This window comes from Mesorhizobium sp. PL10 (assembly GCF_053714315.1).
The window spans coordinates 1-115,343 of record NZ_JBSKBR010000005.1; the positions used below are offsets into that span (position 1 = coordinate 1).

Here is a 115,343-nt window from a genome sequence, read left to right on the forward strand (position 1 = left end):
AAGAGAGCCTGAGGCGGCTCGCCAAGCGCTACGGGATCAACCAGAAGACGGTCGCGAAGTGCGCGGCAAGAAGGTCGGCGCACTGGCAGCCTGCGAGCCGGAGGTCACCCTTGCGGGCGGCACCTATATCGACCTGTCGCCCACCGACGCCTATGTGGACGGTACCATGGTTTCAGCCAAAGGATGGACCGCACTTGCCGCTTTCATCCGCGAGTGTCTGAAGGTGCTGGGTACGGAAATCCGCCACAACTAGGACGATTTCCGGGAAAGGACGTAGCGCTTGTATCCGTTGTTCGGTGAGGAGTTCGCAGGGAGACACCGGCAGCATGATGCACCGCGATCAGGTCCATATCGATGCCAATATCGTTCGCGAGATGGTCTTCGGCCAGTTCCCGGAATATCGCCACGAGCGGATCGAGCAGGTCGGCACGATTGGTACTGTCAATGCAATCTTCAGGATTGGATCGAGTGTAGCAGCAAGATTCCCCCTGCGCGCAATGGAGCCAGTCGCGTGCGCCAATATCCTGCGCAACGAAGCCGCAGCCATGACGGAGTTTGCTACGCATTCTCCGGTTGCGTGTCCTCGACCGATCGGGCTTGGTCAACCAGGTCCGCTCTATCCGTTACCGTGGGCAATGCAGACCTGGATAGAAGGTGACGTCGCCACGCAAGATGGGCTCGCTGCTTCCACGGCCTTCGCACTGGATATCGCCAACCTGATTGCGTCGCTACGCGCAGCGAACACACATGGCCGTCGTTTTGATGGGGAAGGGAGGGGCGGCAGCCTTCCTCAACACGACGACTGGATGTCGATCTGTTTCAAGAACAGCGAGGGGCTCTTGGACGTGTCTCGGCTCCGTCGCATTTGGGCTCGGCTTCGTGAACTGCCGCAGTCCGGTCTCGACGTCATGAGCCACCGCGATCTTATTCCGGCGAACCTCCTCGTGCGAGGGGACCGCCTTGTTGGTGTGCTCGACACCGGCAGCTTCGGACCGGCCGATCCGGCCTTGGATCTTGTTGCCGCATGGCATCTGCTGGACCGCAGCCGGCGCGAAACCGTGCGTAGCCATCTTGGATCAAGCGACGTCGAGTGGCAGCGCGGAGCGGCATGGGCTTTCCAACAGGCAATGGGCTTGGTCTGGTATTACCGGAGCACCAACCCCGCCCTGAGTGCGCTTGGCCGCACCACGCTCTCCCGTATCATCGACGATGTGGAAGTCTGATCCGAACATGGGCGTCGGTCGGGTCAGTAATACCTCGAGCGGCTCGAAGGCATTGAGCCCGTTCCTTCGCGAACGCCCGGGACCAGCGTGGCTGGAGGTGATAAGCCGCGCCCGGCGCGCGGCGAAAACCCTACTCGGCAGGCGTCTCCGATGGCGCGTCTGCCGGCTTCGAAGGCTCGGCCTCGGCCCGGGGCTTGCGCGGTGAAAACAGCGACCTGACCGTGACGTAGAACACCGGCGTCAGGAACAGGCCGACGAAGGTGACGCCGAGCATGCCGGAGAACACCGCGGTGCCGAGCGACTGTCGCATTTCAGCGCCCGGGCCCGTTGCGATCATCAGCGGCACGACGCCGAGAATGAACGCGAAGGCGGTCATCAGGATCGGCCGCAGCCTGAGCCGGCAGGCTTCGACGGCAGCCTCGGCGGCCGACAGGCCGCGTTCCTGCGCCTGCCGCGCGAATTCGACGATCAGGATAGCGTTCTTGGCGGCAAGCCCGATCAGCACGATGAGGCCGATCTGGACGAGGATGTTGTTGTCCAGCCCTCGGAACCACACGCCGAGCAGCGCCGCGAGCACGCCGAGCGGCACCACCAGCACAATGGCGAATGGCAGCACCCAGCTTTCATATTGCGCCGCCAGCGCCAGGAACACGAACAGCACCGACAGTCCGAAGATATAGACAGCGGCATTGCCGGTATTGCGCTCCTGATAGGCGAGCTCGGTCCATTCATAGGAGGTACCGGCCGGCAGTGTCGCTGCGGTGATCTTTTCCATCGATGCCAGCGCGTCGCCGGTGGAAACGCCAGGCGCGGCGTTGCCCTGCAGCGGCACCGAGACATACATGTTGTAGCGCTGGACCAGAGCCGGGCCGGTGACGTCGCGGATCTCGATCAACGTGCCGAGCGGGACCAGCGCCCCGGTCGCCGAGCGCACCTTCAGTTTCAGGATGTCGGCGCGATCGAGGCGGAACGCCTGGTCGGCCTGCGCCCGCACCTGGTAGACGCGCCCGAAAGCGTTGAAGTCGTTGACGTAGGCGGTGCCCAGATTGATCGACAGCGTCTCGAAGATGTTGGGGATCGGCACGTTCAGGATGCGCGCCTTGTCGCGATCGATCGCCAGGAAGAATTGCGGGCTCGACGCCGAGAAGGTGGTGAACACGCCCGTCAGCCCCGGCGTCTTGTTGGCCTTCCCGGCGATTTCGTAGGCAAGCGCCAGGATTTGGCGCATGTCGGCGCTGTTGCGCTCCTGGATCTGCAGCTTGAAGCCACCGGCATTGCCGACGCCGCGGATCGGCGGCGGCGGCAGTGCGATGATGAAGGCTTCCTTGATGCTTTGCAGGCTGCCGAACAGATTGCCGATGACCTGGGTCGCCGACTGGCCGGCTTTCAGCCGCTCGTCAAAGGGCCTGAACCTGGCGAAGATCACGCCTGCGTTGCTGGCGTTGGTGAAGGTCGCGCCGGAGAAGCCGGCGAAGGCGACGGCGTAGTCGACGCCTGGCGTTTTCTGGATGATCTGCGACGCCTGCTGGATGACGGCGTCGGTCCTCGACAGCGAGGCGCCGTCCGGCAACTGGATGACGACGATCGCATAGCCCTGGTCGAGCGAGGGAATGAAACCGCGCGGCACCGTCTGCACCATGTAGACCGTGGCGTAGATGAGGGCCGCGAAAACGGCCAACATGGCGCCGATCGTTATCCACGAGCCGACCAGCACGCGGATGATGCTCGAATACCAATGGGCGAGCCTGTCGAAGCCGCGATTGAAGCCGTCGGCCAGCATCCGTCCGAAGCGCGCCACGAAAAAGCGCGGCGGCGCCGCCGCGGCGTGGTGCGGCTTGAACAGCAGTGCGGCCAGCGCCGGCGAAAGCGTCAGTGAATTGAATGCCGAGATCGCCGTCGACACCGCGATGGTGATCGCAAACTGCAGGTAGAACTGCCCGGAAATGCCGGGGATGAAGGCTGTCGGTACGAACACGGCTATCAGCACCAGCGAGATCGCGATGACCGCCGTGCCGACTTCGTCCATGGTCAGGTGCGACGCCGGATTGGGCGCCAGCCCCGCGGCGATATTGCGCTCGACGTTTTCGACCACGACAATCGCATCGTCGACGACGATGCCGATCGCCAGAACCAGGCCGAACAGCGTCAGCATGTTGAGCGAGAAGCCGGCGCCGTAAAGCACCGCCAGCGTGCCGATCAGCGACACCGGGATCGCCACGATCGGCACGATCGCCATGCGCCAGGATTGCAGGAAGACGATGATGACGATGATGACCAGCACCATCGCCTCAAGGATGGTCTTGTAGACCTCCTGGATCGACTCGGCGACGAACTCGGTCGGATTGTAGACGATGTCGTAGCTCAAGCCCTTCGGGAAGTCGGCTGAAAGCTCCTTCATCTTGTCCTGGATCTCCTCGGCTGCGGCGAGCGCATTGGTGCCCGGCCGCTGGAAGATGGCGAGCGCCACCGCCGGTTTGCCGTTGAGATAGGAGTTGGTGACGTAATCCTTGGCGCCGAGCTCGATGCGCGCCACGTCCTGCAGCGAGATCAGGCGGCCGTCCTCGGTCGATTTGACGATCACGTATCGGAAGTCGCGTGCGTCGTCGAAGCGGCCTTGCGTGGTGACCGTGTACTGGAACGCCGCGCCGGTGTTGGTCGGCGGCGCGCCGATCGAACCACCCGACACCTGCACGTTCTGGTCGCGCAGCGCCTGCACCACATCGCCAGAGGTCATCCCCAGGGCCGACAGTTTTTCCGGATCGAGCCAGATGCGCAGCGAATATTCGCGTTCGCCGAAGATGATGAGGTCGCCGACGCCGTCCAGCCTGAGCAATATGTCGCGCACCCGCGAGCGGGCGTAGTTCGAGACGTAGAGCTGGTCGTATGTATTGTCGGGCGACAGCATGTGCACGACCATCATCAGGTCGGGCGAGCTCTTGGTGGTGGTGATACCGAGGCGGCGGACTTCTTCGGGCAGGCGCGGCTCGGCGACCGACACGCGGTTCTGCACCAGCACCTGCGCCTGGTCGAGGTCGGTGCCCAGCTTGAAGGTGATGGTCAGCGCCATCGCCCCGTCGCCCGACGAATAGGACGACATATAGAGCATGCCCTCGACGCCGTTGATCTCCTGCTCGATCGGCGTTGCCACCGTGGCTGCGACCGTCTCGGCGTCGGCGCCCGGATACTGCGCGCGAACGACGATGGTCGGTGGCGCGATCTCCGGATATTGCGCGACGGGCAGCTGGGTATAGGCAATCCCGCCGAGGATCAGCAGGACGATCGAAACGACCGATGCGAAGATCGGACGGTCGACGAAGAAATGGGCGAACCTCATTGCTGCAACCCGGCGGTCTCGACCTTGGGCGGCAACGTCACCATCTCGACCTTGACCTTGGTGCCTGGCCTGGCGTGCATCAGCCCGTTGACGATGATCGTCTCGTCGCCGGTCAGGCCCGCGCGGATCACCCGGTAGCCGTCGAGAAGCGGGCCGGTGCGCACGGGCTTCGCCGACACCATCCCGGCCTCATCCACCAGGAACACGATGCGGCGATCCTGATCGGCGCCGATCGCCTCGTCGGGCACCAGCACGCCGCTATGCGGCAGCGACCCCGGCACGTTGATGCGCCCGAACATGCCTGGCTGGAGAATGCCGTCGGCGTTGGGGAACGTTGCACGCACCCGCAAGGTGCCGGTCGCGTTGTCGATCCGGTTCTCGGCAAAATCGAGCTTGCCTTTGAATGCCGCCTCCTGGCGGTCGGCGACGCGAACCACCACATCGAGCCCGCCGGCGCCTTCCTGCATCGAGCCGCCGCGCTCCTTCGCGTCACGGGCGTAGCTGAAATACAGGCGCTCATCGACGTCGAAATAGAAGTCGATCGGATCGCGTGTGACGATGGTCGTCAGCAAGGTGGAATCCGGCTGCACGAGGTTGCCGACCGATACCAGCCGGCGGTCGATGCGGCCGGACAAGGGCGCCTTGATCTCCGTGAATTCCATGTTCAGGCTGGCCGTCGTCAGCGCAGCCGTCGCGCCCTGCATCTGCGCCTGCGCCGAAAGGTATTCCCGCCGGCGGTCGTCGACCGTCGCGGTTGAGATATTGCCGGTCTTGGCCAGTTCGTCGGCGCGATCTAGCTGCATCTTGGAGAATTCGAGAAGACTCTTGGCGACGTCCACTTGCGATTTGGCGGCATCATAAGCCGCCTGGTACGGACGCTGGTCGATGGTGAAGAGCAGGTCGCCCTTGTTGACCAGTGCGCCGTCCTGGAAGCTGACCTTGTCCAGATAGCCGCTGACGCGCGAGCGGATGGCGACCTGGTCGACGGCGTCGAAGCGCCCGACGAACTCATCGTCTTCGACGATTTCACGAACCACCGGCTTTGCCGCCGTTACCACGGGCAGCGGCTGGTCCTGCGCAAACACAGTGCTGCTGAAAGCCATGCCGAAGAGGAATGCCGCCGACACGGCGACGCGTGCGAGGCAGCCGACCGATCGACAGGGTCGCCCGCCCGCGTCGCGGTGCAACTGCCCATTGCCTGGGGTGTCCATTTGCGTCCCTCGTTCGCTGGACCCGGAGGTCGGTTGATCCGCTTTTACGCTCAGGCTTTCGTCGAGATCAGGGCATTGCATTGTTGTGCACGGCAACATGATCATTTTCCATGTGAGCTGAAATGTCCACCCTCTGGCTGCTCCGCCACCCGCCACTGGCCTTGTTCAAACGTTAAAGCCGCCATTCCGCTCTGCATCATCTCTTGTCTGCGGCGTTCTCCTGCCGCCTAGAAGGCGGTCCAGCCGGCAAGACAGACCACCCTGAGACGAATGACGAGTGCATTGGCGAGTGGCAAAATAGTTCCGCCCACAAACCTTGGAACAATCTTGCAGCCATACGGTTTCTACCGTCGAAGGAGACACTCCATGCTTAGATTCCTTATCCACCTCGGCGCGATTTATGCGGCATTCCAGATCGGCAGAGAGTTCGGCCGCAAGGAGACCGAAGTCATGCTCTTGCCGCCCGTTGATTATGAGCGGCGCCCGACATTGAGAAACGAAGCTGAGTTCGGAGAGGTTTAGGACCGCTCGATCCTCAGGGGTGACTGCCGTGGTCGTGAAAGCTGCAACTGCATTGGGCCGGCGGTGACGCAGACAATGGGGAGGGGCACAAGCAGCGCATGAACCGGGGGCCGCTCGACGACGAGGTTGGGAGGGTCCCGGTCCGGCTTGAGACAGGCGAACTCGTCAGATATCGAGAGGCACAAGTGCAAAACTCATGTATGCGCTACTCCTAACATTGCGTGCCGGGCGGATGGGTCTAATCATATACGGCAACGCGGGGGAATGCGGTGGTTGCCAATCGTCGAAACGACATCCCATCGTCTGAGCGAGGGCTAGGACGCTTTCTTGCGGCCGGGACGGCCCATCCGCGCACGGCTCTGCCCACCGTCGCAACTGTCGTCACGACGGTTGCTGCGCTGTATTTCGGTCGCGAGGTTTTTCTCCCGATTGCAATCGCGTTGCTCTTGACCTTTGCGTTGGCGCCGGTTGTTGCCGGGCTGAAACGCACCGGCCTGCCTCGGCTGCCCGCAGTTCTGCTCAGCGTAATTGGCGCGTTCGCGGCTCTGGGCCTGTTCAGCTTCATTGTCGCGACGCAGGTGAGCGAGCTTGCCCAGAACATTTCGGCCTACCAGGCTAATATTCTGACCAAAGTCCGTTCGCTCAAGGAAACGGGCGTCGGTGGCGGCATCATTGCAAGGCTGAGCGACGTGATCGAGCGTGTCGGTCAGGAGATTGATAAGCAGGAGGTGCCGCCGCCCGCGACCGACAAGCCCCGGCGCGAACCGGTTCCGGTCGAGATTGTGGCGCGCGAGCGACCTCTCGAGGTCTTGCAGAACATCATAGGACCATTGATCAGCCCGCTGGCCTCGGCGGGCCTGATCATCATCGTGGTTATCTTCATGTTGCTGGAGCGGGAGGATCTGCGCGACAGGTTCATTCGCCTGGTCGGTTACGGAGATCTCCATCGCACGACAGAAGCATTGCAGGATGCAGGCAAGCGGGTCGGCCGCTATCTGCTCATGCAGATGGTGGTCAACATTGTCTACGCCATCCCCATTGCGATCGGGCTTTGGGTGCTTGGCATTCCCAACGCACTGCTGTGGGGATTGCTGGCACTGGCGCTTCGCTTCGTTCCCTATATCGGTCCCGTGATCGGCGCGCTGCTGCCTTTGTTCCTTGCCTTGGCCGTGGCACCAGGCTGGTCGCTGGTGCTGTGGACCGCTGCCCTGTTCATCGTGATGGAACTGGTTACCGGCAATGTCGTCGAACCGTGGCTCTACGGTTCGCGCACGGGACTGTCGCCTTTGGCCATCATCGTCGCGGCGATCTTCTGGACATGGCTGTGGGGGCCGCTCGGCCTGGTCCTTTCGACGCCGCTGACGGTTTGTCTCGTGGTGCTCGGCCGACACGTTCCGCAGTTCGAATTTCTTGACGTCCTGTTTGGCAACGAGCCTGTGCTCGAACCTCACGCCCGGCTCTATCAGCGTCTCCTGGCCGGCGATCCGGACGAAGCCACCGACCATGCCGAGGAAATCCTCGAGGAGAAGTATCTGATCGATTTCTACGACAAGGTCGCCATTCCTGCTCTCCTGTTGGGCGAGCAGGATCGTATGCGTGGCGTGATGGGCGATCAGCAGCAAAGGCAGGTGGCGGCGAGCGCCCAGATTCTCGTCGCAAATCTTGCCGACGATGCACTGGAAGAGGCAAGCGAGGAAGATGAGCCTGCAGCCACCGCGGAAGGGACCGTGAGCAAGGAACTGGACGGCGTCGAAGAGGAAGAGATCGAGCTGCCCGATGGCAAGGACATGTCGGTGCTTTGTGCCGGCGGTCGCGGGGAACTCGATGATGCCGCTGCCGCCATGCTCGCTCAGGTGCTGGAGGTGCAAGGTGCAACAGTGGCGAAGGCGAGTTTCGTCGATATCGAGCCGGCAGCTATTCGTCGTCTCGACCTCGAAACCATTGACACCGTCGTGGTCGGCTTCCTGAACCGGGACTCCCTCAAGCATGCTCGCTTTCTGGTCCGCCGACTGAAACGCGCCAAGGCAGGATTGAGAATTGGGATTGTGTTCTGGTCGGATGTGGAGCAGGGCGATGCCGGGCAAGAAGGGCAAGCCCTGGCCGCCGACATCAGTGCCGATTTTGTCGCCAATGGCATGGTCAACGCTGTGCTTGGCGCGCTGTCTCCAGCGCCGGCCGTTCCCCTCAAAGTCGTCTCGAAACGCCGCGATCGACGTCGTCCGGCCCCTCGAAAACGAGCCACGGCTCAGGCGACTGCTGCAACGGCCTAGCCACGAATTTATGTGTCAGGCTGCTGCGCCGGCGCTGGGATGTCAGGTTCTGTCGGGGGGGGGTGCCAATGATGCGCGGCTCGCGGTCGTGCTGAGGTCCCGCAACCAAATAGCAAAACGCCTGCCTTGTACGGGCCGTCTTGGTTTGTGATCATGCGAAAGGTAAGGGGCTGGGAGTCAGTTCCCCGTGAACCCCCGTAGACAGGAGCCATCGTGGACGCCAGACCCAATTCCCCAGAGGCACGTGACATCCGCTACCACCTGCATGGCTATACCAACGCCCGCAAACATCAGGAGTCGGGTCCGCTCATCATCGAAAAGGGCGATGGCATCTATGTCGAGGACCTGGCCGGCAATCGATACATCGAAGCGATGGCGGGCTTGTGGAGCGTAGCCGTCGGATTCTCGGAAAAGCGGCTGGTCGACGCCGCCACGCGGCAGATGTCGAAGCTGCCCTACTATCACGACTTTGGTTCGAAATCGCATTCGCCGCTTGTCGACCTGGCCGAGAAGCTGGTTCAGATGGCGCCGGTTGCGATGAGCAAGGCGTATTTCACCAATTCGGGCTCCGAGGCCAACGACACGGCGATGAAGATGATCTGGTACCGGTCGAATGCGCTCGGCCAGCCAGTTCGCAAGAAGATCATCAGCCGCAAACGCGGCTATCACGGCGTGACGATTGCCTCGGCCAGCCTGACCGGGCTGCCCAACAACCATCTTTCATTCGATTTGCCGATCGCCAACGTGCTCCACACATCGGCGCCGCATTACTGGCGTGATGCGGAGCCGGGTGAAAGCGAAGAACAGTTCTCCAACCGTCTTGCCGATGATCTGGAGACGCTGATCCTCGCCGAGGGACCCGAGACCATCGCCGCCTTTTTCGGCGAGCCGATCATGGGCGCGGGCGGGGTCATCGTTCCTCCGGCAGGCTATTGGGAGAAGGTCCAGGCGGTGCTGTCGAAATACGACATCCTGCTCGTCGCCGACGAGGTCATCTGTGGCTTTGGCCGGACAGGCGAGATGTTCGGCTCGCAGACCTTCGGCATCAAGCCCGACATAATGGTGCTGTCCAAGCAGATCTCGTCGTCTTACCTGCCGATATCGGCGCTGCTCATCAATGAGAAGGTGTTCGAGCCAATCGCGGACGAAAGCGACCGCATCGGTACGTTCGGGCATGGCTTCACGGGCGGCGGCCATCCCGTCGCCGCGGCCGTGGCGCTGGAGAATCTCAAGCTGATCGAGGAGCGCGACCTTGTCGGCAACGCGCGTACGGTCGGTGCGCACATGCAGGCACGGTTGCGCAAGCTCGCTTCGCATCCGCTCGTCGGAGAGGTGCGTGGTGTGGGTTTGATCGCCGCCGTCGAACTGGTCGCCGATCGGACCAGCAAGGCGCCGTGGGGGAAGCCCGCCGCGCTTGGCGGACTGGTCAACGGGTTCCTGCAGCAGAACGGGGTGATCTCGCGCAACATGAGCGATGCGATTGCCTTCTGCCCGCCGCTCATCATTACCGAGCCCCAGGTCGATACGCTGATCGATGCTTTCGAGCGGTCGCTCGCCGCCGCTATGCCGCAGGTTCGGCCGCCGGACTGAAACAAGGTCTGTGATTGCAGGCGAGCCTTGATGTGCCACGATCGTCATCGAGCGACGCGTGGGCGGAAGAAGTCAAATCCTGCCCGTGTGGTTTGGTCCAACTGACTGGACCATGCCGCATTGCACAATTTTTCTACTTAAGCAGAATGCCACGCATGATCCGCTCCCCACTCGCCGTCCTGGTGATCGATGAAAACCGCATCCGTGCCTCGATCATCGAGGCAGGCTTGCGTGAGGCCGGGCATGAGCGGGTGACGGTTATCCATGATGTGACCGGCATCGCACGCCGCATTGCCGAGATCGAGCCGGATGTCATCGTTATCGATCTCGAAAATCCGAACCGCGACATGCTGGAGAGCATGTTCCAGCTTTCACGCGCTGTGAAGCGGCCGATCGCCATGTTCGTCGACCGCTCCGACCAGGCCTCGATCGAGGCGGCGGTCGATGCCGGCGTGTCGGCGTATGTCGTCGATGGTCTCAGGCAGGAGCGCGTCAAGCCGATCCTCGACATGGCGGTCAGTCGTTTCAACGCTTTCTCGCGCATGGCGCGCGAACTGGAAGAGGTTCGCGGCGAGCTCGAGAATCGCAAGGTGATCGATCGCGCCAAGGGCATATTGATGAAATCGCGCGGCCTGACCGAAGAGGCCGCCTACACGCTGCTGCGCAAGACGGCGATGAACCAGAACCGCAAGATCAGCGACATCGCCCAGAGCCTGGTGACCGCCGCGGGATTGCTAGGACCGATGGGGGACGAATGAGCATGACAGCTGCGCATCAGATCACCGCCGGCTTCATGCCGCTTTTCGACAGCGCCGTGCTGGTCGCTGCGCGCGAGTTGGGTTTCGCAGCTCGCGAAGGGGTGGAATTAAAGCTGCAACGCGAGACATCCTGGGCCAATATCCGCGACCGCATCGCCATTGGCCACTTCGACGTTGCCCATATGCTGGGGCCGATGCCGCTTGCCTGCAGCCTTGGCCTGACGCCGCTCGCCTCCGACACCGTCGTGCCGTTCTCCTTAGGCCTTGGCGGCAACTGCGTCACCGTCTCCAACGCGGTCTGGGGCGGCATGGCAGCACATGGCGCCGAGCCGGATCTCGACCCGGCGCGCGCCGGAGCAGCACTTGGCGCATTTATCCGCGAGCGGGCAGCAGCTGGCCGAGAGCCGCTGCGCTTTGCCGTCGTGCACCCGCATTCCGGGCACAATTACGAACTGCGCTACTGGCTTGCCGCCTGCGGCATCGATCCGCAGCGCCAGATCGAGATCGTCATCGTGCCGCCGCCCTTCATGGCTGACGCCTTGGCCACTGGGCGCATCGACGGCTATTGCGTCGGCGAACCCTGGAACAGCGCCGCGGTTGCCGCAGGCACCGGCCATATCGTCACCGTCAAGGCGCTGCTGTGGAAGAACAGCCCGGAGAAGGTGATCGGCGCGCGCAAGGCCTGGGCCGAGGAAAATCCGCAGGCGCTGGCGGCGCTTCTGAGAGCGCTGCATCATTCCGCCCGCTGGTGTCAGGATGCGGCAAACCGAGCGGACCTGGCCTCGCTGATGGCGGAGCCTAGCTTCCTCGGCCAGCCGTCGGCGATCCAGATGCCTGTCCTCACCGGGCATCTCCAGCTTGGCGGCGGCGCGGAGCGGACGGTCGAGGATTTCTTCGTGCCGTTCGACAACGCGGCGAACTTTCCGTGGAAGAGCCATGTGCTGTGGTTCTACACGCAGATGGTGCGCTGGGGCGACATCGCGCACACGCCGGAAAACCTCGCCATCGCCAGCAATTGCTACCGGCCCGACCTCTACCGCGCGGCACTGAAGCCGCTTGGCGTGGCGCTGCCCGGCGCCAACGCCAAGGTCGAGGGCGCGCTGAAGACGTCAACGCCGGTCGGCTCGGCGGGGGCGAGCCTGGTGCTCGGCCCGGACGGCTTCTTCGACGGCCAGATCTTCGATCCCGATAAGATCGACGCCTACATTGCCAGCCAGAAATCGGGCCTGCTCCGGGCTTGATCATTTTCACGCCATTCTTGTGCATTGCACAAAAAATGTGCGTGCAAATGCTCTAATGAACAATCTTTGGCCTCCCGGCCCTATGAGCCGGCGTGATGGGAATCGCTTTGGATTGCTGATTTCATTGATGTTTTGTCGCCTGTTCAGAACTGGCACGGTTCCTGCTTTGAAATAATCAGGCCCTCGCGGGTCACGGAACAGGCGTCCAAAGGCGGGCGCCAAAAAGGCAAAGCTGCCGCTCAGGTCTACACGCGATCCCGGATGTACGGACGCGAGGCCTGGACGGCAGCTTTTTTGTTTTGAGCCAATCGACGGCGCCCTCGCTTTCAACCGGAGACGACGATGAAGAAGACGATGAAGCAATGGATCGGGACGGGCACGTCGCTCAAGGATGTGACGCGTCGCGATTTTCTTGTCAGCAGTGCTATGACCGCCGGCCTGTTCATGGCGGCTCGCAAGCTCTTCCCCTCGGGCGCCTATGCCGCCACCGCTGCTCCGGAAGTCACCGGCGCCAAGCTCGGCTTCATCGCGCTGACCGATGCGGCACCTCTGATAATTGCCAAGGAGAAGGGGCTGTTCGCCAAACACGGCATGCCCGATGTCGAGGTGCTCAAGCAGGCCTCCTGGGGCGCGACGCGTGACAATCTGATGCTCGGCGGCGAAGCCAACGGCATCGACGGAGCCCACATCCTGACGCCGCTGCCTTACCTGATGCACACCGGCAAGGTGACGCAGAACAACCAGCCTATGCCGATGGCGATCGTGGCGCGGCTCAATTACGACTGCCAGGGCATTTCGGTGGCGCAGGAATATGCCGCCACCGGCGTCGGCCTCGATGCTTCCAAGCTAATGGATGCCTTCGCCGCCAAGAAGGCGGCCCGCAAGGAGGTCAAGGCCGCCATGACCTTCCCAGGTGGCACTCACGATCTGTGGCTGCGCTACTGGCTGGCTGCCGGCGGCATCGATCCCGACAAGGACGTCTCGACCATCGTCGTGCCGCCGCCGCAGATGGTCGCCAACATGAAGGTCGGCAACATGGACGTCTTCTGCGTCGGTGAGCCGTGGAACGAACAGCTCGTTCACCAAGGCGTCGGCTTCACTGCCGCCACGACAGGCGAGTTGTGGAAAGGCCATCCGGAAAAGGCGCTCGGCCTGCGCGCCGAATTCATCGACAAATACCCGAACGCAACCAAGGCGATCGTGATGGCCGTCATGGAGGCCCAGCAATGGTGCGAGGCCAGCGAGAACAAGGACGAGATGGCCGCCATCATCGGCAAGCGGCAGTGGATGAACGTGCCCGTCGCGGACATTATCGGCCGCCTCAAGGGCGACATCAACTACGGCAATGGCCGTGTCGCCACCGCCACCGATCTCTACATGAAATTCTGGAAGGGCGGCGTCTCCTATCCCTACAAGAGCCACGACAGCTGGTTCCTCGCCGAAAACATCCGTTGGGGAAAATTCGCGCCGACAACCGACATCAAGGCGCTGGTCGATCAGGTCAACCGCGAGGATATCTGGCGCGAGGCGGCCAGGGACCTCGGCGTCGCAGCGGCCGATATTCCGGCGTCGTCGTCGCGTGGTGTCGAGACCTTCTTCGACGGCAAGATCTTCGATCCGGCCAATCCGTCCGCCTATCTCGACAGCCTGAAGATCAAGGCGTTGGCCTAAGCTGGCGCAAACGGCGCAAGCCGTCTGTCGCCCCAGCGCAACGGCGCCTTCGCGCCGTTGTCGCTCGCACCACCCAAGGAGCTTTCCCAGACATGTCGATCCAGACTATCGAGGACACCAAGTTGAAGGCGTTTCCCGCCAAGCCGGCCGCGGTGATCGCTTTCACCGCCAAGGCGCGGCGCCGCTTCGACCCGGTCGCCATAGCCGGGAGATTGGCCACCGCCCTGGTGCCGCCGGTCATCGTCATCGTATTCATGCTGGTCGTCTGGCAGATCGCCTGCTCGTCGCCCACCGCAAGCCTGCCGCCGCCCAGCCAGGTCTGGAACGAGGCCTATGATCTGATAGCCCATCCGTTCTTCAACAACGGCCCGCAGGATATCGGGCTGGCGTGGCGGGTGCTGATCTCGCTGCAGCGCGTCGCCATCGGCTTTGGCCTGGCCGCGGTCGTTGGCGTCGCGCTCGGCGCGCTGGTCGGCCAGTCGATCTGGGCGATGCGTGGCCTCGACCCGGTGTTCCAGATCCTGCGGACCGTACCGCCGCTGGCTTGGCTGCCGCTGTCACTTGCTGCATTCCGCGATTCCAGCCCGTCGGCGCTGTTCGTCATCTTCATCACCTCGATCTGGCCGATCATCATCAACACCGCCGTCGGTGTGCGCAACATCCCGCAGGATTACCGCAACGTCTCGCGCATCCTGCGGCTCAACCAGTTCGAATTCTTCGTCAAGATCATGGTGCCGGCGGCCGCACCTTACATCTTCACCGGCCTGAGGATCGGCATTGGTCTGTCCTGGCTCGCCATCGTCGCCGCCGAAATGCTGACCGGCGGCGTCGGCATCGGCTTCTTCATCTGGGACGCCTGGAACTCATCGCGGCTGCCCGACATCATCGTCGCGCTCGCCTATATCGGCGTCACCGGCTTCTGCCTCGACCGGCTGGTCGCGGCGGTCGGCGCCTTCGTCACCCGCGGCACAACGGCAAAGTGAGGAGAGGGTGATGAAAGCCTATCTGAAGCTCGACCATATCGACAAATCCTTTGTCCGCGGGAGCCAGGTCAGCGAGGTGCTGAAGGACATCAGGCTGACCATCGACAAGGGCGAATTTGTCTCGATCATCGGTCATTCCGGCTGCGGCAAGTCGACCTTGCTCAACCTCATCGCCGGGCTGATCAAAGTTTCCGCCGGTGCCGTGCTGCTCGAAGACAAGGAGGTCGACAGCCCCGGACCCGAACGCGCCGTGGTGTTCCAGAACCACAGCCTGCTGCCGTGGCTGACTGTCTACGAGAACATCAGTCTGGCGGTATCGAAGGTCTTCGGACGTTCGAAGAGCAAAGCCGAACGACATGACTGGATCATGCGCAATCTCGATCTCGTGCAGATGGCGCATGCAAGGGACAAGCGGCCGGCTGAAATATCGGGCGGCATGAAGCAGCGCGTCGGCATTGCCCGCGCTCTCGCCATGGAACCGAAGATCCTGCTGCTCGATGAGCCCTTCGGTGCGCTCGACGCGTTGACCCGCGCCCATCTGCAAGACGCGGTGATGGACATCCATTCCAGGCTTGGCTCGACGACGATCATGATCACCCATGATGTCGACGAGGCGGTGCTGTTGTCCGACCGCATCGTCATGATGACCAATGGCCCGGCGGCGACCATCGGCGAGGTGCTTGCTGTGCCGCTGGCCCGGCCGCGCCGACGCGTCGAACTCTCTTCCGACCGGACCTTCCTGCGCTGCCGCGAGGCGGTGCTGAAGTTCCTCTACGAACGCCACCGCTTCGTCGAAGCCGCGGAGTAACGTCATGAGCGAAAGACTCGTCATCATCGGCAACGGCATGGCCCCCGGGCGCATGCTGGAGCACCTTTTCGAGCAAGCGCCCGGGCGCTACCAGGTCACCATCTTCAACGCCGAGCCGCGGGTGAACTACGACCGCATCATGCTGTCGCCGGTGCTGTCGGGCGAAAAGGCATTTGAGGAAATCATCATCCACGGCGACGGCTGGTACATCGCCAACGGCATCACCCTCTACAAGGGTCACAAGATCATCGCCATCGACCGGGCGGCGAAGACCGTTACGTCCGATCACGGCGTCACCGAGCCCTACGACAAGCTCGTCATCGCCACCGGCTCGGTGCCGTTCATCATTCCGGTACCCGGCCATGATCTGCCGGGTGTGCTGACCTATCGCGACCTCGACGACGTGCAGGCGATGATGCTTGCCGCGCAGTCGCGGGCCAAGGCCGTGGTCATCGGTGGCGGCCTGCTCGGGCTCGAGGCGGCGGCCGGTCTCAACGCCCAAGGCATGGACGTCACCGTGCTGCATGTCATGCCGACACTGATGGAGCGCCAGCTCGATCCAGCAGCCGGTTATCTCCTGCAGCGCGCCGTCGAGGAGCGCGGCATCAAGGTCATCACCCAGGCCAACACCCAGGCGATCACCGGCAACGGCAAGGTCGGCCAAGTGGAACTGGCCGACGGCACCGTCATTCCGGCAACGCTGGTGGTCATGGCGGTCGGCATCAGGCCGAATTCGGCGTTGGCGAAACAGGCCGGCATCGCCGTCAATCGCGGCATCGTCGTCGACGCCGGCATGCGCAGCAACGCCCCCGATATCTATGCGCTCGGTGAATGCGCCGAGGTCAACGGCCAGGTCTATGGGCTGGTAGCACCCCTCTACGAGATGGCGCGCGTTGCCGCGAGCCAGCTTGCAGGCAACGAGGCGGCGGCCTTCGTCCATATGGACACGCCGACCAAGCTCAAGGTCACCGGCATCGACCTGTTTTCGCTCGGCGACTTTGCCGAAGGCGAGGATCGCCAGGAGATCGTGCTGCGCGACGCGGCGGCCGGCGTCTACAAGCGTCTGGTGCTGAAGGACGACCGCATCATCGGCACCGTGCTCTACGGCGAGACGGCGGACGGCGCCTGGTTCAACGACCTCAAGAAGAAGCAGACCGATATTACGCAAATGCGCGACACGCTGATCTTCGGCCAGTCATACCAGGGGGGTGCCCCGCTGGACCCTATGGCGGCCGTTGCAGCCTTGCCGGATGATGCGGAAATCTGCGGCTGCAACGGCGTTTGCAAGGGCAAGATCACAGGCGCGATTTCAGGCAAAGGCCTGACTTCGCTCGATGATGTGCGCGCCCACACCAAGGCGTCGGCCTCCTGCGGCTCTTGCACCGGGCTGGTCGAGAAGCTGATGGTGTTGACCATTGGCGACAAATACAACCCGGCCGCCGTACAGCCGATGTGCGGCTGCACCACGCTCGGCCATGACGAGGTTCGGCGGCTGATCATCGCCAAGAGCCTGAGGACCATTCCGGCCGTCATGCAGGAGTTGGAATGGACGACCTCCTGCGGCTGCGCCAAATGCCGGCCGGCGCTCAACTACTATCTCGTCTGCGACTGGCCGGATGATTACGCCGACGACTACCAGTCGCGCTTCATCAACGAGCGTGTCCACGCCAACATCCAGAAAGACGGCACCTATTCGGTGGTACCGCGCATGTGGGGTGGCGTGACAAACGCCGCGGAACTCCGCGCCATCGCCGACGTCGTCGACAAGTTCGAGATCCCCATGGTCAAGGTCACCGGCGGCCAGCGCATCGATATGCTGGGTATCCGCAAGGAGGACCTGCCGGCGGTGTGGGCCGATCTCGGCCAGGCGGGCTTCGTCTCCGGCCATGCCTATGCCAAGGGGTTGCGCACGGTGAAGACCTGCGTCGGCTCCGGCTGGTGCCGCTTCGGCACGCAGGATTCGACGGGGCTCGGCATCCGCATCGAGAAATTCATGTGGGGCTCGTGGACGCCGGCCAAGGTCAAGATGGCGGTGTCGGGGTGCCCGAGGAATTGCGCCGAGGCGACGTGCAAGGATGTCGGCGTCATCTGCGTCGACAGTGGCTACGAGATCCACTTCGCCGGTGCGGCCGGCCTCGACATCAAGGGCACCGAGGTGCTCGGCCTTGTGAAGACAGAAGACGAGGCGCTGGAGCATATCGTGGCGCTGACGCAGATGTATCGCGAGCAGGGCCGCTATCTCGAGCGCATCTACAAATGGGCAAAGCGCATCGGCATTCCCGAGATCAAGCGCCAGATCATGGACGATGGCGAGAAGCGCAAGGCCTATTACGAGCGCTTCGTCTTCAGCCAGAAATTCGCCCAGGTCGACCCGTGGTCGGAGCGCGTTTCAGGCAAGGACAAGCACGAGTTCAGGCCGATGGCCTCGGTCGGATTTGCGCAGGCGGCGGAGTGATGGAGATGAACTGGATTGCAATCGGCGCCATGTCCGACATCCCTCGCCGTGGCGCGCGTTGCGTCGACACGCCGGAAGGCAAGATCGCCGTCTTCCGCACGGCGGACGATCAGGTTTATGCCATCGACGACCATTGCCCGCACAAGGGAGGGCCGCTCAGCCAGGGCATCGTGCATGGCACGGCGGTGACCTGTCCCCTGCACAATTGGGTGATTTCGCTGGAGACGGGCAGGGCGCTCGGCGCCGATGAGGGCGCCGTGCGCACCATTCCCGTCAGGATTGAGGGCGAGCGTCTGTTCATCGCGCTCGAAGCGCTTGCCAGCCGCGCGGCCTGAAACATGGAGATTGACGCAGCGCGCGAGGTGAGGACCACCTGCCCCTATTGCGGAGTGGGTTGCGGCGTGCTGGCGAAGGTCGCCGCGGACGGCGAAGTCAGCGTCCGCGGCGACCCCGATCACCCGGCGAATCTCGGCCGGCTTTGCTCCAAGGGCTCGGCCCTGGCCGAAACCATCGACTTCGACGGCAGGCTGCTGTACCCAGAAATCAACGGTCGCCGAGCCGGTTGGGACGAGGCGCTCGACCGCGTCGCCTCGACCTTCTCGCAAACCATTGCCGAGCACGGCCCGGACTCGGTCGCCTTCTATGTCTCGGGACAGTTGCTGACCGAAGACTACTATGTCGCCAACAAGCTGATGAAAGGCTTCATCGGCTCGGCCAACATCGACACCAATTCCCGCCTCTGCATGGCCTCGTCGGTGGCCGGCCACCGCCGCGCCTTCGGCTCCGACACGGTGCCGGGCACCTACGAGGATCTCGAACTCGCCGACCTGATCGTGCTGGTCGGCTCCAACCTCGCCTGGTGCCATCCCGTGCTCTACCAGCGCATCGCCGCGGCGCGGGAAAAGCGGCCCGACATGAAGATTGTGCTGGTCGACCCGCGCCGCACCATGACTGCCGACATCGCCGACATGCATCTGGCGATCGCGCCGGATGGCGATGTCGCTTTGTTCACGGGTCTCCTCGCCTATCTCGGCCAGCACAACGCGCTCGACCGCGGCTACATCTCCGCGCACACCGCCGGTTTCGGCCACGCCCTTTTTGCCGCCTCGAAACTCGACCTTGCCTGTGTCGCGGCCGCCACCGGCCTCAGCGAGGATGAGCTCACCCGTTTCTACAGCCTGTTCTCGGTCACCGCGAAGACCGTGACCGTCTACAGCCAGGGCGTTAACCAATCAACGTCCGGCACCGACAAGGTCAACGCCATCATCAACTGCCATCTCGCCACCGGCCGCATTGGCAAGCCAGGAGCAGGGCCGTTCTCGGTGACCGGCCAGCCCAACGCCATGGGCGGCCGCGAGGTCGGCGGCATGGCCAACATGCTGGCCGCTCATATGGAGATCGAAAACCCTGAACACCGTGGCCGCGTGCAGCGCTTCTGGAACGCGCCGGCCGTGGCGCAAAAGCCTGGCCTGAAGGCGGTCGAGATGTTTCAGGCGCTGGCCGACGGGCGCATCAAGGCGCTGTGGATCATGGCCACCAATCCGGTCGATTCGATGCCGGACGCCGATGCCGTCGAAGCGGCAATCAAGGCCTGCCCCTTCGTCGTGGTGTCCGACGTGTTGGCCAGGACCGACACGGTCCGCCATGCCCATGTCCGGCTGCCCGCCGCCGCATGGGGTGAGAAGGACGGTACCGTCACCAATTCAGAGCGCCGCATCTCACGCCAGCGCGTATTTCTGGGCCTGCCGGGCGAGGCGCGGCCGGACTGGCAGATCATTGCTGAAGTCGGCAGACGGATGGGCTTTGGCGCGGCGTTTGCGCACGAGGCGCCCTGGGAGGTCTTCGCCGAACACGCCGCGCTGTCAGGCTTTGAGAATGATGGTGCGCGGGATTTCGATATTGGCGCTTATGGTGGTCTTGGTGAAGAAGGCTACGGCACGCTGGAGCCGTTCCAATGGCCGGCGCCGAGTTCCCAGAAGATCGCACCTGGTCCCTCCATCACCCGTTTCTTCGCCGACGGCAATTTCTACACGACCGACCGCAAGGCCCGCTTCGTCGGCATTCTAGCCGCCACGGAAATCCGCACCAATCCGGACTATCCGCTCATCCTCAACACCGGCCGGGTCCGCGATCACTGGCACACCATGACGCGCACCGGCAAAAGCTCGCGTCTGTCGCAGCACATCGCCGAGCCCTTCGTCGAAATCCATCCGACGGATGCACAGCAATACGGCATTGGCGATGCCGACATCGTGCGCATCTCCAGCCCGCGCGGCGAGGTGCTCGTGCGCGCAATGATCACGTCCCGCCAGCGCCGTGGCAGTCTGTTTGCACCGATGCATTGGACCGACCAGTTCGCCGCCAAGGGCCGGCTCGACGCGCTCACCGCGCCGCTGACTGATCCTGTTTCCGGCCAGCCGGCGCTAAAACATGTCGCGGCCCACATCGAGAAATTTGCGGCAAGGGCCTTTGGTTTCGCCGTGATGCGCCGGCGGCCAGCGATGGTTGACGCGGCTTATTGGGCGGTGGCCAAATGCAAGGGCGGCTGGCGGCTCGAATTTGCTTTTGCCACCGACGATATCGACTGGGCAGGTTTTGCCCGGTCCCTGTTCGGCGCGCGGCCGAATACCGAAATGCTCGCCTATCACGACCGCGACGCGGGCCAGCACCGTATCGCCGCCTTCGATGACAAGCACCTCGCCGGAGCCTTGTTCGTTGCGCCCGGACCGGTCGCGGTATCACGCGGCTGGGCAGCGCAACAGCTCGAGGAGGTGCACGCCAGCCAGCGCGAACGCTTCCGCATCGTCGCCGGCCGCGCTGGAGCCGAACGGCCAGATGCCGGTGCGATCGTCTGTTCCTGTTTCGGCGTCGGGGCCAACCAGATCGCGACGGCTGCTGCGGCCGGCTGCACGACCGTCGATGCCATCGGCGGCGCCCTGAAGGCCGGCACCAATTGCGGCTCCTGCCGAGCCGAGATCAAGGCGATCATCCAGCTTAACCGGGTTCAGGCCGCAGAGTAGGTGCGCCCCCGGTTTCTGTCGATGTCTTCAGGTGCTGAGATCGAGGCCAGGATCCAAAGCAGTGGGGACGTGCGACTTATAGATCAGGAACCGGGTCCCTTGCTTACTGTGGCATCTCAAGTCCCGACCGCAATCCTGTCGCGACGACTGAGACCCTGAATTTTCCGGCAAGTGCCCGGTCGAATATCGCGCCAACGATGATGTCGGCATCGGCGTCGACCTCCTCGCGGATGCGGGTGGCGGCCTCATCGACTTCGAACAGCGTCATGTCCATGCCGCCCGAGATCGAGACCAGGACGCCCTTGGCGCCGATCATCGAGGCTTCGTCGAGAAGCGGGTTTGCGATAGCGGCTTCGGCGGCCTTCCTGGCGCGGTCCTCACCCGTGGCTTCCCCGGTGCCCATCATCGCGCGGCCCATGTCGCGCATCACCGACTTCACGTCGGCGAAGTCGAGATTGATCAGCCCCTCCTTGACGATGAGGTCGGTGATGCAGCCGACGCCGGAATAAAGGACGCGATCGGCCATGGCGAAGGCGTCCGCGAAAGTCGTCTTGGCGTCGGCGATCCTGAACAGGTTCTGGTTCGGAATAACGATCACGGTATCGGCGCATTCGCGAAGCTGCTCGATGCCCTCTTCTGCGGCTTGCATGCGGCGTTTTCCTTCGAAGGTGAATGGTTTGGTGACGACCGCCACCGTCAGGATACCGGCTGTGCGCGCAGCGTTCGCTATAACGGGCGCGGCGCCGGTTCCAGTTCCGCCCCCCATGCCGGCGGTAACGAAGCACATATGGGTTCCCGCAAGGTGGTCCCTGATCTCGTCGATCGATTCCTCGGCGGCCGCACGGCCGACCGCGGGCAGCGATCCGGCGCCCAGGCCTTCCGTGACATGGGCTCCCAACTGGATCAGCCGCGACGCCTTGGACATGGTTAGAGCCTGGGCATCGGTGTTGGCGACAATGAATTCTGCCCCCTGCAGATTTTCCGCGATCATGTTGTTGACCGCGTTGCCGCCACCACCGCCGACACCGACAACGGTTATCTTCGGCCGCATTTCCGAGATGACGGGCCTTGCCGCTGTGCTCATCGTCTTGTCTCCTTGGAATTGATCGACAAAGGATTTATCCCGGAGCGCGCCGTTTGAACACGCCAGGTGCAAGAATCAGGCTCCATAGCCTTGGCGCAGGGAATCAGAGGGTGAGCTTTGCGGCAAGACAAGATGTGGCGCTCGTACCATATACGCTTACCCGAGCCGACCTCCTGAACGACGCGCTAACGCCTCAACGGTTTTGCTTGCCGCGATCGACGCCGAGTTGGAGGGGGACCATATCGATTGATCGCCTCGCTGAGTTGGCGGGCATGCCACGGCGCGCTTTCACAGCCGCCTTTCGCGAGGCGACAGGTTTGCCGGTATATCAATTCAGCCTGCGCCGCCGCGTCGATCGTGCAGTTGAGCTCTTGGAAGACAGCGATCAGCCACTGGCTGAGATTGCCTTGCGCGTGGGGTTCACTCACCAAGCTCATATGAATCGCGTCGTAACCAGACTGAAGGGTCTATCTCCAGGCCGGCTGCGATCCCGCAAGCGGAAGCGGACCGACGCATGACGCCTACCGAATAGGCGTCTCGCCGCGAAACAGCGGCTGGTACGTCCGCATCAAGGTGGCAATCCGGTCGGCGACCTTTCGTACCGGCGGGGAGTGACGTTCATCGTGATGGGTGACGATCCATTGGTCGGTTTCGAGTTCGGGAAGCGGCTGGGCGACGCGAACCAGTCGCGGATCGCTGTCGCCGACGAAGCACGGAAAGATCGAAAGGCCGGCGCCGGCGGCCACCAGTTCGCGCACCGAATGGCTGTCGTTGCCGCGTACGGCGATGCGGTCGCCGTGATGGGCTTGCAGCCAGCGCGCCGAGGCTATGTTTGCCCCTTCACCGGTGACGCCGACGAACAAGCCGGCGGCGACGCCGTTGATCAGGTGACGTCCGGAGTAAATGGCGTGGGCGACCTTGCCGCTCTGACGGCCCGCCAGCCAACGCTCGGTCGGGCGCTCGCTGCGGATACCGATGTCGGCGGCGCGGCGGCCGATGTCGACCCGGTCGGTGGTGGTGACGAGTTCCAGCCTTATGCCGTCATCGACCGTCCAGATATCGCCGATATGGGCGGAAATGAAGGCTGAGGTCCATGGTCCGGCCGAGACGCGGACAATGCGGTCAGGCAGGGTTCCTTCGCGCCAGCGGGTCAGCGATCGCATTGCCGCCTCGACGTCTTCGGCGCGCCGCAGCAGGTCCTCGCCGACCGCTGTCAGCCGGTAGCCGGTCTGCTGACGCACGAAGAGCGGTTCGCCGATCTGCTTTTCGAGCGCGGTGACGCGTCGCCCGAGGGTGGCCGCGCTGAGGCGCGTGGTTGTCGTCGCAGCGCTCAAGCCACCGAGCCGCGCAACGTCCAGAAACAACCTCAGATCGTCCCAGTCGATATCCATTTTTCAGAAATGAAAAACTCCTTGCGACCTTGGCTGTAGCGCGAAGGGGGCATCACGCGCAAGTATGTAGCCATTGGAAGCGTTGAACAATTCTTGTCTGGAAGACAGTGACAATCGCTTCAACGGCCCAAAGCCAGCACAATCCTTTCGGCGGCGAACGAGCCAAGGGGTGTACGCTTTGCGCTTTCGAGTAACCCAAACGCGGAGCGTTCCGCGCACCAAGGAGACGATCATGCTTTATGACCTTCGACGCCGTTTCGCTCGTTGGCTTGCCTATCGCCAGACGCTTGCAAGCTTGAGGCGGGTTCCGGAGCGCACGCTGGAAGATGCCGGCATTTCCCCCGAAGACATCCGCGAGCATGCCCGCTACGCCACCCTGCATCGCTAGTACAATGGAGGCGGATGATGGAGCTTTCGGATGGGCGCTCGGTGCCGCGCATTGGGTCGGTACCTGGGCGGCCGGTGCGCTGGCCTCGTGAGCCGATCGATACTCCTCAACCGCCGAGCTGCGGCTAAATTGCGCCAATGCGGTGGCCATGCTTGATGCCGCCGCAGTTTCGCTCCACATCGTGAGGGATGAAGACGGAGACATCCGAGCGGCGTCGGACTTTGCTGTGGGCCTTGCCCGCATCGCTGGCCCTGCATGCGCTCATCGCCGCGTTCCTGGTCTACGGTCTGCCCATTCCTCCTCAGGAGCCGCAAGAGGAGCAGCCGATCAATGTCGCGCTCGTGCCGCCGCCCGATCCGCCAAAGCCGAAGCCTCCACAAAAACCCGAAGCCAAAAAGCCGCCGGAAGCAGAAAAGCCGCCCGAGCAGAAGGTTGAACAACCGCTTGCGCCACCGAAAATCGAGGGCCTGAGGCCTGTTTTTCAGTTCGGGGACAAAAATGCCGGCTCGCGGAAATCCCTGGAGGGGGCCAGCGCCCAGGACAACTCGCCGGCGCCGGCCAAGGATGACGTTTCAAAACCGCCGGGCGAGCCGAAGGCTGAGAGCAAACCCGCTGCGCCAGACTTCGGGGAGCAGGACGGTACGACCAAGGCCGAGGAGAAGCCGGAGACCGAGGACGCAAGCAAGCAGGAAGCAGACAAACAGCAGCCGCAGGACGCTGACAAACAAGCTGCGGTCGCAGTGCCTTTGACAGCTCCCGGCGACGATGGTGAGATTGAGCTTCCTGCGTCGGCCCAGGCGCCGAAGGCCAGGCCCGAGAACATGTCGAAACCAAGCCCTGCAAAGGTCTCGAAGCCTGGAAGCGGAGGTGCCAAGAGGCTTAGCTCCACGGACGTGGCCACTGCCGGCGCTTATTCGGGCCTTCCGGGCGTCCGCAAGCTCTTCTCGCAAGGCGCTACCGGCGATGCGCTTGTCACGACCGCGATCAATGGACTGCCGCGAGAAGAGCGGGCCGGCCAACTCTGTGCCAGCGTCCTGCAGCAGGAGCTGTTTGACGCCTCCTTCGTTCCCGCCTTCTGGCCGATTGTTCGGCAGAAAGTGGGCAATATCATCAACGACCCGGATGCCTATTTCCGCACGCGAACAACATGGTACCATCTGAGCTTCCGCTGCGAGATCGACGCCAATGCGACGCGGGTCCTGTCCTTTACCTCCCGTGTCGGATCTCCCGCCTCGCCGGCCGAAAGCACCAGCCTCGAACAGGCACTTCGCCGGCAGTATTCCGGTGGATAGCCTCCGCGCTAAGCTCCTGGCATCTTTCCCAGGCCGGAATACCTGGACCAGGATGATTTCCAGTTGGGGGCGGGATGTGCCGAGTGGGTTGTACCTCAATCACCCGGGCGGTTGGCTTTGCGCCACTCCTCATATTCGCCGCGGGCGTCGTCATGCAGCGGATAGTAGCGCTGCAGCGGCGCGCCCTGCATCAGCTTCATGCGCGAGAATTCCTCCCAATCGTGATGCTTGCGTGATTCTTCAATTACCTTGTGGGCCATTGCGACGGGAAGCACCACCACCCCGTCGTCGTCGGCGACGATGATGTCGCCGGGGATGACCGTGACGCCGCCGCAGGCAATCGGAACGTTGACGGCATTGGGATAGATGCTGGTCTGGACGTGATAATTTGGCGTCCAACCGCGCAGCCACAGGGGCAGATCGAGCTTTTCGACATTGGGCCGATCACGCATGCATCCGTCTATGACGATGCCCGCACCGCCTCTGCCCTTGAAATAGGTCGACATCATATCGCCGAAGACGCCCGAACTCATGTCGCCGCGCGCGTCGACGACGACCACATCGCCTTCCTGCGCGTGGTAGAGCACGTGCCGGTGCAACTGCGTTTCGGGATCGGCGTATTCTCCCTCGCTGAAGAGGTCCGGCCGCTGCGGCAGGAACTGTAGCGTCAGCGCCGGCCCGACGATCGACTTCCCATGGTTCTGCGCCACCGGACCGACCATGTGCGGATTGCGGAAGCCCATATGGCCGAGCGTGCCGGCGACCGTCGCTGCACCGATCTCCCTGAGCGCGTCGATCAGATCTTTGGGCGGCCGCGTGATGTCGGGGGTATGCGTCATTGTGGACTCCGGTTGAAATGAAACTACCAGTTCGTAACAGACCCGTCGCGACGCCTGAGGTGAGGCGCTTCCCAGAAGCGGAAGCTCTGCGCCTGGATCGCCTCTTCGTTGATCTCGACGCCCAGTCCCGGCAAATCGCTGACCGGGTAATCGGGGCCATCTAGCCGTGGTTGCACGGGAAAGAACTCGGAATTATCGAAACCCAGCTTCCTTTCGGGCGCCCTGGTCTCGAGCCACGCGAAATTCGGCACTGCCGCGGCGAGATGGAGGGTTGCGGCCGTGCAGACTGGGCCAAGGGGATTGTGCGGCATCAGGTCCACATAATGCGCCTCGCTCCAGCCAGCGACCTTCATCGCCTCGGTGAGCCCGCCGACATTGCAAACATCGAGCCGGTTGAATTGGTGGATGCCGCGCTCGATGTACGGCAGAAACTGCCACTTGCTGGCAAATTCCTCGCCGATGGCGAACGGGATGTCGGTCATCGTGCGCAGGGATTCGTAGGCCTCTGGCGTCTCGTCGCGTATCGGCTCTTCAAGAAAATCGAGCACGCCACGGCCGAGCTTGTTGCAGAAGCTCGCCGCCTCGGCCACGGACAGCCGATGATGATAGTCGATACCAAGGACGACGTCATCGCCCAGCGCCTCGCGTGCTTTGTTCAGCATGCTCGCGGTCGCGCCGATCGACTCGCGCGGCTCGAAGATGTCTCCGCTGCTTTGCCCGATGGGGAAGAAGCGGATCGCCTGCCACCCCTGCGCGCACAGTTCCCGGGCTCGTTCGATGGCAACATCGCCCTCGGCTTCATCTCCGGTCGAGGCGAAGGTGGGGATGCGGTCGCGCTGTTTGCCGCCGAGCAACTGGTAGACCGGCACCCCCAGCGCCTTGCCCTTGATGTCGTGAAGGGCAATGTCGATGGCGGAAATCGCCGCCTGCAGAACGCGCCCGCCTTCGAAGTACTGGCTACGATAGACCTCTTGCCAGATCCGCCCGATCTGCATCGGATCGCGGCCGATGAGAAATTCGCGATAGTGCTCGAGCGCGCCGGCCACGGCCTTTTCGCGACCGCTCAAGCCGCTCTCGCCCCAACCGAAGATGCCCTGGTCGGTCTCGACCTTGAGGAGCATCTGGTTGCGCGTTCCCACCCACACCGGATAAGGCTTGATCGCCGTGATCTTAAGTTTCGTGGTCATTTACACGCATTCCCCGAACGCATCCGCCCCTGTTTCAATCGGCCTGAAGGGCCATCTGCGTTTCGCCGTCGAACAGATGGATGCGTTCCTGATCGAACTCGAGCCAGATGTGCTCGTCGGGTGTGACGGCGATGTTGGGAGAGACGCTGATGTTGACGATCGCGCCGGAGAGGAACGCTTGCACGAAGGTGACGTCTCCGGTTGGTTCCACCGTATAGGCCTTGGCCGGAATGGCGCTGGGGGCAGCGCTCTTGTGCAGCTTGATCGTCGAATGTCGCGCGCCGAGCACGACCTTCCTGGTGGTTGCTCCCAGGACCTTGCGCGCGTTGAGTTGCGACAGCGGGAGGCTCCAGCCTTCCGCGCTCGTCAGAACGGTGCTGCCGTTTGCGGTCGACGCCTCTAGCGGGATAAGGCTCATCGCCGGGCTGCCGACGAAGCTCGCAACGAACATGTTGGCGGGATGGGCGAAAACTTGCGCCGGCGAATCGTATTGCTGCAGGTGGCCGCCGTTCATCACAGCCATCCTGTCCGCCATGGTCACGGCCTCGAGTTGGTCGTGTGTCACATAGACAATCGTCGCCTTGAGGTCCTGGTGGAACCGCTTGATTTCGGACCGCATCTGCACGCGCAGCTTTGCGTCCAGATTGGAGAGCGGTTCGTCCATCAGGAATACCGCCGGATCTCGAACGAGGGCGCGACCCAGGGCAACGCGCTGCTGTTGCCCGCCCGAAAGTTCGCGTGGCTTGCGCTCGAGCAGCTGCGTCATATCGAGCACCCGCGCCGCTTCCCTGACCTTCTTGTCGATCTCGCCCCTGGGCAGCTTGCGCATTTGCAGCGGGAAGGCGAGGTTCATATAGACCGACTTCTGCGGATAGAGCGCGTAGTTCTGGAACACCATTGCGATGTCCCGGTCCTTGGGGTCGAGGTCGTTGACCACCCGGTCGCCGATGACGATATCGCCCGACGTGATCGGGATCAGCCCGGCAATGAGATTGAGCGTCGTCGTCTTGCCGCAGCCCGAGGGGCCGACAAGCGCAACGAATTCGCCGTCATTGACCGTCAGCGAGACATTGTTGACGGCTTTGAAGCTGCCATAGGTCTTGACCAGATCTTTGAGGACCACGTGGGCCATCGGCAGCTCCTTAGTGCTTGACCGCGCCTTCTGTAAGGGCGCGTACGAAGTATCGTTGCAGGACGAGGAACAGCACCACGACGGGCACGCTCATCATGAAGCTGGCCGCCATCAGACCCGGAAAATCCGTCGTATTTTCCGAAAAAAAGCGCTGGATACCGACCGGCAGTGTCAGCTGCTCGTTCTTTGACAGGAAGGTATAGGCGTAGATGTACTCGTTCCACGCGCCGATAAAGGAATAGATCGCCGTGGCGATGATCCCCGGCGTCGAGAGCGGCATCACGATCAGGATAAAGGCCTGGAACCGTGTTGCCCCATCGATGCGCGCTGCCTGCTCGAGTTGCACCGGAATGTTGTCGTAGAAGCCCTTGAGCAGCCAGATCGCCAGCGGCAAGCCGAATGTGAGGTAGGTGAGGATGAGCGATCCATGCGTGTTCACCAGCCCCAGCATGCGCATCAGGATGAAAAGCGGTACCAGAAAGATCACAGCCGGAAACATGTTGCGCAGCAGCACGGTGAAGAACAGGAAGTTCCGGCCGGGGAAACGGAAGCGCGAAAACGCGTAGGCGGCAGGGACAGCCACGATCACCGAAAGGATTGTCGTGGCGGTCGACACGAAAAGGCTGTTCCAGAAGAAGCGGAGGAAGTCCTGGCCGACACTGTTCTGCGGATCGAGCAGCTTCTGGTAGCTGGCGAGGGTGGGTTCGTCGGGCCACCATTGCGGCGGGAATTGCATCGCCGCGAACCCGGATTTGATCGAAGTGATCAGCATCCAGACCATCGGCAACGCTGTGTAGAGCAGCATGAACACGAGGAAGATGCGTCCGGCCCACCGCCATCCGTCGAAGCCCCCGCGGCGAGGGGACCGGCTTCGAGGAGCAGTCTCGGCAATCGTGCTCATGAGTTCGCCTCTTTCCGCTCGTTGCCGCTCAGCGCACGGACGTAGAAGTATCCCAGCGTCATCATGAACAGGAAGAGGAGCACCGAATAGGCCGAAGCCACACCCCAGCGCTGCCGGCCGAAGGCGAGCTCGTAGATATGGGTAATCCAGATATGTGATGCATTGGACGGCCCGCCCCCGGTCATGATCCAGGGGATGATGAACGAATTGAAGTTGGCCACCGCGAGCAGCAGGATCGTCACCGTCGAAACGTCCCTCAGGTGCGGGAAGGTGACGTGCCAGAAGCGCTGCCACGCATTGGCCCCGTCGACTTTGGCGGCGCGCAGCAACTGGTCGGGAACTGTCTGCAGGCCGGCCATCATCATGATCATGGCAAACGGAAACTCGCGCCAGATATTGACGACGATCAGGGAGGGCAACACCGTGCTGACGCTGTCGATGAAGTTCGGCGGCCGGTCGGTCAACCCGAGGCCGACCAGCACCGCGCCGATGATGCCGAAATCCGAATGGTAGATCCACTTCCAGATATAGGAGGCGGCGACCGCGCTGATCACCCAGGGAATGATCAGGATGGCGCGCAGGACGCCACGGCCGACAAAGTCGCGGTGGAGCGCCAGCGCGGCGGCAAAGCCGAGGGCGAAGGAGACGAAGGTGGATGCCAATGTCCAGACAAGGGTGTTCCAGGTGACCTTCCAGAACACCTCACTTGTGAGGATTGCCGTGTAGTTGTCGAAGCCGATGAAGATCTTGTCGCGAAGCTGCAGGCCCGGCGGCGTATTAAAGAACGACAGCTCGACCGTGTAGTAAATCGGGTAAGCGATGACGATGAGCATCACGACAATCGCAGGCAGCACATACGCGTAGTCTGCGCGATGCTCCCAGATATTCCGTCGCAGCAGGCTCCAACGAGCGGGCCGCAACTCTTGCCGAGCCCCGGCCTTGCCGGTCACGATCGTCACTTTGGCGTGCCCTTGTTATTCGGAACGAACCGGCTGCACTCTCAGTGCAGCCGGTGGATCGCAGGTCAGGCTCCGGCTAGAGTCCGCCGCCCATCAGCTCTTTCACCCTCTTGGCCGCGTCGTCCGCTGCCTGGTCGACGGTCATCGCTCCGGTCAGGGCATTCTGCAGCATGTCCGGGACGATGATGTTCATGATCTCGGGGGACTGAGGCAGCGCTGGGAACGGAATGCCGTATGGCAACATCGAAGTCGTGACATCGAGGAACTTGATGTGGTCCAGACGTTCCTTCATCCATTTGGTCTTGAAGCCGTTGAGGTTGCCGGGGTTGGAGCCGGCATAGGCCATCTTCAGCGACCATTCCGGGCTCGTCCACATGCAGATGATGGCCTTTGCCGCCGGCTCGTCTACCTTGCCGCCCTCGACATATTCGGGCTTTAGGATGTGAATGTTCGAGCCGCCGAACACGACTGCGCGCTTGCCGTCCGGGCCAGTCGGTATCAACCCATAGCGCATGTTGTCGATAACGGTCTGCGCCTTGTCCTTGTCGGTGCCGGTCGCCTTCTTCTGCAGGTCGAGCATGACGTTATAGTCGGACGGGTGCGAGACCATCATGCCAAGCTGGCCGGCCAGGAACAGGGGCTGATTGTCTGCCTGCTGGTTGGTGAGTGCCGAGACCGGAACCGATTTGTCCCGAACATACATGTCGTAGGAGGCCTGCAGCGCCGCCTTGCTTTGCGGGCTGTTGAGTAGGATCTCCTTGTAGGTCGGGTTCGCCGTTGCTTCGTCGAAGACGCCGCCGCCATAGGCCCACAGCTGCGGCATGAAACGGTACGGCGTATTGCCGGCATTCTTGCGCGCCACGAGGCCGTAACCGGCAATGCCAAGCTTGTCGTGGATTTGCTTGGAATCCTTGACGACGTCGTCCCAGGTTGCCGGAGCCTTGTCCGGATCGAGGCCGGCACGCTTGAAGATGTCGGCATTCCATATGAACGCCATCGTCTCGTTGTTGGTTGGAATGCCGTAGGTTACGCCGTCCCAGGTCACGGCCTTCATGGCGCCAGGCCAGAAGTCGTCGGTGGAGTACCCTACATCCTCAGGCTTGAGCGGCTGCAGATAGCCCTTTGCGGCGAATTCGGTGCCACCCAGGATTTGCAGGCGCACGGCCATCGGCGCGGCATTGCCAAGGAGCGCCGTGCGGAACTTGTCGAGGAGGTCGTTGTAGGTGAGGGCTTGTTCTTCCAGCTGGATGTTCGGGTAGGTCTTGCGGAAGGTTTCGAAGAAATCCTTGTAATACTGGCGCAGGAGGTCGGGGTCGCCCTCGAACACGCCCTGATACCAGAAAGTCAGTCGCCCCTTGTAGTCGAGAGGGGTGACCTTGCCGCAATCGGCGGCCGTGTCAAATTCCTGCGTGCCCGCAATGGAGCGCACATATTCGGGCGACCACTTGCTCAAGTCGACGGGCGCCGCACCCAGCGCCGATGCGGACATCATCGATACCATCAAAGCAGTGGAGACAGTGCCGCGCAGGACGGCACCGCCGAGTGAAATCCTCGTCATAGGGTATCCTCCAGGTTTCTCTCCCACGCCGCTCTGCGTCGAGGCGAGCGGTCCTGCTCGTCGGTGGCCGAACGCTTCGTTCGATGTATCCCTTCGAGCACTTCATACGTTTTCAGATCGTGGATTGTCTGTCAACGCGCCAAATCATACATTGTTTATGGAAACCGTGCGTGATATCGATTAAAGCGTGTATTGATTTGGGGACAGCATTGGCCGAAGCAAGCGATTTCAAAGCAGAGCCACCCGAAGGGATCGACCCTATCGGGGCCTCCAGCGAGGGCGCCTCGCTTTATCAACTGATCAGGGAAGACATCATCGAGGGGCGGCTCGCCGCCAACGAACGGCTTGTGGTCACTGATCTCGCCCGGCGTCACGGTACCTCGACCAACCCCGTGCGCGAGGCTCTGCAGCTGTTGCGCGGCGAGGGCTTTGTCACCTTTGTTGCCAACCGTGGGGCGCGCGTCCGGCCTATAGACCAGGATTTTGTTCGGGATATCTACGAGATCGGAGTGCTGATCGAGCCAGCCCTGACGCGATGGTTTGTGAATATGGCTACCGTCGAGGACATTGCCGAACTCGAACGTATCCAGAGCCTGATTGAAGAGAACAACTTTGCTGACACGTTCAGGCACAGCGAGCTGGATACCGCCTTTCACACCGTGATGTACCAGAGGCATTACAACCGGCATGCCGCCGAGCTTTGGTGGAAGCATCGCGAAGTGCTGCGGGCTGTGAGCCGGCGTTTCAATTTCACGCTCGCCCGGCGTGCCGCAATCCTTCGCGAGCACCGCGAGCTCATCGCGCATGTAAAAGCGGGAAATGCCGACGAGGCCGCCGAACTGATTGCGCGCCATGTCGAGGGCTCCGGCCGGCATGTCCTCGAGCACATGCGCGCGCGTAACGCCGCTCGGGCGGGATAGAACATCCGGTCCGGAACGTCGTTATCCCAGCCCACTTCAGACAAAGGTAGTTGAGATGAAAATCACGAGCATTCGGCCGTGGCTGATCAAGTCCGATGCCTCTTATTGGGGAGAGTTCCTGTTCGTCGAAGTGACGACCGACGAGGGGGTGAGCGGCTGGGGGGAGATCACCACCACCACAAGGCTCGCCAACCGCGCCCTCTGCACGATCCTGCGGCAGATCGGTGCCGCAGTCACAGGTGAGGACCCGGCGCGTATCGAGTATCTGTGGCACAAGGTGTTCCGCAGCTTCACCTACATGGGCAGCCGCGGCGCCGCCGTCGAATGCGTCAGCGCCATCGACATAGCTCTCTGGGACATTAGGGGAAAAGTCCTTGGCAAGCCGATCTACGAGCTGCTGGGCGGACCGGTACGTGATGAAATCGCGCTCTATACCCATCCCAACCAACGCAAGTTTACCAGCAAGGAGGCTGTGATCCGAGAAATTCGAGACATCGTCGAGTCCGGCCATACCGGGCTGAAGTTCGATCCTTTCCCCCACCAGGGTCACACCGCCGATGGCTTGTCGCGCGAACAGCGGGACGGCTACCTCGATGGCAGCATGACCCGCAAGGACGAGCGCGAGGCCGCCGAGCTCACGGCCCTGATCCGCGAAACGGCGGGGCCTGATGTCGACATTCTCATCGACGCGCATGGCCGCTTCGACGTTCCTACCGCCATTCGCCTCTGCCGGAGCCTCGAGGAAGCCGGCCAGATCGACTGGTTTGAGGAGCCTTGCCCGCCCGAGAGCCTCAATGCCCTCAAGCAAGTGCGTGAGAAGGTCAGCGCCCCTATCTCGTGGGGCGAGCGCGGCCACACGAAATGGGATTTCGTGCCGGTGCTCGAGAACAAGCTCGCCGACTACATCATGCCGGACGTGACCTGGACCGGCGGCATTACCGAACTCAAGAAGATTTCTGCCCTGTGCGAAGCCTACTACATCCCGGTATCGCCGCATGACGCCGCAGGACCGATCAACGTGGTTGCGGGAGCGCAGGTGATGATGACGGTTCCCAACTTCTACAAGCTCGAAACGTCGGAGTGGAACCTGGGCAAATACGATCACCTCATCGACCGACCGCTCGATGTCTCGAACGGCAACCTCAAGCTGACGCCGAAAGCCGGTCTCGGTGTTGAGATGAACCGCGACTATCTGCAGGCCCACGAGATAGAGCTTGCCTAGCAACGCTCATGCCGGTGGGGCGACAAGCCCGCCGATCAGAACGAGGATAAGCCATGCCAAAGACGGGTAGCGCCGGCGAGGCGCTCAATCGGGTAAATACGAACTCCAAGCCGAGCGACCTGCGCATCACCGATCTGCGTGTCGCCGAGATCGTCGGCGCGCCGTTCACCTCGGCGCTGATCAAGATCTACACCAACCAGGGCATTGTCGGCCTGGGCGAAGTGCGCGACGGCGCCAGCGCGACCTATGCGCTGATGCTGAAGAGCCGGTTGCTGGGCGAGAACCCCTGTGACGTCGACCGGCTGTTCCGGCGCATCAAACAATTTGGCGGCCACGGCCGGCAAGGCGGCGGTGTCTCGGCAATCGAGATCGCGCTGTGGGACCTCGCCGGCAAGGCCTATGGCGTGCCGATCTATCAGATGCTCGGCGGGCGGTTTCGCGACAAGGTGCGCGTCTATTGCGACACCGACGCGGACAAGCCCAGTGGCACCGAGACCGGCAAGCGGCTCAAGGCGCGGATGGATCTCGGCTTCACCTTCCTCAAGATGGACCTCGGACTGGCGCAGATCTCCCACATACCGGGCGCGGTGGTGGCGCCGGCCGGCGTACTTGACGGTTTGTACTTGCATGCCAGCCGTAGTCCGGCACGCACGCTGGACGAACGCCGGGCGCGCAACGCCGCCTATGATGCGCAGAACGTGCCGCACCCGTTCACCGGCCTGCATTTCACCGAGAAGGGCATCGACCTGCTCGACCAATATATCCACGAGGTTCGCGAGGTGATCGGCTATGAGGTCCCGCTCGCCATCGACCATGTCGGCCACATCTCGCTGCAGGACGGCATCCGTCTCGCCCGGCGGATCGAGAAGTACGCACCGGCCTGGCTCGAGGACGTGATTCCCTGGCAGTACACCGAGCAGTATCGCCAGTTGCAGCAGGCTACGTCGGTGCCGATCTGCACGGGTGAGGACATCTACCTCAAGGAAGCATTCGAGCCGCTGCTCAGCGCCGGCATCTCGGTCATCCACCCGGACTTGCTGACCACCGGCGGCATCCTCGAAACCAAGAAGATCGGCGACGCGGCGCAGGACCACGGCGTTGCCATGGCCATTCACATGGCCGAAAGCCCGATTGCGGCGATGGCCGCCGCTCATGTCGCGGTCGCCACGGAAAACTTCATGGCGCTCGAATATCACAGCGTCGAAGTGGACTGGTGGGACGACATCGTCACCGGCCTGCCCATGCCGCTGGTCAAGGACGGCTTTATCGCGGTGCCCGACAAGCCCGGCCTCGGCATCGACGACGTGGTCGACGAGGTGATCAGCAAGCATCTGCAGCCCGGTGTCACTGGGATATGGCAATCCACCGAGCATTGGGACAATGAATATAGCTGGGACCGGACCTGGAGTTAGCCCAGACCCCCTGTCCTCATTCTCCCCAGGTTGACAGGGCCAACGACCGACCATTCGTGTCGACCTCTCCCAAGGAAGAGGCGAAGAAAGAAACGGACGAAACCATGATCTACGAACTGCGTATCTATGACTGCCTGCCGGGCCAGTTGCCGGCGCTGCTCAAGCGTTTCAACGACCATACCTTGGCGCTGTGGGATAGGCACGGCATCCGCCAAGCCGGGTTCTTCACCACGGTGGTCGGCGAAAGCAGCAATCGACTGACCTATTTTGTCACCTGGGAATCCCTTGCCGAGCGCGAAGTGAAGTGGAAGGCTTTCACCACTGATCCGGCATGGCTCAAGGTCCGCGACGAGTCCGAGCGCGATGGCCCGATCCTGGCCAATATTTCCAGCCAGTTTCTCGCGCCAACCGCCTTCTCGTCGGTGAAATAGAGGACATCATGAAAATCACCGATCTCCGGTGCGCCGTCATCGGCAAGCATCCCGTCGTCCGCATCGTCACCGACGAGGGCCTTTATGGCCTCGGCGAGGTTGAGTACACCAAGCCTTATCTCAAGCCTTGGGTGCTGCATTTCCGCGACGCGCTGATCGGTGAGGACCCGACGGATGTCGAACGCTGCATGCTGAAGATCCGCCAGCGCGGCTCGTTCAAGCCCTACGGCGCCGCCGTCAGCGCCATCGAGCATGCCTTGTGGGATATCGCCGGCAAGGCGGCCGGCGTTCCGGTCTACAAGCTGCTCGGCGGCAAGGTCCGCGACCAAATTCGGGTCTATAACGGCTCGATCCGCAAGAAGCGCACCGGCGACAAGCCGGAGGATTACGCCGCCGACGTCAAATGGATGATGGAGCGGCCGGAAAACTTCTTCATGGTCAAGCAAGGCATCAGCTTCCACTCCAACATGAAGACCAGCGTGCCCGACTTCCATTACGGTGTGCGCCAGCCGCCGACCTATCACGGCGCGATGGACCAGGGGCAGATCAGCGAGCGCGGCATGGCGCATATGATCGAATGCGTCATTGCCATGAAGGAGGTGCTCGGCGACAAGGTTTCGCTGGCCCTTGATTGCGGTCCCGGCTGGTTCCTGCCGGACGCCATCCGCTTTGCGCAGGCAGTGGAAAAATACAATCTGATGTGGCTGGAGGACATGCTGACCGGCGACTATGTGCCGTGGGTCAATCCGCAGGCCTACCGCGAACTCACGACATCGACCTCCACGCCCATCCACACAGGCGAGCAGATCTATCTGCGTCATAACTTCAAGGAACTGATCGAGACGCAGGCGGTTCGCATCATCGGTCCAGACCCCGCCGACATTGGCGGCATCGCTGAGCTCAAATGGGTGGCCGAACACGCCTATATGCACTCGATCATGATGGCGCCGCACGGCACGGCCAACGGTCTGCTGGGCCTCGGCGCGTTGATCAATGTCTGCGCTACGCTGCCGGCCAACTACATCGCCTTCGAATACCCCAGCGCTTCCGACCCCTGGTGGGAGGATATCGTCATTGGCCTGCCCAAGGGGCAGATCGTCAGGGACAGTATGGTCGACCTGCTCGAAGCGCCGGGATTGGGTCTTGACATCGACGCCGAGGGAGCGAGAAAATATCTCGCGGAAGAGGACGCTGGTTTCTTCGACTAGCGTAAGGCAGCCGGACGAATCGGCTGCCGAGGGTTCTGACCCCGCCGGAGCGCCTTTTTCGAGCTCTCGCCAATAAAGCCAACTGCCACGCTTTCGAAATAGCGTTGGAATACTTTTACGATTTCCGCGCGAACTATCTTTAAACCTGTTGGTGCGATACCTACGTCATTTGTTGTAGTGTCTATCAAGGCAACACCGATGTGAGATAACTCACGGCCACGTCGCCCCCACTGGGGACTCGGGACGCGCGGTCATTTTTCCATACAATGAGCAGCCCAAACGTTCGACACGCCCTTGAGTGCGTCGAGCGTGTCGTTGCGCAATCTCCCCGCTTCATAAATCAACACCAACCGGGTGGCCGGCGGGTGAACGAACCTGCGCGCTCCATAGGAGAGAAAAGATGGAAGCCCTACAATATCTCGGCCCGATCGGATGGACGGCGATCGAAGTAGCCGTGCTGGTCATCGTGCTGGCGATCCTGTTCTGGTGGAGCGGCGTGGTCCGCTACATCCCAAACGACAGGCTCGGCATCCTGGAAAAACTATGGAGCTTTCGCGGCTCCGTCAGTAGTGGCTTCATTGCGCTCAACCGTGAGGCAGGCTACCAGCCGGAAGTTGTGCGCGGTGGCCTGCATTTCTTCATGCCATTCCAATATTCGATGCATCGCGCCAATCTTGTCACCATCCCGCAGGGTCAGATCGGCTATGTCTTTGCCCGTGATGGCAAGCCGCTGCCTCCGACGCAGACACTTGCTTCCAACACCGACGCCGATGATTTCCAGGATGTGCGCGGCTTTCTCGAAAAAGGCGGACAGAAAGGACCGCAACGCAAGATCTTGCGTGAAGGCACCTATGCCATCAATCTCGCACAATTCATCGTGCTCACCGCCCAGTCGATCTATGCCGTTAATCTGAGCTCGTCCGAACAAAGCCTTTTTGCCAATATGTCCAGCATGATCTCGGAGCGCGGCGGCTTTGAGCCGGTCGTCATCCATAATGCCGATGACATGATCGGCATCGTCACCATCCATGACGGTCCGGCCCTGCCGGACGGCGAGATCATCGCACCGACCGTCGCCAACGATCCGAACGACCCGAACTTCCACAACAATTTTCAGGACCCGGAGAAGTTTCTCAATGCCAGGGGCTACCGTGGCCGGCAGTTGCAGGTACTGGCCGACGGTAGCTACTTCCTCAATCGCATTTTCGCGACCGTCGAACTGGTCGAGAAGACGGTCATTGATGTTGGCACGGTGGGTGTCGTCGTCTCCTATAACGGTCGCCACGGCACGGATATATCCGGGCAGGCATACCGTCACGGCGAGCTGGTTGAAATCGGCGCACGCGGTGTCTGGTCAACGCCGCTACTGCCAGGCAAGTATGCGTTCAATACCTATGCCGGCAAAATCATCACCGTGCCGACCACCAACTTCGTGCTCAAATGGACGAAGGAGCAGTTTGGCGAACACCGGCTGGACGAGAACCTGTCTGAAGTGTCGTTGATCACCAAGGATGCGTTCGAGCCTGTGCTGCCACTCTCGGTCGTCGTGCATATCGACTATATGAAGGCGCCGCTCGTGGTGCAGCGTTTCGGTGACATCAAGCGGCTGGTCGAACAAACGCTCGATCCGATGGTCTCTGCCTACTTCAAGAATATCGCCCAGACAAAGACGCTGATCCAGCTTTTGCAGGAGCGTAGCGATATCCAGCGCAAATCGGGCGAGGAGATGCGCGAAAAATTCAATTCCTACAGCCTCGAGCTGCAGGAAGTGTTGATTGGTACGCCCCGTGCTGCCAATGGCCAGAACAGCATAGAGCAGATCCTGATCCAGCTGCGCGAGCGCCAGATCGCGGTCGAAAAGGTCGAGACTTATAAATTGCAGGAGAAGGCGGCCATTCAGGAACGCACGTTGCGTGAGAAGGAGGCGCTCGCCGAACAGCAAGCCAAGATCACGACGTCGGCACTTACCATCGAGATCAGTGAGAACGAGGGCAAGGCGCAACTGGCCCGCACCCGCCAGGAGGCGGAAACCATTCAGGTCACCGCCAAGGCAGAAGCCGAGAAGGTGCGTGTGGGCGGCCAGGGCGAGGCCGACATGATCAAGGCCGTCGCGCTTGCCGATGCCGAACGCATCAAGGCGACCGGTTTTGCGGAGGCCGAGAAGGTGCGCGCCATCGGTCTGGCGGAGGCAGAGGCCACCGAGAAGAAGGTCGCGGCCTTTGGCGGCCCGGACTATCAGCTCCACTCGCAGGTCCTCATACGCTTTGCCGAGGCGATCGAGACCGGCAGGCTGCCGATCGTGCCGCAGATCCAGATCGGTGCTACCGGTGGCGAGAAGGGGGCCGCCAATGGCCTTGTCGAGATGATGCTTTCGATGCTCGTTGCCGATCGGGTTGGACCGCAAACCCTACCGGATGAGATCCCGGAACCCGTTGAGCAGGATTGATTGGGGATGGCCACGGCTCATTTTGCGCCTGCTGGATTGCCGGGTGCCTGAGTATCGAAGGCGTCGGGCCGCCGGCTGACCAATCGGGCCGCCACGCTGTGGCGGCCCTCCGTCAGTCTTCAATTCTCTTGAGACGATCCGAAGGTCGCCGATCAATTGGCTGCCCAAGTGGGTGGCACAAAGCATCAAACTAGCAAGTAAGCCGGTCTGCCTGCTATCAGACAGGCGGCGTCGTCGTCTGATCTGGCGGCGCCGTTGCTGCCAGGTATCGACAGCAGGATTTCGAAAGCTTCCGGTCGCTTTGCGACCCGGCAAGCGATAGATTTGCGATAGACGACTGAACGTCAGGCGACGTTCAGCAGAAGCAGTGGGAGGAAGAATTGAAGGGTTTCATCTCAGGTCTCGCCGGAGGCGTCATGGCGCTGGCGATTTTGGGCTGCGCGAGCGCGCTTGCGGCCGACAAGGTTACCGTCGCGGTCACCGCGATCGTCGAGCATCCGTCGCTGGACGCGGCGCGCGCCGGCGTCAAGAAGGCACTGGAGGATGCCGGCTACAAGGAAGGTGACAATTTGACCTTCGAGTTCGAGTCGGCGCAAGGGCAGCCGGCCACCGCCGCGCAGATCGCGCAGAAATTCGCGGGCGAGAAGCCGAACGTCATCGTCGCCATCGCTACACCGTCGGCGCAGGCCGTGGTGTCGGCGACGCAGGATATTCCGGTGGTGTTCACCGCGGTGACCGATCCGGTCTCGGCGCAGATTGTCACCGACCGCGACCATCCCGGCGGCAACGTCACCGGCATTTCCGACTTCTCGCCGCTGGAACAGCAACTCGACCTGATCCGGGAATTCCTGCCGTCGGCCGCCAAGATCGGCGTGCCCTTCAATCCGGCGGAATCGAACAGCATCGCGCTGCTGTCGGCGCTGAAGGAACTGGGCAAGGCCAAGGGCTTCGAGATCGTCGAAGCGCCGGCATCCAAGTCGGCTGATGTCGCGGGTGCGGCGCAGAATCTGGTCGGCAAGGTCGATGTCATCTACCTGCCGACCGACAACACGATCATCTCGGCGCTGGAGACGATCCTGGCCGTCGGCGCCGAAAACAAGCTGCCGGTGTTCTCGGCCGAGAACGACACCGTCAAGCGAGGGGCGATCGCCTCCGTCGGCTTCGACTATTATCAGGTCGGCCTTGAGACCGGCGCCATCGTGGTGCGCGTGCTCAAGGGCGAGAAGCCGGGCGACATCGCGGTGCGCAACGCAACCGGCACGGACCTGATGGTCAACGCCAAGGCCGCCGAGGCCATGGGCGTGACCATTCCGAAAAGCGTGCGCGACCGCGCCAAGCAGGTCATCGAATAGGACCGTTTCGCCTGGGCGCGATGCCGCGCCCTGCAGAACAAGACGGATCAGGCGTGGCGCGCAAGCGCCTCGCCTGATTTGCTAGAAGATAACGGAGCGGTTCATGAACCTGATTTCCCTGATCGGCGCTGTCGAGATCGGGCTTGTCTTCGCGCTCGTGGCGCTCGGCGTCTACATCTCGTTTCGCGTTCTCGACTTTCCCGATTTGACGGTTGACGGCTCGTTTCCGCTGGGTGCGGCGGTTGCAGCGGCGATGATTTCGGGCGGCATCAATCCCGTCACCGGCACGCTTGCGGCGATCGTCGCCGGCTGCCTTGCGGGCATCGTCACCGCCTGGCTGAACATCCGTTTCGGCATCCTGCATCTGCTCGCCGGCATCCTCACCATGACCGCGCTGTTCTCGGTCAATCTTCGCATCATGGGCCGGCCCAACATCCCGCTGATGAACCAGCCGACGGTGATAGACCTGTTTGCCTGGTTGCGCCCGCTGGTGGAGGCTTCCGGACTGCCGGGACGGCCGACGCTCAAGGTGCTGGCACTGCTGATCATCGTCAGTGCCGTCGGCGCCTTGCTTGCCCGCTTCCTGACCTCGGAGTTCGGCCTGGCGATGCGCGCCACTGGCGCCAATCCGCGCATGGCGCAGGCGCAAGGCATCCCGACCGAGATGCACACCTATATCGGCGTGGCGCTCGCCAATGGCCTCGTTGCGCTGGCGGGCGCGCTGTTTGCGCAGACCGCCGGTTTCGCCGATGTCACAGTCGGCACCGGCACGGCAATTGCCGGCCTTGCCGCCGTGATCCTGGGCGAGACGATCTTCCGGACGCGGTCGATCGTGATCGGCGTCTTCTCCTGCGTCTTCGGTGCGATCGCCTATCGCATCGCCATCGCGCTGGCGCTGAACACCGGCTGGCTCGGCCTGCAGTCCTCTGACCTCAATCTCGTGACCGCCGTGCTGGTGGCGATGGCGCTGATCCTGCCCAAGGTCGCCAACCCGATGCGCAGCCTGTTGAAAAGGGGCGCGGCATGATCAGCCTCAGCGATGTTCACGTCACCTTCGGGCGCGGCACGCCGCTCGAGCACCGCGCGCTCCGTGGCCTGGACCTGGTCATTCCCGAAGGCGAGTTCGTCACCGTCATCGGCTCCAACGGTGCCGGCAAATCGACGCTGCTCAATGTGCTGAGCGGCACGGCGAGGGCGGAGAAAGGTTCGATCGTTGTCGACGGCACCGAGGTCACCCGCTGGCCGGCGCCGAAGCGGGCGAAGCTGATCGCCCGCGTCTTCCAGGATCCGATGGCCGGCACCTGCGAGCGTCTGTCGATCGAGGAAAACATGGCGCTCGCTTTTTCGCGCGGCAGCGTACCGCGCTTCGGCCGCGCGCTCGATGCCACCCGCCGTGCGTTGTTTCGCGAAAAACTGTCGATGCTGGGCCTCGGCCTGGAGAACCGCCTGAGCGATTCGATGGGGCTGTTGTCGGGCGGCCAGCGCCAGGCGGTCAGCCTGCTGATGTCGACGCTGACCGGAATGAAGATCCTGCTGCTGGATGAACACACCGCCGCACTCGACCCACGCACCGCGGCCTTCGTGCTCGATCTCACACGCCGCATCGTCGAGGAGCAGAAACTGACGGCGCTGATGGTCACCCATTCGATGCGCGACGCGCTCGACCACGGCACGCGCACCGTGATGCTGCATGAGGGCACCATCGTGTTCGACATTGCCGGTGACCAGCGCAAGAGCCTCGACGTTCCCGATATGCTCAACCTGTTCCGGCAGGCGCGCGGCGACGAACTCTCCGACGACAACCTGCTGCTCGGGATGGGCGCGAAGCAGGCAGCGAGCGTGGGGGCGGGCAAGACGGACTGAGGGCTGACCAACGTCTGTGTGCGGCGCTTCGACCAGCCTCCGGCACACTCGATCCCGCGGACCAGATCGCGACGACCATCATCCACGACTGTACCGTGCGCTGGGGCTCTTCCTGTTAATCGAATGGACTGGGTCGACATGGCGTTATCGCCTATTTGACACCTCTCGGCCGTGGGCACATAAATCGCGCCCCAAGTTACGGAGACCCCGATGACTGTCGACCAGACGCTGCCAGATGCGGCGCCCGTGGAGGCCGAAACCACGCCCGACGTGACGACGCTGATCGTCTATTTCGGCGCGCTGGTCGCGATGTTCATGGCCACCATCGACATGCAGATCGTCGTCACCGCGTTGCCCACCATTGCCGGTGAACTGGGCAATCTGCATCTGTTCGGCTGGGTGGGTGCTGCGTACCTGCTCTCGATTGCTGCAGTGTCGCCGTTCTACGGCAAGCTCGGCGATATGTATGGCCGCAAGAATGTGGTGCTGACGGCGATCGGCCTGTTCCTGCTGGGGTCGCTGGTCTGCGGCATGGCATGGTCGATGGAGAGCCTGATCGCCGCGCGCGTGCTGCAAGGCATAGGCGGCGGCGGCCTGATGGTGTCGGCCTTCGCCATGATCGGCGAATTGTTCGGACCGCGCGATCGTGCCAAATACCAGGGCTACAGTTCGGCGGTGTTTGCCCTGTCGTCGGTGCTCGGTCCGCTGGCCGGCGGCTATATCACCAGCCTGTTCGGCTGGCGCTGGGTGTTCCTGGTCAACCTGCCGATCGGCATCGTCGTGATGGCGGTGCTGGCCTTCGCCATGCGCAGCCGGTTCAACGAGAAGCGGCACCGCATCGACTATCTCGGCGGCGCTCTGCTCGCCATCGGCACGACGGCCATCGTCTATTGGGGCTATCATGTGCTCGACCCCTCAGGGCCCGACCTCATCACCTTCGCGTTGCCGGCGCTGGCGCTGGTCGCAATATGCCTGTTCATCATGGTCGAGCGGCGGGCCGAGGAGCCGATCGTGCCGTTGCGGCTGTTCGGCAATTCGACGGTCAGCATCGTCTCGGGTGTGTCGCTGGTCGCCGGAACGGTGACGCTCGGCATGTTCTTCTATTTCGCCCTCTACATGCAGACGCTGACGGGTCTCAGCCCCGCCGAAGTCGGCTTCCTGTTCCTGCCGGCGTCGCTGACGTCGATGGTGATCTCGATCGTCGCCGGGCGGGTGTTCGCGGCAACCGGACGCTACAAATGGATGCCGGTGGTGGCGATGGGGATTGGCGGGCTGTTGATGCTCGGCTTTGTCATCACCAACCAGCACACGCCGATCTGGGTGTTGGCGCTGATGATGGCCGTGTTCGGCGTCAGCATGGGCCTGCAATTCCAGGTGCTGATCGTGGCGATCCAGGCGGCGGCGCCTCTGCAGGACATCGGCGCGGTTACGTCGCTGATCACCCAGGCGCGGACGCTCGGAGCATCTCTCGGCCTGGCACTGAACGGCGCGGTGATGATCTGGGCGCTCAACGGGCAGACTGCCGAACTCCCAGCCGATGCTGCCGCCCTGCTGCCGCAGGGCCTGAACGGGTTGACCCCGCACCTCGCATCAAGCTTGCCGGTCGCGATCCGCGAAGTTGTGCTCGACCCACTACTCCAGTGGTTTTAACGTGATGTTCATCTGGGTGGCGGCGCTCTATTTCGTTGCCATGGGGCTGACACTGCTGCTCGAGGATAAAGAGATTCCGAAGCGGGGCTGATGCGAAAGCTAGCTCTGCCCTTTGTGAGAGACTGCCACCGAATCAATCTCTACTTAAAGGAGACCTTTAGTTGAAATCGATCAAGGCGTTCCTTTTTCTCGCGCCAATAATTGGTTGGGGATTATCTATGATGGTGTGGAATTATCGCAAGCACATGCTTGTAAAAAAATACAACGGTTATCGATCATTCGCCCACAATGATGGGGCGGGCCATGTTCGCGTAGACTGGGCAAATAATAAAATTACTCCCGAATTCTTGAATGAATGGGAGGAAGTAACGCGACCATATAAAGCAGTTGCATGGATTTTATCGGGCCTTTTGGTCGTTGACGTCGTCTTCATTTCAATCCTAGGCCTTTGAAATTTCCGGCTCGCGCGGGCTGACGCTGCCGCTGATGAGGATAAGGAAATCCCGAAACGGGGCTGAACAACATATTTCATGCGCCGGCGCGGGCATCCGGCCATGAAAGGAAACCGATCCGGCGAGGAAAGCATGATTATCGACACCCATCTGCATCTGATCGACCTGTCGGCGCTGCGCTATCCCTGGCTTGGCGGCGTGCCGGCGCTCAACCGCGATTTTTCGCACGAAGAATATGCCACTCAGGCGCGGCGCGCGGGGATCGAGGCGGCGCTTCACATGGAGGTCGATGTCGATGCTGCCGACATCGAGGCCGAGACCAGCCATGTCAGGGCGCAGTCGCTGGAGAAGGGAAGCCTGCTCAGCGGCGCGATCGCGTCCTGCCGGCCGGAGGAGGCCGGCTTTGCCGACTATCTCGAGCGCCAGCAGGCCAATCCGTTCGTCAAGGGATTTCGTCGCGTGCTGCATGTCATGCCGGACGAGCTTTCGGACAGCGGGCTGTTTCGGGACAACATCAAGCGGCTCGCCGGCACTGGGCTGACCTTCGATTTCGTCGTTCTGCCGCACCAGATTCCGCGCGCCATCGCGCTTGCCGACCTCGCACCCGATGTCCAGTTCGTGCTCGATCATTGTGGCGTGCCCGACATAAAGGGCAATGGCGAACATCCCTGGCGCGAGCACATGGCCGAGATCGCGCGGCGCCCCAATGTGACGGCCAAGATCTCTGGCGTGGTCGCTTACGCCGACGCCGGTTCGTGGACCGTCGAAACCTTGCGCCCCTATGTCGAGCACACGATCGGCAGTTTCGGCTGGGACCGGGTCGTGTGGGGAAGCGACTGGCCGGTGTGCACTCTGGGCGGCGGCCTGGCGACCTGGGTGGCTGCGACGCATGCGCTGATCGCCGGCGCAAGCGCCGGCGAGCGGGCGAAGCTGCTGTCGGGTAACGCAAGGCGGATGTGGAGGCTGTAGTTTTCCGTCCGTGGCTGTCGCTCGCCGGGGGCTACTTCACGCCGATGCCCGCGGTCAAGCCGCCATCGATCCTGTAGTCGGCGCCGGTGCAGAAACCGGCTTTCGCCGAACACAGGAAGGCGATGAGTTCCGCCACTTCCTCCGGTTCGCCGATGCGGCCAAGCGGATGCGCCGCGCCGAAGCGTTTGTAGGCCTCTTCGACATCGGCATCGCTGCCACTCTCGCCACGCGCGGCCTTTTCCAGGATCGGCGTGCGGATCGAGCCCGGGCTGACCGAATTCACGCGGATGCCGGCCGCCGCATAGTCGAGCGCCAGCGAGCGCGTCAGCGTGTGGATGGCGCCCTTGGTCGTGGCATAGGCGGCGACGTTCTGCTGGCAGGCAAAGCCCTGCACCGAGGCGACGTTGACGATGGCGCCGCCGCCGCGCTTGATCATTTCCGGAATGCCGAAATGGGCGGTCAGATAGATCGAACCGACATTGACCGTCATTGCCCGGTTCCAGGTTTCCCAGTCGGTCGTCGTGGCGGTGCCATAGGGATGGACCGCGGCCGAATTGACGATGACGTCGAGGCCACCGAACTTTGTGACGCCAGCCGCCACCGCGTCGCGCACCTGGTCGGAGACGGAGACGTCGGTGTCGACGACCAGCGCTGCCGCTCCAGCACTTTCCAGCTGCGCTTTCATCGCCGCATTGGCGGCGCGGTCGATACCGCAGGCGATGATTGCGGCGCCACCGGCCGCAAGGCGTCGGGCGGTCGCCAGGCCGATGCCTGTGGTCCCCGTCACCAAGGCCACCTTGCCGTTGAAATCCGTCATTTTCGAAAACTCCCCCATTTTCTATCGACTCCCGTCGCGGTCCAACAATAAGTTGCCAACCTCTCGCAGAAGGAAAGCCGAAAATGGAACAATGCTGGCGCTGGTATGGACCCGACGACCCGGTGACGCTCGATCATGTCAAGCAGGCGGGCGCCAGCGGCGTGGTCTCGGCACTGCACCATATCTATGACGGCAGGGCGTGGCCTGAAGCCGAAGTGCTGGAGCGCAAGCGCATTATCGAGGAAGCCGGACTGACCTGGTCGGTCGTCGAGAGCATCCCGGTCCACAATTCCTTCAAGATCGGCGCGCCGGAACGCGAGCGCTATGCCGGCTATTATCGCGACTCGATCCGCGCGCTGGCCAAGGCCGGCATCGCCACGGTCTGCTATAACTTCATGCCGGTGGTCGACTGGACCCGCACCGATCTTGCCTACCGCCTGCCGACGACAGGGTATGCCTTGCGTTTCGATGCGATCGATTTCGCCGCCTACGATCTGTTCGTGTTGAAGCGCAAGAATGGTGCGGCAAGCTATACGCCGGCGCGTATTGCGCAGGCGGAAGCGCGGCTGAAGGAATTGCCGCCCGAGAAGATCGACCAGATCGAGCGCAATCTGATCGCCGGCCTGCCGGCGACCGAGCGCAAATATGATCGCGAGAGTTTTCGCCAGGCGCTGGCGGACTATGAGGGGATCGGACCGAAGGAACTGCGCGACAACCTCGCCTGGTTCCTGCGCGAAATCATTCCTGTGGCGGAAGAGGAGGGGGTGCGCATGTGCATCCATCCCGACGACCCGCCGTTTTCGCTTTATGGCCTGCCGCGCGTCGTTTCGACCGCCGAGGATGCGCGTTTCATTCTCAATGCCGTCGACAGCCAGGCCAATGGCCTGACGTTCTGCACCGGCTCCTACGGCACGCGCGCCGACAACAACATTGTCGCCATGGTCAAAGAATTCGCCGATCGCATCCATTTCGCCCATCTGCGCAACATCACCATCGAGAAGGACGGCTCGTTCTACGAGGCCGAGCATCTCGAGGGCGGCACCGACATGGCACATGTCATCCTGGCGTTGATGCAGGAAGAGGCGCGCCGCCACAGAGAGGGCCGCGCCGACTGGCAAATCCCGATGCGGCCGGACCATGGCCACCTGCTCGCCGACGACATCGGCAAGACGAGGATCAACCCCGGCTACTCGCTGATCGGCCGCCTGAAAGGCCTCGCCGAACTGCGCGGCATCATGCGCGCCGTGGAGACGTTCGGGCTGGCTTGAGAAGCGCCAAGCAGCCTGCGTTTCAATGCCGGCGCCGGTTCAGTGTGCCGTCGCTGTAGATCATGCGGCCGGCGCGCAATGTCGCCCGCACCCGCGCGACCGGCCGGCGATCGGCGATGACGAGATCGGCGAGAAGTCCAGGCTCGATGGCGCCACGGTCGGCAAGGCCTAGTGCAGTCGCCGGGTTGGCGCTGGTCAGCGCCGCCGCCGTCACCAAGCCGCCGTCGCGCAGCTCAGCCAGCCCAAGCACGGCCGGCAGGATCGAGGCCGGGTGATAGTCGCTGGCCAGCATGTCGAGCAGTCCTGCCTCATAAGCCTGCCGCGCCGACAGATTGCCGGAATAGGACTGGCCGCGCAGTGCATTGGGCGCTCCCATCACGGTATGCATTGCAAGCCTTCGGGCTTCCTGCGCCGCTTCCAGGGTCACCGGGAATTCGCTGAGCGTGGCGCCGAGGCCATGAACCAGTTCTACCTTCTCCAGCGTATCGTCGTCATGCGAGGCAAGCGCGACGCCATTGGCCTGCGCACGCGCCGACAGGTCCTGCAACGCGTTGAGCACATCGCCCTGGCCTTCGCGGCCGGCCATGCGATGGCCGACGACCTCGGACGCCTGGGCAACCGACATGCCGCGCTCCTTGGCGATGCGGGCGATGTAGAGCTCGACATCACGATACTGCCCCTGTCCAGGCGTGTGGTCCATCAGCGAGATCAGATGCAGCCTGCCGGCATCCATCAGCTTCTGCAGCATGGGAACCGCCTGGGTGAAGGTGACTTCGAAGCGGGCATGGATGCGGTGGTCGACCAGCAGATGGTCCTTCATCCCGGCAATTGTGTCGATGATCGCCGAGGTATGGTCTTCCGACCGCTGCACGCCGCTGGTGATGCTGGCGCCGATGAAGGAGAGCGCGGCATAGGCCGTGGTGATGCCACATGAAGCCAGCTTCTTGTCGAGTTCGGCAATGCCGATCTGCATCGGCACATGCACGCCGAGGCGCGGCTCTACTTCCTTCTCGACCATGTCGCCGTGCATGTCGATGAAGCCGGGCAGAAGCAGGCGGCCGCCGCCTGAGATGTCGGCATTTTCGACCGGCTCGTTACGGATCTCGGCAATCCGGCCATTTTCGATGCGGATGGCGCCGCTCGGGATGGTGCGGTCGCGCAGGACAATTTCGAATTCACTTAGCCACATACGATTTCTCTTCGGGGGACAGGCGATGCAGGAGGGGTTTTCGGTCGACAAGACCAGGGGACAGCCGTTCCATAACAGCTGCTTGCCCCCGAAAAATGACAATCGGTGACGGGCCTTGTGATTGACGCGAAAAGTCACGGTTCATGAAAGTTCACGGCCGCTTTTCTTCTCAAGCCGGCTGAGGGCAGCTTACCGCTCGATTGCCACCTTGACAGAAAGCTGACAATGTATCATATCCAGAAAGCTGACTATGTATCATATTATTCCGTGCAGCGATCAAGACCGGTCAAGCCGGCCGTTCCAGGGAGGCGATTGTGGGAGAGGCTGTCAGCCAGTGGAGCAATTGGTCGGGTTATGTCACGGCCAGGCCGCAGGCTTTTGCCGAACCGCAGACTCTCGATGAGCTAAGCGTTGCTATTCGCAATTCGCCCGGACCGGTTCGCTTTGTCGGAACCGGGCATTCCTTCACGCCGCTGGTCAGGAATGACGGCACCATCCTGTCGCTCGATCGCTTCGAGGGGCTGAGGTCGCACGATTCGGAGAAACTGACGGCGCGGGTCGGCGCCGGCACGAAGATCGGCGCGCTGGCAAAACTTCTGCATGGCGTCGGCCAGGCGCTGCCGAATATGGGTGACATCGACAAGCAGGCGTTCGGTGGGGCGCTCGGCACCGCCACGCATGGTTCGGGCATTACGCTCGGCGCGTATCACACCCAGCTCGAGGCGATGCAAATCGTCGATGGGCGCGGCGCTGTGAAGGAGTTCGACCGCGCCAAAAGCCGCGACATGATCGAAGCCATGGGCGCCTCGCTCGGCGCTTTCGGCGCCGTCACCGAAGTGACGATCCGCAACATGGCGAGTTACCGGATGCGGCATCGCCGCTGGACGGCGCCGATTGCCGATGTGCTGTCGCAATTCGAGCGCACAATGACGGCGCATCGCTCGGCCGAGTTCTACTACGTCCCGTTCTCCGGCCAGGCGCTGCTGATCGCCAGCGATATCACCGATGCGCCGGCAACCGTGCGTCCGCCGACGGAGGACGACGATGCCGTTACCACGCTCAGGAAGCTGCGCGACTATCTCAGCTGGTTCCCGTGGCTGCGCCGCCGTCTCATCGGCTCCGCCTTCGCGAAAGTGCCGGCAGAGGACTATGTCGAGGACTGGCTGAAGGTCTTCACCTCGGAGCGCAACGTCAAGTTCAACGAGATGGAGTACCATCTGCCGTTCGAGGAAGGGGCTGGTGCACTCGGCGAACTCATTTCGCTGCTCGAGACGCGGTTTGCGGACGTCTATTTCCCGATAGAGGTTCGCGTCGTCGCGCCTGACAACATCTGGCTGAGCCCGTTCTACCAGCGCCCGACCTGTTCGATCGCCATCCATCACGGCGTCGAGCGCGATCCGATGGCGTACTTCAACGCCGCCGAGCCGATCTTCAGGAAGCGCGGCGGCCGCCCGCATTGGGGCAAGATGCACAGCCTGACATCAAAGGAATTGAGCGCGCTCTATCCGCGCTGGAACGATGCCATGGCGGTGCGTCGCGAGATGGATCCCGACAACCGCTTCGTGTCCCCCTACATGGCCAGGCTGCTTGGCGTCGCGACATGAGCCTGACCGACACTTATTTCGCCGACCTGTCTGGCGCGCTCAGGGCGGCCGGGATCTTTCAACCTTGCCTGGTGCTCGATCTCGACCGGCTCGATCACAACATTGCTGCGATCAAGGCGAAGTTCGCCACGGGCCTCGATCTGCGCCTCGTCGACAAGTCGCTGCCTTGCCTGCCGCTCATCGAACACATCCGTGCGGCGTTTTCGACCGAGAGGTTGATGACGTTCCATCTGCCGATCAGCGCCGAAATGCTGAAAGCCTTTCCCGATGTCGATCTCCTGCTCGGCAAGCCGATGCCGGTTGCCGGCGCGAGACACTCCCTTACCAAGGGAGTGCTCGCCGGGCTTGGCGAGGCGACGTCGCGCATAGTCTGGCTGATCGATACGGAGGAGCGGCTTGCCGCCTATGGCGCGCTTGCCACGGAGCTCGACCGCGAGCTTCGCATCTGCTTCGAGGTCGATGTCGGCCTGCATCGCGGCGGTATCAGCGACCCCGACGCGTTGGCGCGGGCGGTTGCCGCGCTGGCGAAATATCCACGGCTGAAATGCGAAGGCGTCATGGCCTATGAAGCGCATATCGGCCATATCCCCAAACTGCTCGGCGGACCGGCCAAAGCGCGCGCCAAGGCCGTCAGCCTGTTTCGCCAGTATGTCGGCTGCCTCGCGGCCGACCAGCGCAGGATCCTTAATCTTGGCGGCAGCAGCACCGCGTTGCTCTATGACAGCTGGGTCGGCGCCAATGAATTGTCCATCGGATCGGCTTTCATGCTGCCGACCGATTTCGACGTGCCCAGCCTCAGCCAATTGCAGCCTGCCGCTTTCATCGCGACGCCGATCCTGAAGGTTGTCGATGTCCGGTTGCCGGGCCTCGACGAGCGCTCCTGGCTGCTGCAGAAACTAGGGCTGTTGCCGCGGCGCGGTTGTTTTCTCTACGGCGGCAAATGGATGGCCAAGCCCGTCCATCCCGCCGGGATGAAGACCGACAAGACGTTCGGCTTTTCGACCAATCAGCAATTCATGGCGTTGCCCGACGACGTCAATGTCGGACCCGACGACTACGCCTTCCTGCGTCCGACGCAGAGCGAATTCGTGCTACAGCAGTTCGGTTCGATCCAGGTCTATTCCGGCAGGAAATTCGTCGAGCAATGGGCCGCACTGCCGTTTTCGTAAATCGAAGTGGAGGAGGACACGATGGTCGCAAGGGCAGCCAAAACCCACCCCGTGCAGCCTGAATGGGCAGCCGAACTCGATCTGGCGCTCACCGATCTCGACAGCAAAAAGGTTGACTGGGCGCAGACCTCGAATGGCGAGCGGATCGGCTTGCTGCGGCAGGTCAAGGATCACATCCGCGAGGTCGCCGAAGCATGGGTCAAGACGGCGACGCGCAAGAAGGGCATCCCGACCGGCTCGCCGCTGGAAGGCGAGGAATGGCTAGCCGGTCCGGCGGCGCTGATGGATGGCTGCAACCAGTTCATCCACACGCTGAGCCTGATGGAGGGCAAGAAATTCCTCGACAGGTTGCCGGTCCGCAGCTTGCCCAACGGGCAGGTGGCGGTGACGGTGGTTCCGAATTCGGTCTGGGACAAGGTGCTGTTCATCGGCCTCAAGGCCGAAATCTGGATGCAGCCCGGCGTGACCAAGGCGAGCCTCGCCGCAAACACCGCCTCGGCCTATGACGCGCCGCGCACCAGCCGCAAAGGCAAGATCGGCCTCGTGCTCGGCGCCGGCAATGTCGCCTCGATTGCGCCGCTCGACTGCCTGCACAAGCTGCTCGTCGAACACCAGGTGGTTCTGCTCAAGATGAACCCGGTCAACGACTATCTCATCGATTTCCTCAAGCCGGCGCTGCGGCCGCTGATCGAGTTCGGCGCGCTGCGCATCGTGCGCGGCGGTGCCGATGTCGGCGCTTATCTGTGCAACCACGATCTCGTCGACGACATCCACATCACCGGTGCCGCCACCTCGCATGATGTGATCGTCTGGGGTCCCGGCGAGGAGGGTCGCAAGAACAAGGCGGCGGGCACGCCGAGGAACAGCAGGCGCATCACCTCGGAACTCGGCGGCGTGGCGCCTACCATTGTCGTTCCCGGCCCATGGTCGAATGCAGATATCGCCTATCATGCCGAACTGATCGCGACCCAGAAGCTCAACAATTCCGGCTTCAACTGCATCGCCTGCCAGATGCTGGTGCTGCCGGAGAACTGGGACAAATCCGAAGCGCTACTGGCGGCACTTGAAAAGGTGATGCAGAAGGCCCCGTCACGCCCGGCTTACTATCCGGGCGCCACCGAGCGTCTCGCCGCTTTCGAGGCGCATGCCGATTGCGTGCAGAAATTCGAGCGGCCCGGCGGGCCGGCCTGCGTGGTGGTGCCGTTCCGGCCGGGCACTGACGCCTACCTCGAAAATGCCGAAGTGTTTGCGCCGGCGCTCAGCGTCAGTCGGCTGCCGGCGGGCAATGCCGAATCCTACCTGCGCGCTGCAGTCGCCTACGCCAATGAAAAGCTGCACGGCACGCTCGCCGCCAACATTCTCATCCATCCCAAGACAATCGCCGAGATCGGGCGGCAGCGCTTCGAGGAGATCGTTGCTGAATTGCGCTATGGCGGAATCGGCATCAATTCCTGGAGCGGCGTTCTGTTCGCGCTGCTGCGGCCGACCTGGGGCGCTTTCCCCGGCCACACGCTCGACGACGTGCAGAGCGGCATCGGCGTCGTCCACAACACCTATTTGTTCGACAAGCCGGAACGCAGCGTGCTCGAAGCGCCGTTCCGCATCATGCCGAAGCCGGCGTGGTTCCTGACCCACAAAAGGGCAGATGTCGTCGGCCGCCTGATCACCGAGTTCAATTACCGGCCGAGCCTTCTGAAACTGCCGCGCATCATCTGGAACGCGCTGCGCGGCTAGCGCAAGCAGGCGAAGACAACGACAGTAAGCCGAGACAGGAGCTACGACAATGGCTGACGCGGATGCAATCATCGTTGGCGGCGGGCTGGCCGGTCTGGCCGCCGCCGCGGAACTCGGCGAAGCCGGCAAGCGCGTGATCATCGTCGAGCAGGAGGGCGGCGGTTTTCTCGGCGGCCAGGCGTTCTGGTCGCTCGGCGGCCTGTTTCTGGTCGACACGCCCGAGCAGCGCCGCTTGCGCATCAAGGACAGCCGCGACCTCGCCTGGCAGGACTGGTTGGGTTCGGCCCAGTTCGACCGGCCTGAGGATCATTGGCCAAGGAAAGTGGCGGAAGCCTATGTCGATTTCGCCGCCGGCGAGATGCGGCCGTGGCTGCACGGCATGGGCATGCGTTGGTGGCCGGTGGTCGGCTGGGCCGAGCGCGGCGGCGCGCTGGCCAATGGCCACGGCAACTCGGTGCCGCGCTTCCACCTGACATGGGGCACTGGTCCCGGCGTGGTCGCGCCGTTCGAAAGGCGCGTGCGCGAGCACGTCGCCAAGGGGCTGATCACATTGAAATTCCGCCATCAGGTCAGCCGGCTGATCAAGGCTAATGGCGCGGTCACCGGCGTCGCTGGCGAAATCCTGGAGGCGTCCACCGTCGAGCGCGGCAAGCAGTCGAACCGCACCGTCGTTGGTGATTTCGAACTCTCGGCCGGCGCCGTGATCGTCACCTCCGGCGGCATAGGCGGCAATCACGAGCTTGTCCGCAAGGTCTGGCCGGTCGAGCGGCTGGGGCCGGCGCCGAAGCGGATGGTCGCCGGTGTGCCGCACCATGTCGATGGCCGCATGGTGGCGATCACGCAGGACGCCGGCGGTGCGGTGATCAACGCCGACCGGATGTGGCACTATGTCGAGGGGATCAAGAACTGGAATCCGATCTGGCCGAACCACGGCATCCGCATCCTGTCGGCGCCGTCGCCGCTATGGTTCGATGCGCTCGGACAACGCATGGAGGCGCCGTTCTTCCCGAGCTTCGATTCGCTCGGCACCTTGAAGCGCATCCTGTCGACCGGGCACGATTATTCCTGGTTCGTGCTGACCAAGACGATCGCCTCAAAGGAGTTCGTGCTGTCCGGCTCGGAGCAGAACCTCGACTTTACGGCCAAGGATTGGCGGGCCGTGCTGAAGAACCGGCGTGGCGGCAAGGCGCCGCCATCGGTGGCGGCGTTTCTGGACAAGGGCGAGGACTTCGTCGTCCGCGAAAATCTGGCCGACCTGGTCGCCGGCATGAACGCGCTGTCTGGCGACAATCTGCTCGATTACGACCGGCTCAAGGCGCAGATCGTGGCGCGCGACCGCGAAGTCGAGCATGCCTACACCAAGGACGCGCAGGTCACGGCCATCCGCGGCGCCCGCAACTACATCGGCGACAAGATTTTTCGAGTGACTAAACCGCACAAGATACTCGACCCCAGGCACGGGCCGCTGATTGCGGTGCGCCTCAACATCCTGACGCGCAAGACGCTGGGCGGCCTGCACACCAACCTCAATTCACAGGTTCTGGACGGCGATGGCGAGCCCATTGCCGGGCTCTACGCGGCAGGCGAGGTGGCCGGCGGCGGTGGCGGTGGCTATCACGGCTACAATGCGCTGGAAGGGACGTTTCTCGGCAGCTGTATCTTCTCCGGCAGGAATGCAGGTCGGCACGCGGCCGGCAGGTGACGCCGCGAACCGGCCAACACTGCCGTCGACACCGCGACAGGCCATCATCGGGTGCCATAACGGGGATATTCCCGATGACAGAGGAGATTGTTAATCGTCCTGCGTTATCGAGAGTTTGGGGGTGAATGGATCTGGTAATTCGATCGTGTTCACGGGTCGACTATGGCAGCACTTGGCTCCCTTCCTTCCGATCTCACCTGTCGGCCAATTCGCCAGGGTGATTGGGACGGTGTAGCCGATTGCCTGTGTCGGGGCTTTCCACAACGCAGCCGCAATTACTGGATGCGCGCGCTCGACCGTTTGTCGCAGCGGCCCATCGTCGCCGATTTTCCACAATACGGCTTTGCCCTGAGGCATGCTGGCCAGATCGTTGGCGTCGTGCTGACGCTCTACGCCCGCTTCCCTAGCCAGGAAGGCGACGAAATCCGCTGCAACATTTCAAGCTGGGCGGTGGACGAGAAATTCCGCCCGTATGCAACCAAGCTGATCATGGCGGTTCTCAAGCAACGGGATATTGTAACCTACATCAATATCTCGCCGGCGCCCGCGACATTGAAAATCAACAAGGCGCTCGGTTTCCGGCTGTTTTCCGAAGGACAGTTTGCCTTTCTGCCCGTCCTGAATTCAGGGCGGCCCGGCCGCGCTGTTGAATTTCGCGCCGGCCTTGCCGAAGCAGCGATGCTGCCCGTTAACGAACGATACATACTCTCGGAACACGCCACTCTGGGCTGCCTCTGCCTGATCTGTATCTGTGATGGCGAAGCGCTTCCGCTGGTGCTGATGAAGCGGCACGTGCTGCGCGGTCTCATTCCTTGCCATCAGGTCGTCTATTGCCGTTCGGTGGCCGATCTCGGCCACTGCAGCGGCGCCATGGGGCGGTTCCTGTTGCGGCGCGGAAAGCTGCTTTGCCTCGTCGACGCCAAGGGGCCCATCCCTGGCCTGTTCGGCCGCTACTTCGCCAACAGGGGGATAAAATACTTCAAGGGCCCGAAGCCGCCGGCGCCGGGCGACCTGACCTTCACCGAGCTTGTGGTGTTCGGGCCTTGATTGCTCTTTGCACCGCCAGCTCGCGCCAGCGCGTGCCCAGCGAGACACCGACGAGCAGCAGGCAGAAGGCGAGAGCGAGGGGTGAGTAGAATGCCTCTTCCTGCAGCACGGCATTGGCCGAGATGGTGACAATGCCGACGAAGCCGAACAGGAAATCCGGGTCGCCGGTTTCGATCAGCTGCCGACGTGCCGCCATGGCGAGCGCCGCCAGGAAGCCGAAGAAGACCAGGCTGCCAATTCCCATCTGGTAGAGCATGACGCCGACTGCGCTTTCGACGGGGACGGAGGCGGCACCTTCCGCTTGCGCGGTCGACCAGCTGAGATTGATGCTGGTGCTCGACAGATTGCCGCCCAGCCCCAGTCCTTGACCGAGCGGGTTGGCAAGGAAGTCGCGTATGCCTGCCGCCAGGCCGAGCACGTGATAGTCGCCATGGGTGGCGCCATAGGCGATTGCCGCGGTCGTCCAGACCACGGCCAGGGCGATGACGCCGGCAACCGTCAGGCCGGTGCGGGAAGGGCGGTGGAACAGCCGCACGCACAGCGCGACGAGCAGCATGAATGTCGCGCCCTTGGAGCCGATGACAGCCAGCAGCGGCAAGGCGGCGATGGGCAGCAGCCAACGGCCTCTGAAGAGCAGCCACGCCGATATGATGCTGAGCGCATAGGCATAGCTGATCGAATGAAAGTTCGGACCGCCAATGCGAAAGACAGTTGGCAGGATGTCGTTGAAGAACGGCGTGTTGAAGAAGGTCGTCGTCATCACGTCCTCGAGCCCACGGAAAACGAAGCCAGTCTCCTTGAGCGCCTTCTCCCACACGCCGGTCTCGATCTGCCGCGAGATGTTACGTTCGATGTAGAGGTCGCCATGAAAGAGGCCGAGGAAATTCATCGTGAAGGTCAGTTCGACATAGCCGTAAATGACCGCGCCGGCGCCGAGCCAGAGCATGCTCTTGCGCAGGTCGATGGGATAGAGGCTGGCGGCCAGGACCGCGATGTGGAAACAGGCGAGCGGCGTGATCGTGTTGCGGAAGTAGACGACCGCGTCCTTGGGGCCACCATGCACGGCGCCCAGGGCAAAATAGAAACAGATCGTCCCGCACAGCACGATGCTCAGCAGCAGCCAGCTGCGCAATTCGATCAGCGCGCGCACTCGGTGCTGAAACGACGCCGCCAGAAAAATGCAGAAGGCGGTCATGAGGATGATGAAGTTCGTACCGCGCAGCGCATCGAACGTATCGTTGTCGGGGATGTAAGGCGTGTACCACGCCACCATGAGGTTCTGGTAGAGAAAGGCGCAGATAATCACGACAGGAATGCCGGCAGGCACCGCATTCGAAACGATCAGCGTCACTATGAACGTTACGACAATCCCGAACGGCGTCCACACCGCAAAAGCCGAAACGCCGAGCGCCACGACGATGAGCGCCATCGAGATATGCAGCAGGGCCTCGGCGCTCGATGCGCTCGGTTCGCTGAGCCCGACGCGGGGATATGCTCCGGTGACGCTCATAGCTGGCCCGCCTCGCCGCCCAGGAGGGCAGCCATCATCGAGGCGTCGAATCCTTCCGTGCTCTGCCTGTTGGCTATGAACCCAAAGCCCTGGTCGAGCTCCCAATAGGTCCAGCCGATATGATTGGCTTCGGCGGCCTCGCGTACGGCACGGACCCAGGCCGCGCGGCTTTGCGCATCGACGCAGAAATTGAGGACGCCGAATTCGTTCAGCATCACCGGGCAGTCATGAGCCGCCGACCAGCGTCCGGCCTCGGCAAAGTTCGCGGCGATGGCGGCCTCGGTCCACGGGTTGGAGAATTGGCTCTCGAGCAGCGAGGCGGCCTCTTCGTCGCCGGCAGCGCGCAATCTTGCGATGAGGTCGCGGACCGCAGCAGTATCCCTTGTCGCGGGGAAGGGCAGATTGGCCATGCGGGCGAGCGGCGACGTATCCCAGTTCTCGCATTGATGGGTGAAGGCCGTCGGTGCGTAGAAATGGATGGCGGCGATCTGGTTGTCGTCGGCCAGAGGCGGCGTATCGGCTATCTCCCATATGCCCTGGAAGCGTGCCGGGCCCCAGACCAGCGTGTGGCTCGGACATGTTGCGCGCAGCGTCTCGGCGAGTCTGTTGCGCAGCGCCAGCCAGACGCTGCGCTCCATCGGCGGCTCGTTCAGCAACTCCGGATAGACCGAGGCCGCCGGCAGATCGGCGATGACAGGACGCAAGGCCGCCCACGCCTGAACCACCTGTTCGCTTGCGGCTGCCGGATCGCGCTCGAAAGCGGCGTGAAGGTCGGCGGACGGGTGCATGTCGACGAGAACGGCAAAGCCCAGCCTGACAAGGTCGGCGACGCCATCATGGATGCGGCGGAGCCCAGCCCGGTCGCCGACCGAGATAAGATCGCTGTTCACCGGCAAGCGAATGGTTTCGAACCCCGACTGGCGCAGCTTTTCCAGCGTCGCAGTGGCGGGAGCTATACCTGCCTCGCGATCCAGCCATCCCGGAAGGTTGAAGCCGCGCGACGGAACGCTGCGCGCAGTCGTCGTGGCATGTCCCGGGAAGGGGAGGGCCGCAAGCACAGCCCCGCCAGACAGCGCGAGCGCTTGCCGCCGTGACATCACCGGCAGCGATGTCAGCACCGCCAGCACGGATCAGGTCCTCGCAGCCAAACTGCGGCGCCGATCGGCGGCGCCGGAAGGCTGCATTGGCGTGCGGGCGGCCGACTGTACGGTCTGCGGTGCGATCACCAGCGTGGCGCTGCGTCCGATCTGGGCGACGCCCAGCCGTTGCACCAACAGGGCGGCAGCGTCGGCTGCCTGCTCCGATGGGTTCAGCGCCAGCAGCGTCAGATCGGCCTGAATGAAAAACTCCGGGGACCAGGCCTTTTCGCTGAAGGCCGGGGCACTGACGAGGATGAAGTCGAAGGCGTTTCCGGTCTCGGTCAGGACGTCGCCCAAGGTCCGTCCATTTTTTTGCCCCTGCGGGCTGCAGATGGCAGTTCGCAGGCCACTGGCGCTGTCGACGAATATACCAGGGCCGTGGCCCGTCGAAGCCGATGGCTGGCCTTCGATTTCAACGACCAGCACGTTCTGATCGACCCGCTGCAGGCTGATCCCGATCAATGCGCCGGCAAGCCTTGCCTCGAGGCTGCTGCGCGTCGAGGACACGGCCAGCACAAAGGGCTTGGGATGGTCGTGCAGGCGCAGGATGATCTGCCGCATCAGCTTCAGCACGTCGCGCGAAAGCGCCTCGTCGCCGTCCTGGAATAGCGAGGCCCTGATCGCCTTGATGCCTGAAAGCGCTGTACCGGCGGCCGGCACGCGGTATTCGCCCAGACTGGCCGGAACCGGCTTCGGAGCCGGCTGGGCAACCGGACGCGATGCGTCCTGCCGCGGCTGGGCCATCGGCACCATTTCTTCCTTGGGCGCCTGCGGCTCGTCTTCGGGCCGGCGGACCGGGCCGAACGCCAGAGCGAGGCCGCATCCGGCGAGAAGTCCAAGAACCGTGCCCACCGGCAGGAGCAGGGCAGGCTTTGGCCAGGTCGGCTGCAGCGGGGGCGAGGCCTTGGCGATCGTGCGCGCCTCGGAGGTCTGGACGCCCTCCATCTGCGAGGTTTCCTTGGCGCGCTTCAGATAGTCGTCGAGGACGCCGCGTGCGGCCTGGGCGTTGGAGTCCAGCTGCCGCAGTTGCACCTGGGCGAGGCTCGAGTCGGATGACTGCTGGCGCAAAGCTTCGAGCTTGGCCTGCAACTTGCCGACATTTTGCGCTGCAAGATCGTAGCTGGCCTTCAACTGCTGCCGGATGCGGTCGGCCTCGGCGCCCATGAGCCGGTTCATCCGTTCGAGCTCGGAGCGCAGCCGCGCGATCGCCGGATGGCGCGGCCCATACATGGTTTCGAGGTTGGCGAGCTCGGCGGCGCGCTGATTGTAGTCGTCGCGCAATTTGATGGCCGAGTTGGAGGACAGGATTTCCGCCAGCCTGGCCAGACCGGCCGACGAGCTGCCCACGGCAAGCGCCTGATTGTAGCGGTCCCTTGCCTGGTCGGCGTCGCCCTGGGCGGTGATCAGTTGCGTCGTCAGCTGGTCGAGCTGGAATTGCAACGTGCCGCCATCGGTCGGATCGACGATCCGGTGCGTCGTCTTGAAATCCTCAACCGCGCGTTCGGCGTCGCTGACGTCCTTCTGCAGACCCTTGATCCTGTCGTTGAGGAGGGAGTTGACATCGCTGTTGGCGCCTTCGCGTTCTCCTGCAAGGCCGGTCCGGTAGCGCTCGACGATGGCGTTGGCGATGCGCGCGGCCGTCTGCGGTGATTTCGAGGTAAAGCTGACATTGATGACATAGGTGAGCCCTTCGCGCTCCACCGATACCGCCTTTTGAAAACGCTTGAAGGTCGCGTCGCGCGTGGCCTTCTGATTCGATCCGAGTATCGAAAACAGCCGCGATACCAGGCCGCGGCCCGAGAATTCGGGGTCGCTCGCCACCTTTTGACCGTCGAACACGTCTCCCAGCAAATCCTCCGACTCAATGACGAAGACCTGGCTGGCAATGGCGGCGCTGTCGGAGCCGATGCCGGGAAGAACATTGTTGAAATTGGTGGAACGCGAATCGCGCGGGTCGATCAGGATCGAGGCCGTTGCCGTGTAGCTCGGGCTGGTCACGGCGAGATAGAGCACCGTCAGCAGCAGCACGGCACCTGTAATGACAAAAATCATCAGGCGACGGCCCCAAAGAATCGCCCATAACGCTGCGATATCAAACAGCGGTGGAAGCGTGCGATCGTCGATGTTGGCAGGACTCATCATTTTTCCTCTGCAGAGTCACTTCACTCTACACCTCGCACTATTTCCCATTATCGTTAGCCCTTCGTTAAGGTTACCAAAGCGTTTCACCTTTGTATGCGGGGGCGCCAGTAACCATTCGCCGCGTTCGGGCTGGCGCTTGCGTGAGTTTTTGTTCTATTCAGGGACAGGTTTCAGGTCGGTTCGGCTGCCGCGGGGGCCAGGCCATTGCCGGTCGTCACAGGAGCCGATCTTGGATGACAACATAAGCGACAACAAAGCCGCAATGGCTGGGAGCGGCAATCCGGCAGCCGACATGCGCATGTCCATCCCCGCGCTCGCCAGGAGCGGGGCGGTCGCTGGTGTGATCAAGCTCGCCAGTGCCGGCCTGTCGTTCCTGATGTTCGTGGCCGTGGCGATGGTGATGGACGAGCGGCAGTTCGGCCTCTACAGCGCCACCTATGCTGGCGCCAGCCTGGTTTCCTTCTTTGCCTCGGTCGGCCAGCAGAGCACAGTGCTCAGATTCTGGCCGCAATATGTCGGCCTCGGCGACCTCAACTCGGCACATGGCATGATGGCCCGCGCCATCGTGGTGGCATTGATGGGGCTTGTCGCCTCCAGCCTGCTCATCCTGGTGGCGGGTTTTTTGCCGTTCGCCAGCAGCGGCACGCCGGAGTGGCTTTCGCTGTGCCTGGTTGCCGCGGTGCTGTCGCTCTCGCTCGGCTGGTCGGAATTCACCTCCGGCGCCTTCCGCGCCAAGAATGCACTCATTTACGGCCTGCTGCCGCGCGACATCATTTGGCGGGCGGCGACCATCGCCGCCATGCTCGGCTGCCGCTTGCTGCATGTCGAGATGGGTGCGGTCGCGGCGACCTTTCTGACCGCCGGGCTGCTCATCCTTTCGGTCGTGCCGCAGACCGTGCTTCTGCTGCGCGACACGTCGCGCGCCGCGCGTGGCCCGCTGACGGAAGACCAAAAAAGCGAATTCAAGACGGTAACGCTCGGCCTGTGGGGCGTCACCTCGCTGCCGCCGGCGCTCGGCCAGGTCAGCACCTTGCTGGTGGCCATGATCCTGGGGCCGGTGCCGGCCGGTGCCATCTTCGTCGCCGACCGCACCACGCGGTTCGTGGCCCTGGCGCTCAACGGCATCAACCAGGCGCTGGCGCCGCAGATTTCAAGCGCCTTCTACAGCGGCGACAGGGCGCATGTGCAGCGCATCACCAGCCTTGCGGCACTTGGCAGCTTTGCCATCGCGCTCTGCGTACTGGCGGCGTTCTGGCTTTTCGGCGGCTTCATCCTGTCCATTTTCAATTCGGCCTATGACACGCCGACCATGCGTACGACGCTCGTCATCTTCGGCATCGGCGCGACCTTCGCCACCGCTTGCGGTCCGATCGAGATATTGCTGCAACTGACCGGCCTGCAGCATGCGCTGTTCAAGGTGCTGATCGTCGTCAACGTGCTGGGGCTCGCCGCGACGGCTGTGACGACCTACTATTTCGGGCCGGTCGGCGCGGCGGTCACTATCGCCGGAACGGTGATTGCCTGGACTGCCATCGCAGTCTCGATCGCACGGCGTCGAATAGGCATAAACCCTTCCATCTTCGGCCTCGCGATGAGCAAGGCGGCAGCCGTTTCCCGCCCTGTGCTTAGAGACCGTACGTGAAGATCGTGCAGGTCCAGACGCAGGCAGAGGCGGCCGGCGCGCAACGCGTTTCCGACATGGTGGGTGAAGGATTGCGGGCGCGTGGCCATGATGTCCGCACCGTCTTCATGTACCGCAAGACCGACGCCTTCGACCACGACGCCAGCGCCGATTTCATCCTCACCGAGCCGCCAAAAGGCTTGCTGGGACAAATCCGGGCGACCATCGGACTGGTGAGATATCTGCGCAAGGCGCGGCCGGATGCCGTCATAACCTATCAGCACTATGGCAACATCTTCGGCACGATTGGCGCGCGACTGGCCGGGGTCAGGCACATCGTCGCCAACCAGAGCGGCGCGCCCCACACCAGGGGCACCATGGGCCTGCTCTCCCGGATCGACAAGCTGATGGGAGTGACCGGCCTTTACCACGCAAACATCGTCAACTCGGCCTGGACCGAGGCGCAATTCAATCATTATCCGCAAGCCTACCGGCGGCGTCTCCACCGCATCGATCATGGTGTTCCGGCACCGCGTGAGCAATTCGACAAGGCGGCGGCGCGTGTCCGCTTCGGCTTGCCAGGCGATGCATGGCTTGCCGTCTCGTCCGGGCGGCTGACACGGACGAAGAACCAGATCGCGCTGGTCGGGGCACTTGAACGGTTGTCCGACATCCACCTGGCACTTGCCGGCGTCGGACCGGAACTCGAGACGCTTGTCACCTTTGCAAGGGAGCGGGGCGTGGCGGACCGGTTGCATCTGGTCGGTGAAGTTCCGCCGGCACAGATTTTCGAATTCCTGGCGGCAGGCGATGTCTATGCGTTCCCGTCGACGAGCGAGACCTTCGGTCTTGCCTGTGTCGAAGCGGCGATTTCCGGGCTGCCGGTGGTGGCGAGCAATCTTGCCGTGATGCGCGAGGTGCTGACCGCGCAAGACGGCGAACCGGCTGCGATCTTCGTGGAGGCCAACGCCACCGGCATGGCCACGGGGCTTGCCGAGATGATCGCCAGGCCGGAGCTTATGGCCAGGCTTTCGGCGGCCGGGCAGCGGCTCAACGACAAGTACTCGCCGGCCCAGATGTGTGCCGGCTATGAGGCGCTACTGCTTTCCTGAACGCTTCCGCACCGCCGCGATCCCGTCGATCACTTCCAGCCTGCCGGCGCGGTTGAGCGTGTGGATTTTCGGATATCGCCAGTCGCCGTCGGCGATGATCGGCCGGGGTGCTGAAAGCCGCACTGTCTGCCGGTCTAGCTGCAACAGCTCGGACAGGCCGAGGCCGCCGCCGTAGCCGAGCGTTCCATCCTGGACGGGAAGGACGACGCGTCCGTTTGGGCCGCGAACGAAAGCGCCGCCCGGACGCGCCATGCGGTGGTCGATCAGGATCGGATTGCCGGCATGCGGCGTCCAGGGGCCGGTGAGGGCGGGGGCTGAAAACACCACCAGCGTATCGGAGGTGCTGCCGTAGCCGTCGCGATCGGTGGCGAACAGCCAGAGCAGCCCGTCATGCCCAAGCAGGGTTGCGTCGGAAATCTCGCCCTCGACCAGCACGGTCTCAGCGGTCCAGCGGTCCGGAAAGCGGGAAGCGCGATAGAGGGTGAGCTTGCCGCTGGCGCTGGCTTCGGGAAGCATCCAGATCACCCCGTCATGCTCGAACACCTGGGGATAGGAGAGGTGGTGCGGTTCCTCCAGCACCACCCGTGGCGCCTCGGGAACGCCGTTCGCATCAAAGGCAACGACCGAGATGACAGCCTTGCCGGTGGCATGAGGATAGTCCTCGACGAACAGGAACGACCGGCCCTGCCATTCGAATGGGAACGGATCGGCGTAGAAATGGTCGCCGGGGTCGGGCAGCACCGACCAGCCGCTGCCCAGCCTGCCGGTTTCCGCGACGCCGGGGGCATCGGCAAAGCGGAAGCCGACCCGCCAATGCGCGTGGCGATAGCTGACGCGCCGGATGATTTCACGGCCAAGCTGCGGCAGCGCCGAGCCGAGATAGTGGGGCAGGAATTGCGTCGCCGGACTGCTACCGGCTTCAGACGACGGTTCATTCTGCATGGGCCGGCCGTCGGCAAAAGCCTTCGCGAGCGAGACGATCAGGGTGATGGCGCGTGCAAGCACATCTTCCGTACCAAGCGCCACCGATTCCCGCTTGTCCACCATCGGTCGTGCTTGGCCGACCACTTTTCCATCAAGGACGGCCTCGATCACAGGCAACTTTCCGCGCGCGATCGCTGTCGCCACTGCAAGATCAGACCGAGACCCGTCGAACAGGAGGCCAATGGTTGGAACATCGGATCGCGGCGTATTGCCGGCAAGGTCCAGCCTGAGCGCTGCCGGCCGGCCGGCCGGCTGAACCGGGATCTCGTTCAGCGCTGCGGCCAGATTCGGACGGCGGCGCCGAAACAGGCGCTGTTCGAAAGCGAAAGCGGCTTTGGCCGACCCTGACCAGCCCGGCATTCCCGGTTGCTGCAGCACGGCAACATCGTGGCCGTCCGACTGAAGCCGCTCGACGACAATCTTCTGCCACAGGCGCGGTCCAGATTGCGGAACAATGACGTCGATTGCCAGCATGTCGTACCAGTTCGCGCTTGTATCGGGACCCGGCCTGGACATTTGAAAAGCGATGACCGGTACATACAAATGACTGACTGAAAAAACTTACCTTGCCGTTACTTGGAGGTCTGGCCGTCCGCTTTATGGGAAGATCTTAACCCATCCTGCCGACCAGCCGCCGGATGCTGGATTGACCAGAGATATGCAACCACCGCCTGAGGTCCTGTATATACCAAGTTTCCAACATTCCATGCGTCGACCTTGACGTGGAAGACAAGACAGCGTCGATAGACCATGCCCAGCCGGTTCGGACCATAAATGTTTGAAGTCACTGTCGAGGATTCGTTCGATTTTCGTTCGAAGGAATATGCCGAGCTTTTCGCCAGCTCGGCTGCGACCGCTTTTCAGCACCCCATTTGGCTCGCCCTGCTGTACGAGAAAATCGTCGGGCAGGGTGCGGCCACGCCGCTGATCATCGTCGTGCGCATAAGCGGAAGACTGGCGATGGTCCTGCCGCTGGTCAGGCGTCGCTACACGCTCTTGAAAGTCGTGGAATTCGCCGACATGCGCGTTTCCGACTACATATCGCCGGTCGCGGACGAGGAGACGTTTTCGCGAATCGTGGCAGACGGCCCCACAGTGGCCGCCATCCGAAAACGTCTGAAGCCCTATGATCTGCTGCGCATCGGCAAGCTGGCCGACCGCTCGCTTGCAATCGAGCGCCTGTTTGGCATCGACAAGCGTGAAAGCATGGGCATGAGCGCCTATTCCAGCAAGCTGGAAGCGACATTCGCGGCGTGGCGCGAACACCAGCTCGACAATTCCTATCGCAAGGAACTCGACAAGAAGGCGCGGCAGCTCGGCCGGATGGGCCAGGCGCGTTTTGAATGTTCCGACAGTATCGACGCCATCCGGACGACGTTCGATGCGCTCAAATTGTACCGCGGCAAGCGCTTCGACGGCAGCGACGGCCCCGCCGACCTGTTGCAGTCGCCGTCCTATTTCGAGTTCTATATGGCTGTGGCGGCCGAGGGATGTGGCGGCTTTGCGCGCACCTACACGTTCTGGATGGATGATCGTGCTATCGCCGGCGCGCTCGGTCTCGCACATCGCGGCTCGCTGCTGGTCATTCTCGGCGGCTTCGACGAGGCGGGTTACAGGAAGCAGTCGATCGGCAGCCTCATGTTCGAGCAGATCGCCCGCGACTGCATCGAGCGCGGCGACCATTCGCTCGACTTCACGATTGGCGATGAGCCCTACAAGGTTACCTTCGGTGGCCGGCCATCGCCGATGTGGCAGATTTTCAGGGCCGGCAGCCCGCTCGGCTATGCCGCGCACATGACCGTCGAGAAACTGCCGGCGGCCAAGGCTCTGGCGCGACGGTTGGTCGGTGCGCATGGCAAGAAGCCCAAGCCCGACCGTACCGTAGTGCCGCAGGCGCCCAGCGATGAGGCGGCTGGATCCTGACGTCCGAATGCCTGCGATCAGGTCGCGGCTTCGATACCGGGCTTTCTGAAACCGCGCAGCCTGGCCGCGAAAGCGGGGCTGAGATTGGTGATCTTCTGCATCACGCGACGACGGCTGAAATGAAGCTGCCGGCGCGCGCGCCAGCGCAGATCGGTGTCGATGGTCAGGCTGCGGCGGAACTCAGCCATATGCAGACCATGTTCATCCATCGCCAGCTTTGCGGGATCGTCGTAGAACGTAGCGATCTTGGCCGCCATCATCCCGGGCGAAGCCATCCACTGCGGCACATGCACCGTGCACAACCGTTCGACATCGGTGAGCAGTCGGCTGACGCCGGTTCCGGCGGCCGGGCAGGATGTCTGATAGGCATCGCCGATCAAAACGACACCATCGCGCACGCAATTCTGCGCCACGGTGATGTCGGTGAGCCAGTTGTCGACCCGGTTGATGACTTCGAAATCGCCGAACGCGTTGACCAGCCCCGGCAGCGTGTCGATGAGAGTTTCCCGCGGACGCTCGCGCAGCGCTTTCACCCAGGGATCACGGTGATCGCGAAAGACGAACAGATTGGCGCGCGTGACGTCGGCGGCGGGAAACAGGTTGAGGTAATCGATGCCGTCAGAGACCCCGCCGTAATAGGTGAGGGCCGGGTGCTTGAAGGCGCTTGCTCCGACCGGGCGCAGATTGAAGCCGAAGGTCAGCGACTGCTTCTGGTGAACGAAATGGCGCTCGATGCCAAGGTCGCGTTTCAGAATGTCACCCATGCCGGTGGCCAGCACGAGCAGCCGCGCCGTCACGTCGTGATGGTCGAGGATCGACACACGCTGGCGGTCCGCTCCTGTCTCCAGCCCGTTGACGCGGCCGGAAATGAAGCGAACGCTTTCCGGCAGTTCGGCGCGCATGGCGGCAACGAGGTCATCGTAGAAAATTCCGTAGTGGCGCGCGTGCGTGCGATCGAGAAAGCGTCCCCTGCGGATGTTGACGATCTCATCGAAGGCCACGGCCGCCGTCGAAAGCTTGTTCAGAAGGCCAAGCCGGCGCAGTTTTTCAATCTGGTCGCCGGCGACTTTCTCCACACGGAATTCCCTTGGGAAGACCGAATGGCGATCGATCAAGATGACGCTGTAACCGGCCCGTGCGAGCACATTCGCCGCAATGGTGCCGGAAAGTCCGGCGCCGACGATGGCGATCTCGGCATCGGTTCCTTCGGGCAGCGGGCTGCGGCGATGCTCGGCCGTCATTTGGAGTACCTCAATATGGCATAGACGGCACGGGGACTGGTCGTGAAGTAGCGCCAGAAAAGCCGGCGTGGCTCCATCATCGCACGCCAGAGCCACTCGAAGCCAGCCTTCTGCACCCATAGCGGCGCGCGCCGAACCTTGCCGGCGATATGGTCGAAGAGCCCGCCCGAGGTCTTGATCAGGCCGACATTGTGGAGCCGCGATGCATAATCACGGATAAAGATCTGCTCGCGCGGCACGCCGAGGCCCAGCCACAATATGTCGGGCGCAAGCGCGTTGATCTCGTCGAGTTTCCTTTCGAGTGCCTGGCCGGTCAGAAAGCCGTGACAATTCCCGGCGATGCGCAGGCGGGGGTATTTGGCGCTGATGCGGGCGACAGCTTTGTTGTTCTCCGCCTCCGTCGAGCCCAGCAGGTAGAACGTCGTACCTTCCTGTTCGGCGAGCTTGGCCACATCGTGGAACAGGTCCGTGGTGGCGACCCGCTCCGGCAGGTGCAGGCTGCACAGCAGGCGCGAGGCAAAAACCAGCGGCTGGCCATCGGCGAAGATCTGGTCGGCCTGACGAAATACCCGGGCGACTTCCTTGTCCTGCCCCACCTGGGCGATGACATCGCCATTGGCGGAGGTGAAATAATAGGGACGGGTGTTGGGCAGGTGCCCGCGCGCCGACGTGATCATCAGCCGGGCGGCGTCCTGCCGGTCGATCACGGTGATCGGCAGGCCGCCGAGCACAACAGTCGGCAAGGCGGGAAGCTGCGCGCCGGTCGTCACGCCTGCAGGTCCGGTCTCGCCAAGCGAACGGGGATGGGAAGCCTCACCTGTTGCGGACGCCTGGGCGCGCGGCGAATCCGCTTCGCGGATCGCGCTCTTACCCCCTTGAGACTTTTTTGAAACGTCGCGCATCGTGTGGAAATAACCCATTTCGAAGTATTCTAAGTAAACTGAGGGGAAAGTTAAGCGATACGTTAATAGTTAGTTAACGCGTAGATTTTTCATAAAATATGTAGATAAATCAATGCGTTGCTTTGCTGCTGCGAAGCGCTGTCCAAATCGCGAAGATCGAACCATCCCAGGCCAAGGTTGCTTTTTGGCCCTGGAGCATAAAAATCCAATGGGATCAACGCGCTCTTTGCATTTTGTCGGCCGACAGAATTCGATGGCGGTGTGGGGAGTTTGGCGTTGCGACCGCTTGCGCAGCCGCAGGACGACATCGAAATGTCAACGCGGCCTGCGTCAAGAAAAGGCCGATGAGAGCCGCGTTTCCGTCGTGTTCCGTGGATAGCGATTGCTTTAGATTGGAGGTCAGAGGCATTAACCGATCTAACGCTTGCAAGCAACCGCCGCTAGTAAACTATGTATTTCTGGTTGCATTTACTTGCAGACATTGTTCTCGTGCCATTCGACGCCGCTGCTTGTCGCAACCTGCTTCGCTCTGTTGGCCTGCCCGCGATACCGGTCGCCGAAGAGCAGGCGCGTCGTGAGGCAGGCGGACCGAAAATCCTTCCAGCCTATCCCTTAGACGGATGCCCATTGCGGCGGGAATGCCTTGTCGTCGAGTGCGGCGCAAGCGCCAAATCCTGTGGACCGGCTTGATTGAAACGCTGCTTGATTCAGGCACCGCGTCGGAGGATACCGAATGGATCAAGCATGGAGTCCGGTTTGCCAGCGGTTGTTTCGCAACCGGTCGTCGCGCTGCTGACGCGGGCCGCGATCTTTCTTGTCGTTACGCTCAAATCCGGCCCGAACACGACGCGATCGCACGCGGCTTGTGTGCCGATCTTTCCGCACTCAAGCGCGCGGTCGGCTTTCGTGACCTCGAGGGCGGGTTGTCCTGTGTCATGGCAATTGGCTCCGACGCGTGGGACCGTTTGTTTGCAACCCCAAAGCCCAGAGATCTGCACCCGTTCCGCGAGATCCGAGGTCAGCATCACGCTGTTTCGACGCCGGGCGACATGCTGTTTCATATCCGTGCGGCGCGAATGGACCTCTGCTTCGAACTGGCGACACAGATCATGGCGCGGCTTGGCGGCGCCGTCGCCACAACGGTCGAGGTGCAGGGCTTCAACTATTTCGACAACCGCGATCTGATCGGTTTCGTCGACGGTACCGAGAACCCCGTGGATCAGGGCGCAATCGACGCCACGATCATCGGCGACGAGGACCCTGGCTTTGCCGGCGGCAGCTACGTGATCGTGCAAAAATACCTGCACGATCTGGCGCGCTGGAACGAGGTGCCGGTGGCGGAGCAGGAAAAGATCATCGGCCGGACCAAGCTCTCGGACATAGAGCTGGACGATGCGGTCAAACCGACATCGGCGCACAGTGCGCTGACCTCGATCACTGAGGATGGCGAGGAGTTGGAAATCCTGCGCGACAACATGCCGTTCGGCGATGCGGGGAAGGGCGAGTTCGGCACCTATTTCATCGGCTATGCCCGTTCGCCGCGGCGCATCGAGCAGATGCTGGACAACATGTTCATCGGCCGGCCGCCCGGCAATTACGACCGGCTGCTCGACTTCAGCCGGGCGGTGACCGGCTCGCTGTTTTTCGTACCGTCGGCGACAATCCTCGACGATGTTGCGGCGGATGCGGCCGCTGCACCGCTGTCCACCCAGCCCGAGAAAACGGATCAACCCCAGTCGCGCCCGCGCGACGGCTCACTCGGTATCGGATCTCTCAAGGATGTGAGGCAGACATGAACACGCTTTATCGGGAACTCGCTCCCATCTCGGACGGTGCTTGGGTGCAGATCGAGGACGAGGCGTCCCGTACCCTCAAGCGCCATCTGGCGGCTCGGCGCGTGGTCGATGTCGTCCTTCCGGCTGCTGACGTCAGAGGCCTGCGTGAGAGTGACCGCGAAGTCGCAATGGCCTGGCCGCAAGATCGGCCGGGGTATCACTCGGTGAAGGAACCGTCCTTGTGGCGCCATGCATCGAGAACCTGATCTTGCACGGCAAGCGGCTGTTCGGCGCCCGTCCGGTGTGCCGATACACGACCGGGCGCCAGCGATGCGGCCCGATGAGGTCGGCCTTGCGATGGTGGAGCGTTTTGCTTCCCGACTCGGCAGATTGCCGGGATAGGGACTCTGTCCCTACGGCGTCGACCGCCGCGTTGATGGCGCGAGCAATTGCGATCAGAAACGCTCGCGATAGGCGCGCGGGTTGGTGCCCAGGACGCGCAGAAAGCCGCGCCGCATCGTTTCTTCCGAGCCGAAGCCGCAGCGGCGTGCCGTCTGGTTGACGGGCTGGCCGCGCTCCAGCATCCGTCGCGCCGCCTCGATCCGGATCTCCTCGATGGCGCGGGCGGGTGTGCGGCCCGTGGCCTCGCGATAGCGTCGCGAGAAACTGCGCGGGCTCATATTGGCGTGGTCGGCCAGTTGCGTCAGCGACAGGTCGCCGGCAAGGTTTTCGAGGATCCAGCCATGCAGCATGTCGAAGCGCCCGTCGCCTAGCTGGAGCTTGAGGGTCTGGCTGAATTGCGCCTGGCCGCCGGGACGTTTCAGGAAGACCACCAACTCGCGCGCCACAGCCAGCGCCGTGTGCCGGCCAAGATCGGCCTCGACGAGGGAGAGGGCGAGATCGATCCCCGCGGTGACGCCGGCCGACGTCCAGACATTGCCATCACGAATGAAGATCGGATCGGGTTCGAGGCGCACCGCCGGAAAGCGCCGGGCGAACTCCGCGCAGCGTCCCCAGTGGGTCACCGCGCGACGGCCGTCGAGCAGGCCTGCCTGCGCCAGCAGCATGGCGCCGCTGCAGACAGATGCGGTTCGCACGGCATTGCGCGAGCGGCCAGCGATCCATTGGACCAGTTCGGCATCGTCGCAGGCCGCGTTGACGCCCCATCCGCCAGGCACGACCAGTGTGTCGATCTCGCCTCCCTGCGCCGGCAGCGTCGCAGCCTCCAGCACCAGACCGGCCGATGTCCGGATGCGCGGCGAAGCGGCTACGACCGTGACCTCGTAGGGAGCAGGCTCGCCCGCCTGCCGTTTGAAGTCGTTGGCGCTGGCAAAGACCTGAAGCGGTCCGCTGACGTCGAGGAGCTGGACGTCGGGATAGGCAAGCACTTCGATGCGGCGCATTGGGTTTGGCCTGAAACGAGGGGTGAATGGCAATCACGCCAAAACATGATGGGCTAGATTGCCGGAAGTCAACCCAGGGAGATTTTCCATGCCCCTTCGTTTCGGCATCCTCGTATTCCCCAACGTCCAGCAGCTCGACCTCACCGGCCCCTATGAAGTCCTGGCAACAGCCAGGGGCGCGGAAGGGGAATTGATCTGGAAGGATCGCAATCCTGTGATGTCCTCGACAGGGTTGTCCCTCACGCCAACGGCGACCTTCGACGATTGCCGGCCTCTCGATGTGCTGTGCATTCCGGGCGGGGGCGGGGTCAACGCGCTGCTGGAGGACCAGACAGTCCTCGACTTTGTCTGGGAGCGCGCGGCGCAGGCGCGCTACATCACCTCCGTGTGCAGCGGCGCGCTGGTGCTCGGCGCGGCCGGACTGCTGAAGGGCAAGCGGGCAACGACGCACTGGTATGCACATGATTTCCTTGAAGAGTTCGGGGCCATCCCTGTCGATGAGCGTATCGTGGAGGACGGCAAGCTGATTACCGCCGGCGGCGTCACCTCCGGGATCGATTTCGGGCTGGCGCTGGTTGCGAGGCTGCTTGGACAGGAGGAGGCCGAGATCGTGCAGCTCTCGCTCGAATATGCCCCGGCTCCTCCTTTCCAGTCGGGCACGCCCGCCGACGCTTCGTCTGCCGTGCTGGCGCAAGCAAAGGACCGGCTTTCGGCCTCGAGGCGGGTTCGGGAAGAAATGTTCGCTCGCTGGCGCGAGGCTCGCGCGGCCGCTGCGCCGGCTCGCATCCACGGCTGAAGCGGCAAGGCCGAAGGCGCATATCTCTGGCCTTCGGCCCTGCCGCGTTTCGCCTGTTGACAGCTCCTATCATTCGTGCAGAAATTGGTTGGACCATTGAACCACTTGGATTTCTGCTGGCGTGACCGAATTCAGCCTTCCGCCGATCCAGACGACGGCCCGCGACGATGCCGTGTTGAAGGCGTTGGCCGGCTTTGTCATGCGCGAAAAGCTGGAGCCTGGTGAGAGGCTGCCGACCGAGCGTATCCTCGCTGAGCGCCTGAAAGTCAGCCGCAACACGGTGCGCGAGGCGCTGACGCGCTGGGAAGGGCTCGGCCTGGTCGAGCGCCGGCAAGGCTCCGGCACCTATCTCAAGGCCGCGGTTTCACTAGATATGCTGCACATGCCGCTGACGCTGGCCGGCGGCAATGATTTCACCGGGCTGATGCGCACGCTGGAAATCCGCCGGGCGCTCGAAGCGGAAGCCGCCGCCCTTTGCGCCATTCGCGCCGACAAGGACGATCTCGCCGAGATCGAGCGCAAGCTCGACATCATGGAGGAAGAGTTTCTCAACCGGGCCGGCATGTCGTCGGAAGAGGACTGGGAATTCCATCAGGCGATCTACCGCGCCTGCGGCAATCCGCTGTTCGAGCAGATCATCGCCGCCATGCATGAGCTGTTCCACCGCTTCTGGGAACATCCGCTCGGTGTGCGTGATTTCGGCCACGCCAGCTTTCCCTACCACCGCACCATGTTCGACTGCATCGCCGCGCACGACCCGGAAGGCGCCCGGGCCGAGGCGCTGAAGCTGATCGCCACCGTCGAGGACGATTTGAAGCGCGGCGCCGCCAACCTCAAACTTTCGGACCGCAAATGAACGAGCACGGCTTCGACCCCGGCATTTCCGGCAGCGACTATCTCGCCGAGGCGGCGACGCTTCTGGCGCATGACGATCCGTTCCCCGGCAATGCCGTGGTGCCGCCGATCTACCAGACCTCGCTGTTCACCTTCGGCAGCTATGCCGAGATGGCCGACACCTTCGCCGGCCGCCGCAAACAGCCGATCTATTCGCGCGGCGACAATCCGACGGTGATGGAATTCGAGGCGCGCGTTGCAGCGCTCGAAGGCGCCGAGGCCGCGCGCGGATTCTCCAGCGGCATGGCGGCGATCAGCTCTACCGTGCTCGCCTTTGTCGGCGCCGGCGAGCGTATAGTTGCGGTGCGCAACTGCTATGGCGACGCCTACAGGCTGTTCGAGCGGCTGTTCCCGCGCCTCAACATCAAGGTCGACTATGTCGACGGTTCCGATCCGGACGCGGTCGCTGCGGCACTGCCGGGCGCGAAACTGCTCTATCTGGAAAGCCCGACCTCGATGATGTTCGAGCTGCAGGATTTGGCGCATCTGACGCGGCTGGCGAAAGAGCAGGGCATCGTCACCACCATTGACAATTCCTGGGCAACGCCGGTGTTTCAGAAGCCGATCCTGCACGGCGTCGACCTCGTCTTGCACTCCGCCTCGAAATATCTCGGCGGCCACAGCGACACGGTTGCTGGCGTGGTCGCGGGCTCGGCTGCTCACATCAAGCACATCAACGACCAGACCTATTCGCAGCTCGGCGCCAAACTGTCGCCCTTCGAGGGCTGGCTCTTGCTGCGCGGCCTGCGCACGCTGCCACTGAGGCTGCCGCACCACATGAAGAGCGGGCTCACCATCGCCGAGCGGCTGAAGGCACATGACAAGGTCGAGCGGGTCAATCATCCCGCCTATTCCAACCATCCCGGCAAGAAGACGCTTGCCGGCTATGCCGGGCTGTTTTCCTTCGAGGTGACGGAGGATGTCGACATTCCGGCTTTCGTCGACGCGCTGAAATTCTTCCGCATCGGCGTCAGCTGGGGAGGCCATGAAAGCCTGGTCGTGCCGGCAAAGGCCTCGCTCGAGCAGACGCCGGGTCTCAATTCGATGGCGCGCTTCGGCGTCAGCCCCCGAACCATCCGCTTCAATGTCGGATTGGAAAGCGTCGAGGATCTTTGGGCCGACATCGCCCAAGCCTTCGACAAAAGCAGAGTCTTCGACAAAGCAAAAAAATAACTGGGTTCAAAATGGGAGTTCTGAACATGAAAAGACTGAGCATCATGCTTGCCACCGCTGCCGGCCTGGCGATTTCCGCCAGCGGCGCGCTGGCCGACACCACCCTCAAGCTGGTCGAGGTCATCACCAGCCCGCAGCGCACCGAATTTCTGAAGAAGCAGATCGCCGAATTCGAGGCCGCCAACGCCGGCGTCAAGGTCGAGGTGGTCTCGCTGCCCTGGGGCCAGGCGTTCGAGAAATTCCTGACCATGGTGCAGGCCGGTGATACGCCGGACATCGTCGAGATGCCGGAGCGCTGGATGGGCCTCTATGCCACCAACGGCCAGCTCGAGGACCTCGGCCCTTACATGGCCAAGTGGGACGATGCCAAGACGCTCGGCGACCGCGCCAAGCAGTTCGGTTCGACGGTCAACAACACCCAGTTCATGATCCCTTACGGCTACTATGTGAACGCGCTGTTTTGGAGCAAGAAGCTGTTCAAGGAAGCTGGCCTCGACGGCCCGCCGGCGACTCTCGACGATTTCATCGCCGATTCAAAGAAGATCTCCGCCATTCCGGGCAAATACGGCTATTGCCTGCGCGGCGGCCCGGGCGCCTTCAACGGTATGCACATGTTCATGAACATCGCTCAGGGCAAGGGCGGCTACTTCAACGAGGATGGCACCTCGACCATCAACGAGGAAGGCTCGGTCAAGGGCCTGCAGATGCTGGCCGACATGTACAAGGACGGGCTGGCGCCGAAGGATGCGGTGAGCTGGGGCTTCAACGAGACCGTCACCGGCTTCTATTCCGGCACCTGCGCCATGCTCAACCAGGACCCGGACGCGCTGATCGGCATTGCCGACAAGATGAGCGCCGACGACTTTGCTGTGGCGCCGCTGCCGGTCGGACCGAGCGGCAAGTCCTATCCGACGCTGGGCTATGCCGGCTGGGCGATGTTTGCCAATTCGCAGCACAAGGACGATGCCTGGAAGCTGATGGCAACGCTGTTGTCGCCCAAGGACAATCTGGAATGGGCCAAGGAAGTCGGCGTCGTGCCGATCCACAATGGCGCCGACCAGGACGCCCATTTCAAGACCGAGCAGTTCAAGGGCTGGTTCACCGAGCTCAGCGACACCTCCAAGTATGAAATGGTGACGCCGCCGACGCATCTGGAGAACCTCGGCAATTTCGTCGACCAGGTTGCGATCAAGAATTTTCAGGAAGTGCTGCTCGGCCAGAAGTCGGCCAAGGACGTCGCCGATCAATGGGCCGCGTTCCTGACCAAGGAACAGCAGGACTGGATGGCCAAGAACAAGAAGTAGGCGCCGCTCCCTTTCTTCCTTCTCCCCGTTCTACGGGGAGAAGGTGCCCGGAAGGGCCGGATGAGGGGTAGCGCGAGCACCCCAATGTTGGCGCTGCCCCTCATCTGCCTACCTGCATCTTTCTCCGCAGACGGGGAGAACGACGCTTTGGCCAATCCCGATACTCCTCCAGGAGACGATTAAGCATCTAATGACCTATGCCGTGTCCGAAATACGATCCGCAGGCCGGCCGCGAAAGAAGCGGCTGACGCATGCCGCCATCGAGCCCTGGCTTTATCTCAGCCCGGCGATCGTGCTCCTGGTCGTGGTGCTGCTGGTGCCGCTGGTCATCGGCATCAGCTATTCCTTTCGCAAATTCTCCGCCTTCAAATCCGAATATGTCGGTCTCGGCCAGTATCAGGCGATGCTGACCGACCAGGTGCTGGGGCAAGCGCTGGTCAACACGCTTTGGTGGACTGTCGCCAGCCTGTTCTTCCAGTTCTTCCTCGGCCTTGGCCTGGCGTTGCTGCTCGACAAACCATTCTACGGCCGCAAGTTCGTGCAGGCGGTTGTGTTCCTGCCCTGGGCGGTGCCGTCCTTCCTGTCTGGCCTGACCTGGGCGTGGCTGTTCAACCCGATCATCGGACCGCTGCCGCATTGGCTGTTCGCCCTTGGCCTGAAAGCCGAACCGACCAATGTGCTCTCCGATCCGGCGACCGCCATGTGGGGGCCGATCGTCGCCAACATCTGGTTCGGCATTCCGTTCTTCGCCATCACGCTCCTGGCGGCGCTGAAGTCGATCCCGTCGGAGCTGCATGAGGCCGCCGCGATCGACGGCGCCTCGCCCTGGCAGCGCTTCACCAAGGTGACGCTGCCCTTCCTGGCGCCGACCATTGTCATCACCGTCATGCTGCGCACAATCTGGATCGCCACTTTCGCCGATCTGATCTTCGTCATGACCGAAGGCGGGCCGGCTGGTTCGACCAGCACGGTGCCGGTCTACATCTATGTCAGCGCCTTCAAGTCGCTGGACAAGGGCTACGCTTCGGCGGTCGCGGTGCTCCTCCTGGTCCTGCTCATCGCCTATGCGATCGCGCTGATCGCCATTCGCCGCTTGCTGGTGAGGCACGTCTGATGATCGCCGGACGCTCCACTTCCTCACGCATTTTCAGCGGCATTGGCCTCTACGCGGCGATTGCCGCCTATATGATCTTTGCTTTGTTTCCGATCTTCTGGACGCTGAAGATCTCGGTGACGCCGGAGCGGTTGCTTTATTCCGAAGGCATCACGCTGTGGCCGTCGGAAACGACATTCCGCAACTTCATCACGGTTCTCGAAGCCTCTGACTTCCCGCGCTATTTCCTGAACAGCGTCATCGTCTCGGTGTCGACAGCGGCACTCGTCACCGTCATCGCCACGCTCGCCGGCTATGCCATGTCGCGCTTCACCTTTCGCGGCAAGGCGACGCTGGCGATCATGCTGCTGCTGACCCAGACTTTCCCGCTGGTGATGGTCATTCCGCCGATCTACCGCGTCATGGGCGAGCTTGGCCTGACCAACAGCCTGGTCGGCCTGATCATCATCTACACCGCCTTCAACACTGCGTTTGCCACCTTCCTGATGCAATCCTTCTTCGACGGTATTCCGAAGGATCTGGAGGAGGCGGCGATGATCGACGGCTGTACGCGGGCGCAGGCGATGCGCAAGGTGATCGTGCCGCTGACCTTGCCCGGCATGGGCGCGACGCTCGGCTTCGTGTTCACCGCCGCGTGGAGCGAATTGCTGTTCGCGCTGATGCTGATCTCCAGCGACGACCAGAAGACGTTCGCCGTCGGCCTGCTCACCTATATCGGCAAGTTCGCCGTCGACTGGGGGCAGATGATGGCGGCGTCGATCCTGGCGCTGATCCCGGTCTGCATCTTCTTTGCCTTCCTGCAACGCTATCTCGTCACCGGCCTCACCGCCGGCGCGGTCAAAGGATAATCGATGGCTTCCGTCACGCTGCAAAACGTCGAGAAGGACTACGGTTCGCTGCGCATCCTGCACGGCGTCGATCTGGAGATCGCCGATGGCGAGTTCGTCGTGCTGGTCGGCCCGTCCGGCTGCGGCAAGTCGACCCTTTTGCGCATGATTGCCGGGCTGGAAGAAGTCTCCGGCGGAGAGATCCGCATCGGCGATCGGCTGGTCAACGATGTCGCGCCGAAGGACCGCGACATTGCCATGGTATTCCAGTCCTATGCGCTCTATCCGCATATGGATGTGTCGTCGAATATGGGCTTCAGCCTGCTTTTGAAGAAGGCGGAGAAGACGACGATCGACGGCAGGGTAGGGGCGGCCGCCAAGCGCCTCGGTCTCGACAGTTTCCTCGGCCGCCTGCCGCGGCAATTGTCCGGTGGCCAGCGCCAGCGCGTCGCCATGGGCCGCGCCATCGTGCGCGATCCCAAAGTGTTCCTGTTCGACGAACCGCTGTCGAACCTCGACGCCAAACTGCGCGTCCATATGCGCGCCGAGATCAAGGCGCTACATCAGCAGCTCAAGACCACTTCGGTCTATGTCACGCACGACCAGATCGAAGCCATGACCATGGCCGACCGCATCGTCGTCATGCATGACGGCTACGTCCAACAGGTCGGCCATCCACTCGAACTCTATGACCGGCCGATCAACACCTTTGTTGCCGGTTTCATCGGTTCGCCCGGCATGAATTTTTTTCCGGCGACGGTCGCGAAGGCTGGCAAGGTGGATGCGGTGCTGGCCGACGGCCAGAAGCTGCGGTTGCCTGATGGATTGCCGCTCACGGATGGTGGCAAGCTCACCGTCGGGCTGCGGCCGGAACACATCCAGCTCGCCGACGACGGAGGGCTCGAGGCAGAGGTCGAAGTGGTCGAGCCGCTCGGCCTGTCGACGCAGTTCTATGTCCGGCTCGCCGACCAGCTGGTTTGTGTCTTCGTCATGGGACGCAGCACTATCCGGCCGGGCGACACGGTAAGACTGTCAGCCGATCCGGCGGCGCTGCATCTGTTCGATCCCGCAAACGGCAACCGCATCGGGTGAGGGGTGCGCCTGAAGCCGGCAACCAGAAGCAATCCGTTTTAGCGGTGGTTGCCCAGGCTGGCATACATGCCGGTGGTGCGGAACTGCGTCGGGTTGATGCCGTAGAGCCGGCGGAAGACTTTCGAAAAATAGTTGGCGTCCTCGAAGCCGCACAATATGGCGACCTCCTTGACCGGCAGGAAATCGGCCTTGGTCAAAAGTTTCGCCGCCCGCTGCAGCCGCTGCTGCAGCACGAATTCGGCCGGCGGCATGCCTTCGCTCTCGGCAAAGCAGCGTGAGAAATGTGCCCGGCTGAGGCCGCTGATTTGCACGAGGTCGGCTACCGGCAGAGGCTTGTCGAGATTGGCGTTGATATGATCGATGACCGGCTGCATGGCGCTCTGTTTTTCGGTGAAGGCGTGCGAGCCGAAGACATCGTCGTAAAGCGCCATCGCCGCTTCATAGGCAACTGCCGAAGCCGACCCCGGCGAAGCGCCGCCCTTGATCAGGCGCAGGCTGCAATCGGCGAGATGATCGATCGTCTGAGGCTGGAGCCGCAACACCGGACCGGAGACACTGAGAATGGATTTGTGGATGCGCAGCGCCTCCTCGCCATTCATCGAGATCCAGAAATATTCCCAGCGGTCGCCCTTCTCCAGCCAGTAGCGATGGTTGTGCGGCACCAGCACCAGCAGCGTGTCGTTGGCCTGCAGGCGGTAGTTGCGGTTCTCGTAGCGCAGCTGGCCGGTGCCGCTGATCGTGTGCTGCAGCACGGTGAACGGTGTCTGGCCGCGCTTGCGCCCATCCCAGTCGTAAGTCACACCCTCGCGCACTTCATAGCCGGTGCTGGTCGGCATGGCATGCAGGCGCTGACGGCCGCGCGGCAGCGAAATGGTGCGCATCAACTGTCCGTTGGCGATCAGATCACGCAGCACAAAATTACCCTCGAAAGCATAAACGTTCTCTGGCCGTGCCCGCGAATAACGGCATAATCCAAATCCTGAGAACGCGAAAGACCCGCGGTCGAGGAGCGGGCGGGAGGAGAATGAGCCGGAAATTCCGGCTCCGAATGGCATGCGCGCCATGGCGCGTCGCCATGCGCTCTTCCTTTGCTCCTTGCCTGGCATTCGACCCGCATCGAGGTGAAGGTGATGAGTTTCAAAATCGCTATTATCGGCGCCGGCAGCGTCGGCTTCACCAAAAAACTGTTCACCGACATTCTGTGTGTTCCGGAATTCAGCGGCATCGAATTCGCGCTGACCGATCTCAGCGAGCACAATCTCGGGATGATCAAGGCGATCCTCGACCGCATCGTCGAGGCCAACAAATTGCCGACGAAAGTCACCGCGACCACCGACCGCCGCAAGGCGCTGGAAGGCGCGCGCTACGTCATCAGCTGCGTGCGGGTCGGCGGGCTCGAAGCCTATGCCGACGATATCCGCATTCCCTTGAAATACGGCATCGACCAGTGCGTCGGCGACACGATCTGCGCCGGCGGCATCCTCTATGGCCAGCGCAACATCCCGGTCATCCTCGACTTCTGCAAGGACATCCGCGAACTCGCCGAGCCGGGCGCGAAATTCCTCAACTATGCCAACCCGATGGCGATGAACACCTGGGCGGCGATCGAATACGGCAAGGTCGATACGGTCGGCCTCTGCCACGGCGTCCAGCACGGCGCCGAACAGATCGCCGAAGTGCTCGGCGCCAAATCGCATGGCGAACTCGACTATGTCTGCTCCGGCATCAACCATCAGACCTGGTTCGTCGATCTGCGCCTCAACGGCCGCAAGATCGGCAAAGACGAGCTGGTCGCCGCGTTCGAAGCGCATCCGGTCTATTCGCAGCAGGAAAAGCTGCGCATCGACGTGCTGAAGCGCTTCGGCGTCTACTCGACAGAAAGCAACGGCCATCTCTCCGAATATCTGCCGTGGTACCGCAAGCGGCCGGACGAAATCACCCGCTGGATCGACATGTCCGACTGGATCCATGGCGAGACCGGCGGCTATCTCCGCTACTCCACCGAAACGCGCAACTGGTTCGAGACGGAATTCCCGCAGTTTCTCGAAGCGGCGTCGAAACCGATCGACCCGGCCAAGCGCTCCAACGAACATGCCAGCCACATTCTCGAAGCGCTGGAGACCAACCGCGTCTATCGCGGCCATTTCAACGTCAAGAACACCGGCATCATCACCAACCTGCCACAGGACGCCATCATCGAATCGCCGGGCTTCGTCGATCGCTTCGGCATCAACATGGCCGCCGGCATCACGCTGCCGGAAGCCTGTGCCGCCACCTGCATCTCTTCGATCAATGTCCAGCGCATGTCGGTGCATGCGGCGATATCGGGCGACATCGATCTCTTGAAGCTTGCCGTGCTGCACGATCCGCTGGTCGGTGCCGTGTCGACACCGGAAGAGGTCTGGCAGATGGTCGACGAGATGGTCGTCGCCCAGGCCCGCTGGCTGCCGCAATATGCGGATGCGGTGCCGGCGGCGAAAGAGCGGCTTTCGAAATCGAAGGTCAAGACCCGCGACTGGGCGGGTGCGGCGCGGCGCAAGGTGCGCTCGATCGAGGAATTGCGCGCCGAAAAGACGGCGCTGAAACAGGCGGGCTGAGATGCTTGCAGGCGCGCCGCGGGAGGCCGGTCCGCCAATCAGCCGTCATGAATAGATGCGGGCAGCAGCAGACGTCGAAACATCTGGGAGGAACACGATGAGGAACTTTCGCAGAATTGGCATTCTCACCGGGCGAAGAATTGGCATTCTCGCCGGCTTGACGCTGAGCGTCTCGGTCTTGGCGCTCGGCGCTTACGCATCCGAACCGACAACGCCGCCGGCGCCGGCGCCGTTTCCCGCCGAGGGCAAGATCAAATACGTCGCTCGCGATTCCATCCTGGAATTCAAGGCGCTGCCCGAATATCACGAGCCCGACTGGGTCACCGAGAAATACGTCAAGGCCGGCAAGCTGCCGCCGGTCAAGGACCGGCTGCCGAAGGAGCCGCTGCTGTTCAAGACCGGCAACATGCCGGACGGCATCGGCGTCTATGGCGACACAATGCGCCATGTCATCGGCGGGCGGCCGGAAGGCTGGAACTATGGCGCCGGCCAGACGCAAGGCTGGGGCGGCATCGACATCGGCCTGTCGGAATGCCTGACACGCACAGCGCCTTTGTTCCAGGTCGAGGCCAAGGACACCGAACCGCTGCCTAACCTGGCCAAAAGCTGGGACTGGTCGAAGGACGGCCACAAGCTGACCATGCATCTGGTCGAAGGCGCGAAATGGTCGGACGGAGTCGCCTTCAACGCCGATGACGTCATGTTCTACTGGGACGACGAGGTCGTCGACCCCAACGTCTCGCCGCTCAACGGCGCCACCGAAGAAACCTTCGGCGTCGGCACGACGCTGAAGAAGATCGACGACTACACCGTCGAGTGGACGTTCAAGGACGCTTTCCCAAAGCAGTATCTATACGCCATGGCCTACGGCACCTTCTGCCCCGGCCCGGCTCATATTCTGAAGCCGCAGCATCCGAAATATTCAAAGAACACCTACGACCAGTTCAAGAATGCGTTCCCGCCGGAATATATGAACATGCCGGTGATGGGCGCCTGGGTGCCGGTGGAGTATCGGCCTGACGACATTATCGTCATGCGGCGCAATCCCTACTACTGGAAGGTCGACGAGAAGGGCAACCAGCTGCCCTATCTCAATGAGCTGCACTACAAGCTGTCGACCTGGGCCGATCGCGACGTCCAGGCGGTGGCAGGCGCTGCCGACTTCTCCAATCTGGAGCAGCCGGAGAATTTCGTCGCCTCGCTGAAGCGGGCGGCGGACAAGGACGCACCGGCCCGACTCGCTTTCGGCCCGCGCCTGATCGGCTACAATCTGCGCATGAACTTTTCCGCCAATGGCTGGGGCAATCCCGACGAGCGCGGCCAGGCGATCCGCGAGCTGAACCGCAACGAGTACTTCCGCAAGGGCGTCACCATGGCGCTCGACCGCAAGGCGCTCGGCGACTCGCTGGTGAAGGGGCCGTTCACCGCGATCTATCCGGGCGGGCTCTCCTCCGGCACCTCCTTCTATGACCGCAACTCGACGGTTTACTATCCTTTCGATCTCGAAGGCGCCAAGGCCGAGCTCGCCAAGGCGGGCCTCAAGGACACCGACGGCGACGGCTTCGTCAACTTCCCGGCCGGCACGGCCGGCGGCAAGAATGTCGAGATCGTCATGCTGGTCAACAACGACTACACCACCGACAAGAGCCTGGCGGAAGGCGTTGTCGGCCAGATGGAGAAGCTCGGCCTGCGCGTCGTACTCAACGGCCTCAACGGCACCCAGCGCGACGCCTCGCAATATTCCGGCCGATTCGACTGGCTGGTGCGGCGCAACGATCAGGAGCTGACTTCCGTCGTGCAGAACACCGTGCAACTCGCGCCCGTCGGCCCCAAGACCAGCTGGGATCACCGCGCGCCTGAAAGCGGTGTGGTCGACCTGATGCCGTTCGAAAAGGAGCTTGTCGACATCGTCAACAAGTTCGTCTCGAGCCAGGACAATGACGAACGCGCCAAGCTGATGCGAGAGTTCCAGAAGATATCGACGGAAAATATCTACAATGTCGGGCTGACCGAATATCCCGGCGCCCTGATCGTCAACAAGCGCTTCTCCAACATCCCGCAGGGGACGCCGATCTTCATGTTCAACTGGGCCGAGGACTCGATCGTGCGCGAACGGGTCTTCGTCGCCGCCGACAAGCAGCAGAAATACGAACTCTATCCCGAGCAGCTGCCGGGCAAGCCCGGCGACAAGGGTCCGACGAACTGAGAGGCCCGACCGACTGAGAGACCATGAGCTGAGTTTCCTCCCCTGGCTGACGCCCGGCCGCGCTGCGCGCGCGGCCGGGACGGGATAAGGTCAGCGGCAACAAATTTGATCCAAGGAGGAGAAACGAACCGATGCTGCGATTCCTGGGCATGCGCATAGCATCCGCGGTGCCGGTTCTGGTCATCCTGAGCCTGGTCACTTTCGCCATCATCCAGGCACCGCCGGGCGACTATGCCGACTACATCCGCTCGCAGCTCATCAACCAGGGCGGGGCCTCGTTTGCCGAAGCCGACGCGCAGGCGCAGGCCTACCGGGTCGAGCATGGCCTCGATAAGCCGATGCCGGTCCAGTATCTCAACTGGATCGGCGGCATCGTCACCCGCGGCGATTTCGGCTACAGCCTCTACTACAACAAGCCGGTGGCCGATGTGGTCGGAGAGCGGCTGCCGCGCACGCTGCTCCTGGCGCTGGTCTGCCATCTGCTCGCTTCGGTGCTCGGCATCACCTTCGGTATCTGGGCGGCGACGCGGCAATACACCTGGATCGACTCGACGCTGTCGGCCATCTCCTTCCTCGGCATGACCGTTCCGCGCTTCCTGATGGCGCTGATCATCGTCTACCTGCTGGTCTTCCAGTTCAACGTCTCGGAGATCGGCTCGTTCTTCTCGCCGCAATATGGCGGCGCGCCGTGGTCGTGGGGCAAGTTCGTCGACCTCGTCAAGCATGTCTGGCCGGTGGTGGCCATCGCAACCTTCGGCGGGCTCGCCTACAACATGCGCGTCATGCGCGGCAATCTGCTCGACACGCTCAATGCTCAATATGTCGAAACAGCCCGCGCCAAGGGGCTGACCGGCAGCGCGGTGGTCATGCGCCACGCGGTGCCCAATGCGCTGCATCCGCTGATCATGTACCAGGGCGTGGTGCTGCCTTATATGTTGACCGGCGAGATCGAGACGGCGATCATCTTTGCGCTGCCGACCGTGGGCCCGGCCATTGTCGGCTCGATGGCGGTAGGCGACGTCTATGTCACGGCGACCTTCATGATGGTGCTGTCGGCGACGCTGATCGTCGGCAATATCATCGCCGACATGCTGCTCGTTCTGCTTGACCCCCGCGTCCGCCAATATGCGGGGTCCTGAGATGCTTGCCCGCGACACCTCGCCGCCGCTGCTTCCAGATGAGCCAATGAAGACGGATCCAGTCAAGACGGAGCCCGTCAACACGGGGCCGCGCGGCAATGAGAGCTACATCGCGCTGGTGTGGCGTCGGCTGAAGCGATCCTGGACCGGCATGGCCGGGCTGATCCTGGTCGTGCTTCTGGTGCTGATGGCGCTGTTTGCCGACTTCTTCGCGCCGATGGACCCCAAGGTCACAGATGTCGCTTTCGCCCCGCCGCAGACGATGAGTTTTTACGACAAGGACGGGAATTTCGTGCTGCAGCCGCGGGTTTATGCGCTCGCGGATTCCGCGGACCTCGACCCGGTCACCTTCCAGCCGGTCGTCGGGCCGGACTACGAGCATCCGCGCCTGCTCGGCTTCTTCGTCAAGGGCGCCGAGTACCGGCTGCTTGGGCTGATCCCCACCAACCGGCATTTCTTCGCTTCGACCGACGGCCAGCCGGTGCATTTCCTCGGCACCGACAAGTTCGGCAGGGATGTGTTGTCGCGCGCCATCCAGGGCTCGCGCGTCTCGCTGATGATCGCGCTGACCGTGGTCTTCATCATCACCGTCATCGGCACCACCGTCGGCATGGTCTCCGGCTATTTCGGCGGCCGGTTCGACATCTGGGTGCAGCGCTTCGTCGAGCTGGTGCTCGCTTTCCCGCAGCTGCCGCTTTATCTGGCACTGACGACGCTGATCCCGGTGACCGCGCCGACCAACGTCTTCCTCGCCTTCGTCATCATCGTCATGTCGGCGCTAGGTTGGGCGCAGATGTCGCGCGAGGTGCGCGGCAAGACGCTGGCGCTGGCGCGGGTCGACTATGTGCGTGCCGCCATGGCGGTCGGCGCCACCGACATGCGCATCATCATGCAGCACATTTTCCCCAATGTGATGAGCCACGTCATCGTCGCCGTGACGATCGCGATCCCGGCGGTGGTCCTGCTCGAAGCCTTTCTCGGCTTCCTCGGTTTCGCGGTGAAGCCGCCGCTGATCTCATGGGGGCTGATGCTGCAGGACACCGCAACCTATTCGGTCATCGGCACCTATCCCTGGATCCTGTCGCCGGTCGGCTTCGTGCTGATCACCGTCTTTGCCTTCAACGCGCTGGGAGACGGCTTGCGCGATGCCGTCGATCCCTATTGAGGTGGCCGGGATGACCGTAGCGCTCACAACCACCTTCGCACCAGCCGTCCGTCTCGACCATGCCGGACGCCACGACCAGCCAATCATCGATGCCCGCAACATCGAGGTCGCCTTCAAGGTCGAGCACGGCGTCGTCGAGGCTGTGAAGGACATCTCGTTCCAGCTCTATCGCGGCGAGACGATCGCCATCGTCGGCGAGTCCGGCTCCGGCAAATCGGTGACGGCGCGCACCGTCATGGGGCTGCTTTCGAAGCGGGCCACCGTCTCTGCGAAATCCACCGTCGACTATTGCGGGCAGGACATACTGAAGTTCCCCGAGAGCGCCCGGCGCAAGCTGCGCGGCAACCGCATCTCGATGATCTTCCAGGAACCGATGAGCTCGCTCAACCCGATCTATACGGTCGGCAGCCAGATCGTCGAGGCGATCAGGGTGCACCGCAAGGTGAGCCGCAAGCAAGCCTGGGCGCGGGCGCTCGAGCTTTTGCGGCATGTCCAGATCCCCGAGCCGGAAGCGCGCATCAAGCAGTATCCGCACCAGTTGTCGGGCGGGCAGCGCCAGCGCGTGATGATCGCCATGGCGCTCGCCAACGACCCCGATGTGCTGATTGCCGACGAGCCGACGACCGCGCTCGACGTCACGGTCCAGGCGCAGATCCTCAACCTGATCCGCAACCTGCAAAAAGAGCTCAGGATGGCGGTCATCCTGATCACCCACGACCTCACCGTGGTGCGGAGGTTTTCCGACTATGTCTATGTCATGCAATATGGCGAGATGTGCGAGCATAACGTCACCGAGCGGCTGTTTGCCGACCCGCAGCATCCCTACACCAAGCGGCTGCTCGCGTCCGAGCCGCACGGCAAGCCGCAGCCGCTGCCGCAGAACAGCGGTACTATCCTCGAGGCACGCGACATGCGCGTCTGCTTCATGCTGCGTCATGGCAGCTTCCTGAAGCCGGACTGGCGCGAACTGGTTGCCGTCGACGATCTCGGCCTGAAACTTTGCCGCCACGAAACGCTGGGGCTGGTTGGTGAATCCGGCTCCGGCAAGACCACGTTCGGTCTTGCTCTGCTCAAGCTCACCGATGCCAAGCGTGGCGAGATCAGCTTCGACGGCCAGCCGATCCAAGGCCTCTCGCGCGCCGAGATGCGGCCGCTGCGCTCGCGCATGCAGGTCGTCTTCCAGGATCCCTTCTCTTCGCTCAACCCGCGCATGACGATCGGCCAGATCATCGAGGAAGGGCTGGTCGTCAACAGGATCGGTTCAACACGGCGCGAGCGGGTCGAGCGGGTGCGAGACGCCCTGGTCAGCGCCGGCATGCCCGGCGATATCCTGTCACGGTTCCCGCACGAATTTTCCGGCGGCCAGCGGCAGCGCATCGCAATCGCGCGGGCCATTGCATTGGAACCCGAATTCATCCTGCTCGACGAACCGACTTCGGCGCTCGACCTCTCGGTGCAGGCGCAGATCATCGACCTGTTGCGCAAGCTGCAGGACGAGCGCGGGCTGAGCTATCTCTTCATTTCGCACGACCTCAAGGTGGTGCGCGCGCTCTGCCACCGCGTCATCGTCATGCAGAACGGCAAGATCGTCGAGCAGGGACCCGTCGACGAGGTCCTCACCAATCCCAAGACCGCCTACACCGAACGGCTCGTCAGGGCCGCCTTCGACGTGGCGTAGCAAAATGCCGGAGGTTTAACGTGGCAAGACATCCCAGGATCACCTTCATTGGCGCCGGTTCGACCGTGTTCATGAAGAACATTGTCGGCGACGTGCTGCAGCGGCCATCGCTGTCGGGCGCGACGATCGCGCTGATGGACATCAATCCGCAGCGGTTGGAAGAGAGCGCCATCGTCGTCAACAAGCTGATCGCGACGCTGGGCGTGAAGGCGAAGGCCGAGACCTACTCCGACCAGCGCAAGGCGCTGGCCGGCGCCGACTTCGTCGTCGTCGCCTTCCAGATCGGCGGCTACGAGCCGTGCACCGTCACCGATTTCGAAGTGCCGAAGAAGTACGGCCTGCGCCAGACAATCGCCGACACGCTCGGCGTCGGCGGCATCATGCGCGGCCTCAGAACCGTTCCGCATCTGTGGAAGATCTGCGAGGACATGCTGGCTGTCTGCCCGCAGGCGATCATGCTGCAGTACGTCAACCCGATGGCGATCAACACCTGGGCGATTTCGGAAAAATATCCTGAGATCAAACAGGTCGGCCTCTGCCATTCGGTGCAAGGCACAGCGATGGAACTGGCACACGATCTCGACATTCCCTACGAGGAGATCCGCTATCGCTCGGCCGGCATCAACCACATGGCCTTCTATCTCAAGTTCGAGCATCGCCAGGCGGACGGCAGCTACCGCAACCTCTATCCGGACCTGGTCCGCGCCTATCGCGAGGGCAGGGCGCCCAAGCCGGGCTGGAACCCGCGCTGCCCCAACAAGGTGCGCTACGAGATGCTGACGAGGCTCGGCTATTTCGTCACCGAAAGCTCCGAGCATTTCGCCGAATACACCCCCTATTTCATCAAGGAAGGACGCCCCGACCTGATCGAGAGGTTCGGCATTCCGCTCGACGAATATCCCAAGCGCTGCATCGAGCAGATCGAGCGCTGGAAGGGGCAAGCCGAGGCCTATCGCTCGGCCGAACGCATCGAGGTCGAGCAGTCGAAGGAATACGCCTCCTCGATCATGAACTCGGTGTGGACCGGCGAGCCGTCTGTGATCTACGGCAATGTCCGCAACAATGGCTGCATCACCTCGCTGCCAGACAATTGCGCGGCCGAGGTGCCATGCCTGGTCGACGCCTCCGGCATTCAGCCGACCTTCATCGGCGAGCTGCCGCCGCAGCTCACCGCGCTGATCCGCACCAACATCAACGTGCAGGAGCTGACGGTGCAGGCGCTGATGACCGAGAACCGGGAGCACATCTACCACGCCGCGATGATGGACCCGCATACGGCGGCCGAACTCGATCTCGACCAGATCTGGTCGCTGGTCGATGAGCTGCTGGCGGCGCATGGCGACTGGCTGCCGGCCTGGGCGCGTGGGAGCGCCAAAGTTCGGGCCGCCTGAGCGTTGGAGCAATTCACCGTTTCACGGCGAATTGCTCCTATTTTCTTACGCAATTCCAAGGGAAAGCGCAGCGCGCTTTTCCCGGGAAAACCGCTCACACTTTTCCTGGAATTGCTTAGGCCTCCGGTGGCGCCGGCAATCGATGGCGCAACTCCTCGACCAGGACGCGCTCGTTCTCCGAATAGTCGATCGGCACGACGACGAGATGAACGCCGCCGCCGGTGAAGGCCTGCTCGAGCGTCGATTGTATTTCCGAGACGGCGCTGACCCTGGTACCCTTGGCGCCATAGGCCTCGGCATATCTTACGAAATCGGGGTTGCCGAAGGTCATGCCGAAATCGGGAAACTGGTCGACCGCCTGCTTCCAGCGGATCATGCCGAAAGCATGGTCCTCGATGATCAGCACGACCAGGTTGAGTTTGAGCCTGACGGCGGTTTCCAGCTCCTGGCTGTTCATCATGAAGCCACCATCGCCGCAGATCGCCATGACACGGCGGCCGGGGTAGAGCATCGCGGCCGTCATCGCCGACGGCAGGCCGGCGCCCATGGTGGCCAGCGCATTGTCGAGCAGCAGCGTGTTGGCGACGCGCGTGCGGTAGTTGCGCGCGAACCAGATCTTGTACATGCCGTTGTCGAGCGCCAGGATGCCGTCGGCCGGCATCACCGCGCGCACGTCGTGCACCAGGCGCTGCGGCGTAAAACGGTCCTCGGTGGCGCGCGCGGCAATGCGGCTCAGAATTCCTTCGCGCAGGGGCAGCAGCGCCTGTGCGTCGGGGATCTTGTCCTCGATGCGGTCGGCAAGCAGCCTGAGCGAGGCGCCGATGTCGCCGACCACTTCGGTCTGCGGGAAATAGACCTGCTCGACATTGGCCGGCTGGTAGCCGACATGGATCACCTTCGGTCCCTTGTCGCCCATGATGAAGGGCGGCTTCTCGATCGTGTCGTGGCCGATGGTAATGATGAGGTCGGCCTGCTCGATCGCCTCATGCACATAGTCGCGCTCGGAGAGGGCGGCCGTCCCCATGTACAGTTCGGTCCCGCCGGGCACCGTGCCCTTGCCCATCTGCGTGGTGAAATAGGGAATGCCGGTTCGCAGCACGAACTGGGCGAGGTCGGAGGTCGAGCGCGGTCGTGAAGCGGCTGCGCCCAGCATTGCCAGCGGGCGCTGTGCCTTGATGATCATCTGCGCGGCGCGATCGAGCGCAAGCGGGCTTGCCAACGGAAGCTCGACCGGGTGCGGCGGGATCAGTGCGACCTCGTCGCATTCCTCGGCCGCGATGTCTTCGGGCAGTTCCAAATGCACCGGTCCCGGGCGTTCCTCCTCGGCAATCCGAAACGCTTCCCGCACCACGGCCGGTATTGTGCGTGGCGAGATGATCTGGCGCGACAGCTTGGTCAGCGGTTTCATCGCGGCAACGATGTCGACGATCTGGAAGCGCGCCTGGCGCGACAGCCGGATGCCCTTCTGCCCGGTGATCATGATCATCGGCATGGCGCCGAGCAGCGCGTAGGCGGCGCCCGTCGTCAGGTTCAGGGCACCGGGCCCGAGCGTGGTGATGCAGACACCCGGCTTGCCGGTGAGCCTGCCATGCGTGGCGGCCATGAACGCCGCCGCCTGCTCATGGCGGGTCAGGATCAAGTGGATCGACGACTTGCGGATGGATTCGACGACGTCGAGGTTTTCTTCGCCCGGAATGCCGAAGATGCGATCGACACCCTCATTTTCGAGGGCGGCTACAAGCAGATCTGAACCTTTGGGCACGAAGCATCTCCTGGGCGAAGCGGGGCCGTGAACACATGCAGACATGGCGGAACCGCACCGAGCAAACATAGTGCCGGCGAAGCCGTAGCGCGAGGTGCGGCCCGCCGTGGGGCGCTGCCGATGGAAAGAAAATTCGCTGTCCGCAGGATCGACAGGCGTACCATCCCTTCTTTCGGCAATCGGCAGCCGTTAAACCTGCGGCAGGAACAGTGGGTCCGCCCGTCGTAAGAGGTGCCAGAATGCCCAATCCAACCGTCGTCGGCTTTTCCGGCAATTTCACCCGGCCTTCCAAGACGCGCGGCTTCGTCGACCAGGTCGTCAGGGATATTGCGCGCCAGCATGGCCTGTCGGCCAGCACCTATGACATCGAAGACCTCGGCCCCTCGCTTGGCGCGGCCAAATGGGCGCGCGATCTCGACGGCCAGGCGCGGGGGATTTTCGACAGCGTCGTCAATGCCGATGTCCTGGTAGTCGGGTCACCGACCTACAAGGGCAGCTACACCGGCCTGTTCAAACACTTCTTCGATCTGTTCGATCCGGCTTCCTTGCGCGGCAAGCCGGTGGTGCTGCTCGCCACCGGCGGCAACGATCGCCATGCGTTGATCGTCGAGCACCAGTTGCGGCCGCTGTTCGGCTTCTTCGAGGCGCTGACACTGCCGACAGGTGTCTATGCCACGGACAAGGATTTTTCCGACGGCGTGCTGAGGGCCGAAACCATCCTGAAGCGCGTCGAGCAGGTTGTCGGCGAGGTCGGGCTGGTGCTGGCCAATCGCGCGGCCGCCGGTGTTGCTGCCGGATAGGGAGCAGCCGCAAGCTCACAGAAATAACGGCCCCTCGGGGCCGCTATTCCTTGGGAAGGAAGCTTACTTGCTGCCGCCATTGGCTTTCACATTGCTGCAGAATTCCGGGTGGCTGTTGGCAGCGTTGGCGTTCTTGGCCTCCACGTCGCAGGCCGCCATCGGACCGCCGGAACCGCCTTGGCGGCCAGCCATTATTCCTGGGCAAGGAGAACCGATCATGCCCAAATACATAACCATCGGCTATGGCGACCGGGCCGGATATGACCGGACGCCGCAGGATGTCAGACAGGCAGCCCATGAGCATGATGCGTCGCTCAAGCAGCGCGGCGTGGTGATGGGCATTGCCGAAACACCGGTACAAGTGCGAAATCCAGACGCCAGCGGCGTGCGCACCGAGACCGGGCCCTATCTTTCGTCGGATCTGCCGATCGCCGGCTTTTCCGTCATGGAAGCCAAAGACATGGACGAGGCAATCGCGCTCGCCTCGAAATCGCCCTGCGCCGTGGCGCATGGGGTGATCGAGATCTGGCCACTCAACGAGCGATAACTAATTCCTGTCCGCCGGTTTCGATCTCATCCTTGACACCGTTTCGCGCTCGGCGCGTTTGGAGCGCAGCGGCGGCAGGCCGCGGTCGATCAGGTCCATGTCCTCCAGCACCATGTCGCCCATGCGCTTGAAGGCGATGTCGAGCGCGCCGGCGCGGTGGGCGGATCGGAGGAAGCCGGGGATTGTACGGACCGGATGGTCCTGCGCCAACGGCTCTTCCGGGAAGACATCGCTTGCGGCGACGATGTGGCCGCTCTTCACCGCCGCCATCAGGGCCGGGAAGTCGACGACGCCGGCGCGGCTGAGCAGGATAAAGGCGGCGCCCTTGCGCATGCTGGCAAAAGCCTCGGCGCCTAGAAAGCCCTGGTTCTCCGAGGTCACCGAAGCGACGACGAAGACGAAGTCGCTTGATGTCAGCACATCGTCGAGCGAGGCCGGCTCGACGCCATTGTCGATGAGGATCGACGGCGGCAGCCAGGGATCGAAGACTTTGGTTCGTGTGCGAAAACCCGACAGCAGCCGGTTCAGCGCGCGGCCGAGATCGCCGAAGCCGATGATGCCGACATCGGCGCCCGACAGGAGCCGCGCCGTCTGGTTGCCGTCGCCGCCCCACAGCTCTTCACCTTTGCGGAAGGCGAGGTCGGCATCGACGATGTTGCGGGCCAGGTTGAGCGCCATGGCAAGGCCAAGTTCGGCCACCGGCTCGGCGAAGACCAGGCCGGTGGTGACGACATGGATACCGCGCGCAAACAGCGTCTCGTAGGGCATGTTGTTGATGAGATTTGTCTCGACATTGAAGACGCAGCGCAGCGCCGTCATAGCTTCGAGCGTCTCGGGCGAGATTGGTGGCTGGCCGATGATGTAGCGTGCATCGCCCAGAACATCGGCGGGAAGTTTCGCCACGCCCTCGGCTGTCGTCTCGACAATTCGGTAGTGTGCCTTGAGTCGCGCCAGTTGCGGTGGGGTGAAGATCAGCTCGAGCGTGCGCGGTTCCGGCGCGCTGATGACCAGCGGCAAGGTCTTGTTCGGCATGACTATCCCTCCCGGCGCGATCCGGATCGCGTATTTTTGCTTTGAACTTGCGGTTATCCCAAAACCGCTTCACACTTTAGGACGGCACGCACTCGTGGGGTAAAATACCCACGATTAAACGATTTACAACTCCGAAAAATCGATTTACTCATTTCCCAGCGGACGAAATGCCTCGGTCCGCGCCTCGGGAGGGAGGACTTATGGCGCACAGGCAGGACCAGCAGCGGCGCGCGTCGATCCACGACGTGGCAAGCCGCGCCGGCGTGTCGGCCGCCACCGTCTCCAAGGTCATGGCCGGCGTCACCACGGTGAAACCGGAAAATGCGCAGCGCGTCTTCGATGCCGTCGAGCAACTGGGCTACCGCATCGATCCGCTCGCCTCCGACATGCGCCGGGCCAAGCGCCGCATCATCGGTGCCATCATGCCCGAATTCGAAAGCGAATTTTTTGGCCAGATGGTCACCCAGATCGAGAGCCTCGCCGAGCAGCGTGGCTACACGCTTGTTGCGGCGTCGAGCCGCGAATCCGAAGCGCGCGAAAAAGAAATCCTCGCCCGCATGCATGACTGGCGCGTCGCCGGTGTGGTGCTGGCGCCGGTGCGCAACGAGCATGGGCCGGCGGCCGACTTCATGAAGGCCAATGGCATGACCGGCGTGCTGATCGACCGTGTGCTGTCCGACGACGCCTTCGACACCGTCTCGGCCGACAGCGCCGCAGCCAGCGCCGAGGTGGCGCACGAGCTGATCGCCAAGGGCCATCGCCACATACTGGTCGTCGGCCTCGGCGAACAGGCGGCAACGGTGCGCGCACGCCTCGACGGGTTTCGCACCGCTGCGATCAAACTGGCGCCGGATGTGCGCATCGATGTCGTGCTGGCCGAAACCGATGTCGAGCCGCTGAGGGCGCAGTTGCGAGAGTATTTCGCGAAAGGCGAACGTCCGACGGCAGTCTATTCGCTGTTCCTCAAGGGTACGCTGGTGGCGTTGTCGGAATTCCGCCGTCGTGGCTGGCACTGCCCCGACGACATTTCGCTGGTCGGCTTCGACGATGCCGAATGGATGCAGGTGACATGGCCGGCGATCGCCGCCGTTGTACAGCCGGTGCGCCAGATCGCCGGCCACGCCATGGAGGCGCTGTTTGCAAGAATTGAGGGTGGGGAGGGGCCGCCGATCGCGCGGCTCGAGCCTTGCCGGGTTTTGATGCGGGAATCCGTTGGCTCGCCAGGTGTGGCGGCCGGTGGCGGAGAATCCCGATGATGTCATCGGCGTCGGACTGCCGTTCCTGCGCGCGGAAGCGAGGAAGGCAGGGCTGACGCTCGGCAGATGATCATCTGCCGAGCCGTCGTATCAATCAGAACGGATAGTGCTGGTTCGGGTCCTCGATGGTCAGCCAGCGCAGGTCGGTGAACTCGCCGATCGAGGCCTTGCCGCCGAAGCGGCCATAGCCTGAACCCTTGACGCCGCCGAACGGCATCTGCGCCTCGTCGCCGACGGTCGGGCCGTTGATGTGGCAGATGCCGGCTTCGATGCGCGCGGCAACGGCCATGGCACGGCGGATGTCGCGGCTGAAGACGGCCGAGGAGAGGCCGTATTCGGTGTCGTTGGCGACACGTACGGCTTCGTCCTCCCCTTTGACGCGGATCACCGGCTTGACCGGTCCGAAGGATTCTTCGGCGTAGACGCGCATCGCCGGCGTGACGTGGTCGAGCAGCGTTGCCTCGACCACCGTGCCGGTGCGCTTGCCGCCCGCGACCAGCTTGGCGCCCTTGGCGACGGCGTCTGCAACCAGTTCTTCCATCTTGTCGGCGGCCTGGCTGCTGATCAGCGAGCCCAGCACGACATGGCCGCGCGGGTCGCCGGCCGGCAGTTGCGAAGCGCGGGCAGCGAGCTTGGAAACGAATTCGTCGGCGATTTTTTCATCGACGACCAGCCTCTCCGTCGACATGCAGATCTGGCCCTGATGCATGTAGGCGCCGAATGCGGCCGCGTTGACCGCCGCGTCGATGTCGGCATCCTCGAGCACGATCAGCGGCGCCTTGCCGCCGAGCTCGAGCAGTGCCGGCTTCAGGTGCTTGCCGGCGAGTTCGGCGATGATCCGGCCGACCTTGGTCGAGCCGGTGAAGTTGACGCGCCTGACCGCGGGATGCGCGACCAGCGCCTCAACGATGGCGGCGGCGTCCCTGGGGTCGTTGGTGACGACATTGATGACGCCCTTGGGCAGGCCGGCCTCGACCAGCACCTGGCCGATCAGCCGGTGCGTGCCGGGGCACATTTCGGAGGCTTTCAGCACCACCGTGTTGCCGCAGGCGATCGGCATGGCGATGGCGCGGGTGCCGAGAATGACCGGAGCATTCCATGGCGCGATGCCGAGGCAGACACCTGCCGGCTGGCGGATTGCCATGGCCAGCGTGCCCGGCTTGTCGGAGGGGATGACCTCGCCCGAAATCTGCGTCGTCATGGCGGCTGCCTCGCGCAGCATCTTGGCGGCGAGCATGACGTTGAAGCCGGCCCACGGACCGGTGGCGCCGGTCTCTTCCATCATCAATCTGGTGAATTCGCCGACCTTGGAATCCATCACATCGGCGGCCCTGGCGAGCAAGGCGCGGCGCTCGCCCGGACCGGTCTTCGACCAGGTCTTGAAAGCGGCGGCAGCGGCCTCGACTGCGGCGTTGGCATCGGCAACGCTGGCCGCGGCGGCGCGCGTCGCCAGTTTGCCGGTGAACGGGTCCAGGCGCTCGTAGGAAGCGGAACCCGACGCATCCCTTTTGTCACCGTCGATCAGAAGTCCGATGTCCATTGTTTTCTCCCTCGCTCGCTATCGAGCGCCTTTTCTATCTTGTTACTGACCATGATCTTATCCGAAAACCAGTTCCCACTTTTCGGGATCATGGTCTAGAAGCCGAGCACCTCGGCGTTGATCGATGCTTCAAGGCCGCCGTCAACCGGTACGTTGGCGCCGTTGACCCAGCGCGCGCCATCCGAGCACAGGAACAGCACGACAGGCGCGATGTCGCCCGAGGTGCCGGCGCGGCCGACCCTGGCGATATCGCTGTCGACGCGAGCATCGCCGAGTACATTGCGGAATTGTTTCAGGATCGGTGTCTCGACCGGGCCAGGGCTGACCGCATTGACGCGGATCTCGCGGCTCCTGAAGAGATCCTGGTGCGCGGCGCGCTGCGTCCACAGAAGCAGCAGTTCCTTTGACACCGGATAGCCTTCCTCGTTCTTCACCTGATGGTCGGCGACCACTGTGGCGATGTCGGGAAAACCCTCGATGCCGACCATCGACTCGGCGCGGTTGAGATTGGCGCGCCAGCCATAGCCGGCGATCGAGGCGACGTTGACGATGGCGCCGCCTTCGCGAAGCTTTGGTGCGAGGCCTTCCGAGAGAGCGCGCAATCCATAGAAGTTGACGGCGAGTGTCGACACCGCGCCGGTGTTGCCGGAGAGGCCGGCAACATTGCAGAGCGCATCGATGCGCTGCGGCAAGCTTGCGACGAGATCGTCGACGCCAGCCTTGGACGAGATGTCGGCCTTGACGAAGGTGCCGGCCGGGGCCGCGGGCTCGCGCATGTCGACGCCGATCACCTCGGCGCCGAGCTGGCCTGCAAGTTCTGCCGTGCGCGCGCCGATGCCGGAGGCGACGCCGGTGATGAGAATGGTCTTGCCGAAAAGCATGGTCAGGCTTTCTCCCGCTGTGCGGTGGTTTGTTGCGACGTCGCCGTGTCGTCGTCGGCGGCGTTTGCCGGAAGCCTGACGCGGTAGCCGACCGGCAGCAGGCGCAGACCGAAACGGTCTTCCAGCGTTCCCCACAGCCCGCGCGGCACGAACAGCGAAAACAGCATAGCGGTGGCGCCGAGGCCGATGAGGTACCAGACGCCGGTGCCGCCGAACCATGTCTCGATGAGGAAGAACAGCAGCGCGCCGAGGATCGCGCCCTCGAAGGTGCCGATGCCGCCGACCAGCACCATGAAGATCATGTAGGCGGTCCACTGGACGTTGAAATAGGTCTTCGGCTGGAAGGTGATCGAGGTCGCCAGCCACAGCGCGCCGGCCATGCCGATGCCGAAGGCGGCGAGCACGAAGAGCAGCCGCTTGGTGCCGGTGACGCGCACGCCTACGGAAGCGGCCGCATCCTCATTGTCGCGGATGGCGCGGATGGCGGCACCCGTGCTGCCGCGCAGCAGGCTAAACAGGATAGCAAGCAGCGCCGTCATCGAGGCCAGCGCCAGCCAGTAGATCGTCGCGCCCCTCGCGCCCGCGTCATAGACGTTGAGCGAGATCAGCGATGTCCCGGTTTCGCCCTGCACCAGCCGGTCGAGATTGACCAGGAGATGGGTGAGGGCCGCGATCACCCACATGCCGATGGCGAATTCGCCGTTCTTCAACCGAAGCATGAACAGCGACATCGGCCACGAGATCGCGCCGACGATGATCGCTGAGACGAACAGCGAAGCGAACGGGTTGAGGCCGGCATCGGCCAGGCGAATGGCGAAATAGGCGCCGAGGCCGAAGAAGACCTGCTGTCCCACCGAGACCAGGCCGCCGAAGCCGGCGAGCGCATTCCACATCGCCGCCAGGATCACATAGATGAACAAGGCTGTCATGCGGTCGACCGCGCCGGCCGACAGGAAATGCGGCGCAACAGCGAGCAGCGCGATGATGACAACGACCGCGATCGCCGAGATACGCGAAGCAGGGGTGCCGCGCTCGATGACGGGGGAGGTCGAAACGGCGCTCATGATGCTTTCCTCTCGGGCAGGCGCAGCAGGCCGCGCAAGCCGAGGCCGGACGTGGAAAGCCGGATGAACAGCACGATCAGGAAGGCGACATGGCCGCCTATGAGGAAGCCTTGCGGATGTATCTGCGCGCCGAGGGTCTGCGCCAGCGCCAGCACGATGCCGCCGATCAGCGTGCCCCACAGCGAACCGGCGCCGCCGATGACGGCAGCCTCGAAGGCAAACAGCAGTTGCGGCACGCCGGCATAGGGATCGAAGGTGGCGCGCATGCCGAGGAACGCGCCGGCAAGACCGACGGTGACCATGGCGATGGAAGCGGCAAGGGCGTTGGCGCGGCGCGCATCGACGCCGACGAGACCAGCCGTATCAGGATCCTCCGAGGTGGCGCGGATCGAGCGGCCAAGCCTGGTGCGGGTGAGGAACAGCTGCAGCCCGCCGAGCAGGATCACGGCAGATGCGAACATGATCACAGCAAGCTTGCCGACATAGATCGAGCCCGGCCATTCCCAGGAATCGTAGGACAGGCTGCCGATATAGGGCGCCAGCGAGCGCGTGTTGGCGCCGAACTGCTGGAAGAGCAGATTGTCGATGACGATGGCGAGGCCGAATGTGGTGAGGATCGGCAACAATTCGCCGCCACGCGCGCTACGTTCGAGCAGGAACCGCTGCAACGCCCAGCCGATCGCCGCCATCAGCGGCAGCACGATGAGCAGGCCGATGAAGGGCGAGATGTGGAAGCGCGAGGCGAGCCACCACATTGTATAGGCCGAAAACACCGCCAGGCTGCCATGCGCAAGGTTGATGATACGCATCACCGAAAACATGAAGGAGAGGCCGCAGGCGATCAGCGCGTAATAGCCGCCGAGAAGGATGCCCTGGACGATCTGGTTCATCATGCCGGAACGCTCCCGGCATTTTTCCGGTGCAGACCGAAATAGGCCTTGGTCACCTCGTCCCGCGACATGCCTTTGCTCGGGCCTTCGAGCGCGACACGCCCTTCCAGCATGCAGATGACCTTGTCCGACACCGAGAGTGCGCGGTTGAGATCCTGTTCGACGAGGATGATTGTGGTGCCGGAACTGATCAGGCCTTGCAGCGAGGCGTAGACGCGATCGACCACCAACGGCGACAGGCCGAGCGAGACCTCGTCGAGCAGCAATATATCCGGATTGCTCATCAGCGCGCGGCCGATGGCGGTCGCCTGTTGCTCACCGCCGGAGAGATGCCCGGTCTTTGCGTGGCGGCGCGGTTTGAGATTGGGGAAAGTGTCGAGCACTCTTTCGACGCTCCAGTCGCCGGCACGGCCGGCGGTCTTGCCGAGCAGGAGGTTTTCCTCGACCGTCATCTGCACGAACAGTTTTCGTCCTTCCGGCACCAGCGCGATGCCCATGCCGACGCGCTTGTACGAGGGCACGGCAGTGATATCGGCGCCGTCCAGCAGCACGCGGCCGGCGGATGGCTGATGGGCGCCGGCGATCGCCCGCAGCAGCGTCGTCTTGCCGGCGCCGTTGGCGCCGACCAGCGCCAGCGTCTGGCCACGCTCGATGCTGAAGCTGATGCCTCGCACCGCCTGCAGGAGGCCATGCCGGACAACCAGGTTTTCGATGGCGAGCAGGCTCATTTCGGACCTCCGCCGAGATAGGCGCGCACGACTTCGGGGTCGGCCATCACCGCCTCCGGCTCGCCGTCGGCGATGATCTTTCCGGCATCCATGCAGATCAGCCGCTCGGCCACCTGCAGCAGGATATGGACGATGTGTTCGATCCAGACGATGGCGATCTTGCGCCGGCGCAATTCCTTGATGGTGTCGACGAGTTCGCTCGCTTCGCCATCGGTCAGGCCGCCGCCGATTTCGTCGAGCAACAAAAGGTTCGGCCTTGCCGCAAGCGCACGCGCAAGCTCCAGCCGCTTGCGGTCGAGCAGGCCGAGCGTCTCGGCGCGCCGGTTGGCGACGCCCAGCATGCCGCAGAGTTCGAGCGACGCCAACGCCTCCTCATAGGCCTCATCGCGGGCGAGACTCGCACCATGCGAGGCCGCAACAAAGACATTCTCGAAGGTGGTCATGCCGCTGAACGGTTTCGGCACCTGGTGCGTGCGCACCAGGCCGAGCCGGGAGCGCTGCGTGGCCGACAGCGCCGTCACGTCGCCGCCCTTGAAGGCGACGGAGCCGGCGCTCGGTGGGAAGGCGCCTGAAAGGACGCTGAGCAGCGTTGTCTTGCCGGCTCCATTCGGGCCGACGATGCCGACCGCCTCGTCGGCCGTCATGGCGAAGTCGATGTCGTCGAGCACCACCAGCGCGCCGAAGCGTTTGTTGATGCCGACGGCGCTGAGGATCGCAGCGTTGGGCGAGGCGTTCACGATGCGATCCCCTTAACCGTCGATCAGCCGTTGTACGGCTGGAGCTTGGCCTCGACCGGAACTTTCGGATCGGTGGCGTTTTCGGTGACGACGTAGTCGAGCGGGAATTTGGCCCCTTCCTTGGCGGGCACCCACTGCGTGCCGATGATCGGGCCGGGCGAGACATTGGGTACCGGGCCGCTGGTGAAATCGACCTTTCCGATCATGGTCTCGGTGTTAAGTGTGCTCAGCGCCTTGGCGACCGCTGCCTTGTCCTTGGCGTTGCTGCTCGCCTTCAGTGCCTCAAAGCCGGCGTCGAGAAGCGACATCGAGGCGCCGAGCTGCTGCGTCCACTGCTTGCCGCTTGCTGCCTCATAGCCGTCGGCAAGCTCGGTGCCCGAAACGCCGGTCAGCGGCGACTTGTAGGGGAAAGCCTTGTGCCAGTAGGCGGCGCTCGAGATCTTGTTGCCGAGATCGCCAAGCGCCTCGATGTCGGACGGGAACAGCCCGGTCTTGGCGACCTGGCAGATCTTGATCTGGCGGGTCAGGCCCTGCTGCGCGGCCTGGCGCCAGAAGGCGGCAAAGTCAGGCGGGATCGGGAAGGAGTTGAAGATCTCGACGCCTTCCTGCTTGAACAGCGCGATCTGCGAGGAATAGTCGGTGGTGCCGGTCTCATAGGCGCCGGGATCGACAATGGTGAAACCTTCCTTGGCCAGCAGCGGCGCCAGATGGGCGCGGATGGCATTGCCGTCGGCGTCGTTGGGATACATGACACCGACCTTCTTGTTGGTCTCGATCAGCTTCCATTGCGAGATATAGGCTTTGAAGAATTCCTCGACGCCGAAGCCGAAATGATAGGTCCATTTGAACGGCGAGGGCTCGCCGGGCTTGGCGCCGCGGCCGAAATACCATGCTTCCCACGGCATGACGGTGGACAGGCAAGGCACGCCGGCGGCCTCGCAGGCGTCGGAGACCGGGTTGATCACCTCCGGCGTTGACACAGCCAGCATCAGGTCGACGGCCTGATTGTTGATGAGGTCCTTGGCAAGCTGCCCGGCGCGGGACGGATCGGACTGGGTGTCCTGGTCGATGATCTCGACGCTGTATTTCTTGCCGCCGAGTTCGATGCCGTTGGCAAGCGCCTTGCGGGCGAGGTCGAGCACATAGCCGTCGGTTTCGCCGAAGCCGGCAAGCGGGCCGGTGCGTGGGCTGACGAAGCCGACCTTCAGCGTGTCGGCGGCCTGAGCGAAGGCCTTGCCGCGGCCCAGCACAAGAGCTGCGCCGCCGGCGAGCGAGGTGGCGATGAACTGGCGCCGAGAGACGCCGCGAAGGATGGATTTCTCCGAGGTCATGCTGATATTTCCTCCCTTTCCTGACGGGCCTGCCGGAGGCGGCCGTCGGCCTGCTCAAAATCTTTGCCGCCCATTCCCGTATCGGATATCGCCCCGGCAGGCTGGAGGCGGCGGCGGAAGGTCGGCAATGCCGACGATGGCATGATTTCGATCCTCCCATCACCACAGTGCCTTACGGCTTTGGTTTGGTAAAATGATATTTTGCGGTGTTTCGTTAACCCATGGGTTATCAAAAGCCGCGCAACTGCCCCGAGTTCGCGGTAATGGCAGAAAGATCATGTCTCAGGCGCGCTGGCTGGCCGCCTCGCGAATGGTCTGCAGAAGGATGGTGAAAGCCGGCGAGGTGGCCGTGTCGGTCCGCATCGTCAACCCGACCGGTCCCTTGGTTTCCTCGGTGTTGACATTGAGGGCAACGAAGGCGCCGCTGCCCAATTCATTGGCGACGACACCGGCCGAGATGATCCACACGGCGTTGCTCTGGCGCATGAAGGCGCGGCCGAAGGAATCCGAGACGGTCTCGATTTCGGTGGCCGGCGCGGTCATGCCATTGGTGATGAAAAGGCGGTCGACAAAGGGGCGGATGACCGATTCACGCGTCGGCATCAAAACCGGAAACTCGTCGAGGCGCGCGAAGATATCCTGGTCGGGCTGCAATAGCGGATGGCCGGCCCGCACCACAAACAGCACCTGTTCGGAATAGAGATGCTCGAAGAAGAAGCCGGTCATGTTTTCCGGCGCCGCAAGCCGGCCGACGACGAGGTCGAGCGCGCCGACGCGCAACTGTTCGAGCAGCACCGCATTCTCCCCGGTGACGATCTTGATGGCGGCGCCGGTGTTCTCCGCGAGGAACAGGCTCATGGCGAGCGGCATAACCTTCGCCGACACCGTCGGCAGCGCGCCGATGCGGATCGGGTGGCGATTGACGGCGCCGTCCTGGCGGACGGAATCGACGCCGCGCTTCAAGGCGGTGATCGCCGTGCCGGCATGGCTGAGGAAGATTTCGCCGAGCCGCGTCACCCTTATGCCGCGACCGTCGCGTTCGACGACGGCGATGCCAAGTGCCTCTTCCAGTTCGCGCAGCGTCTTGGTCACCGCCGGCGGACTGACATGAAGAAAGTCGGCCGCCCTCGCCACGCTGCCTTGCCGCGCTACCTCAAGGAATGCCTGCAGGTGACGGAACCTTATGCGGCTCTCGGACATGGTTCTCGTAACCTCTCAGTTAATGAAACGCCGCAAAATATCATTTTACCAAACCAAATGCCTTGTGCAATGTGAACACGGAGGATCGAAATCGTGCCATTCGTCAACATTGGTGGCATCACGCTGCACCATCGCCACTTCAAGGCGGAGGGCAAGGCGCGACCGGTCGTGTTCATCAATTCGCTCGGTACCGACTTTCGCATCTGGGACGAAGTGGTGTCTGAATTGAACGCTGACATGCCCTTGCTGGTTTACGACAAGCGCGGCCACGGGCTCTCCGATATTGGCGGCATCTCGTCGATCGACGATCACGTCGATGATCTCTCCGGCCTCATCGATCATTTCGGACTGACCGATGTCGTGCTCTGCGGCCTGTCGGTCGGCGGTTTGATCGCGCAAGGGCTCTATGCCAGGCGTCCTGAACTCATCGAAGGCATGATCCTGTGCGACACGGCGCACAAGATCGGCACGGCCGAGAGCTGGAACACCCGCATTGAAACAGTCGAAAGCAAAGGCATCCAGGCGGTCGCCGATCCCATCCTTAAAATGTGGTTCACCCCAGCCTTTCATGCAGAGCGTGTCGCTGAACTCGACGGCTACTGGAACATGATGACCCGGCAAGCCGTCGCTGGTTACGTTGGCACATGTGCTGCCGTGCGTGATGCGGATTTCACCGAAGTTGCGCAGGCCATCGCTGTGCCGACGCTGTGCGTCGTTGGCGATCAGGACGGCTCGACGCCTCCGGACCTCGTGCGCTGGATGGCAGACCTGATCCCCGGCGCGCGCTTCGAGATTATCCGGGATGCCGGCCACATCTCTTGCGTCGAGCAGCCCGGGGCGCTGATCGCCCTGATCCGAGAATTCGTCGCTTCGCTTCCTCAGAGAAAGCAGATCCATGGATGAAGTGTCCAAGACCACGACCAGATACCGGACCGGGCTGACAGTGCGGCGCTCGGTGCTCGGCGACCCGCATGTCGATCGCAGCGAGGATGCCGTCACCGATTTCGACCGGCCCTTCCAGGAGCTGATCACCGAGGCAGCCTGGGGGACGGTGTGGGCGCGGCCGGGTTTCAGCAAGCGCGAGCGCTCGATCGTGACGCTGGCCCTGCTGGCAGCACTCGGCCATGATGAAGAGGTCGCCATGCATGTGCGCGCCACCGCCAACACCGGCGCGTCGCGTGACGACATCTGCGAAGCGTTCCTGCATGTCGCGATCTATGCCGGCGTGCCGGCGGCCAACCGCGCCTTCAGGATCGCCAAGGAGGTGTTTTCGGACATGGACGGAAGCAGGAATGGCCATGCCAGCTGACGCGGGCTCGAACCGCAGACCCGAGACCGGCGCCTTCTTCCAGCGCGACCGCAGCTGGCATCCGCCAGCGCTGACGCCGGACTACAAGACTTCGGTGCTGCGCTCGCCGCAGAAGGCGCTGATGGCCTTTGACAACACGGCGTCGGAAATTACCGGTCCGGTGTTCGGCCACACCATTCTGGGCGAACTCGACGCCGACCTGATCCACAATTTCGCCAAGCCAGGCGAGAGCGCCATTGGCGAGCGCATTATCGTCTATGGCCGGGTGCTCGACGAGCGCAGCGTTGGCGTGCCAGGCGCGCTGCTTGAATTCTGGCAGGCCAATGCGGGCGGCCGCTACCGCCACAAGAAGGACGGGTATCTGGCACCGCTCGATCCGAATTTCGGCGGCTGCGGCCGCACCATCACCGACGCTGATGGCTGCTACGCCTTTCGCACGGTCAAGCCCGGCCCCTATCCCTGGCCGAACGGGCCGAACGACTGGCGGCCCTCGCACATCCATTTCTCGGTGTTCGGCCATGGCTTTGCGCAGCGGCTGATCACGCAGATGTATTTTGAAGGCGACCCGTTGATCTGGCGCTGTCCAATCGTCGGCGGCATCCGCGACAAAGCCGCCATCGAAACGCTGATCGCCGCGCTCGACATGCAGGCGACGGTCCCGTTCGACGCGCGTGCCTACAAGTTCGACATCGTGCTGCGCGGGCGCCGCGCCTCGTTGTTCGAAAACCGGCCGGAGGGCAATTGATGGCTCAGGCGCTCACCAGGCTGAAGGAGAGCCCGTCGCAGACAGCGGGGCCTTATGTGCATATCGGGCTGACGCCGAATTTCGGCGGCATCGGCGGCGTCTATGCCAGCGACCTTGGCGCGACGATGATCAACGACAAGACCCGGGGTGAGCGGATCGGCCTGAGGATCCGGGTGCTTGACGGTACCGGAACGCCGCTACGGGACGCGTTGATCGAAATCTGGCAGGCGGATGCCGACGGCTATTACAATTCGCCGGCCGAATTGCGCGGCGATGCCGATCCGGATTTCCAGGGTTGGGGCCGCCAGCCGACCGACATGGAAACCGGCTTGTGCAGTTTTCAGACGATCAAGCCCGGGCGCGTGCCGTTCGGCGACGGGCGGCTGATGGCGCCGCATATAAGCCTGTGGATCGTCGCTCGCGGCATCAACATAAGTCTCCACACACGGCTTTATTTTTCCGACGAGGCAAAGGCCAATGCCGAGGATCCGATTCTGGCCCGCATCGAGCACAGAGTGCGCGTGCCGACGCTGATCGCCGAGCGGCAAGGCGACAACTATATTTTCGACGTCCATCTCCAGGGGGAGAAGGAAACGGTCTTCTTCGACAGCTGATGCTCTGGAGACCTCGCCAATGACCGTATCGCCCTTCGATCATCCGCTGCTGTCCGGCCTGCTCGGCGACGAGGAGGCGGCACGGCATTTTTCCGCCGATGCGGAAATCGCCGCCATGCTCGATTTCGAGCGCGCGCTGGCGCAAGCGGAAGCCGAAAACGGGATCATCGGCAAGGATGCCGCGGCGGCGATCGTGTCTGTCCTGTTGTCCTACAAGCCGGATACGACGCGGTTGCGGGCCGGTGTGGCGAAGGACGGCGTGATCGTTCCCGAACTGGTCCGCCAGATCAAGGCGGCGGTCGGCGCGCCGCATGATGCGAGCGTCCATTTCGGTGCAACCAGCCAGGATGTCATCGACACAGGTTTGATGCTTCGGCTGCGCCGGGTGATCGACCATCTCGACCTGCTGCTGACCGAAAACATTGTGCGGCTGGCAGCACTGGACGAGCGTTTTGGCGGCAGGGCGTTGACCGCCATGACGCGGATGCAGCCGGCGATATCTATAAAAGTGTCTGACCGCGCTGCGGCGTGGCGGGCGCCGCTGCAGCGGCATCAGCAGCGACTGTCGGAACAATCCGGGCGCCTGCTTGTAGTGCAATTTGGCGGTGCCGCCGGCACGCTGGAAAAGCTCGGCGACAAGGGAACTGCGGTGCGCGCGGTGCTTGCCGCAAAGCTCGGCCTTGGCGACGCGCCGCAATGGCACAGCCAGCGCGATGCGCTGGCCGAGTTCGCTGGCCTGCTATCGCTCATCACCGGCAGCCTCGGCAAGTTCGGCCAGGACCTTGCGCTGATGGCGCAGGCCGGCACGGACATCAAACTGTCCGGCGGCGGCGGCTCATCGGCCATGCCGCACAAGCAGAACCCGGTGAAGGCGGAGGTGCTGGTGACGTTGGCGCGCTTCAACGCCACGCAACTCTCCGGCATGCATCAGGCGTTGGTGCATGAGCAGGAGCGCTCGGGCGCTGTCTGGACGCTGGAATGGCTGCTTCTGCCGCAAATGGCGGTTGCGACCGCAACTGCACTACGGCTTGCCGCCGAACTTGCCGGACAGATCGAAAGCCTCGGCCACTGATGCGCACAAAAATCGTCATCGTCGGCTCCGGACCGTCCGGCTTGTTGCTCGGTCAGCTTCTCGGCGGCATCGGCGTCGAGACGGTGATCCTCGAGCGCTCAAGCCGGGAGCACGTGCTTGGCCGTGTGCGGGCAGGGGTGCTCGAACAGGGCACCGTCGAGTTGCTGGAGCAGGCTGGAGCCGCTGCAAGGCTGCACGCCGAGGGCCTGTCGCATTCCGGTATCTCGCTTGCCTTCGGCGGTGACCTGCACCGGCTTGATCTCACGGTGCTGACCGGTGGCAAGCACGTCACCGTCTATGGCCAGACCGAGGTGACGCATGATCTGATGGACAAACGCGAGGCGGCGGGGATGGTCACCGTCTACGAGGCGTCAAATGTCGCGCTGCACGATTTCGACGGGGAGGCGCCTTTCGTCACCTATGACAAGGACGGCGTCAGCCATCGCATCGATTGCGACTTCATCGCCGGCTGCGACGGCTATCACGGCATCAGCCGCAAATCGGCGCCCGAGCACGCGCTGAAAACCTTCGAGCGGACCTATCCGTTCGGCTGGCTCGGCGTGCTCGCGGAGGTTCCGCCGGCCGATCACGAACTGGTCTACGCCAATCACGAGCGCGGCTTTGCGTTGTGCTCGATGCGCTCGACCCATCGCAGCCGCTACTATGTGCAGGTCCCGGCCGATGAGAGCGTCGAAGGCTGGAGCGATGACCGCTTCTGGGATGAGTTGCGCCGCCGCCTGCCGGAACAGACCTCAGCCGCCGTCGTCACCGGCCCGTCCTTCGAAAAATCGTTCGCGCCGCTGCGCTCCTTCGTTGCCGAGCCGATGCGCTTCGGCCGGCTGTTCCTGGTTGGGGATGCCGCCCATATTGTGCCGCCGACGGGAGCCAAGGGGCTCAACCTCGCCGCCAGCGATGTGCGCTATCTCTTTGCCGGGCTTCGCGAATTCTATCTGGAGAAATCGACTGCGGGGCTCGACGCCTATTCAGCTAAAGCGCTGGCGCGAGTCTGGAAAGCGGTGCGCTTCTCCTGGTGGATGACGACGATGCTGCACCGCTTTCCCGATACGGGTGAGTTCGGCCAGCGCATCCAGGAAGCCGAGCTCGACTATCTCGTGCATTCGCAGGCGGCGTCGACCGCGCTGGCGGAGAATTATGTCGGGCTGCCTTATTGATCGGCGGAAGCCGTCAAACCCGCTCGAGCGCCACCGCTATGCCCTGGCCGACGCCGATGCACATGGTGGCCAGCGCATAGCGGCCGCCGCGCTCGCGCAGTTCCAGCGCCGCGGTGCCTGATATGCGCGCGCCCGACATGCCGAGCGGATGGCCAAGCGCGATGGCGCCGCCATTGGGATTGACGTAATCTGCGTCCTCGCCGATGCCGAGCTGGCGCAGCACGGCTATGCCCTGCGAGGCGAAGGCTTCGTTGAGTTCGATGACATCGAATTGTTGCGGCGTCAGGCCGAGGCGGGCACACAGCTTTTTCGTCGCCGACGCAGGGCCGATGCCCATGATGCGCGGCGCCACGCCGGCGGCAGCGCCGCCGAGGATTCGGGCGATCGGCGTCAGGCCGTATTTCTTTATTGCTGTTTCCGATGCGATGACCAGCGCCGCGGCGCCATCGTTGACGCCCGACGCGTTGCCGGCGGTGACCGTGCCGCCCTGGCGGAACGGCGTCGGCAATTTCGCCAGCGACTCGACCGTGGTTCCCGCGCGAGGATGTTCATCCCTGGAGACGACTACAGCATCGCCTTTCTTCTGCGGGATGGTCACCGGCGTGATCTCCTTCGCCAGCCGGCCATTGACTTGGGCGGCGACGGCCTTGTCCTGGCTGCGTACGGCAAAGGCATCCTGGTCGGCGCGCGACACCTTGAAATGCTCGGCGACATTCTCGCCGGTCTCTGGCATGGAATCGACGCCGTATTGCGCCTTCATCAGCGGATTGATGAAACGCCAACCGATGGTGGTGTCGTGGATTTCGGCATGGCGCGAAAAGGCGGTCTCGGCCTTGGGCATGACGAAGGGGGCGCGGCTCATCGATTCGACGCCGCCGGCAATCATCAGTTCGGCTTCGCCCGCCTTGATAGCGCGGGCAGCTATGGTGACGGCATCCATGCCGGAGCCGCAGAGACGATTGACGGTCGAGCCTGACACTTCCTTCGGCAGTCCGGCCAGAAGCAGCGACATGCGCGCGACATTGCGGTTGTCCTCGCCGGCCTGGTTGGCGCAGCCGTAGACGACGTCGTCGATAGCCTGCCAATCGATGCCGGAATTGCGCTCGATCAGGGCCTTCAGCGGGACGGCGCCGAGATCGTCGGCACGCACTGAGGACAGAGAACCGCCAAAACGGCCGATCGGGGTGCGGATGTAGTCGCAGATGAAGGCCTCGGCCATGTCATGCAGCCTTTTCTTTTCCGCTTCCTTCATGCGCCGCCTTGGTGCGAGCCTGCAGGTCGCGCAATGTCGTGAGCTCAAGCGTGGTCGGCGCCGGCGTCTCTTCAAGTGCGTCGGCGAATTTCACCACCCAACCGCAGGTCTCCTGCACCTCACGGCGCGTCACGCCGGGATGCAACGAGACGACTGTGAACTCCTTGCTCACCGGGTCTGGCTTCCAGATGGCAAGATCTGTGATCAGCAGCGTCGGTCCAGCGGTGTCGATGCCGAGGCGCTGGCGATGATCGCCCCCGTCGCCATGGCCGAAGGAGGTGAAGAAGTCGATCTTTTCGACCATGCCGCGCTTGGTTTGCGCCATGGTTATGTAGATCTCCTTCGACGAGGTGGCGATCTCCGGCGCGCCGCCGCCGCCGGGCAGGCGGGTCTTGGGGTGCGCATAGTCGCCAATGACGGTGGTGTTGATGTTGCCGAACTTGTCGAGTTGCGCGGCACCAAGGAAACCGATCGAGATGCGGCCGCCCTGCAGCCAGTAGCGGAACATTTCAGGCACCGAGACGGTGGTGACGGCGGTGTCGCAGAGTTCGCCGTCGCCGATCGACAGCGGCAACACGTCGGGCGCGGTGCCGATCGTGCCGCTTTCATAGATCAGCGTGATGTCGGGCGCATGCGTCAGCCGCGCGACATTGCAGGCGGCAGAGGGCGCGCCGATCCCGACGAAGCAGACATCGTCGCTCTTCAACGCGCGGCTGGCGGCAATCGTCATCATCTCGTTGGGGGTGAAGCCGCTCATGCCGCGCTCCTCAGATGCTCGACACGAGCCGCGAAATCGTCGGCCGTGCGTTCAATGACATTGGCCTGCATCCAGGTCTGGAATTTCTCCCGGTCGGCGGCGATCTCGTCCCATTCGAGATAGGCAGCATTGTCGCGCGCATAATAGCCGTGCGTATAGGAGGGATGCGAACCGCCGGGCACCACTGAGATCGCAGCGATCGTCCAGCGCGGCAGCACGGTCAGGTTGGGGTGCAGGTCGTCGAAATTGTCGACCACCTCCTCCACCGTCACCACGGCGCGTTTGGCCGCCAGCACTGCTTCCTTCTGGATGCCGATAATGCCTTCAACCAGCACATTGCCTTTTTTGTCGGCCTTTTGGGCATGGATGAAAGTGACGTCGGGGCGGATCGACTGAACAGCGGCCAGCGCTTCACCGGTGAACGGGCAGCTGACCGACTTGATGTTCGGATTGACCGCTGTCAGCCCGGCGCCGCGATAGCCCCGAAACACCGCGCAGGGCAGGCCGGCCGCACCAGCCTCATAGGCGTTGGCCATGCCGGCATGGCTGTGCTCCTCGATCTCGACGGAGCGGGGAAAGCCGTTCTCGATGGCGTCGCGGGCGCGGCGCAGCAGGCCGACGCCGGGATTGCCGACATAAGAGAAGATGATTTTCTTCGCCATGCCCATACCGATCATCTGGTCGTAGATCAGGTCGGGGGTCATGCGGATCAGGGTGAGATCGCGAAACCTCTGGCGGATCGCTTCATGTGCCGCCGCCGTCGGGATCAGATGGGTAAAGCCCTCGAACGCAACCGCATCGCCATCGTGCAGGTTCTCGACCACAGCCTGTTTGAGCGGCAGGAATTTGACCATCGCAAGAAACTCCGGACTCGAAAAGTTCGTATTGCGAACATTTGTTTTATATGGGATACTTTTATCCCGAATCGCCGCGTCGAGTCAATGGTGACGCATTGTTTCGTGGAGGCCGCATGGACGATGAGGGAACTTCGCGCGACCATGTCGGTTCGCTGGAACGCGGCCTTGCGGTCATGGAGATCCTTGCCAGGCATCCGGCGGGCCTGACGCTTACCGAGATGGCGGAGGAGGCGGGGCTGACCCGCGCCGGCGCGCGGCGATTTCTGCTGACGCTGACCGCGACGGGTTACGCGACGCAAGCCGGCCGGCTGTTCTCGCTATCGCCACGCCTGCTCACGGTCGTTCGCACCTGGCTTGGCGGCGCTTCGGTATGGACTTTTGCTGCTCCGATCATGCGTGAGCTGGCGGGCCAGTTCAATGAGGCCTGCAACGCGGCGGTGCTGTCTGGCGAGGAAGTCGTCTATGTCGCGCGCATACCCGGCCGTCGCATCCTCAGCGTATCGCTCGATGTCGGCACCAGGTTGCCGGCGCATTGCACCTCGATGGGGCGCGTCCTGCTTGCCGGCCTTGGCGCGGACGAACTGAAGTCCTTCCTTGCCGAGGCCACGATCGAGCGGCGGACGCCGAAGACGATCACCAGCCGCGCAGCACTTGGCAAGGCGATCGACGCGGCGAGGGCGGATGGCTTTGCCATCGTCGATGAGGAACTGGAGCTCGGCCTGCGCTCGATTGCCGTGCCGATTGCCGACCGATCCGGGCGGACGGTGGCGGCGATCAACATGTCGACCCAGTCGGCGCGGTTTTCGGTGGCAGAGATGGAGCGGGATATCCTGCCGGCGCTGCGGAAGGCCAAGCAGCAGGTTGAGGAATTCTTTTTCGTCTGATGGGCGTGCGACCTGTCCGAAGCCCGGCGCCGCGCGGGCTCTGATGGGAATTGATGGAGCGGACCTTGGCTGATCCACCGGCCATGGCGTTATATCCTGTTCCCCAGTGGAGGAATGGATGGCAGGCCAGGGTTTCGAGCCGGATGTGAGGGTTCGCACCAGCGAATACCGGATCGGCTGCATCGGCGCCGGCATGATCATGGCCGAATGCCATCTCGCCGCCTATGCGCAGGCCGGTTTCCAAGTGGTGGCTATCGCCTCGCGCACCAAGGCCAGCGCCGAGAAGGTGGCGACGCGCTGGAGCATTCCAGTCGTTCACGACACGCCGGAACAGCTGATCGAAGATCCCGGGGTCGAGATCGTCGACCTTGCCTTTCCGCCCGACCAGCAGCCGGCGCTGATCCGCCATGCGCTGAAGCAGAAGCACATCAAGGCGATCCTGGCGCAGAAGCCGCTGGCGCTGTCGGTCGAGGAGGCGGTCAAGCTGCGCGACGAAGCGGCAAAATCCGGCAAGATCCTCTCGGTCAACCAGAACATGCGCTACGACCAGTCGATGCGCGTGTTGAAGCAGATCATCGACAGCGGCGCGCTGGGCGAGATCGTCTTCGCGCAGATCGACATGCATGCGATCCCGCACTGGCAGACATTCTTGGCCGACTATGATCGTCTGACGCTCGCCAATATGAGCGTGCATCATCTCGACGTGCTGCGCTTCCTCTTCGGTGATCCCCAGGAGATCACCACGCTGACGCGCAAAGACCCGCGCACGACGTTCGATCATTCAGACGGCATCACCGTCTCTACGCTGCGCTTTCCCTCCGGCGTGCTCGCCGTGTCGCTGGAGGATGTCTGGTCCGGCCCGCGGCAGGAAGGCTACGCCGACGACCAGCACATCAACTGGCGCGTCGACGGCACCAAGGGTGTCGCCAAGGGCACGATCGGCTGGCCGAAGGGCGTGGCCTCGACACTGACCTATGCCTCGACCGAGACGACCGGTGGAGAGTGGGTGAGTCCAAGCTGGGACACGATGTGGTTCCCGCACGCCTTCATCGGCGTGATGGAGCAATTGCAGCATGCGGTGAAGACAGGCACGCCGCCGGCGCTGTCGATCGCTGACAACGTCAAGACGATGGCACTGGTGGAGGCCGGCTACCGGTCGATGGCGGAAGGCCGCACCGTAAAACTGTCCGAGATCTCGATCGACTGAACATCTTGCCGCCAAATAGCGTGGCGGCTGAATCGCTTACCGGGAGGAGTTCACATCATGATGCAGGCAGGGATCTTCACCGGCTATTTCCCCTATGAGCTCGCCGAGGCCGCAAAGCGCATCCGCGGGCTCGGTTTCAACACGGTGCAGCTCGACATGCATTTCAGGGATGTCGATCTCACGGCCGGAGAGATCACCAGGGATAAGGCAAGGACGGTGCGGGACACGTTCCGCGACCATAATCTTCCGGTCTGCTGTATCTCCGGCTACACCAACATCATCCACCCTGATAAAGCCGAGCGCGCAAAGCGCGTCGATTATCTCAAGGAGATCATCCGTAACGCGCGCGACTTCGGCTCGCCTTATGTGATCTCAGAGACCGGCACCTACAACACCGAATCCGACTGGGTGCATCACCCCAAGAACAAGACCGAGGAAGGGTTCGAGGAATGCCGCAGGGTGATCTCGGACCTTGCCCAGACCGCCTATGACCATGGGGCGGTGTTCTTGCTTGAGACCTATGTCAACAATGTCGTCGGCTCGGTCGAGGAGACGGTGAAGATGTTCGCGCAGGTCGACCATCCGGGCCTTGGCCTGTTGATGGACCCGACCAATTATTTCGAGGCGCACAACATCGACCGCATGGATCAAGTGCTGAACCAGGTGTTCGACACGCTGACCGACAAGATCAGGATCGCGCACGCCAAGGATGTGAAGCGTTCGGGCAGCGACAAGACAGAGAAGCATGCCGACATCGGCGATGCAGACGCGCATGAGGGGCTGACCTTTCGCGGCGTCGGCGAGATCGAATTGCCGGCGCCGGGTCTCGGTTCACTGAACTACGATCTCTATCTGCAGCGGCTCAGCGAAAAGCATCCGAACATTCCTGTTATCATCGAGCATCTGACCGAGGACGACGTGCCGCGCGCGAAGACATTCCTGGATGGGAAATTCCGCGCCAACGGTCTTTGAGGGCAGGGCGAGACGGTGATGGCAGCCAAGACAAAGCGCGATTACAGCCTGGTCGGCGAAAGCACCCGCCGGGCCATCGAGACCGGGCTGGCGTCAGCCGAGTGGTACCACACGGATGTGCCGCGCAAGGCGATGAAGGAGCTGATGCAGCGCTCAGACGGGCCGGCGATCCGCGACACCGTCATCTGGATCGCCGCGATCCTTGGCTCGGCCGCCGGTATCATCTGGTTCTGGGGGACATGGTGGGTGGTGCCGTTCCTGCTGGTCTATGGCGTGCTCTATGGCTCGTCCAGCGACTCGCGCTGGCATGAGTGCGGCCACGGAACGGCGTTTCGGACGCGCTGGATGAACGATGTCATCTACGAGATTGCCTCGTTCATGGTGGTGCGCAATCCAGTACAATGGCGCTGGAGCCATGCCCGCCACCACACCGACACCATCATCGTTGGCCGCGATGCCGAGATAGCTGTGATGCGGCCACCCGACCTGCTCAAGGCGGCGCTCGCCTTCACCGGCATTCTCGATTTCCGCTATTCGCTGCCGACGCTGGCGCGGCAGGCGTTCGGCAGATTGTCCGATGACGAGAAGAGCTACATCCCGGAGATGGAGCAGGCCAAGGCCATTACCGCGGCGCGCTGGCACATGGCGGTGTATGTCGCGGCGATCGCTTTGGCGATCGCGCTGGGGTCATGGGTGCCGATGGTGCTGATCGGTCTGCCGCGCCTCTATGGCACTTGGCACATGGTGCTGACCGGCCTGCTGCAGCATATTGGGCTGGCCGACAACGTCGTCGACCACAGACTGAATACGCGCACCGTCTACATGAACCCGGTGAGCCGCTTTATCTACTGGAACATGAACTATCACGTCGAACACCACATGTTCCCGATGGTGCCCTATCACGCGCTGCCGAAGCTGCACGAACTGATCAAGCACGACCTGCCGGTGGCGAACCCGTCGATGGGGCATGCCTATCGCGAGGTCTGGCCGGTGCTGCTGAAACAGCTGAAATACGAGGATTATTTCCTCAAGCGCGAATTGCCGCCGACGGCGCGGCCCTATCGCGGCGAGTTCCACGAGGTCGATATGTCGGCGGCGGCGGAGTAGTTTTGCTAGGGAAAGCGATGGTCGAGGCCATGATCGAGTTGGCTGGGCCGCGGGCAACAAGACAAAGGGGAACTTCGATGGGCAGAAAAAGACCGACGGTGGCCGATCTGCGAGCCATGAAAGGCAAGCGCCAGCTGACCATGCTGCGCGTCTTGACCATGGATGAGGCCGAGGCCGCCGAGCGGGCGGGGGTCGACATCGTCTCGGTGCCGCCCGAGCTGGTGCTC

At 62.9% G+C, this 115,343-nt stretch carries 97 protein-coding genes and 3 pseudogenes (1 of these 100 running past the window's edge); 66 read left to right on the forward strand and 34 right to left on the reverse strand.

Going from position 1 to position 115,343, the window contains the following annotated elements:
• A pseudogene (locus tag ACWGTO_RS09945) lies at positions 1–253 on the forward strand (hypothetical protein); the annotation flags it as partial.
• 73 nt (positions 254–326) lie between these two features.
• Positions 327–1,223 carry an aminoglycoside phosphotransferase family protein gene (locus tag ACWGTO_RS09950; RefSeq protein ID WP_454574685.1) on the forward strand — a complete coding sequence of 299 codons (897 nt, stop codon included), beginning with the start codon at positions 327–329 and terminating at the stop codon, positions 1,221–1,223.
• A gap of 130 nt (positions 1,224–1,353) precedes the next feature.
• Here ACWGTO_RS09950 and ACWGTO_RS09955 read toward each other — a convergent pair whose 3' ends face one another.
• Both ACWGTO_RS09955 and ACWGTO_RS09960 read right to left on the reverse strand, forming a co-directional pair.
• Positions 1,354–4,557, reverse strand: coding sequence for an efflux RND transporter permease subunit (locus tag ACWGTO_RS09955; protein WP_454574686.1), 3,204 nt, complete (start codon positions 4,555–4,557; stop codon positions 1,354–1,356).
• Positions 4,554–5,660: an efflux RND transporter periplasmic adaptor subunit gene (locus tag ACWGTO_RS09960; protein ID WP_454574931.1), complete on the reverse strand. Its 1,107-nt coding sequence runs from the start codon at positions 5,658–5,660 to the stop codon at positions 4,554–4,556. The genes ACWGTO_RS09955 and ACWGTO_RS09960 overlap by 4 nt, the downstream gene beginning before the upstream one ends.
• A gap of 474 nt (positions 5,661–6,134) precedes the next feature.
• Between ACWGTO_RS09960 and ACWGTO_RS09965 the strand changes: the two genes are divergently transcribed.
• The 11 genes from ACWGTO_RS09965 (at position 6,135) to ACWGTO_RS10015 (ending at position 21,086) form a co-directional block, all read left to right on the forward strand.
• Complete coding sequence (locus tag ACWGTO_RS09965) at positions 6,135–6,290, forward strand: hypothetical protein (protein ID WP_454574687.1); 156 nt, start codon at positions 6,135–6,137, stop codon at positions 6,288–6,290.
• Between the two features lie 269 nt (positions 6,291–6,559).
• The gene (locus tag ACWGTO_RS09970; protein WP_454574688.1) at positions 6,560–8,560 is read left to right on the forward strand and encodes an AI-2E family transporter; all 2,001 of its coding nucleotides are present in this window, start codon (positions 6,560–6,562) and stop codon (positions 8,558–8,560) included.
• A 213-nt stretch (positions 8,561–8,773) separates the two neighbouring features.
• Positions 8,774–10,150, forward strand: a complete 1,377-nt coding sequence (locus tag ACWGTO_RS09975; RefSeq protein ID WP_454574689.1) for an aspartate aminotransferase family protein — start codon at positions 8,774–8,776, stop codon at positions 10,148–10,150.
• A gap of 155 nt (positions 10,151–10,305) precedes the next feature.
• Complete coding sequence (locus ACWGTO_RS09980) at positions 10,306–10,908, forward strand: ANTAR domain-containing response regulator (RefSeq protein ID WP_454574690.1); 603 nt, start codon at positions 10,306–10,308, stop codon at positions 10,906–10,908.
• Between the two features lie 2 nt (positions 10,909–10,910).
• Positions 10,911–12,149 (forward strand): CmpA/NrtA family ABC transporter substrate-binding protein, encoded by a 1,239-nt coding sequence (locus ACWGTO_RS09985; RefSeq protein ID WP_454574691.1) that lies wholly within the window; start codon positions 10,911–10,913, stop codon positions 12,147–12,149.
• Positions 12,150–12,491: 342 nt separating this feature from the next.
• A complete protein-coding gene (locus ACWGTO_RS09990) occupies positions 12,492–13,820 on the forward strand; it encodes a CmpA/NrtA family ABC transporter substrate-binding protein (RefSeq protein WP_454574692.1) in 1,329 nt (442 codons plus the stop codon).
• Between the two features lie 92 nt (positions 13,821–13,912).
• Complete coding sequence (ntrB, locus tag ACWGTO_RS09995) at positions 13,913–14,803, forward strand: nitrate ABC transporter permease (protein WP_454574693.1); 891 nt, start codon at positions 13,913–13,915, stop codon at positions 14,801–14,803.
• Positions 14,804–14,813: 10 nt separating this feature from the next.
• Positions 14,814–15,611: an ABC transporter ATP-binding protein gene (locus tag ACWGTO_RS10000; protein WP_454574694.1), complete on the forward strand. Its 798-nt coding sequence runs from the start codon at positions 14,814–14,816 to the stop codon at positions 15,609–15,611.
• Positions 15,612–15,615: 4 nt separating this feature from the next.
• Positions 15,616–18,066: a nitrite reductase large subunit NirB gene (nirB, locus tag ACWGTO_RS10005; RefSeq protein WP_454574695.1), complete on the forward strand. Its 2,451-nt coding sequence runs from the start codon at positions 15,616–15,618 to the stop codon at positions 18,064–18,066.
• A gap of 5 nt (positions 18,067–18,071) precedes the next feature.
• Positions 18,072–18,401, forward strand: a complete 330-nt coding sequence (gene nirD / locus ACWGTO_RS10010) for a nitrite reductase small subunit NirD (RefSeq protein WP_454574696.1) — start codon at positions 18,072–18,074, stop codon at positions 18,399–18,401.
• 3 nt (positions 18,402–18,404) lie between these two features.
• Entirely contained in the window at positions 18,405–21,086 is a 2,682-nt protein-coding gene (locus ACWGTO_RS10015; RefSeq protein ID WP_454574697.1) for a nitrate reductase, read from the forward strand.
• A 103-nt stretch (positions 21,087–21,189) separates the two neighbouring features.
• On the opposite strand, the gene ftsZ is transcribed toward ACWGTO_RS10015, so the two are convergent.
• Complete coding sequence (gene ftsZ / locus ACWGTO_RS10020; RefSeq protein ID WP_454574698.1) at positions 21,190–22,170, reverse strand: cell division protein FtsZ; 981 nt, start codon at positions 22,168–22,170, stop codon at positions 21,190–21,192.
• Between the two features lie 134 nt (positions 22,171–22,304).
• On the opposite strand from ftsZ, the gene ACWGTO_RS10025 reads away from it, so the two are divergent.
• Entirely contained in the window at positions 22,305–22,688 is a 384-nt protein-coding gene (locus tag ACWGTO_RS10025) for a helix-turn-helix domain-containing protein (RefSeq protein WP_454574932.1), read from the forward strand.
• A gap of 3 nt (positions 22,689–22,691) precedes the next feature.
• On the opposite strand, the gene ACWGTO_RS10030 is transcribed toward ACWGTO_RS10025, so the two are convergent.
• On the reverse strand, positions 22,692–23,561 hold the full coding sequence (locus ACWGTO_RS10030) for a LysR family transcriptional regulator (protein ID WP_454574699.1): 870 nt from the start codon (positions 23,559–23,561) through the stop codon (positions 22,692–22,694).
• Positions 23,562–23,793: 232 nt separating this feature from the next.
• On the opposite strand from ACWGTO_RS10030, the gene ACWGTO_RS10035 reads away from it, so the two are divergent.
• Both ACWGTO_RS10035 and ACWGTO_RS10040 read left to right on the forward strand, forming a co-directional pair.
• Positions 23,794–23,949 carry a DUF1127 domain-containing protein gene (locus ACWGTO_RS10035; RefSeq protein WP_454574700.1) on the forward strand — a complete coding sequence of 52 codons (156 nt, stop codon included), beginning with the start codon at positions 23,794–23,796 and terminating at the stop codon, positions 23,947–23,949.
• A gap of 221 nt (positions 23,950–24,170) precedes the next feature.
• On the forward strand, positions 24,171–25,241 hold the full coding sequence (locus tag ACWGTO_RS10040) for a DUF930 domain-containing protein (RefSeq protein ID WP_454574701.1): 1,071 nt from the start codon (positions 24,171–24,173) through the stop codon (positions 25,239–25,241).
• Positions 25,242–25,336: 95 nt separating this feature from the next.
• Here ACWGTO_RS10040 and ACWGTO_RS10045 read toward each other — a convergent pair whose 3' ends face one another.
• From ACWGTO_RS10045 to ACWGTO_RS10070, 6 genes are all read right to left on the reverse strand, one after another.
• The gene (locus tag ACWGTO_RS10045) at positions 25,337–26,080 is read right to left on the reverse strand and encodes a ribonuclease activity regulator RraA (protein ID WP_454574702.1); all 744 of its coding nucleotides are present in this window, start codon (positions 26,078–26,080) and stop codon (positions 25,337–25,339) included.
• 23 nt (positions 26,081–26,103) lie between these two features.
• Positions 26,104–27,267 carry a mandelate racemase/muconate lactonizing enzyme family protein gene (locus ACWGTO_RS10050; RefSeq protein WP_454574703.1) on the reverse strand — a complete coding sequence of 388 codons (1,164 nt, stop codon included), beginning with the start codon at positions 27,265–27,267 and terminating at the stop codon, positions 26,104–26,106.
• 34 nt (positions 27,268–27,301) lie between these two features.
• Positions 27,302–28,399 (reverse strand): ABC transporter ATP-binding protein, encoded by a 1,098-nt coding sequence (locus ACWGTO_RS10055; protein ID WP_454574704.1) that lies wholly within the window; start codon positions 28,397–28,399, stop codon positions 27,302–27,304.
• A gap of 10 nt (positions 28,400–28,409) precedes the next feature.
• Positions 28,410–29,300 (reverse strand): carbohydrate ABC transporter permease, encoded by an 891-nt coding sequence (locus ACWGTO_RS10060; protein ID WP_454574705.1) that lies wholly within the window; start codon positions 29,298–29,300, stop codon positions 28,410–28,412.
• On the reverse strand, positions 29,297–30,259 hold the full coding sequence (locus ACWGTO_RS10065; RefSeq protein WP_454574706.1) for a carbohydrate ABC transporter permease: 963 nt from the start codon (positions 30,257–30,259) through the stop codon (positions 29,297–29,299). Before ACWGTO_RS10065 ends, ACWGTO_RS10060 begins: the two co-directional genes overlap by 4 nt.
• Positions 30,260–30,335: 76 nt before the next feature.
• Positions 30,336–31,817 carry an ABC transporter substrate-binding protein gene (locus ACWGTO_RS10070; RefSeq protein WP_454574707.1) on the reverse strand — a complete coding sequence of 494 codons (1,482 nt, stop codon included), beginning with the start codon at positions 31,815–31,817 and terminating at the stop codon, positions 30,336–30,338.
• A 209-nt stretch (positions 31,818–32,026) separates the two neighbouring features.
• Between ACWGTO_RS10070 and ACWGTO_RS10075 the strand changes: the two genes are divergently transcribed.
• The 12 genes from ACWGTO_RS10075 (at position 32,027) to ACWGTO_RS10130 (ending at position 45,742) form a co-directional block, all read left to right on the forward strand.
• Complete coding sequence (locus ACWGTO_RS10075; protein ID WP_454574708.1) at positions 32,027–32,737, forward strand: GntR family transcriptional regulator; 711 nt, start codon at positions 32,027–32,029, stop codon at positions 32,735–32,737.
• Between the two features lie 55 nt (positions 32,738–32,792).
• Positions 32,793–33,959 carry a mandelate racemase/muconate lactonizing enzyme family protein gene (locus ACWGTO_RS10080; RefSeq protein WP_454574709.1) on the forward strand — a complete coding sequence of 389 codons (1,167 nt, stop codon included), beginning with the start codon at positions 32,793–32,795 and terminating at the stop codon, positions 33,957–33,959.
• Between the two features lie 53 nt (positions 33,960–34,012).
• Positions 34,013–35,371, forward strand: a complete 1,359-nt coding sequence (locus ACWGTO_RS10085; protein WP_454574710.1) for a mandelate racemase/muconate lactonizing enzyme family protein — start codon at positions 34,013–34,015, stop codon at positions 35,369–35,371.
• A gap of 104 nt (positions 35,372–35,475) precedes the next feature.
• The gene (locus ACWGTO_RS10090) at positions 35,476–35,802 is read left to right on the forward strand and encodes an NIPSNAP family protein (protein ID WP_454574711.1); all 327 of its coding nucleotides are present in this window, start codon (positions 35,476–35,478) and stop codon (positions 35,800–35,802) included.
• A gap of 8 nt (positions 35,803–35,810) precedes the next feature.
• Positions 35,811–37,010 (forward strand): mandelate racemase/muconate lactonizing enzyme family protein, encoded by a 1,200-nt coding sequence (locus tag ACWGTO_RS10095; protein WP_454574712.1) that lies wholly within the window; start codon positions 35,811–35,813, stop codon positions 37,008–37,010.
• A gap of 400 nt (positions 37,011–37,410) precedes the next feature.
• The gene (locus tag ACWGTO_RS10100) at positions 37,411–39,456 is read left to right on the forward strand and encodes an SPFH domain-containing protein (protein WP_454574713.1); all 2,046 of its coding nucleotides are present in this window, start codon (positions 37,411–37,413) and stop codon (positions 39,454–39,456) included.
• Between the two features lie 416 nt (positions 39,457–39,872).
• A complete protein-coding gene (locus ACWGTO_RS10105; protein ID WP_454574933.1) occupies positions 39,873–40,808 on the forward strand; it encodes an ABC transporter substrate-binding protein in 936 nt (311 codons plus the stop codon).
• Between the two features lie 103 nt (positions 40,809–40,911).
• Positions 40,912–41,835, forward strand: a complete 924-nt coding sequence (locus tag ACWGTO_RS10110) for an ABC transporter permease (RefSeq protein WP_454574714.1) — start codon at positions 40,912–40,914, stop codon at positions 41,833–41,835.
• A complete protein-coding gene (locus ACWGTO_RS10115; protein ID WP_454574715.1) occupies positions 41,832–42,671 on the forward strand; it encodes an ABC transporter ATP-binding protein in 840 nt (279 codons plus the stop codon). The genes ACWGTO_RS10110 and ACWGTO_RS10115 overlap by 4 nt, the downstream gene beginning before the upstream one ends.
• Before the next feature lie 210 nt (positions 42,672–42,881).
• Positions 42,882–44,321 (forward strand): MDR family MFS transporter, encoded by a 1,440-nt coding sequence (locus ACWGTO_RS10120; protein ID WP_454574716.1) that lies wholly within the window; start codon positions 42,882–42,884, stop codon positions 44,319–44,321.
• A gap of 161 nt (positions 44,322–44,482) precedes the next feature.
• Entirely contained in the window at positions 44,483–44,773 is a 291-nt protein-coding gene (locus tag ACWGTO_RS10125; protein ID WP_454574717.1) for a hypothetical protein, read from the forward strand.
• A gap of 132 nt (positions 44,774–44,905) precedes the next feature.
• Positions 44,906–45,742 (forward strand): amidohydrolase family protein, encoded by an 837-nt coding sequence (locus tag ACWGTO_RS10130; protein WP_454574718.1) that lies wholly within the window; start codon positions 44,906–44,908, stop codon positions 45,740–45,742.
• A 31-nt stretch (positions 45,743–45,773) separates the two neighbouring features.
• On the opposite strand, the gene ACWGTO_RS10135 is transcribed toward ACWGTO_RS10130, so the two are convergent.
• The gene (locus ACWGTO_RS10135) at positions 45,774–46,559 is read right to left on the reverse strand and encodes an SDR family NAD(P)-dependent oxidoreductase (RefSeq protein ID WP_454574719.1); all 786 of its coding nucleotides are present in this window, start codon (positions 46,557–46,559) and stop codon (positions 45,774–45,776) included.
• 83 nt (positions 46,560–46,642) lie between these two features.
• Here ACWGTO_RS10135 and uxuA point away from each other — a divergent pair, with 83 nt between their 5' ends.
• Positions 46,643–47,827: a mannonate dehydratase gene (gene uxuA / locus ACWGTO_RS10140; protein WP_454574720.1), complete on the forward strand. Its 1,185-nt coding sequence runs from the start codon at positions 46,643–46,645 to the stop codon at positions 47,825–47,827.
• Between the two features lie 22 nt (positions 47,828–47,849).
• Here uxuA and ACWGTO_RS10145 read toward each other — a convergent pair whose 3' ends face one another.
• Positions 47,850–49,016, reverse strand: a complete 1,167-nt coding sequence (locus ACWGTO_RS10145) for an alpha-D-ribose 1-methylphosphonate 5-triphosphate diphosphatase (protein WP_454574721.1) — start codon at positions 49,014–49,016, stop codon at positions 47,850–47,852.
• 314 nt (positions 49,017–49,330) lie between these two features.
• Between ACWGTO_RS10145 and ACWGTO_RS10150 the strand changes: the two genes are divergently transcribed.
• From ACWGTO_RS10150 to ACWGTO_RS10170, 5 genes are all read left to right on the forward strand, one after another.
• On the forward strand, positions 49,331–50,620 hold the full coding sequence (locus tag ACWGTO_RS10150) for a D-arabinono-1,4-lactone oxidase (protein WP_454574722.1): 1,290 nt from the start codon (positions 49,331–49,333) through the stop codon (positions 50,618–50,620).
• The gene (locus ACWGTO_RS10155; RefSeq protein ID WP_454574723.1) at positions 50,617–51,789 is read left to right on the forward strand and encodes an alanine racemase; all 1,173 of its coding nucleotides are present in this window, start codon (positions 50,617–50,619) and stop codon (positions 51,787–51,789) included. The genes ACWGTO_RS10150 and ACWGTO_RS10155 overlap by 4 nt, the downstream gene beginning before the upstream one ends.
• Before the next feature lie 21 nt (positions 51,790–51,810).
• Positions 51,811–53,523 (forward strand): aldehyde dehydrogenase family protein, encoded by a 1,713-nt coding sequence (locus tag ACWGTO_RS10160; protein WP_454574724.1) that lies wholly within the window; start codon positions 51,811–51,813, stop codon positions 53,521–53,523.
• 49 nt (positions 53,524–53,572) lie between these two features.
• Positions 53,573–55,225, forward strand: coding sequence for an FAD-binding dehydrogenase (locus ACWGTO_RS10165; RefSeq protein ID WP_454574725.1), 1,653 nt, complete (start codon positions 53,573–53,575; stop codon positions 55,223–55,225).
• Positions 55,226–55,507: 282 nt separating this feature from the next.
• Entirely contained in the window at positions 55,508–56,272 is a 765-nt protein-coding gene (locus tag ACWGTO_RS10170) for a hypothetical protein (RefSeq protein ID WP_454574726.1), read from the forward strand.
• Here ACWGTO_RS10170 and ACWGTO_RS10175 read toward each other — a convergent pair.
• The 3 genes from ACWGTO_RS10175 to ACWGTO_RS10185 are packed head-to-tail and all read right to left on the reverse strand — an operon-like array spanning position 56,244 to position 61,060.
• Positions 56,244–57,782 (reverse strand): hypothetical protein, encoded by a 1,539-nt coding sequence (locus ACWGTO_RS10175; RefSeq protein WP_454574727.1) that lies wholly within the window; start codon positions 57,780–57,782, stop codon positions 56,244–56,246. The genes ACWGTO_RS10170 and ACWGTO_RS10175 overlap by 29 nt on opposite strands.
• Positions 57,779–58,909: a glycoside hydrolase family 5 protein gene (locus tag ACWGTO_RS10180; RefSeq protein WP_454574728.1), complete on the reverse strand. Its 1,131-nt coding sequence runs from the start codon at positions 58,907–58,909 to the stop codon at positions 57,779–57,781. The genes ACWGTO_RS10175 and ACWGTO_RS10180 overlap by 4 nt, the downstream gene beginning before the upstream one ends.
• Positions 58,910–58,912: 3 nt before the next feature.
• Complete coding sequence (locus tag ACWGTO_RS10185; RefSeq protein WP_454574729.1) at positions 58,913–61,060, reverse strand: GumC family protein; 2,148 nt, start codon at positions 61,058–61,060, stop codon at positions 58,913–58,915.
• Between the two features lie 232 nt (positions 61,061–61,292).
• Between ACWGTO_RS10185 and ACWGTO_RS10190 the strand changes: the two genes are divergently transcribed.
• Positions 61,293–62,705, forward strand: a complete 1,413-nt coding sequence (locus ACWGTO_RS10190; protein WP_454574730.1) for a lipopolysaccharide biosynthesis protein — start codon at positions 61,293–61,295, stop codon at positions 62,703–62,705.
• Positions 62,702–63,796: a glycosyltransferase family 4 protein gene (locus ACWGTO_RS10195; RefSeq protein WP_454574731.1), complete on the forward strand. Its 1,095-nt coding sequence runs from the start codon at positions 62,702–62,704 to the stop codon at positions 63,794–63,796. Before ACWGTO_RS10190 ends, ACWGTO_RS10195 begins: the two co-directional genes overlap by 4 nt.
• On the opposite strand, the gene ACWGTO_RS10200 is transcribed toward ACWGTO_RS10195, so the two are convergent.
• The gene (locus ACWGTO_RS10200; RefSeq protein ID WP_454574732.1) at positions 63,782–65,296 is read right to left on the reverse strand and encodes a glucosamine inositolphosphorylceramide transferase family protein; all 1,515 of its coding nucleotides are present in this window, start codon (positions 65,294–65,296) and stop codon (positions 63,782–63,784) included. The genes ACWGTO_RS10195 and ACWGTO_RS10200 overlap by 15 nt on opposite strands.
• Positions 65,297–65,554: 258 nt before the next feature.
• On the opposite strand from ACWGTO_RS10200, the gene ACWGTO_RS10205 reads away from it, so the two are divergent.
• Positions 65,555–66,703, forward strand: coding sequence for a GNAT family N-acetyltransferase (locus tag ACWGTO_RS10205; RefSeq protein ID WP_454574733.1), 1,149 nt, complete (start codon positions 65,555–65,557; stop codon positions 66,701–66,703).
• Between the two features lie 17 nt (positions 66,704–66,720).
• Here the strand turns inward: ACWGTO_RS10205 and ACWGTO_RS10210 are convergent, their stop codons facing one another.
• Positions 66,721–67,944, reverse strand: a complete 1,224-nt coding sequence (locus ACWGTO_RS10210; RefSeq protein ID WP_454574734.1) for an FAD-dependent oxidoreductase — start codon at positions 67,942–67,944, stop codon at positions 66,721–66,723.
• A complete protein-coding gene (locus ACWGTO_RS10215; RefSeq protein ID WP_454574735.1) occupies positions 67,941–68,675 on the reverse strand; it encodes a WecB/TagA/CpsF family glycosyltransferase in 735 nt (244 codons plus the stop codon). Before ACWGTO_RS10215 ends, ACWGTO_RS10210 begins: the two co-directional genes overlap by 4 nt.
• Before the next feature lie 915 nt (positions 68,676–69,590).
• Here ACWGTO_RS10215 and ACWGTO_RS10220 point away from each other — a divergent pair.
• Positions 69,591–70,642 (forward strand): annotated as a pseudogene (locus tag ACWGTO_RS10220) (Dyp-type peroxidase).
• Positions 70,639–70,764 (forward strand): annotated as a pseudogene (locus ACWGTO_RS10225) (encapsulin); the annotation flags it as partial. The pseudogenes ACWGTO_RS10220 and ACWGTO_RS10225, both read left to right, overlap by 4 nt.
• 312 nt (positions 70,765–71,076) lie before the next feature.
• Here the strand turns inward: ACWGTO_RS10225 and ACWGTO_RS10230 are convergent.
• Positions 71,077–72,024: a GlxA family transcriptional regulator gene (locus ACWGTO_RS10230; RefSeq protein WP_454574736.1), complete on the reverse strand. Its 948-nt coding sequence runs from the start codon at positions 72,022–72,024 to the stop codon at positions 71,077–71,079.
• A gap of 88 nt (positions 72,025–72,112) precedes the next feature.
• Between ACWGTO_RS10230 and ACWGTO_RS10235 the strand changes: the two genes are divergently transcribed.
• The 7 genes from ACWGTO_RS10235 (at position 72,113) to ACWGTO_RS10265 (ending at position 79,224) form a co-directional block, all read left to right on the forward strand.
• Positions 72,113–72,820 carry a DJ-1/PfpI family protein gene (locus ACWGTO_RS10235; RefSeq protein ID WP_454574737.1) on the forward strand — a complete coding sequence of 236 codons (708 nt, stop codon included), beginning with the start codon at positions 72,113–72,115 and terminating at the stop codon, positions 72,818–72,820.
• Between the two features lie 121 nt (positions 72,821–72,941).
• Positions 72,942–73,676, forward strand: a complete 735-nt coding sequence (locus ACWGTO_RS10240) for a FadR/GntR family transcriptional regulator (protein ID WP_454574738.1) — start codon at positions 72,942–72,944, stop codon at positions 73,674–73,676.
• Positions 73,673–74,887, forward strand: a complete 1,215-nt coding sequence (locus ACWGTO_RS10245) for a PLP-dependent transferase (RefSeq protein ID WP_454574739.1) — start codon at positions 73,673–73,675, stop codon at positions 74,885–74,887. The genes ACWGTO_RS10240 and ACWGTO_RS10245 overlap by 4 nt, the downstream gene beginning before the upstream one ends.
• Positions 74,888–74,913: 26 nt before the next feature.
• Entirely contained in the window at positions 74,914–76,191 is a 1,278-nt protein-coding gene (locus tag ACWGTO_RS10250) for an ABC transporter substrate-binding protein (protein WP_454574740.1), read from the forward strand.
• A gap of 190 nt (positions 76,192–76,381) precedes the next feature.
• Positions 76,382–77,305 carry a carbohydrate ABC transporter permease gene (locus ACWGTO_RS10255; protein ID WP_454574741.1) on the forward strand — a complete coding sequence of 308 codons (924 nt, stop codon included), beginning with the start codon at positions 76,382–76,384 and terminating at the stop codon, positions 77,303–77,305.
• Positions 77,305–78,153, forward strand: a complete 849-nt coding sequence (locus ACWGTO_RS10260) for a carbohydrate ABC transporter permease (RefSeq protein WP_454574742.1) — start codon at positions 77,305–77,307, stop codon at positions 78,151–78,153. Before ACWGTO_RS10255 ends, ACWGTO_RS10260 begins: the two co-directional genes overlap by 1 nt.
• Before the next feature lie 3 nt (positions 78,154–78,156).
• Entirely contained in the window at positions 78,157–79,224 is a 1,068-nt protein-coding gene (locus tag ACWGTO_RS10265; protein ID WP_454574743.1) for an ABC transporter ATP-binding protein, read from the forward strand.
• 38 nt (positions 79,225–79,262) lie between these two features.
• Here ACWGTO_RS10265 and ACWGTO_RS10270 read toward each other — a convergent pair whose 3' ends face one another.
• Positions 79,263–80,279, reverse strand: a complete 1,017-nt coding sequence (locus ACWGTO_RS10270) for an AraC family ligand binding domain-containing protein (RefSeq protein WP_454574934.1) — start codon at positions 80,277–80,279, stop codon at positions 79,263–79,265.
• Positions 80,280–80,354: 75 nt separating this feature from the next.
• Here ACWGTO_RS10270 and melA (ACWGTO_RS10275) point away from each other — a divergent pair, with 75 nt between their 5' ends.
• From melA (ACWGTO_RS10275) to melA (ACWGTO_RS10300), 6 genes are all read left to right on the forward strand, one after another.
• On the forward strand, positions 80,355–81,821 hold the full coding sequence (melA, locus tag ACWGTO_RS10275; protein ID WP_454574744.1) for an alpha-galactosidase: 1,467 nt from the start codon (positions 80,355–80,357) through the stop codon (positions 81,819–81,821).
• Between the two features lie 97 nt (positions 81,822–81,918).
• Positions 81,919–84,027: an ABC transporter substrate-binding protein gene (locus tag ACWGTO_RS10280; RefSeq protein ID WP_454574745.1), complete on the forward strand. Its 2,109-nt coding sequence runs from the start codon at positions 81,919–81,921 to the stop codon at positions 84,025–84,027.
• A 131-nt stretch (positions 84,028–84,158) separates the two neighbouring features.
• Positions 84,159–85,166 carry an ABC transporter permease gene (locus tag ACWGTO_RS10285; RefSeq protein WP_454574746.1) on the forward strand — a complete coding sequence of 336 codons (1,008 nt, stop codon included), beginning with the start codon at positions 84,159–84,161 and terminating at the stop codon, positions 85,164–85,166.
• Position 85,167: 1 nt separating this feature from the next.
• Positions 85,168–86,331: an ABC transporter permease gene (locus ACWGTO_RS10290; RefSeq protein ID WP_454574747.1), complete on the forward strand. Its 1,164-nt coding sequence runs from the start codon at positions 85,168–85,170 to the stop codon at positions 86,329–86,331.
• A 10-nt stretch (positions 86,332–86,341) separates the two neighbouring features.
• Positions 86,342–88,009 carry an ABC transporter ATP-binding protein gene (locus ACWGTO_RS10295; protein WP_454574748.1) on the forward strand — a complete coding sequence of 556 codons (1,668 nt, stop codon included), beginning with the start codon at positions 86,342–86,344 and terminating at the stop codon, positions 88,007–88,009.
• A 20-nt stretch (positions 88,010–88,029) separates the two neighbouring features.
• Positions 88,030–89,400, forward strand: a complete 1,371-nt coding sequence (melA, locus tag ACWGTO_RS10300) for an alpha-galactosidase (protein ID WP_454574749.1) — start codon at positions 88,030–88,032, stop codon at positions 89,398–89,400.
• A 115-nt stretch (positions 89,401–89,515) separates the two neighbouring features.
• Here melA (ACWGTO_RS10300) and ACWGTO_RS10305 read toward each other — a convergent pair whose 3' ends face one another.
• Complete coding sequence (locus ACWGTO_RS10305) at positions 89,516–91,162, reverse strand: acetolactate synthase large subunit (RefSeq protein ID WP_454574750.1); 1,647 nt, start codon at positions 91,160–91,162, stop codon at positions 89,516–89,518.
• Positions 91,163–91,401: 239 nt separating this feature from the next.
• Between ACWGTO_RS10305 and msuE the strand changes: the two genes are divergently transcribed.
• Positions 91,402–91,962, forward strand: a complete 561-nt coding sequence (gene msuE / locus ACWGTO_RS10310; RefSeq protein ID WP_454574751.1) for an FMN reductase — start codon at positions 91,402–91,404, stop codon at positions 91,960–91,962.
• A 63-nt stretch (positions 91,963–92,025) separates the two neighbouring features.
• On the opposite strand, the gene ACWGTO_RS10315 is transcribed toward msuE, so the two are convergent.
• Entirely contained in the window at positions 92,026–92,154 is a 129-nt protein-coding gene (locus tag ACWGTO_RS10315; protein ID WP_454574752.1) for a hypothetical protein, read from the reverse strand.
• A 25-nt stretch (positions 92,155–92,179) separates the two neighbouring features.
• Between ACWGTO_RS10315 and ACWGTO_RS10320 the strand changes: the two genes are divergently transcribed.
• On the forward strand, positions 92,180–92,509 hold the full coding sequence (locus ACWGTO_RS10320) for a YciI family protein (RefSeq protein WP_454574753.1): 330 nt from the start codon (positions 92,180–92,182) through the stop codon (positions 92,507–92,509).
• Here the strand turns inward: ACWGTO_RS10320 and ACWGTO_RS10325 are convergent, their stop codons facing one another.
• Positions 92,510–93,541: a hydroxyacid dehydrogenase gene (locus ACWGTO_RS10325; protein ID WP_454574754.1), complete on the reverse strand. Its 1,032-nt coding sequence runs from the start codon at positions 93,539–93,541 to the stop codon at positions 92,510–92,512. It lies immediately after the preceding gene.
• Between the two features lie 200 nt (positions 93,542–93,741).
• Here ACWGTO_RS10325 and ACWGTO_RS10330 point away from each other — a divergent pair, with 200 nt between their 5' ends.
• On the forward strand, positions 93,742–94,797 hold the full coding sequence (locus ACWGTO_RS10330; protein WP_454574755.1) for a LacI family DNA-binding transcriptional regulator: 1,056 nt from the start codon (positions 93,742–93,744) through the stop codon (positions 94,795–94,797).
• Between the two features lie 94 nt (positions 94,798–94,891).
• Here the strand turns inward: ACWGTO_RS10330 and ACWGTO_RS10335 are convergent, their stop codons facing one another.
• From ACWGTO_RS10335 to pcaQ, 8 genes are all read right to left on the reverse strand, one after another.
• Positions 94,892–96,337, reverse strand: a complete 1,446-nt coding sequence (locus tag ACWGTO_RS10335; RefSeq protein ID WP_454574756.1) for an aldehyde dehydrogenase — start codon at positions 96,335–96,337, stop codon at positions 94,892–94,894.
• A 95-nt stretch (positions 96,338–96,432) separates the two neighbouring features.
• Positions 96,433–97,218, reverse strand: coding sequence for a coniferyl-alcohol dehydrogenase (locus tag ACWGTO_RS10340; RefSeq protein ID WP_454574757.1), 786 nt, complete (start codon positions 97,216–97,218; stop codon positions 96,433–96,435).
• Between the two features lie 2 nt (positions 97,219–97,220).
• A complete protein-coding gene (locus tag ACWGTO_RS10345) occupies positions 97,221–98,282 on the reverse strand; it encodes a branched-chain amino acid ABC transporter permease (protein ID WP_454574758.1) in 1,062 nt (353 codons plus the stop codon).
• Entirely contained in the window at positions 98,279–99,175 is an 897-nt protein-coding gene (locus ACWGTO_RS10350) for a branched-chain amino acid ABC transporter permease (protein ID WP_454574759.1), read from the reverse strand. The genes ACWGTO_RS10345 and ACWGTO_RS10350 overlap by 4 nt, the downstream gene beginning before the upstream one ends.
• Positions 99,172–99,900 (reverse strand): ABC transporter ATP-binding protein, encoded by a 729-nt coding sequence (locus ACWGTO_RS10355; protein WP_454574760.1) that lies wholly within the window; start codon positions 99,898–99,900, stop codon positions 99,172–99,174. Before ACWGTO_RS10355 ends, ACWGTO_RS10350 begins: the two co-directional genes overlap by 4 nt.
• A complete protein-coding gene (locus ACWGTO_RS10360; protein WP_454574935.1) occupies positions 99,897–100,571 on the reverse strand; it encodes an ABC transporter ATP-binding protein in 675 nt (224 codons plus the stop codon). Before ACWGTO_RS10360 ends, ACWGTO_RS10355 begins: the two co-directional genes overlap by 4 nt.
• A gap of 89 nt (positions 100,572–100,660) precedes the next feature.
• Positions 100,661–101,968 (reverse strand): ABC transporter substrate-binding protein, encoded by a 1,308-nt coding sequence (locus ACWGTO_RS10365; protein WP_454574761.1) that lies wholly within the window; start codon positions 101,966–101,968, stop codon positions 100,661–100,663.
• 282 nt (positions 101,969–102,250) lie between these two features.
• A complete protein-coding gene (gene pcaQ, locus ACWGTO_RS10370) occupies positions 102,251–103,168 on the reverse strand; it encodes a pca operon transcription factor PcaQ (protein WP_454574762.1) in 918 nt (305 codons plus the stop codon).
• Between the two features lie 93 nt (positions 103,169–103,261).
• Between pcaQ and pcaD the strand changes: the two genes are divergently transcribed.
• The 6 genes from pcaD to pobA are packed head-to-tail and all read left to right on the forward strand — an operon-like array spanning position 103,262 to position 108,080.
• Positions 103,262–104,071 (forward strand): 3-oxoadipate enol-lactonase, encoded by an 810-nt coding sequence (gene pcaD, locus ACWGTO_RS10375; RefSeq protein ID WP_454574763.1) that lies wholly within the window; start codon positions 103,262–103,264, stop codon positions 104,069–104,071.
• Entirely contained in the window at positions 104,064–104,477 is a 414-nt protein-coding gene (gene pcaC / locus ACWGTO_RS10380) for a 4-carboxymuconolactone decarboxylase (protein WP_454574764.1), read from the forward strand. The genes pcaD and pcaC overlap by 8 nt, the downstream gene beginning before the upstream one ends.
• Entirely contained in the window at positions 104,467–105,222 is a 756-nt protein-coding gene (gene pcaH / locus ACWGTO_RS10385) for a protocatechuate 3,4-dioxygenase subunit beta (protein WP_454574936.1), read from the forward strand. Before pcaC ends, pcaH begins: the two co-directional genes overlap by 11 nt.
• Positions 105,222–105,836: a protocatechuate 3,4-dioxygenase subunit alpha gene (pcaG, locus tag ACWGTO_RS10390; protein WP_454574765.1), complete on the forward strand. Its 615-nt coding sequence runs from the start codon at positions 105,222–105,224 to the stop codon at positions 105,834–105,836. The genes pcaH and pcaG overlap by 1 nt, the downstream gene beginning before the upstream one ends.
• 19 nt (positions 105,837–105,855) lie before the next feature.
• Entirely contained in the window at positions 105,856–106,908 is a 1,053-nt protein-coding gene (locus ACWGTO_RS10395) for a 3-carboxy-cis,cis-muconate cycloisomerase (RefSeq protein WP_454574766.1), read from the forward strand.
• A complete protein-coding gene (gene pobA / locus ACWGTO_RS10400) occupies positions 106,908–108,080 on the forward strand; it encodes a 4-hydroxybenzoate 3-monooxygenase (protein WP_454574767.1) in 1,173 nt (390 codons plus the stop codon). The genes ACWGTO_RS10395 and pobA overlap by 1 nt, the downstream gene beginning before the upstream one ends.
• Positions 108,081–108,093: 13 nt before the next feature.
• On the opposite strand, the gene pcaF is transcribed toward pobA, so the two are convergent.
• The 3 genes from pcaF to ACWGTO_RS10415 are packed head-to-tail and all read right to left on the reverse strand — an operon-like array spanning position 108,094 to position 110,943.
• Complete coding sequence (gene pcaF, locus ACWGTO_RS10405; RefSeq protein WP_454574937.1) at positions 108,094–109,299, reverse strand: 3-oxoadipyl-CoA thiolase; 1,206 nt, start codon at positions 109,297–109,299, stop codon at positions 108,094–108,096.
• A 1-nt stretch (position 109,300) separates the two neighbouring features.
• Positions 109,301–110,089 (reverse strand): CoA-transferase subunit beta, encoded by a 789-nt coding sequence (locus ACWGTO_RS10410; RefSeq protein WP_454574768.1) that lies wholly within the window; start codon positions 110,087–110,089, stop codon positions 109,301–109,303.
• Positions 110,086–110,943 (reverse strand): CoA transferase subunit A, encoded by an 858-nt coding sequence (locus tag ACWGTO_RS10415; RefSeq protein ID WP_454574769.1) that lies wholly within the window; start codon positions 110,941–110,943, stop codon positions 110,086–110,088. Before ACWGTO_RS10415 ends, ACWGTO_RS10410 begins: the two co-directional genes overlap by 4 nt.
• Positions 110,944–111,059: 116 nt before the next feature.
• Here ACWGTO_RS10415 and ACWGTO_RS10420 point away from each other — a divergent pair, with 116 nt between their 5' ends.
• The 5 genes from ACWGTO_RS10420 to ACWGTO_RS10440 form a co-directional block, all read left to right on the forward strand.
• Positions 111,060–111,830, forward strand: a complete 771-nt coding sequence (locus tag ACWGTO_RS10420) for an IclR family transcriptional regulator domain-containing protein (RefSeq protein ID WP_454574770.1) — start codon at positions 111,060–111,062, stop codon at positions 111,828–111,830.
• 118 nt (positions 111,831–111,948) lie between these two features.
• Positions 111,949–113,037: a Gfo/Idh/MocA family protein gene (locus tag ACWGTO_RS10425; protein WP_454574771.1), complete on the forward strand. Its 1,089-nt coding sequence runs from the start codon at positions 111,949–111,951 to the stop codon at positions 113,035–113,037.
• A 57-nt stretch (positions 113,038–113,094) separates the two neighbouring features.
• Entirely contained in the window at positions 113,095–114,009 is a 915-nt protein-coding gene (locus tag ACWGTO_RS10430) for a sugar phosphate isomerase/epimerase family protein (protein WP_454574772.1), read from the forward strand.
• An 18-nt stretch (positions 114,010–114,027) separates the two neighbouring features.
• Entirely contained in the window at positions 114,028–115,116 is a 1,089-nt protein-coding gene (locus tag ACWGTO_RS10435) for a fatty acid desaturase family protein (protein WP_454574773.1), read from the forward strand.
• A 77-nt stretch (positions 115,117–115,193) separates the two neighbouring features.
• Positions 115,194–115,343, forward strand: partial view of a 3-methyl-2-oxobutanoate hydroxymethyltransferase gene (locus ACWGTO_RS10440; protein WP_454574774.1) — the 5' end (the start) only. 654 nt of this gene lie beyond the right edge of the window; the window shows 150 of its 804 coding nt (coding positions 1–150); its start codon is at positions 115,194–115,196; the stop codon falls past the right edge of the window.

Excerpts from the sequence above, each read along its gene's own strand:
- ACWGTO_RS10325 (WP_454574754.1), bottom strand. The coding sequence starts at position 93,541 with ATGCCGAACAAGACCTTGCCGCTGGTCATCAGCGCGCCGGAACCGCGC.
- ACWGTO_RS10335 (WP_454574756.1), bottom strand. The coding sequence starts at position 96,337 with ATGGACATCGGACTTCTGATCGACGGTGACAAAAGGGATGCGTCGGGT.
- ACWGTO_RS10340 (WP_454574757.1), bottom strand. The coding sequence starts at position 97,218 with ATGCTTTTCGGCAAGACCATTCTCATCACCGGCGTCGCCTCCGGCATC.
- ACWGTO_RS10175 (WP_454574727.1), bottom strand. The coding sequence starts at position 57,782 with ATGAGCGTCACCGGAGCATATCCCCGCGTCGGGCTCAGCGAACCGAGC.
- msuE (WP_454574751.1), top strand. The coding sequence starts at position 91,402 with ATGCCCAATCCAACCGTCGTCGGCTTTTCCGGCAATTTCACCCGGCCT.
- ACWGTO_RS10145 (WP_454574721.1), bottom strand. The coding sequence starts at position 49,016 with ATGTGGCTAAGTGAATTCGAAATTGTCCTGCGCGACCGCACCATCCCG.
- ntrB (WP_454574693.1), top strand. The coding sequence starts at position 13,913 with ATGTCGATCCAGACTATCGAGGACACCAAGTTGAAGGCGTTTCCCGCC.
- ACWGTO_RS10050 (WP_454574703.1), bottom strand. The coding sequence starts at position 27,267 with ATGACCACGAAACTTAAGATCACGGCGATCAAGCCTTATCCGGTGTGG.
- ACWGTO_RS10205 (WP_454574733.1), top strand. The coding sequence starts at position 65,555 with ATGTTTGAAGTCACTGTCGAGGATTCGTTCGATTTTCGTTCGAAGGAA.
- ACWGTO_RS10260 (WP_454574742.1), top strand. The coding sequence starts at position 77,305 with ATGATCGCCGGACGCTCCACTTCCTCACGCATTTTCAGCGGCATTGGC.
- ACWGTO_RS10200 (WP_454574732.1), bottom strand. The coding sequence starts at position 65,296 with ATGTCCAGGCCGGGTCCCGATACAAGCGCGAACTGGTACGACATGCTG.
- ACWGTO_RS10320 (WP_454574753.1), top strand. The coding sequence starts at position 92,180 with ATGCCCAAATACATAACCATCGGCTATGGCGACCGGGCCGGATATGAC.
- melA (WP_454574744.1), top strand. The coding sequence starts at position 80,355 with ATGAGTTTCAAAATCGCTATTATCGGCGCCGGCAGCGTCGGCTTCACC.
- ACWGTO_RS10235 (WP_454574737.1), top strand. The coding sequence starts at position 72,113 with ATGCCCCTTCGTTTCGGCATCCTCGTATTCCCCAACGTCCAGCAGCTC.
- ACWGTO_RS10350 (WP_454574759.1), bottom strand. The coding sequence starts at position 99,175 with ATGATGAACCAGATCGTCCAGGGCATCCTTCTCGGCGGCTATTACGCG.
- ACWGTO_RS10265 (WP_454574743.1), top strand. The coding sequence starts at position 78,157 with ATGGCTTCCGTCACGCTGCAAAACGTCGAGAAGGACTACGGTTCGCTG.
- pcaC (WP_454574764.1), top strand. The coding sequence starts at position 104,064 with ATGGATGAAGTGTCCAAGACCACGACCAGATACCGGACCGGGCTGACA.
- ACWGTO_RS09960 (WP_454574931.1), bottom strand. The coding sequence starts at position 5,660 with ATGGCTTTCAGCAGCACTGTGTTTGCGCAGGACCAGCCGCTGCCCGTG.
- pcaF (WP_454574937.1), bottom strand. The coding sequence starts at position 109,299 with ATGGCCGAGGCCTTCATCTGCGACTACATCCGCACCCCGATCGGCCGT.
- ACWGTO_RS10245 (WP_454574739.1), top strand. The coding sequence starts at position 73,673 with ATGAACGAGCACGGCTTCGACCCCGGCATTTCCGGCAGCGACTATCTC.
- ACWGTO_RS10100 (WP_454574713.1), top strand. The coding sequence starts at position 37,411 with ATGGAAGCCCTACAATATCTCGGCCCGATCGGATGGACGGCGATCGAA.
- ACWGTO_RS10280 (WP_454574745.1), top strand. The coding sequence starts at position 81,919 with ATGAGGAACTTTCGCAGAATTGGCATTCTCACCGGGCGAAGAATTGGC.
- pcaG (WP_454574765.1), top strand. The coding sequence starts at position 105,222 with ATGGCTCAGGCGCTCACCAGGCTGAAGGAGAGCCCGTCGCAGACAGCG.
- ACWGTO_RS10165 (WP_454574725.1), top strand. The coding sequence starts at position 53,573 with ATGGCTGACGCGGATGCAATCATCGTTGGCGGCGGGCTGGCCGGTCTG.
- ACWGTO_RS10160 (WP_454574724.1), top strand. The coding sequence starts at position 51,811 with ATGGTCGCAAGGGCAGCCAAAACCCACCCCGTGCAGCCTGAATGGGCA.
- pcaH (WP_454574936.1), top strand. The coding sequence starts at position 104,467 with ATGCCAGCTGACGCGGGCTCGAACCGCAGACCCGAGACCGGCGCCTTC.
- ACWGTO_RS10345 (WP_454574758.1), bottom strand. The coding sequence starts at position 98,282 with ATGAGCGCCGTTTCGACCTCCCCCGTCATCGAGCGCGGCACCCCTGCT.
- ACWGTO_RS10095 (WP_454574712.1), top strand. The coding sequence starts at position 35,811 with ATGAAAATCACCGATCTCCGGTGCGCCGTCATCGGCAAGCATCCCGTC.
- ACWGTO_RS10395 (WP_454574766.1), top strand. The coding sequence starts at position 105,856 with ATGACCGTATCGCCCTTCGATCATCCGCTGCTGTCCGGCCTGCTCGGC.
- ACWGTO_RS10290 (WP_454574747.1), top strand. The coding sequence starts at position 85,168 with ATGCTTGCCCGCGACACCTCGCCGCCGCTGCTTCCAGATGAGCCAATG.
- ACWGTO_RS09980 (WP_454574690.1), top strand. The coding sequence starts at position 10,306 with ATGATCCGCTCCCCACTCGCCGTCCTGGTGATCGATGAAAACCGCATC.
- ACWGTO_RS10035 (WP_454574700.1), top strand. The coding sequence starts at position 23,794 with ATGCTTTATGACCTTCGACGCCGTTTCGCTCGTTGGCTTGCCTATCGC.
- ACWGTO_RS10000 (WP_454574694.1), top strand. The coding sequence starts at position 14,814 with ATGAAAGCCTATCTGAAGCTCGACCATATCGACAAATCCTTTGTCCGC.
- ACWGTO_RS09985 (WP_454574691.1), top strand. The coding sequence starts at position 10,911 with ATGACAGCTGCGCATCAGATCACCGCCGGCTTCATGCCGCTTTTCGAC.
- nirB (WP_454574695.1), top strand. The coding sequence starts at position 15,616 with ATGAGCGAAAGACTCGTCATCATCGGCAACGGCATGGCCCCCGGGCGC.
- ACWGTO_RS10230 (WP_454574736.1), bottom strand. The coding sequence starts at position 72,024 with ATGCGCCGCATCGAAGTGCTTGCCTATCCCGACGTCCAGCTCCTCGAC.
- ACWGTO_RS10315 (WP_454574752.1), bottom strand. The coding sequence starts at position 92,154 with ATGGCTGGCCGCCAAGGCGGTTCCGGCGGTCCGATGGCGGCCTGCGAC.
- ACWGTO_RS10070 (WP_454574707.1), bottom strand. The coding sequence starts at position 31,817 with ATGACGAGGATTTCACTCGGCGGTGCCGTCCTGCGCGGCACTGTCTCC.
- ACWGTO_RS10355 (WP_454574760.1), bottom strand. The coding sequence starts at position 99,900 with ATGAGCCTGCTCGCCATCGAAAACCTGGTTGTCCGGCATGGCCTCCTG.
- uxuA (WP_454574720.1), top strand. The coding sequence starts at position 46,643 with ATGGAACAATGCTGGCGCTGGTATGGACCCGACGACCCGGTGACGCTC.
- ACWGTO_RS10420 (WP_454574770.1), top strand. The coding sequence starts at position 111,060 with ATGGACGATGAGGGAACTTCGCGCGACCATGTCGGTTCGCTGGAACGC.
- ACWGTO_RS10430 (WP_454574772.1), top strand. The coding sequence starts at position 113,095 with ATGATGCAGGCAGGGATCTTCACCGGCTATTTCCCCTATGAGCTCGCC.
- ACWGTO_RS10155 (WP_454574723.1), top strand. The coding sequence starts at position 50,617 with ATGAGCCTGACCGACACTTATTTCGCCGACCTGTCTGGCGCGCTCAGG.
- ACWGTO_RS10435 (WP_454574773.1), top strand. The coding sequence starts at position 114,028 with ATGGCAGCCAAGACAAAGCGCGATTACAGCCTGGTCGGCGAAAGCACC.
- ACWGTO_RS10080 (WP_454574709.1), top strand. The coding sequence starts at position 32,793 with ATGAAAATCACGAGCATTCGGCCGTGGCTGATCAAGTCCGATGCCTCT.
- pcaQ (WP_454574762.1), bottom strand. The coding sequence starts at position 103,168 with ATGTCCGAGAGCCGCATAAGGTTCCGTCACCTGCAGGCATTCCTTGAG.
- ACWGTO_RS10015 (WP_454574697.1), top strand. The coding sequence starts at position 18,405 with ATGGAGATTGACGCAGCGCGCGAGGTGAGGACCACCTGCCCCTATTGC.
- ACWGTO_RS10365 (WP_454574761.1), bottom strand. The coding sequence starts at position 101,968 with ATGACCTCGGAGAAATCCATCCTTCGCGGCGTCTCTCGGCGCCAGTTC.
- ACWGTO_RS10250 (WP_454574740.1), top strand. The coding sequence starts at position 74,914 with ATGAAAAGACTGAGCATCATGCTTGCCACCGCTGCCGGCCTGGCGATT.
- ACWGTO_RS10410 (WP_454574768.1), bottom strand. The coding sequence starts at position 110,089 with ATGAGCGGCTTCACCCCCAACGAGATGATGACGATTGCCGCCAGCCGC.
- ACWGTO_RS10185 (WP_454574729.1), bottom strand. The coding sequence starts at position 61,060 with ATGAGTCCTGCCAACATCGACGATCGCACGCTTCCACCGCTGTTTGAT.
- nirD (WP_454574696.1), top strand. The coding sequence starts at position 18,072 with ATGAACTGGATTGCAATCGGCGCCATGTCCGACATCCCTCGCCGTGGC.
- ACWGTO_RS10415 (WP_454574769.1), bottom strand. The coding sequence starts at position 110,943 with ATGGTCAAATTCCTGCCGCTCAAACAGGCTGTGGTCGAGAACCTGCAC.
- ACWGTO_RS10110 (WP_454574714.1), top strand. The coding sequence starts at position 40,912 with ATGAACCTGATTTCCCTGATCGGCGCTGTCGAGATCGGGCTTGTCTTC.
- ACWGTO_RS10030 (WP_454574699.1), bottom strand. The coding sequence starts at position 23,561 with ATGGATATCGACTGGGACGATCTGAGGTTGTTTCTGGACGTTGCGCGG.
- ACWGTO_RS10045 (WP_454574702.1), bottom strand. The coding sequence starts at position 26,080 with ATGACGCATACCCCCGACATCACGCGGCCGCCCAAAGATCTGATCGAC.
- ACWGTO_RS10060 (WP_454574705.1), bottom strand. The coding sequence starts at position 29,300 with ATGAGCACGATTGCCGAGACTGCTCCTCGAAGCCGGTCCCCTCGCCGC.
- ACWGTO_RS10130 (WP_454574718.1), top strand. The coding sequence starts at position 44,906 with ATGATTATCGACACCCATCTGCATCTGATCGACCTGTCGGCGCTGCGC.
- ACWGTO_RS09950 (WP_454574685.1), top strand. The coding sequence starts at position 327 with ATGATGCACCGCGATCAGGTCCATATCGATGCCAATATCGTTCGCGAG.
- ACWGTO_RS10330 (WP_454574755.1), top strand. The coding sequence starts at position 93,742 with ATGGCGCACAGGCAGGACCAGCAGCGGCGCGCGTCGATCCACGACGTG.
- ACWGTO_RS10270 (WP_454574934.1), bottom strand. The coding sequence starts at position 80,279 with ATGCCATTCGGAGCCGGAATTTCCGGCTCATTCTCCTCCCGCCCGCTC.
- ftsZ (WP_454574698.1), bottom strand. The coding sequence starts at position 22,170 with ATGAGCACAGCGGCAAGGCCCGTCATCTCGGAAATGCGGCCGAAGATA.
- ACWGTO_RS10295 (WP_454574748.1), top strand. The coding sequence starts at position 86,342 with ATGACCGTAGCGCTCACAACCACCTTCGCACCAGCCGTCCGTCTCGAC.
- ACWGTO_RS10105 (WP_454574933.1), top strand. The coding sequence starts at position 39,873 with ATGGCGCTGGCGATTTTGGGCTGCGCGAGCGCGCTTGCGGCCGACAAG.
- ACWGTO_RS10425 (WP_454574771.1), top strand. The coding sequence starts at position 111,949 with ATGGCAGGCCAGGGTTTCGAGCCGGATGTGAGGGTTCGCACCAGCGAA.
- ACWGTO_RS09965 (WP_454574687.1), top strand. The coding sequence starts at position 6,135 with ATGCTTAGATTCCTTATCCACCTCGGCGCGATTTATGCGGCATTCCAG.
- ACWGTO_RS10255 (WP_454574741.1), top strand. The coding sequence starts at position 76,382 with ATGACCTATGCCGTGTCCGAAATACGATCCGCAGGCCGGCCGCGAAAG.
- ACWGTO_RS10120 (WP_454574716.1), top strand. The coding sequence starts at position 42,882 with ATGACTGTCGACCAGACGCTGCCAGATGCGGCGCCCGTGGAGGCCGAA.
- ACWGTO_RS09955 (WP_454574686.1), bottom strand. The coding sequence starts at position 4,557 with ATGAGGTTCGCCCATTTCTTCGTCGACCGTCCGATCTTCGCATCGGTC.
- ACWGTO_RS09990 (WP_454574692.1), top strand. The coding sequence starts at position 12,492 with ATGAAGAAGACGATGAAGCAATGGATCGGGACGGGCACGTCGCTCAAG.
- ACWGTO_RS10085 (WP_454574710.1), top strand. The coding sequence starts at position 34,013 with ATGCCAAAGACGGGTAGCGCCGGCGAGGCGCTCAATCGGGTAAATACG.
- ACWGTO_RS10055 (WP_454574704.1), bottom strand. The coding sequence starts at position 28,399 with ATGGCCCACGTGGTCCTCAAAGATCTGGTCAAGACCTATGGCAGCTTC.
- ACWGTO_RS10285 (WP_454574746.1), top strand. The coding sequence starts at position 84,159 with ATGCTGCGATTCCTGGGCATGCGCATAGCATCCGCGGTGCCGGTTCTG.
- pobA (WP_454574767.1), top strand. The coding sequence starts at position 106,908 with ATGCGCACAAAAATCGTCATCGTCGGCTCCGGACCGTCCGGCTTGTTG.
- ACWGTO_RS10115 (WP_454574715.1), top strand. The coding sequence starts at position 41,832 with ATGATCAGCCTCAGCGATGTTCACGTCACCTTCGGGCGCGGCACGCCG.
- ACWGTO_RS10135 (WP_454574719.1), bottom strand. The coding sequence starts at position 46,559 with ATGACGGATTTCAACGGCAAGGTGGCCTTGGTGACGGGGACCACAGGC.
- ACWGTO_RS10170 (WP_454574726.1), top strand. The coding sequence starts at position 55,508 with ATGCGCGCGCTCGACCGTTTGTCGCAGCGGCCCATCGTCGCCGATTTT.
- ACWGTO_RS10090 (WP_454574711.1), top strand. The coding sequence starts at position 35,476 with ATGATCTACGAACTGCGTATCTATGACTGCCTGCCGGGCCAGTTGCCG.
- ACWGTO_RS10210 (WP_454574734.1), bottom strand. The coding sequence starts at position 67,944 with ATGACGGCCGAGCATCGCCGCAGCCCGCTGCCCGAAGGAACCGATGCC.